Genomic DNA, 115343 nt, shown 5'->3' with positions numbered 1-115343 from the left:
AGGGCGACGGCGCATTTGAGAAATGGTTTATGGAGGTCTTTACCAAACTGGACAACAGCGTTCAAGACGGTGCTGTCGGATCCGCTTTGGTTGGAAGGGCGATCGGAGGACTGGGAGCGTTGATGTATCTCGGATACATGGGTTGGCAAATGGCGGCGGGCGACCGGGAATGGGAAATCACCCCGATGCTCAAACCAATCCTCATTGGATTTACCCTGGTGTATTGGAGTGGTTTTGTCAATCTGATTCAGGCACCCTTTGAAGCCATTGCAGAACCGGGAATCGCCATTTTCAGCGACATTGAGTCCGAAGTGAATGATTTGAGGATTCAACGATTCAAGAAACAGCAGCAGCTACTCGATGCCGTCATCAAACTGAAAGCCGACGAGGATGCGAAGCAGGACGTCATCAACAACACCGGCAAAGATGCCGACGACTCTTGGTTCGACATCAGCGAGGGACTGGACAAACTCATCCAACCCATCAAGGAATGGCAGTTACGGATGGAGTTCCAGCTCCAAAAACTGGTTGCAGAAATTATCGAGTTCGTTTGCCTTTCCATCCTTCGAATCTGTGTCTACCTTATTTTCTTCATCCAAAAAATTTGGGCCTACATCCTCATTATTTTGGGGCCTATTGCGGTAGGTATGGCGCTCGTTCCAGGATTTGAAAACTCGCTGTACAGCTGGGTTTCCAAGTTCATCAACATCAACCTATACACCTTTGTAGCCTATACCATCATCAATATTGGTCAGCAACTGATCGCTTCGGGTTATGAAATGGAGATTGAGCGGTATGACACGCTTTTAACCAATGGAACCATCACCAATTTAGATGCCTTGATGGTTTATGTGAGCAATTCGGGAATGATCTACAACCAGCTCTTTACCTGTGTCGCCTATATCGTGACGGGAATCGGGGTATTGATGACGCCCACCATTGCCGACACCATTGTTACAGCGGGAGGTGCAGGTGCGATGACCAAGATGAAGAGTGCTGCTGGAAGAATGGCGAGTGCCGCTAAAACAACGGTATTGGCAGCCAAAACCGGTGGAGCTTCCGTAGCGGGAGCAGCAGCAAAATCGGCTGCATCAGGTTCAGCATCGGGAATGGTCAACAGTGCGATGAATAACAACAAAAAATAAATAAGATGCTGATCAAAAATATCGAACAAAGAATAAAAATCAACAAGGTAGTTTCGCTGGGAACAATAGCATTTGCCGTAATTATCGTATTGGCGGGCTTCTTCTTTGCCTATCGGATGATTCAGGATTCAAGAAAATCCATCTACATTTTGGACAACGGGGTTCCGGTACTGGCAAAGCAGACCGATGTCTTGTTAAACAGACCCGTAGAATACAAAGCCCAAATTGAACTGTTCCACCGACTATTTTTCACCTTGGCTCCCGATGATGCCTACATCAAGGAGAATATTCAAAAATCACTGTACCTCATTGACGACAGCGGAAAAAAAGAATACACCAATCTCAAGGAAAAAGGCTTCTACAACCAGATTGTGGCCTCCAGTTCCATGGTCAGTATTCATACGGATTCCATCTCGCTCAATATGGAGCAACAGAAATTCTCCTTTTTCGGAAAGCAGATGATTACCAGAAAGTCTGCCGTGATTACAAGAAAATTGATTACCGAAGGATACTTTGAGGACATCATCCGAAGTCCAAACAATCCGCACGGTGTGATGCTTAAAAATTGGAGGATTATCGACAACGAGGAAATCTCCAACCAAACCAAAAATTCCTATTAAAGATGAAAAATTTTCTAAAACAAACCGCAAAAAAGGGATTGGAATGGGCGGCAAAAAATCCGAAGAAGTTTTTCACCCATTCGATGGTTTTTCTCTCCGTGTCTTTTATCGGATCGCTGATACAGGGAATTTTCTTTCCGAGCCAGTCGACATTTAAAATCAAGCCCCCAAACCTCTATTCCAAAAGCAACACGACCCAGCAAATTAATAAAAACCAAGAGAAAGAAATGGAGAAAATAGTTAATGAACTCAAAATTTTAAAAATGAAAAGGGACCGAAAAGAACTCCAAAAAGAAGACAGCCTGAGAATAGAATATTTGTACAACCAATACCAAGAACTGCAACATGGACATTAAGAAAATCAACTTTAAGGAAAAAAAATATGTGATGCCCCTTCTGGCATTGCCGTTCCTGCTGCTCTTTGTGTATGTAGGTGCCCAATTTACCAAAGAGGACACCTCTAAAAAGGACAAGCCGAAAGAACTTTCCCTGTCTCTGGGAGAAACACGGGACTCCATCATGACGAAGAACGATGCCTACGACGCCTTTTTCAAGAAGGACGACAACAGGACGATGCTCGGAGGATTGGACAAGGAAGAGGACAGTCTGCTCAGTTATGAAGACCAGTTGTCTTTGGACCAGAAAAGAAAGATCGATTCACTGAAGGCGGTCTCCAGCAGACAAAATCAGCAGGCGTCAAAAGGAGGCAACTCTTCCTATTACAATCCAAAACAGCAAAATGAGGACAAGGATTTCAAGAGGTCTTCTGAAATCATCCGAATGCTGAACGACAAGTCCAATGGGAAACAGGAAAATGAGCAACTTTCAGAAAATCAAAAATCTAGTAATCAAAATGCACAGCAAGACCCCGTAAAATATCTGAAACAGCAGATGCTCGTCATGGATTCCCTAGAAAAAGCGAGGGATCCCGAATACCAAGCCAAACTCTTGGCGGAACAGAAACTCAAGGCAAACAAGGAAAAGATGGACGAGTTCCTCAATTCCACCTTCAATGTCGGCAAGTCGGGAATCAACAGCGAGTTCAATGCCTTCTACAGGGAAAATGAGAACAGTTTTATCAAAGCCGTCATTGATGAAAACAACAAGGGATTTCTGGGAAGCAGAATCCGGTTCCGATTATTGGAAGACATCTTCGTCGGCAACAGAAAAATTGAGAAAGGCTCCATCCTTTACGGGCAAATCTCGGGATTTTCCATGCAGCGGGTTGACCTCAAGATTGTCTCGGTATTTACCAAGGGAGAAATTCTTCCCGTCAACCTTTCCATCTATGATATCGACGGTTTGAAGGGACTTTATGTTCCGGAAAGCGTCTTCAGGGACATGATTCGGGAAATGGGGAGCAACTCCGTACAGGGAACACAGATGGATATGGGCGGACAGGGATTTTTCACGAGCATCGGCTCAAAATTGTTCACTTCCACCTCCAAATCCATAGCCAACCTCATTAAAACCAACAAAGCCAAACTGAAATACAACTCCTATGTATTTCTCATCGACGAAAAACAGCTTAAAGACTCACAAAACCAACAAAAGAAATAAAAATGAAAACAGCAATCAATATCCTATTATTCCTTATATCCAACCTTTTTATTGCCCAAACCGCAACCAAGGAACAAGTCATTTCGGAATTGCCCGAACTAGTGATTACGGAGGGCGTCAACCTGCACATCATCTCACCGGAACCCATCCAATATGTGGATTTGTCCACCCAAAAACTCACGGGTGATCTACCGAACATCAATATCGCGAGAATCAAGATCACGGATGCTCCTACCAACGTCGACCCAAAGGAAAAGGCAAAAACCACCTCTTTATTGAATGGCGACAAAATAGGAATAATAACCGTTGTAGGTCAGTCTTTTATTGCCCAATATAAGGCTATTTACAGAAATTCGGAAAATAAAAACACCGTGACCAACATCCATATCCAGCCAGAAGAGATGCAGCCGATTGAACTGGACAAAACCCGTTTTTCCAACTTGGAGCTGACCAAGTTTGCGATGGACATCATCCAGAAGAAGACGGAAGAAAATCCAATCAGGGAGCAAAAAGACCTTAAACTCAGTATGCAGCTCAACAATGTGTACGTTATCAGCGACTACATCTTTCTCGATATGACCTTCAAAAACAGCTCGAACCTGAGTTACGATATCGAAGACCTAAAATTTTCCATCGAGGACAAAAAAATCTACAAGGCGACCAACAATCAAAGCATCGAGATGACACCGATTTTTAGACTTTACGCCCCGAAACATTTCAGGAAAAATTTCAGAAACATCTATGTCTTCAAAAAATTCACTTTTCCGAACAGCAAGGTGATGATGATCCGCCTGATTGAGGAACAACTCTCGGGAAGAACCATCGAGATGAAGGTGAATTATTCAGATATTTTAAAAGCAGATACATTTTAGTTATGAACCCATTACCAACAGAATTAATTATTGTCCTTCTCCTGGCGTTCATCGCTTTCATCGCTTCTTGCATATCCATATTTTTTTTATTCCGTCTCAGAAAAGCAAAGAAGGAAATAGAAAAGGAAATTATAAAAATGGCTTATCTGAAAGCGTGGTATAAGGAGATTGCAGTGAAGATTTATGGTAAAGACCGTATTGAGGAAAAAGAGAAAGAGTTTTTAAAAAACTACAATTTATAGGAAGTAATGCAGGAACAACAACACCAAATTAAGATTTACGGATTCCTTCAGAAGGCGGTTTATGCGGTCGTGGCATTGGATTGTGCGTCGCTTTTCTACCTCGATGCAGATATTCCTATAGTTTCAAATCTATTGAAAAATTTCTCGAAGATGAGTTTCTTTTACCCACCCATCAACGCAAAGTTTGCGACCCTGATTCTGATTGGATTGGTTGCTGTCGGGACAAAGGCGAAGAAGAAAAAGGATTTGAACATCGCCACGGAAATCGTAATCCCCATGATATTGGGCTTGTTGATGATTTTTTCTTCACTCGTTTGGCAAAACGAGGCAGGAAACTCCAAACTCCCTAAAATTTTTCCTGCACTGAATCTTTATCAGGTCATCTATGCCGTATTGTCTTTTTTGGGTGCAGTAATCCTTCAAATGGGAGCAGACGCCATCTCAAAACTCATGCAACAAAAAATGGGAAAAGACCGATGGAATGTAGAGGAAGAAAGTTTTGCCCAAAATCAGGAACTGGTAGAAACGGACACCTCGATCAATATCCCATATCTCTTCAGATACAGTAAAAAAATCAACAAGGGATGGGTCAATATCAATCCATTTCGTGGGACGATGGTGATTGGAACGCCTGGAAGTGGAAAGTCTTTCGGAATCATCAATCCCGCAATCAGGCAAATGATAGCGAAAGGCTTCTGCCTGTGTATTTACGATTTCAAGTTTCCCGATTTGGCGCAGATTGCCTACTACCATTATCTGTTGAAGAAAAGCAAAGATTCAGGGTATGAATACGATTTTCATGTCATCAATCTGAACGAGGTAGAAAAATCCAAAAGGGTAAATCCATTGAAAAAAGAATACATCCAAACCTTGGCGGAAGCACAGGAAATGGCGGAGTCAATGGTATCGTCGCTCCAAAAGGGAGGTTCAAGTTCGGGAGGCGGCTCCGATGCTTTTTTCACCCAATCTGCCATCAACTTTCTTTCGTCGAGTATCTACTTTTTTGCCACCTACGAGGACGGAAAATATTCGGATTTACCACATATCCTGTCCTTTATGAACCGAAGTTACAAGGAGATTTTTGACACACTTTTTACCAACGAGGAAATATTCTCACTGCTTTCTCCCTTTAAGACGGCGTATGAAAACAAGGCATTTGACCAGTTGGAGGGACAGGTCGGAACCTTGAAGATATTTCTCTCACGATTGGCGACCAAGGAAAGTTTCTGGGTGTTTTCGGGCGACGAAGTGGAACTAAAAATTACGAACAGGGAGAATCCTTCCATCCTGATTTTGGCATCCGATCCAGGAACGCAGGACATCAATTCCGCCCTTTATTCATCGGTTTTAAACAGGACTTTACGACTCATCAACTCCAAACACAATTTGCCGGGAGGAATTATTGCTGACGAGTTTCCCACCATCTACATACATAAAATCGACAACGTGGTGGCGACCGCAAGGAGCAACAAAGTGGCGGTCTTATTGGGACTTCAGGAAATCCCACAACTCCGACAGTTTTACAAAAAAGAAGTTGCCGACACCATTTCCGCCATTGTTGGAAATATCCTTTCAGGTTCCGCAAGGGACAAAAATACTCTGGAATGGCTGGAGAAACTGTTCGGAAAAATCAAGCAAAAATCCTATTCCCAATCCATCTCCCAACAAGGAACGACGACCAGCATCAACGAGAAAATGGACTTTATGATTCCTGCAGGAAAAATTGCGACGCTCAAAACTGGCGAAATGGTCGGAATGATTGCTCAGGGCGAGGAAAACGACACCGAGGAATACAAAACTTCGGCGATGAACGGCAAAATCAATTTGGATATGAAGGCCATCAAACAGGAAGAACACAACTATGTGAAAATGCCTTCCTATTACTCATTTGTCGACAAAATGGGAAACAATAGGAAAAACGATGTCCTGATGACCAACTTCAGAAAAATCAATAAGGAGGTTGAATTAATCGTAAATGAATTTACTAAAAATGAAAAATAGAACGACAATAATAACATTAACAATTCTCCTTTTAACAGGCGGTTATTCCATGGCTCAATTCAATACGCTGATGCCGACAAAACCACACAAAACGGAAGACTTTAAAATTATGGAAACCCCAAAAGAGGAGAATTCCAACCAAAAAAAGGAGAAAAAATCGTGGAAAGAAATCTTCAACATCACCCCAAAATCGGAACTGAAAAACGAAACCGAAAGTTCAATGAAGATGTTAACGAGTCAAATCGACTCTCTAAAGACGATGCTTAAAAACTACCATAATGGAAACAATCAAAGTAACGTGGACTACAAAAAGATGAAAGATTCACTATTTGAACTGATGCAAAATTTTCAACCCGAAAAAAAGCAGGAAAAGGATTTTGAAACCACCTTTGAAGGTTTACGGAAAAATATCTCAATGCCTTTGCGCAATAGAATTAGCGTGACTTCGCCTTACGGAACAAGGATGCATCCAATTTTCGGCACTGCAAAAATGCACAACGGAATTGACCTCAAAGCCAACTACGAAGATGTTCACGCCGTGCTTGATGGAATCATTACCGAAGCAGGTTGGGATTCCAAAGGCGGTGGAAACTACATCAAAATCAAACATTTCAACCGATTTGAAACCTCCTATCTCCACCTCTCCGAAATCTACTACAAAGTCGGAGAAAAAGTCAGGGCGGGCTTCATCATCGGGAAAAGTGGAAACACAGGGAACTCTACCGGACCGCACCTGCATTTTGCAGTAAAGGAGTTTGGACAAAGCATCAATCCCTACCATTTCTTAAACGACCTAAACAAAGCAAACAATTTAATAGCAACCTACTATGCAAACTGAAAACCTACCTACCGAAGAACTTAAAAAGTTCGGAATCATCAATGAAGATTTGTCATTTTCAAAAAAACTGAAAGCGGACGACATCCAAAAATTTCTGCAGGGCTACACGATTGTCGCAGACAACGACAAAAACAGGGCAACTTTCCAACTCACGGAAAACAACACCCGACTGAAAGTCATCTTTCTGGAGCGGGATAAAAGCATCTCCGAAATCCTCAGAAACAGCAAGGATGGAATTGAGTATTCCACTATTCAAGACCTTTCAAACAAAAATGAGAAGAAACTTTCGCTTGAAAAAAAGGCATTCATCTACGACAAGGAAAACAACATCGTCGCCGAGTTCGACCTCATTAAAAATGCCACCGAACTCACCGCAATCATTGCCGACAAGAAGGATGTCGCGGAAATGAACCGCTACAAAAACGAACTTCAGAAACTGAAAAATTTCCTGATGGATAAAATCGACCAATATCCCGAAATCGCCAAGGAAATTTCCAACGACTTGAACATCGTTTCCAGAGAAATCAACACCGTAAACAGCATCTCACCCGATGAGAAGCAGATTTCAAAAGGTGGCAATTCCGAAATTGACCTGAACGTCAATGACAGGGATAGGTACGAAGACGCGAACAGAAACCGGGAAGAGCAGGAAGAAGAAATCGAACAGGAAATCGAACAGGAACAGGAAAAACGCCGTGGATTCCGCAGATAAATTTTTGAAAAGATGGAAACAGAAACGATCAATTACCAGAGCAAATATGGACCGAACACGAATTTCCAATTTCCGACGGACGAGGATACGCAATATCTCAAAACGTCGGCGGGCGAAATATTACCGTACAAACTCTTCAGTGGGAGAAATGATGCTGACCCAAATTCCGCCATCCTACGGGAAAAGGACAATCAAGGTTACGCCAATGACTTTGCGCTCGTAGAGCGGCAGTTTTCGGAAAACAAAAGTCTTTCATTCATGGCGGGAACCAAAATTTCTGATGTGAACGATGTGGCTTGGCTTTTCCGTGCGCTTGAAGACGAGGCGGTGGAACACACCTTTGCACTCTACAAATTCAAGGACGACAGTTATCTCGTTCAACATCTTTCGACAGGCGGAATTACTTCCACCGTTGTGGATTTACGGTTGTTGACGGGAAACGTCTTCAAAATGCAGCCCGAAAGCATCACGCTCGTCCACAACCATCCGAGCGGACAACTGATTTCGAGCAAACATGACCGACTCATGTTGCAAAGACTGCACGAAATTTTCGACCATACAGGAATAAAGGTGGAAGACGGCATCGTCATCAATCTGCGTTCGGGGAAATATTTGGTATTCAACGGAGATTTGGGAAGCGACCGTGTTCTGGAACTTTCCGAGCAAAATCAACAGCAGGGAAAAGTCAGCACCTTTTCCTTTAACAAGCAGATTTTTGCCGCCAATTATCAGCCGTTCAAAATCAACAGTCCCGAAGATTCCGCCGCCTACATTTCAAGCCAAAAGTTTGGACTGTCCGACAAGACGGAAGCCATCATCCTGAACAATGCGAACGACATCGTTGGGAAATTCATTCTTCCGCAGCATCGACAGTTCGAGAAACTGACCGAACTGATGACGATTCACGCCGGAACGGGTGTCATCCTTTATGGAAACAATGTAAACGAGCAGATGTACAAGGAATACCGCGACAAACTCGAACTGATGGGGTTCACGGCTTTGGATGCGATTTTATTGGAAAGCGGAAACTACCACTCCCTTTACGAAAAGACCAAAATCAACGTCTATGACCACCTTTTGGACAAATTCAGCAAGAACCATCTGAATGCGGAACCCATTGTCGGCGTATCGGAAAACAACCTAAATAATAGTTACTCTAAAAATTTTAGAAATATGGAAGAACCACCACAAAAGGATTACGTCAAACTGTTTATTGACGATTCCGAAGGTCATACCAAGCACGAATTTGAAATCTCCTTGACGGAAGACGACAAAGTGAACTACAGCCAGATTGCCTCAAAAATCCAGCTGTATCGAAAGCCGGAAGACCATGTTTTGCTATTCGTTGGCGGAGAACTGCTTACCTACGAGGGAAATGAGGAAACAGAAAAAATCATCGATTCCCTTAAAAGTCTTTTTCTTCCCGATGAGAAAAAACGGAGCAATTTATTCAGCCAAAGTAATTTTCATTCGAGATTTAAAGAAGAAATGGATGCCACAAGGTCAGGATTTTCGATAGACGACATCATTGGAGAGCCTTCTATAAAAGATTACGCCAAAATGAACGGAGATGACTTAACACAACACCTCAATAAAAACAAAGAATATTTTAACAATCAAACCCCAAACATTATGGAAACACAAAAAGAATTCAACCAGGTAGATTATCTAAAAAATCAGCTTAAATACCTCGGTTTCGGCGAAGACGAAAAACTTCACAAAGAATTGGAAAAAGGCATCAAGTCCAAAAACCAGCAATTCGAAATCAAAACTTCCTCGGACAAGGCACTGCCCGGAAACAAGGTTGATTTTGCCTTGAAATTCAACAAGACGGAAACGGGTGGTGTTTTCCTCAACTCTTACGACGCCAAATTGAAGAACGAGAAAGGCGAAGAAATCACCCACAATTTTTCGGTAAACAGAGAAAATACCTTTACCGCAAAAGAAGCCGTAAATCTTTTGGAGGGACGGAGCGTGAAAATCGAGTTCCACAACCCCAAAAGCGACCAGTCGGAAACCGCCTTCGTGCAGTTCAACTTTGAGGAGCCAAAGACGGAGAAAGGAAACTATATGTTCCAGAATTTCTACAAAAACTACGGTGTCGATACCGACAAAATCGTGGAAAAAGCCAACCTCGTTTTCGAAAAGCCGGAATACAGGGATAACACCATCAAGTCACTTGAAAAAGGAAATGTGGTGAAAGTGAAATTTGAAATGGACGACAAGGTGGTGGAAGGAAAAGCAGTGCTCAATCCGCAATACAAGAACCTGAACCTTTACGACAACGACATGAACCGCATCAACACCAACAAACCTTTGCAGGGAATGGAAAATGAAGAAAAACAGGAGAAAGCCCATGTGAAGGAACAGAGCATCAAACGATAATAAATAATACCTGACTATTATCCGAAGGCGGTAAGTCAAATTTTGATTTGCCGCTTTTTTTAAAATGTAATCATTATGAACATCAAATCCATATTTTTAGTTTTCGTTTCAGTATTTATCCTAAATTCCTGCCACAAGGAAATCAAATCCGAAAAAGGCGGAATCGACCTCATTACCAATGTCTATTTTGATGCCTCCAGAGGATTGGACAAGATGCAGAGTTTCCACATCTCGAAAATGAGTTATTCGGAAAACCAAATTATCGAACTGGTTCCAAACCACACCTTTCCCGAAATGAATCAAAATGCCTATCTCGTGAGAGATTCTTTCTGCTATCCATTGGATGCTGAAAACGGCAACATCATACTTTCCGATATTCTTGAAAAACAAAAACCCGCATTGGTTTGGAACAAGAAGGACGGCGCCATATTCTCAAAAGAAATGATTCCGAACTATAATAACAGGCGGAAACTCTCCGACACGGTGTTATTCAAGAAAAAATACAGACGCTTCGAAATCAATTCGCCTTGGAACTATACCCGTTTCTACATCTATCCGACAGACACGATTCTGCCGTATTCCCTCTACAGACACGCCGAAAAGGATTATGGCGGAAGATTGGAGCGCATCGATTCCTACAATAAAAAGACCGACATCTTTGTAAGCCTGCAACTGCTTCCAAGAAAAAACTGGGACGACACGGCGAAAGACATTTTTGAGTTCAACCACTTCGTAAAAAACAGAAAAAGTGAGTGAGACATCCTATTTAAATCATTCTAGTTCAGAAATTTCCATTATTGAGGGAACTAAAAACGAACTGATTGTCTTTAACAGCGATAACGACAAAGATTCGTTTTTGGAACTTTTGAAACTAAACAATCAAAACAACGGCAGAACCCTTGTAACACTCAATTATAATGAAAATACTGGAAGCTTTGTCGAACGGTTTAAAAACTACGACGGAAAGATATTTCTGTGTCTAACCGGTGATGATGACGGAAATAGGTCTACACAAAAAATCCTCAATGAATTTCAAAATAAAAATATCAAGGACATCCGCCTGCTGTATGGAATTTCTGAAAATGGGAACCAAAACCTGGAAGAATATTTAAAAAATAAACTCCAAGTTCAAGAGAAAAATACTACTTTAGTTGAACAAAAAACGATAAGAAATGAAGACGATGGAACTCAATCCGAAGGAATTTCCGACACTCAGCACTTGGGAGCCGAACTTTCTCAACGAAATTCTGGAGAATCTAACCAAACAAGCAAACCCAAGCAAAACGGAAATCACTTTGGAGGACAAGCTGTGGACGGCAACCATACTGGAAATGGACTTGAAGACACAATCTGGAAGCATCTGGTCGGAAAACCAGAGCGAGGACCCGTTGACGGAACACAACCGCAAAATGCTGCAAAAAATGAGGGAGCAGAACATTCCTTGGGCGGAATCGTATCCGGGAGAAATGTATCCAATAGAATAGCAGAAATAGTAAAAACATCTACTCAAAACAATGAGGCATTAGGGGTTCTTATTTCAAAATATAAAGGTCAAAAACTGACCAATGAACAAGTTGCGGAAGTTGTTTCCGCAGCTTGTTTTGTTTCCAGCGATAAGCAAGTTAAACTCAAGGAAAGTCTTAACATTACCGAGGATTTAAAAGAGATCTGTCATCAATTCAAAAGTGGCGGAACAGCTAAAGAAGGCAGGGGTATTTTGGATGAATACTACACCGATTCAAGGATTGTAGATGCCGTCAGAAATTTAATCAAAGACCAGTTTAAGAACAGGCAGGAAATTTCGGTATTGGAACCCAGCGTTGGAACGGGAAATTTTCTGTATGCAGTGAAAGAATTGGGAATCAAGTCCAATATCACTGCCTTTGAAATCAACGAAACCACCGCAAAGATTGCGAAAATCCTTCATCCCGAAGCCCACATCCATCTCCGCTCCTTTGAAACCGAGTTTATCGAAGAGAAAGGCAACAAGAAGGAATTTGCCGAAAAATACGATTTGGTTATCGGTAATCCACCCTACGGCGACCATCGCGGATTATACAAAGGTTTGGGAGAAGAACCCAAAATCTCCAAATACGAGGACTATTTTGTCAAAAGGTCTTTAGATTCTCTTAAACCCAATGGAGTTTTGGCAATGGTGCTTCCTTCGGGTTGGTTGAACCGACAAGCCCAACTAAAAAATGCAGATATTTTGGAAGGTTTTCGTCTGCCGAATGGTGCTTTTGCCGGAACTCAGGTAGGAACGGACATTATTATTCTGCAAAAAAATTCCCAGAAAATTTCTACAGATATTTCCAATTATTTTGAAAAACATCCCGACAGGATTTTAGGGGAAACCCGAGAGAAAACCAACCGTTTTGGGAGGTTGGAAAACTATGTCTATGGAAATTTAGAGGACGCCTTATCTAGGATTGAGCAACTCAAAAATAAAAAGCAGACCGAAAGAATTGGAAACCTCTTTGAAGATTTGTTTTTGGAGGTTGATCAACCTAAAGGAGAATCAAAAAGCAAAACTTTAGAAAACACCATTCCCGCTAAAACAGAAGAAATTGACCTTGCAGAAACGAAAGATAAAATTGAGCAAGTTCTTTCCAGACTTAATGAAGTAAAATTCAAATCTCCCGCAATTGAAAAGGAGATTGAGAAGTATTTCAAACTCCAAACCCAAATTTTTGATAATCCCCCAAATTTTTCGAAAGACCAAATTGATGAAATTCATCGTAAAGCGGATAAAATTATCCAGTCCCACAAAGAGAAAAATGCGGAATATCGAATTCAGACCAAACCGGAAATCAAGAAAGGGGTTTTAAAATACCAATTTTTCAAAGCCGATGAAATTGTGAATGCCTCGCTTCAGAACAGTACCGATATTACTAAAGAACAGATTGAGGCATTTCGGGACACTTCCTACGACGGCACATTAAACAATCACGGTAAGCACTACCAATTTGCCAACTATATGGACGGAAATTGGGTTCACGATTTTTATTACGCCGAAGGGAATATCTACGCCAAATTAGAACAACTGGAAATAGACTTTAAGGACAGGTTCTCGGTTGGCGGAACAGAAAATCAATATGAGAAACAAAAGGATTTACTCCTCAATGTTCTTCCAAAACCAAAATCTTTAGACGAAATCTCAATCAGTCCGAATCATGAATTTGTCCACCAGTTTGATTTGGGAACCATAGAAAAGGAACGCTGGAATCAAAACACAAGACAGACGGAAACTGTAACGGTTCCCTATAATCTTGCAGAAAAATTCAAGGATTTTGTCGGAACGCTTTCCAGTGAGGCATTTGCAGGTTCTTCATCTTGGGAAGTAAGAAGTTTTGTAGACAACGAAAACGTTACCGGAAGCGACAAGGAACGGAATGCCTTGGTTCGCGAAAGACGAAAAGTCGCCGCCAACGACTTGTTTCAAAAATTTTTGAGGGAAGAATTGTCGGACGCTTTAAGGAAGCGTTTTGTCAATGATTTTAACCGAAACTACAACAACATCTATGTTCCGGACTATTCAAAGTTTCCTTTGTTTTCAAAAATCCATTTGAATTTTAAAGGTCGAGAACTTAGATTAACTGAAGTTCAGAAAGCCGGAATCGGAAGGCAGACCACGAAAGGTGTCGGATTACTTGCACATGAAGTGGGATTTGGAAAAACATTGTCTGGAATCCTGTCCATGCACGAAGCGATGGAAAGAGGAAATGCGAAAAGACCGCTGATTGTCGTTCCCAATGACAGCATTCTGAAACAGTGGGTGGAAACCATTTTTGAAACCATTCCCGAAGCCAAAGTGAATGTCTTGGGAAATCTCGGAAAAGACTTCGACCTCTCAAAATTTGATAATAAAGACGGGGAAATCACCATCGTCACTTACGAGGGTTTTAACAATATCGGTTTTTCTGAAAATATTACCCAAAATATGGCTTCCAAGTTCTCCTATATTTCAGAAAATGAATTAAGAAGTGTAAACACCATCAGCGAAAGGGATTTTCAGAAAGAACTGGAAAAAGAAAAAGAACTGGTGGGTAAAATGAAGCGTGGCAAGATTTACGATTGGGAAGACTTTGGTTTTGACCATCTGACTTATGACGAAGTCCACAACGCGAACCATATCGTAGGAAAAGTAAGAATAGAAGACCGCCGATTTGCTTCAGACTTTAGAAATCAAAACCAGCAGACTTCAAAGTTGGGTATCAATACTTGGATGGCTGCGCAATACATCCAAGAAAAGAACGACGGTAGAAATGTTACCTTGCTTTCTGCAACGCCATTTACCAATAAACCATTGGAATATTATTCTATTCTCTCCTTGATTGCGAACAAGAGATTAGAAGAATCGGGCTACTTCAATGTGAATACCTTCTTTGAAACCTTTATGGAGGCAGACAACGACATGGAGATTGACGCAAAAGGTGATGTGAAATTCAAGGCGAATGTTCGACGTTTTAAAAACAATTCGCTGTTTCAGCAACTTTTATCTGAATTTATTGATATCAAAGGCGAAGAAGACAATCCCGAATTGGTGCGGCCCAACCGAATCAACAAGGAATATAAGATTGAGCAGAACTATTTAACGAGTGAGCAATACGAAATGCTCAATGAAAACTTTACCGAAACCCAAAAAGGGGCAATTCTTACGCATATCCTTAATGCCCGTTTGATTGCGATTTCACCATATCTTTCTCCCTATTATGAAGGAGAAGAACCGTCTTTAGAAGAGTTTATAGAGGATTCTCCGAAACTAAAACAAACGATGGATTTGATTCGGCAGAACAAAAACGACATTCCGGATTCGGGACAGATTATCTACTCTGAATTAGCTGTTTCGGAATTTCCGAAACTAAGGGAATATTTGGTACGGGAGGTCGGCTACAAACCGGAAGAAGTCGGAGTCATCACCGGAGCAACCAGCAAACCAAACCGTTTAAAGATTCAGGACGATTTCAATTCCGGAAAAATAAAGGTGGTCATCGGAAGCGAGGCGATTCAGGAAGGAATGAACCTTCAGGAAAATACGACGGATATTTACATGCTTTCTCTTCCGTACAACTTTACCTCTCTACGGCAAGTGGAAGGTCGTGCTTGGCGACAAGGAAATAGGAACGAAAATGTAAGAATCAACTTTATGTTGACCAATGACAGCATTGATGTCTTTATGCTTCAAAAATTGCAATCCAAACAGGCAAGATACTTGGAGGCAATGAAGAAGGGAGCCGATGTTTTAGATATTTCTGACATCAGCACGCAGGAAATGAAAACCGCCATCATCACGAATCCCGAAACCAGAGCGAATATAGAAATTGAACTGATGAAAAAGCAAATTGAAACCGAAAAAAATAAATTTTTGGCTGATTCTGCTTTTGTGCTTCGAAAATATGACAGTTTTATTAAAATTCAGGAAGAAGTAACTAAAGCGCAACATAACTACAACCGAATCTTAGGCTATTCCAAGGAAGAGGGCGACAATGCCGAATACTGGAGAAACCAGCTTCCATTTTATCAGAAAACGATTGATTTGACAAAGGAGAAAGTCCAAGAGGAAATTGATATTCTTTCTCAAAAAGGCGTGAATGTGACGGAGATTGAACAGCAGACAAAAATTACTGAAGATAAGATTGCTGAATTGGATAAAAGGTTGGAGGATTTGCCTAATGTTCGGGAGGGATTGGTTGAGAAGTATAGGGAGGAGAAGGAAATGCAGTTGAAAATTAATGAGACTGGAAATTATTTAGGGGAGCGAGCAATTGAAAATGTGCTCTTATTTAATAAAAATAATTCCGAACGGATTAATATAGCTATAGAAAGACTGGATGTGCAAAAAGAAGCTGAAAAAGAATATTACAAAATAGGGCGATAAAAAACAGGGACTCAAAGTCCCTGTTTTAGTCCCTGTTATACGTAAATCACTGATTTACAGAATTGTTTGTAGCGAAGACGGGAATTGAACCCGTGACCTCAGGGTTATGAATCCTGCGCTCTAACCAACTGAGCTACCTCGCCGCTAAAGTGGTGCAAAGATAAAAATATTTTGCAACACAGCAAAAAATTAATTCAATTTTAAATAAGAAATTACATCTGCGGCATGATCCGGTTTGGCAATAATGGTGTTGTTTGCATCCAGAACGAAATAAGTAGGCGTTGCACGCACATTATAGGTATCGGCATAACTGCTGTACCAACCTTTAAGTTCGGAGTCGTTAATCCAGGGTAAGTTATTCACTTTGTTATCGTAAGCCGCTTTTTCACTGTCCAGTGAAAAGGCAATAACTTCTATTTTCTGGGCTTTCATGGCGTTATACTTCTCGATAAGTTTCGGAAGTTCTGCTTCGCAATGAGAGCAGGTTGAGGCCCAGAAAACGATTACTTTTTTATCTGCTTTCACTGCTGCGAGCGATTTCGCTGATGTTTTCGTAGGTTTATTGAATACATAATCAGGAAACTTAGCTCCAATTTCAGTATTCTTATTGATTGCGATGGTTCCGGCAAGGCGGTCATTAATCGTACATTTCAGGTTTGTAGCTTCTGTAAGATATTTATTTTTCAGATCCTTCATCTCATAAACATCAAAAATCTCGATCAGCTCTGACAATACCGTTTGTCCACGCGGGGTTTCTGTGTTCACCGCCTTAAGAAGCTTATCAACATCTGCTGATACATTTGTACTTGGACCCACATTCAGGTAGGCCAACAGTACAGGTCTCATTAATGATGAAGTTTCAAGCATTTCATTGGATTTTACCAGGAAATCAATGATCTCATCATGCGTAACCGGTTTTCTGGCAGGATTTTTTTCTACGAATTTTGCGTAGTTAGTGTTGTAATAATTGATGAACGGGAACCTGCTGATATCCTGCGCATCCACAGAAAGACGCGATATTTCAGTATCCAGCGCTTTTCTGAATTGGGTATCTGCCTTGTAATAATCTTTTATCTGAACCAATGCGGGCAGAATATATTCTTTCTTTTGCTGCACATCCTGAATATTATTCATCAGGAAATTGCTTTCATCAAGATAATCAATATTTGAAATCTTGCCGTTCGCAGTATCAAACTTCATTTTTACGTCCTTATTTTCCGAAATAAAATTAACCGACATGTTTCCTTCCGGAAAATACAGCTTCATCATTCCCGAATACGGCTTTGTAACAGCAATTTGCCAACCGTTACCCTTTCTCATCTCTTTGGTTGTAAGGATGTCTTTTGAACCATTTAATGAGTACAGATAAACTTCTTTAGGATTAAAGCCTGCGGGTACATCAATATTAATTTTGAACTGGGCAGACAGGGAGTTTACTAAAAGTAAGGCTGAGATTGCAACAATTTTTTTCATAAGGTAAATATAAAAAAACCCATCGTAATTCGATGGGTTTATAAAGCTTTAAATTAATTTATACAATTTTTTTTCTTGTTTTATAATGGTAATAGCACATAAATAATATGGCAGCCGCCGCCAATACATATACATACATGTCAATTGGTGACGCAGGAGTTCCGGGACCTACACCACCACCACCACCAGGTGGAGAAGGAGCAGGCGGTAAAGGTTCAGCTTTGTAAAATACCGTTCCTATCAGGAGACAAAAGAATAGTAAAGATTTATTGAGAAATTTCATAATTTGTGTTTTATATTATCTTACAATTTTGGAACTAATTTTTTCACCCTTCTCTGAAACTGCTGTAACAATATAAGCACTGTTCGCTTTCGCAAGATTCAAAACATAATCTTTGTCTGCCAACACTTTTTTCTCGGCAAGAATTAACTTTCCACTCATGTCATACACTTGGATATCCGCTGTTTTCCAATTTGGATCAAAATGAACCACAAAATTGTCGATCAACTGGTGATAAACTACTTTAGTACGTGAAGGTTTCGCAGTTCCATCTGTTCCTAATACACCACTAGGCTTTCCGTAGAACAGGCTGTATCGGTCTGAAGTAACTGGGATCACCTGATTCTGCAAAATCTCCATGGCTTGACCGTCGGGAGATTTATAATAAAATCCTGTACCTGTAGATAATTGATGAACTCCATTTTCAATTAGTTCAGTATTCTCTCTAATTTCAAATTTCAGTGACTTGATGCCGCTGTTATATAAAGCTAAAGGGACCGCTTTTCCTAAAAAATCGTTTTCATTGGCTTCATTAATATATAACCAGTAAGCATTAATATAGTTCATATCATAACCGCCATTCACTGCATCTTCTTCAAATGTACCAATGATGTTTTGGTTTCCTAAAACAGACTGCGCAGTTTGCTCCGCAGTATGACCTGTAATTGCAGAAGGGTAAACCGCGTAATATGTCCTTGCAAGTTCTGTACCTTCCTCACTTAGTGCAATAACGCCAAGTTGTTTTAACGTACCATTAGCATCAGCACCTTTCCCGGCATTTACAGAATATCCTGTAGTGTTATTTCTGGGTGTAGATTTAAATCTTCTTAAATTATCAAAACTTAAAGTTTTATCGGAACCTACCTCAGCATTATTATTTCTGAGCTTTACCACAAACGTTTGCATGGGTTTAATTATGAGGCCAACATCACCCACAGGAACAGGTGCACCTGATGTAAAATTCACATATTTGGCGCCGGTTGAGAATGTTCCGGATGGAAGGGAAACTACAGTTCCCGGATCGTAGCGAATACCCTGAATGGATGAAATATTATTGTTATCAGTTACTGCACCATTTTCTGTAATCCCTATAAACCCTAAATCTAAATTAGTAAGATACGGGTTACCAAACTGATAAATATTTCGGCCAAAAGTAGCAACTGACCATGGATTAGTAGGAGCTACAGGATAATCCCAATCATCCTGAAGGTATGAATTGTAACGTTCGTTATATGAATTTAGAGCGTTACCCGTTGCACCAAAATTAACGCCATTCGCGGCATTAGTTAACTTTTCCGTTACCCCGTTAGTGAAAGGGATTCCTTTAAGGGTATATACAGTACCTGCTGGAGTTGGTGCGTTTGCAGGCATTGATGCTGGCGGATTACCAGAATCAAAACCGTTGGAACCAAGCATGTAATAAGTGGTACTTTTGGGAGTTAAAGAAGAAATATTCAGGTTATCTGAAACAGCTGTCAAATTATTCCAGGTAAGGACTTCGTTTTTTGAATATCTGACATTTGAAAATGTTTTCCCTAATGTGCCGATACCTGTACCTGAAAGTGTATTGATTGTTTTATTATAAAAAGGAAGTGCAATTTGCTGGTAAGTACCGTGTTTAGCCGTGCGGTATTCCTTATCCACTATCGCAGAGATGTTGCCCTGTGCAATTCCGTTGATGTAGAGTTGCCCATAAGTAGAAGCTGCGTAGTTCGCAGGATCATTTAGTCGCAGGATAATGTTACCTCCGTCGGTTTTATTGCCTGTTCCGGCATTGTCTAATGTTTTCAAAACATCAGTGGCAGCGCCTTCAATCATGACATTGCCCTTCACATCTAAAATACCGCTTCCTTTAGTCTGTAAACCGCCCCCGTTATAAACAAGCGCGTTTTCACCGACATAAAATATACCCGAATTGTCCACATGGACCATGACCTGGGCGGTACTTTGTAAACTTAACGCCAGGAGCGCTACAGTAAATAGATTTCTTTTCATTTTATGTGTGTTTGTGTTTTTCAAATAACTAAGTATTCACAAACAAAGATATTAATTAATTTTTTAATATAAAATAAATAGTAGAAAATCTTAAAACTTAATATTTGCTTTGGTAAGCACTATCTCATCCTGAGCTTCAATATCGAACATAAAATCTTCCAGTACTTTTTCTGTGGCACCCCTCAAACCCCGGGCTCCCAAGCCTTTTTCCATGGTTTCCTCTACAATTGCCTCAATAGCCTCATCTGTGAATTTAAGATTTACACCGTCCATCTTGAACAACTCTATAAATTGGTTGATGATCGAATTTTTTGGTTCTTTCATAATTCTTACCATCGTCTCTTTTGTGAGTTTATCCAGATAAGTCACTATTGGGAATCGCCCCAAAAGCTCCGGAATAAGACCAAATTTGCGTAAATCAATCGCATTAATCTGACTTAAAATGTAATCTTCAGCTTTATTGAGTTTTTCAGCACTGAAGCCTATGGCCTGCTTATTCAGGCGTCTCTCAATAATTTCTTTAATTCCGTCGAAAGCTCCACCGGCAATAAAGAGAATGTTTTGAGTATTTACCTGAATGTATTTCTGATCAGGATGCTTTCTACCGCCTTGTGGTGGCACGTTTACAATACTTCCTTCCAGAAGTTTAAGCAATCCCTGCTGAACACCTTCTCCAGAAACATCTCTTGTGATGCTTGGATTATCAGATTTTCTGGCGATTTTGTCAATTTCATCAATAAAAACGATACCTTTTTCTGCTTTTTCCACATCATAATCGGCAACCATGAGAAGACGAGACAGGATACTTTCCACATCTTCACCAACGTAACCTGCTTCAGTAAGAATCGTAGCATCTACGATACAGAACGGCACATTGAGTTCTTTGGCGATTGTTTTTGCCAAAAGTGTTTTACCGGTACCCGTTTCACCAATCATGATGATATTGGATTTTTCGATTTCTACTTCCCGGTTTTCATCCTTGGCGTGTAAAAGTCTTTTATAATGATTGTAAACCGCGATTGAAAGCTGTTTTTTTGCTTGGTCCTGCCCGATAACATACTGATCAAGGAACGATTTTATTTCCTTGGGTTTCTGTAAATCCGAAATACTTTCCGCGGCGGAAAAACCGGAGGACGGGGTATTCTCCATAATGATAGCATGCGCCTGCTCGATACAGTTTTCGCAGATAAAGCCTTCGTTTCCGGAAATCAAGATCTGTACTTCGTTCCGTTTTTTTCCACAGAATGAACACTGGTTGGAATTCATATATTTTTTATAACTTTTTTAGTGAGAATATTATTCAAAAAATTTGTCAAAGCTTTTTCGACTTTGACAAAAATTTTGGTTTTTATGAGTTTATGATATCATTCTGAATTTCTCTGTATTCAGAATCCGATAATTTCAAACGGGAATTTTTAAAATTCATATCATCCATTTTTTCAATCGGAATTAAGTGAATGTGTGCATGAGGCACCTCCAAACCTACCACTGCAACTGCTATTCTTTGGGACGGATAGGCTTTTTCGAGTTTTTTGGCAACAGTTTGTGCAAAACTCCATAAGTTTTTAAAATCCTCATTTTCCAGATCGAAAATAAAATCGGTTTCGTTTTTGGGAATCACCAAAGTATGTCCTTTTACCAATGGCATTGCATCCAGAAAAGCGAGATGATTTTCATCTTCTGCGATTTTGTACGCAGCGATTTCGCCTTCGATGATTTTTGTGAATATGGAACTCATGTTTTTGGGTTTGATGCCGCATTATTTCAAAATGCGACGGTTTTAACGCTGCAAATTTACAACATAATTAAAAAAGCTTTGAATAAATTTCGCCAGATATGTGTTGATTACTTAAACTTTTTACAAAGAGATTTCCAAAACTTCGAAAGAAAGTTTGTTTCCGTTTGGCAAGACAATGTCTGCAGTTTCACCGACAACTTTCCCTAAAAGACCTTTCGCAATCGGCGTGTTAATGGATATTTTTCCCGCTTTAAGATCACTTTCGTTATCCGGCACCAAAGTGAATTTCTGTTCTCCTTTTGTCGTATTATTTTTCAGTCTTACGGTGGTTAAAATTGAAACTTTCGAAGTATCAAGTTGCGATTCATCAATTACTTTCGAATTGATAATTAAATCCTTCAGTTTAGAAATTTTCATCTCCAACATTCCCTGTGCTTCTTTTGCAGCATCGTACTCTGCGTTTTCCGAGAGGTCGCCTTTATCTCTAGCCTCAGCAATCTGCTGGGTAATTTTTGGTCTTTCAATAGTTTCCAACTGTTCCAGTTCCACTTTCATTTTGTCCAAACCTTCTTTGGTAACATAACTTGCCATAATTTCTTTTAATTTGCGTTAGTATAAAAAAATAATCCGACATTTGCCGGACAATGATTTCTGTTTGTATTCGTTTTACAAATATATAAATTTTATTTTTAAATGAAAAGAATTATTTCTACAGTCATTTTACCAATTATACTCATTTTCAGCGCCTTAAACATCAGTTCCTGCAATGAACGTGAAGAAACCGTAAATTGCTTTCCCGACGTTCCCGTAAATGTTATTTTAAACATTAATTTGCCCGCATATTATAATTTACAAAATGTAAACGGCTGGATTTATGTAAACCAGCAGGAAGCCGGAACACGTGGTCTCATCGTAGTGCGTACCACAAACGGATTTAAAGTTTACGACCGTAATGCACCGCACATCTGCCCCGACACCAATACAACACTGAGTGTAGAAAACAACATTAAAATCGTGTGTCCAAAAGATGGTGCCGAATGGATTCTGATTACCGGAGAACCTATAAAAAATGCGCAGATTGCGCCAAAAACTTACCGGTATAATTTCGATTCAGCTACCGGAATCTTAACTATTTTCAACTAAATTTAATGCATGAAAGCTGTCATTCAAAGAGTTTCTGAAGCCTCCGTAAAAGTTGAAGGTAAAATTGTTGGCGAAATTTCGAACGGTTTGCTGCTCCTGATCGGAATTGATGAACTTGATGAAAAAAGTGATGCCGATTGGCTCGTACAGAAAATCCTGAATCTTAGGATTTTCGGCGATGAGGAAGGAAAACTGAATCTTTCCGTCACAGACATTGCAGGCGAAATACTTTGCATCAGCCAGTTTACCTTAATCGCCGATTATAAAAAAGGAAACAGACCTTCGTTTATAAAAGCTGCCAAACCAGAAAAAGCAGTTCCATTATTCGAATATTTTAAAACTGCGGTTGCCCAATCTGGTTTAAAAACAGAAAGCGGAATTTTCGGAGCCGATATGAAAGTTTCTTTGCTTAACGATGGTCCTGTTACAATCGTGATGGATTCTAAAACGAAAATTTAAATAATATCTTCTTCTATTCTTTAAAAAAATATTTTGCTTTCAAATTTTATATAAATTTGAACAAAATCATCATTTTTTTATGAATAAAATTTTAATCCTTCTTTTCACATCGGCACTTTTTTCCTGCACAAAAAAAGAACCGCATCTTAACACTACAAAATCAGACAGTACCAAAATCATTGAGTCGATTAATGTTGTTAGGATGAAAATAAACGACAGCATCCGACTGAAAAACAACCAAAATATTTTTGCAGATCTGAGCGGAACGCATGTACTAAGATTCAGTTCTGATGAAAGCCCCGCAATTAACGGAAAAGTAAATTTCGAAAAGACAGGCCGGGATTTATATACAATTTCAGGCAGCGGGAAATCCGGACAAAACACTGTAAAAATGGAAGGCATCATCAACCGTGTTTCAGCCAAACATCTTAACTTTGAAGGGAAAATCATTCAGAACATTAACGGAAAAACCTATACCAGAACCAAGAAAACGACTTTTCTGGACGAAGGAAAAGGCAACTTCTGGCGACTTCAGGACAAAATTAATGGTTCCGGATTTGTTGAGTACATTGATATTTACTTTTAAGAAACCTCAAAAAATTAAATTATGCTGAATTACGAAATCTCGGGCACAGGCAAAGAAAAACTGGTTTTACTGCACGGTTTCATGGAAAATCTAATGATCTGGACAGACATGGAACCTTATCTTGCTAAAGATTTTACATTAATAAAAGTTGATCTTCCCGGGCACGGCCTTTCTAAAGTGCACAATGAAATCCACACGATGGAATTCATGGCTGAGGAAATAAAAAATTTAACTGATCATCTGAAACTCGGTAATTTTCATCTTTTGGGACATTCCATGGGCGGTTATGCATCCTTGGCTTTTGCCGAGAAATATCCGGAGGTTCTCAAAAGTTTGACCTTATTCTTCTCAACCTATTTTGCTGATGATGAAGAAAAGAAAGAACAGCGCAGGAAAAGCCACCGAATCATTCGGGAAGCTTACACAAACTACGTAAAAGCAGGCGTTCCCAACTTATTTAACGCAAATGAAAAAGATATTCTTGAAGGCAAAATTGAACTGGCTAAAGAAATAGCACTTTCAACTAAAACAGACGGCGTTCTTGCAGCCGTGAAAGGAATGACCGAACGGGTGGACAGAAAATCGGTTCTGGAAAACTTTTCGGGAAAAACTCTCATCATTGCCGGAAAACACGATCAGGCTGTAAATGTGGAGAAAACGCTTAAAAACCTGCCTGACAAAACCAACATTAAATCTTACCTGCTCGATTGCGGTCATAACGGACATTGGGAAAAACCGGCAGTTTGCGCAGCAATCATCAACACCGAACTGCTGCACAATCTACCCAAAAATTTAATCTTTTAAAATCCGATAACCATGTAAATTCTCTCAAAGATTTTAATCGCAATTGTGGCTCTGGAACACCTTTACATCATGTACATGGAGATGTTTGCATGGGAGACTTTAGGAAAAAAATCATTTAAAGGCGCATTAAAAGACGAACTCTTCACACCAACGAAAGGCCTGGCAGCAAATCAGGGTCTCTACAACGGATTTTTGGCTGCCGGACTCATTTGGTCTTTATTGATTAACGACTCCAACTGGTCAACGTATGTTGCCCAATTTTTTCTGTCATGTGTAACCGTTGCAGGATTATATGGCGCTTTTACTGCTTCGAGAAAAATATTTTTTGTACAGGCTCTGCCGGCGATTATAGCGCTTCTTGTCCTCTTGTTGACATAATTTAAAAAGAGCTTTAGAAATCTTCTTCAGCAATTTTTTCTTTAAAATCTTCAATCGTTTCTTCGATGGATTTCCTGTATTTTCCGCCGGCTGCATTGATGTGACCACCCCCGTTGAAATATTTACGGGAAAACTGATTCACATCTACATCTTCTTTGGAACGGAAGGATATTTTAATGAAATCCTCATACAAATCTTCCATGAAGAAAGCTGAAACCTGCGTTCCCATGATGCTTAATCCATAATTTACAAAACCTTCGGTATCTCCTTTCTGGAAGCCAAACTCTTTCAGCTCGTCACGTTTCAGCCATAATATCGCGACTTTACCTTCCTTCACCACTTCTACCCTGCCTAAAACCAAAGCAAGAAGATGCAGTCTCGAAACCGTATTGGTATCCCAGGTATTTGAGGTTATCATTGCCGGATCAGCTCCTTTTTCAATTAAATTAGCGACAATTCTGTGGGTGGTTGCGCTGGTCGAACGGAAACGGAAACCGCCTGTGTCCGTCATAATTCCAGTATAAAGGCATTCGGCGATATCTTTATTCACTAAATCGCTTTCATTAAGCGCATCAATAAAGTGATAAATCATCTGGGAAGTCGCGGGAATTTTAACATCCGAATACACAAAATCGAAATCTTCAGGCTGCTGGTGATGATCGATCAAAATCTTCTTTGCTCTGGCTTTTTCAATCCAAGGGCCTACGAGATTTCCACTTCTGTGAGACGCGTTAAAATCGAGAATAAAGATTACAGCTGCGTTATAAATAGCTTCACCAGCCTGTTTTCTTTTATAATCTGCAATGATGATTTTCTTTGCATCGGGCATCCATTTCAGGAATTTCGGGAAATCATTGGGAACAATTACATCAGCCTCCAGACCTTTCTGGCTTAAGAAATGTTTCAGCCCCAAACTCGAACCAATTGCATCTCCATCCGGGTTATAATGCGTAATAATCACAATTTTGTTTCCGGGTATTAAGAGTTTTTGAATCGATGAAATTTCTGAAGGCGTAAACATATTGATCTGAATTTTTTAAGACTTCAAATATAAGTTTTTATCATTAAGCGTACACAAGCCTCTGGGAAAGAAGTAAGGTACATTCACTGAAAATAATTCAAATATGTTTGCAGAAAGTAAAAACTTTCATATATTTGCAGTCTGAAAAATAAGATATAGTTTTTACTAAAAAATATTAGCAATGAGCAAGAGAACATTCCAGCCATCAGAAAGAAAAAAAAGAAACAAGCACGGTTTCAGAGAAAGAATGTCAACTCCTAACGGAAGAAGAGTTTTGGCAGCTAGAAGAGCAAAAGGCAGAAAGAGTTTAAGTATTAGCTCGGCGAGAGCTAAGAGATAATCTCAGAAATTATCATATACAAATATGCTTGAAAAGTAAATTTTCAGGCATTTTTTGTTGTTAAAATTTGCCAAAATTAAGCACAAACACAAACTTTTTCTTTATTTTTGGCAAGGTTATTTGCAACATCAATAATCCCGGAATTATCGGGAAGATTCAACAACAATCAGATAAAGTATGCCACATTCCTCTCACGAAGGCCAGGATGTAATCCGCCTGAAAAGTGCTAAAATTGCCCAGAAAAATTTTACGGTCCTGAACGACGTAAACCTTCATATCAAAAAAGGCAGATTCTGCTATCTTATCGGAAAAACAGGTTCCGGAAAAAGTTCTTTGCTGAAAACACTTTACGGACATATTCCACTTTCCGGTGGAGAAGGTAATGTTGCAGGATTCGATCTTGCCAAACTTCGCATGTCTGATGTACCGAACCTGCGCAGAAAACTTGGAATCGTCTTCCAGGATTTTCAGTTGCTTACCGACAGAACCGTAGAGAAAAACCTCCGTTTTGTCTTGGAAGCTACGGGTTGGAATGACAAAACTAAAATCGACGACCGGATAAATGAAGTTTTGGGAAGTGTAGGCATGAAATCGAAAAAACACAAAATGCCGCACGAACTTTCAGGAGGTGAACAGCAGCGTATTGCTATTGCGAGAGCCCTGCTAAACCACCCAGAACTCATCCTTGCCGATGAACCTACTGGAAACCTGGACCCCGAAACTTCGAACGAAATTATGACTTTACTGAAGCAGGTGGCGTTCGAAAATAATTCGGCTGTAGTGATGGCAACGCATGATTACCATATGATTCAGAATTTCCCGGGTGAAGCAATCCGTTGCGAAGATGGCAAAGTAACCGTTTTGAATACTACTGAACTTTTCGAATAATAAAATTTTCATACGAAATATAAAAAATCCTGCAAATTTCATTGCAGGATTTTTCGTTTTATAATCATTGAAGAACTTTGGCTAAAGCCATCAGTTTTGCACATAAAAAAACGGGCTATAGCCCGTTTCTATTGATTTATTTCAATTTTTTATTATCCTTTAAACTGACCCATCGCGATAAATTTATCCTGTCTTTGGGTTTCAAGTTCTTTACCGGTAAATGAAGAGAAAGCCTTGATGTTATGCAAAATCGAACTCTTTAAGTGCTCATAAGCAACCTGCGGATCGTAATGTGCGCCTCCAAGCGGCTCCTCGATAATTCCGTCTATAAATTTTTCTCTCAGTGCATCCTGAGGAGTTAATTTCAGTGCGTTGGCTGCGTCTTCTTTATGATCCCAGTTTCTCCACAGAATTGAGGAGCAGCTTTCAGGAGCAATTACGGTGTACCAAGTATTTTCTAACATATACACTTTATTTCCAACTCCAATTCCCAATGCTCCACCACTTGCTCCTTCGCCGATAATGTAAACGAAAATCGGGGTTTTAAGCATGGTCATTTCAAAGATATTTCTTGCAATTGCTTCTCCCTGTCCACGTTCTTCCGCTTCCAATCCTGGATAAGCTCCGGGAGTATCAACTAATGAAATCACAGGAATTTTAAATTTCTCTGCCAGTTTCATCAGTCTTAAAGCTTTTCTGTAACCTTCGGGATTACTCATCCCGAAACGGCGGAGCTGTCTTTCTTTCGTGGTTCTCCCTTTTTGGGTTCCGATGATCATCACCCTTTGCCCGTCAATTGTTGCCAATCCACCGACCATTGCTGGATCATCGGCAAAATTACGGTCACCGTGAAGTTCCAGAAAACTGTCTTTATCGGTAATTCCTTTGATGAAATCTAAAGTATAAGGGCGATCCGGATGGCGGGATAACTGAACCCGCTGCCACGGGGTAAGGTTGCCGTAAATTTCTTTCTTCTTTTCTATAATTTTATCTTCAATTTGCGAGCAGGCAAGTTTCACATCTACTCCGCTCTCTTCACCTACCAATGAACAGGTTTGATACTGATCCATCAGTTCTTTTATGGGAAGTTCAAAATTTAAATACTCCATTTCTTTAGTTAAGAATTAATCTTTCAAATTTAGGAAAAATAATAGAAAATCAGCTGATATTATTCACTGCATTTTTTATCCTGCCCACACTTTCTTCTTTGCCTAATACCTGCAAAATATCGGGAACATCGGGACCTTTCAACTCACCGACTAAAGCTAAACGCAGTGGCATCATCACTTTACCCATTCCTAATCCTCTGGTTTCAGCGAAATCGTGTATAATGTGTCTTAAATTCTCAGCTTCGAAGATTTCAGTTCCGTGCAATGCTTCCGCAAAATCATTCATCAGGGATGAGGTTTGCTCGTTCCAGGCTTTTTTCACCGCTTTTTCGTCGTATGATGAAGGGGCTTCGAAGAAAAATTTACCGTCGGTATAAATATCTTTGATGAATGTGGCTCTTTCCTTCATTAAAGAAATTATTTTAAGCAACTGGTCATCATCTAAATGACTAAGATTGATATCTTCAACTTTTTTAAATAATACGAGCGCTTCCTGATCGGAAGTCAACTTCAAATATTCGTGATTAAACCATTCTGCTTTTTCTTTGCTGAAGCGTGCTCCGGCTTTATGAACTTTATGAAGATCGAATTCCTTTGTCATTTCCTCCAAAGAAAGAATTTCTCTGTCGTTAGCCGGACTCCAGCCCAGGAGCGCAACCATGTTGATGAATGCTTCGGGGAGATAACCCTCTTCTCTATAGCCTTTGGAGACCACTCCGGTTTGGGGATCTCTAAAATTCAGAGGAAATACCGGGAAACCAAATTTATCACCATCTCTTTTGCTGAGTTTTCCTTTTCCTTCAGGTTTCAGAATTAAAGAAAGGTGCGCAAATTGAGGTCTTTCCCAACCCATTGCTTCATACAACAAATAGTGTAAACCAAGAGACGGCAGCCATTCTTCACCGCGAATAACGTGTGTAATTTTCATTTCGTGGTCATCAATGATGTTGGCAAAATGGTACGTTGGCATTCCGTCGTTTTTTACCAAAACTTTATCATCAAGCGTATTGGTATTTACTGAAGATTTTCCGCGGATGATGTCTTCAAGATTCAATATTCTGTCGATAGGCATTTTGAACCGTACCACGTATGGAACATTTTCTGCCAACAAACGCTCTACCTCATCTTTAGAAAGTGTAAGTGAGTTTTTCAGACGGTTTCTTGTGATATAATTATAGGCGAAAACTTCGCCGTTTTCTTCGTATTCTTTACGAATTGCATCGAGTTCTTCAGGCGTATCAAAAGCCAGGTATGCGTAATCTGTTTTCAGGATTTCTGCCAGATGCTTATCATAGATTTCGCGTCTTTCCGACTGGCGGTAAGGAGCAAATTTGCCTCCGTGTTTGGGGCTTTCATCGGGAATAATTCCGCACCACTCCAGGGCTTCCATAATATAATCTTCAGCACCTTCCACGTACCTTGCGGTGTCGGTATCTTCAATTCTTAAAACGAATTCGCCGCCCTGGTTTTTCGCGAAAAGGTAATCGTATAAAGCTGTTCTAACCCCGCCTAAATGTAAAGGTCCTGTAGGACTTGGTGCAAAACGCACACGTACTTTGCTCATTGTTGCTAAAAATTTAAGCTGCAAATTTAAGTAAAAATTGAGTTTATACAGGATTTGAGATATTTTATTTAGTTTTGCATCTTAAACATTTTTTAAAATGCTGGAAATTGGCGACAGACCTTGGGGGAAATATTATGTTTTGGCAGATGTAGCTGCCTATAAACTGAAGAGAATTGAAGTGAATCCTGGCCAACGATTATCATATCAATATCATCATCACAGACAGGAATTCTGGACTATTGTGCAGGGTGAAGCCGTGGTAATTCTTGATGAAGTTGAACATATTGTGAAATATGGCGAAAGCATTTTCATTCCGCAGGGTGCAAAACATAGAATCGAAAACAGAACTAATGAACTTTTGATTTTTGTAGAAGTGCAGACCGGAACTTACTTCGGGGAAGATGATATTGTACGGATTCAGGATGATTACTTCAGGTAACTGATTGTATATGAACGGTAAAAAGCAGAACAAATTACTTTTTTATCTTAAAGGATATTTGAATTTTCTGCTACCCGTCAGCAAAAACTACAAACAAAAAATCATTTCCCTTGAACAAAAACTTTCTGCAGAACAACTGAAACATGTTGAAGAACGGGTTAACTATTACTGTAAAACAAGTATAAAACCACATTCCTCAGGAAGTAGAATTAAAGATTTAAAAAGGGCAAAAACGCCCAAATCTTATTATTTTGACACGTACGAATATGCGAAGTATTTCGATGAAAATCTTTATATCAATTTCGTATTCGGCGACGTGACCGAAGTTCCGGAACTTACTTCCATCGTAAAAAGTCGGCCCATTTCAGATGACAATCAGAACAGCGTTTTGCTCAATTTAGACAAACACCGGCATTTTGTTTTTCTCAAAGATGATAAAAAGTTTTCAGAGAAAAAAGATCTGCTTATCGGCCGAGGCGCAGTCTACCAGACACACCGGTTTGATTTTTATGAGAAATATTTCGATCATCCATTAACAGATTTAGGTCAGGTAAATAAAATCGGTGCAAAACCGGAAGTTTGGTATAAGCCTAAAATCTCGCTTGCGGCACATTTGGATTATAAATTCATCCTTTGTCTGCAGGGAAATGATGTAGCGACCAACCTTAAATGGGTAATGTCATCAAATTCCATCGCCGTAATGCCGAAACCAACGCTCGAAACCTGGTTTATGGAAGGGAAACTGGTTGGCGGCAAACATTATATTGAAATTGAAAGCGATTACTCTGACTTGGAGGAACAACTAAATTTCTACATCAACAATCCTGAAAAATGCCTCGAAATCATTAAAAATGCTAATGAACACTGCGAACAGTTTTTTAACAAAGATGTGGAAGATTTATGCTCGCTGAAGGTTCTAAAGAAATTTTTTGCACTGTAACAACTCAATCCTCCCAAATATACTTTCGCTCCTTGCCGGTAAACTTATTTTGAAGTTTTACAAACTTTTCTTTAAATTTCACATACCAAAGCTGGCGTAATTTATTTATTTTCTGTTGCTGAATTTTTGTTTCCAATAAAAGTAATGCTTCCGAAGATGTAGTTTTTACATTCATTTTTGGAATCAACTCGGTTTGAATAATTTCCAATCTGTTTTTTATCTTACTGCCAATTAATTGTGGCGAAAGATTTTTCTTTACATCGGATTGTCCTCTTTGAGCAACATCCTGAGCAGTTTTAGGATTTTCATAAACATATTTCATCATTTCAGCTGCATGTGAAAGGTCGGGATCTGCCCAAAAATCTTTGTCTGTACTAAAATAATATAACTTACCCGTTTTAATAAGATCATATTTTATAAGAAAGGAGTTATTCAGGTTCATAAACTCCGTATTTGCAGAATACCCAGTGGCGATAACTGGCTTTCCGAGATACATTGCCTCTGCCATCGTAAGTCCAAATCCTTCAGACCTATGAAGCGAAACAAAAGAGTTACAGCAGTTCATTAAGCCAAAAAGCCGGTCTCGTTCTAAAATTTCTTCTATCAAAATAATGCTGCTGTTATTTCCAATTCTATCAACCAACATTTTCTTTTCTCTGGGAAATTCGTTACTTAATGAAGATTTTATAACCAATACAACTTGCTCATTATTTTTGCCAAATGCTTTTTCGTAAGCGTCGATAGCTCCAATGGAATTTTTACGGTTTATCGAACTGTAATAATCGAACATCGTAAAGAAAATGAATTTATCCTCGGGAAGATTAAATTCTGCTCGGGTGAAAGCAGGGGTTTCAATTTCGATGGAATGCATGAACTTAAGCACAGGAACCGGCGACAATTTAGAGATAGCTTCTGTACAGAAATTACTGGGCACCCAAATCTCGTTAAAAAGGTCAAAAAACACTTTAGATTCTTCAGGAAAATTTTCGAGTTCCCAAGCCCAAAAACCAATATTATATTTCCCCTGAAAATATCTATTATCCGTTTGGTCAATTACATCCATCAGCTTATCAATATTAATCTGAATTAAATTGATGTCATAAGGATTATCTTCGCTGACTACTTCAATTTGCTCATCCCTGATATATTTAGAAATCTTTGTATTAAAATCATTCAGAACAAAAGGAACATCTGTAGTTTTTATAGAACGGATATTTGACCGAACTCCTTCACCAAGACCGAATTGCTTGTTTATATAACCGGAAATATTAACTCCAAAATGATTTTCTTGCATGTCTATTTTAAAAATAAAGATTGTAAAGGAAACTCCTTTCTTAATTTAGTTTTCAGATTCTGGTACTTTTCAGCACTTAACTTCAAAACTTCTTCGATTAATTCCTTCTGAGTAGCGCTTGTCTCCTTCAGCTTTAAATATTTTGCGTTTGCACTTCTGAGGCTGCGCAAAATTTTTCTGTACGTTTTAAAATTAGCATTAAAACTGTTAAATGAAAAATAGTTTAAAAGATAATTTTCTGATTCAGTTCCTTGTGGCAGAAAGACACCTCCTACAGTTTGGTTTGCGTGCAGACGATATTTGATATATTTTTCAGATAAAAAATGAAGCTTTTTTTGTTTTGAGGCAATCAGCGCAATCCATTCGTCGTGATGAAAACTTTCAACACTTGGAAAAGGCAAAATTTGGGGCCGAAACTCTTTTCTTATGGCCACAGTTGCTCCCGTTACAATATTCCGCAGAAAAGCTGTAATTTCAAAAAAATCAGGTTCTAAACCTTTATTACTTAGCATTTCAGGAGCATCCCAAAAACTAATTTTCTCTAATTCCTCACCATCGTCATCAATACCTAATCCATTTGAACACAGAACCGCAATATTGGGGTTCTTTTGAAAAAAATCACAGTAATTAGCAACTTTATTCTCCATCCAAACATCATCCTGATCACACAGAAAAATAATTTCGTTCTGACAAAGTGAAATCGCTTTCTCAAAATTTTTTACACTCCGAAGATTTTCCCCGTTGATGTAAATTTTAAATAATTCCGGATACTTTTCTTTATAAGAGTTTAAAATAGAAACGGTAGAATCTGTGGAGCCATCGTCGCACACAACTATTTCGTCAACTTTTTTAGTCTGATCCAGAATCGAATCTGTCTGCTGACGAATGAATTTTTCCCCGTTATACGTACAAAGTGCAACCGATGTTTTCATAAATTAAAAACAGTTTCCACCCAATTTTCGAGGGTATATTTACGGTAAATATCCGGTGGCAAATCCTGATAAGGAGTCTCGAAAAAGGCGGTAGAGAAGTTCGACAAATCCTCATCGATAATCAGAATATTTTCACTATTGTAAAAATCATAATCCTTAACTGTCGGATTATTGGTTATGATTTTCTTTTTCAGCGCCATGGATTCAAAAATCCTGAAACTTAAACCGGTTTGGTTATCGCGGGTTAAATCGAGCAATACTCTTCCCTTACTGTAATAGCCGGGAATCTCTGAATGTTTAATCCTTTTTCTTGTATAAGTGATTGATGGATTGATCTGCAGATTGAGGTTCTTCTTCCATGTCTTTTTGCCTACGATTACAACATGGCACGAGAGTTTTAAATCCTGTAATTTCTTGATGATTTTTGAAAGCAGAAAAATACGGTTATCAAAAGAAGCCAAATAAACCAGGTCATATATCGCCTTTTCCTGAATTTTGATTTCGGATAAATAATTATAATTGGTGATGAGCTTAAAATGATGTCGCTGGGCATCATTTTTATCGAAACTGAAAATCTCATCAAACAAATCTACAAGATGATCGGCGGGGCAACGCGCTAAACTGTCGTAGAGGTAAGCGATATATTTATTGGTGAACTTCTTGATTTCTTCGTGATATCTGCGTTCAATAAGTTCCGGATTAATTACAAGGATCTGGTCCTGTTTACCCAACTTTCCGAGTTCATCAAGAATCATCTTCTGGCGCATCTCGTTCTTAAGATTGCGTTGAAGAATAATTTTAGAAAAAGTATTCTTTAGTCTTGCAGGAAAATTACGGTGTCGATAAGCGCCAATATTGATGTGGTGTGCATCAACGCCCTTTTTGCGCAGTTCATCTACAATATGAGCGTCGTAATTCCAAAAATCAAAACTGATAACACAGATTCTCATAGATAATTTCGGTTCAGTAAACTACAATAACGAAAGTATATAAAAATACTGATATTTTACACTCATTTTTTCGTTTTATTACGCTTTGTTTACTTCTTTTTCTCTTCTTTTTTTAAATATTCGTAGGTTTCAAAAACACTTAAAGTCTGCAGCGACGAAAGCTGAAAACCTTCCTTCCCATCTAAAAACCCAAGTCGCAATATATAAGTTTTGAAAAATTTAAAAGCGGCTTTTAAATACTGCATTAAAACATTGAATTTTTTTCCTTTGGCAAAAAGTTCTTTTCCTTTTAAAAACCCATAATGTATCATTTTCTTTCGGTATGATTCATAATCATTCACAGAATAGTGCAGAAGTTTATTTCGCAGTTCACCAATTTTGCCATTAACCTGCAGCGTTTCATGAACCTTTTTTTCAGCGATATACCTGCATTTGCTTTTCCGGAAAAGCCGGAAATTCTTATCGGTCTGCGTTCCCGAAAAATGTATTGGTTTGCCTGCGAAATAGAATTTTCGGTAAAAATAATAGGCATCTTTTTTTTCGTCAGCATTCATTTCACTGATGATTTCTGCACGCAGCTCAGGTGTAATCCGTTCATCTGCGTCAAGAAAAAGAACCCAGTCATTTTTTGCTGCATCCAGTGCAATATTCCTTTGCTTAGTGAAGTCTTCAAATCTATGTTGAATAATTTTCACTTTTGGATTCCGGGAAGCAATTTCAACAGTGTTATCAGAACTGAAAGAATCGACAACAATAATTTCCTCACAAAAATCAAAACAATCCAGAACTTCCTGAATGTTTTTTTCTTCATTAAAAGTGATAATTAAACCGCTGATATGTTCTATAAAACTCAACCTTTAATCTTTCTTAAATTCTAAAACTGTTTTTTCGATAATCGATACGCAATCCAAAATCTCTTTTTCGGTTATTACCAAAGGCGGTGCCAAACGGATGATGTTTCCATGAGTTGGTTTGGCCAAAAGACCGTTATCACGCAGCGAAAGACAAAGATTCCAGGCGGTTTTGCTTTCCGGAGTATCGTTGATGAGAATCGCATTTAAAAGACCTTTCCCGCGCACACCTTTGATAAGATCAGTCTTTTCGATTAATTTCTGAATTTCATTTCGGAAAAGCTGCCCGAGTTTTTCGGCTCTTTCTGAAAGGTTTTCTTCTTCCACAACATCCAAAGCAGCGACTGCAACCGCACAGGCAATCGGATTTCCTCCGAAAGTTGAACCATGCTGCCCCGGTTTAATTACATTCATAATTTCATCATTGGCCAAAACCGCAGATACCGGATACATTCCACCGGAAAGCGCTTTACCTAAAATCAGAATATCAGGCTGAACATCCTCATGGTGACATGCGATGAGTTTTCCGGTTCTGGCAATCCCTGTCTGTACTTCATCGGCAATAAAAAGAACATTATACTTTTCACAAAGTTCCGAAGCTCCTTTTAAGAAGCCTTCATCCGGCACATAAACTCCAGCTTCACCCTGGATGGGCTCAACCAAAAACGCAGCGATATGGGCTGAATCGTTTTTTAAAGTTTCTTCTAAAGCTCCAAGATCATTGTATGGGATTTTTATAAATCCAGGTGTAAATGGCCCGTAATTTCTGTTGGCATCGGGATCGTTGGAAAAAGAAACGATTGTGGTTGTTCTTCCGTGGAAATTATTTTCGCAAACAACAATTTTTGCTGCATTTTCTGAAATTCCCTTCACTTCGTAGCTCCACTTCCGGGCGAGTTTTACCGCGGTTTCTACGGCTTCAGCACCGGAGTTCATTGGTAAAACTTTATCAAACCCGAAAAGTTCGGTAATTTTTTTCTCGTACTCGCCTAAGTTGGCATTATAAAATGCACGGGACGTTAAGGCCAACTTCTGCGCCTGATTCACCAAAGCATCAACAATTTTCGGATGCGAATGTCCTTGGTTTACAGCAGAATATGCTGAAAGAAAATCATAATATTTTCTACCTTCTACATCCCATACAAATACACCTTTTCCTTTCTGCAAAACCACCGGAAGTGGGTGATAATTGTGGGCACCATATTTTTCTTCGAGTTCTATAAAGTAAGAGGATGTTTTGTTTACTGTATGCATGCTGATGTGGTTTTAAGTGAACACAAAAATACGCATTTATTTTGATCTGTTGAAGCGTTTGCAGCTAAACTAAAAGCAGCAAAATCAGGTCTTAATTAAGAAAAGCATGGGGAAAAGCCGCTTAATCATTCCAAAAAAAAACCGGCAATTTACTGCCGGTTGATATTCACTTCTAATAAAGATTTTAGTAATTAAATTTCTGATCCATCACAAAATCTTCCATGAATTTTGTGGTGTAATTTCCGGCAAGATAGTTTTCATCTTCCATCAATTGTCTGTGGAAAGGAATCGTAGTTTTTACGCCTTCTATATAAAACTCTTCTAAGGCACGCTTCATCTTTGCGATGGCCTCATCGCGTGTTTGTGCTGTAGTGATTAACTTTGCGATCATCGAATCGTAATTAGAAGGAATTGTATAACCTGAGTACACATGGGTATCAACACGAATTCCATGACCGCCTGGAATATTCAGCTCGGTAATTTTTCCCGGAGAAGGACGGAAATCGTTAAAAGGATCTTCTGCATTAATTCTACATTCAATTGAGTGAAGTTTCGGATAATAATTGATCCCTGATATTGGCGTTCCTGAGGCTAAAAGAATCTGCTCCCGGATAAGATCGTAATCCACCACCTGCTCTGTAATAGGATGCTCTACCTGAATTCGGGTATTCATCTCCATAAAATAGAATTTGCGATCCTTGTCCACCAAAAACTCAATAGTTCCCACACCTTCGTACTTGATATATTCCGCAGCTTTTACTGCAGCTTTACCCATTTCTTCACGAAGTTCATCGGTCATAAACGGAGAAGGAGTTTCTTCAGTTAACTTCTGATTTCTTCTTTGTACAGAACAGTCTCTCTCTGAAAGGTGACAGGCTTTTCCGTATTGGTCACCGGCAATTTGAATTTCGATATGTCGTGGCTCAACAATGAGTTTCTCCATGTACATTCCACCATTTCCGAATGCCGCAGTAGCTTCCTGAACTGCAGAATCCCAATGTTCCTGCAAATCTTCAGCTTTCCAAACCGCTCTCATTCCTTTTCCTCCACCTCCGGCGGTAGCCTTAATCATCACAGGGTAACCGATTTCGGCAGCAAGTTTTGCAGCGGTTTCATAACCGTCGATTAAGCCTTCAGAACCGGGTACACATGGAACTCCTGCTTCTTTCATGGTAGCTTTAGCATTTGCTTTGTCTCCCATTCTGTCGATCTGTTCGGGAGTTGCACCAATAAATTTAATGCCGTTTTCCTGACAGATTCTGGAGAAATTAGAATTTTCTGATAAAAATCCGTATCCCGGGTGTATCGCATCGGCATTGGTAATTTCTGCTGCCGCAATGATGTTTGAAATTTTAAGGTAAGAATCTTTGCTCATCGGAGGGCCGATGCAAACTGCTTCATCAGCAAACCTAACGTGCAGGCTGTCTTTATCCGCAGTAGAATAAACTGCCACAGTTTTGATTCCCATTTCTTTGCAGGTACGCAGAATACGCATTGCAATTTCGCCTCTGTTGGCAATTAATATTTTTTTGAACATCGTACTTGAAATTTTAAATTTTGAATTTTGAATTTTAAATTATTTTTAAATGAGCTCCATTTAAAATCTATAATCTATAATTTAAAATTTCTTAAGAAGGATCAACTAAGAATAAAGGCTGGTCATATTCAACAGGCGAAGCATCATCTACCAAAATCTTCACGATTTTTCCTGAAACCTCAGATTCAATCTGGTTGAATAATTTCATGGCTTCGATTACGCAGACAACTTTACCGTTAGAAACCTCGTCGCCAACATTTACAAAAACATCTTTATCCGGTGATGGTTTTCTGTAGAAGGTACCGATCATTGGGGATTTAATGGTTACAAATTTACTGTCATCCGAAACAGCGTCAGCAGCTGGTGTGTTCGCAACAGGTGCAGATCCTTGTGCAGCAGCAGGTGCAGCTTGCTGTGGCGCAGTATGATAAACAGCCGGTTGCTGCATATAGCTTACCTCGCTCCCTCCGAGTGGAGTCTTGATCGTGATTTCGAAATCTTTTGTTTTGTATTTTACTTCAGAAACTTCTGCTTTAGACACAAATTTGATCAGATTTTGTATGTCTTTAATGTCCATTATATTTGATATTTGTTTGTTATGCCAAAGATACTAAAAAACAGCAAAAAACAACAAAAAACCACTCAAAATTGAAAAAATTGAGTGGTTTTAGTATAAAATTGAAGTTTTTTAAGATTTTTTGTCTTAATTTTCTTCTGTAGTTTCTACTGTTTTTTCCATTACTACCCTACCTCTGTAGTACATTTTTCCTTCAAACCAATGCGCTCTGTGGTAAAGGTGCATTTCTCCTGAAGTTGCATCTTTTGCCAATTGAGGAACACTTGCTTTGTAGTGTGTTCTTCTCTTATCTCTTCTTGTTGACGATTGTCTTCTCTTTGGATGTGCCATTTCTTATAATTTTGTTTGATGAGCGATGAGTAGTTGATTGCTCACTTCTCATCATTTTAAACTATTTAATTTTTATCTTTTAACTTTTTCAAAGCTTCCCAACGGGGATCGCTTTCCGGTTCTTCATCTACTTCGTCTTTCGGACTGAATTTTTCGAGAATTTCCAAATCTTCATCAGAAACATTCGGCGAAATTTTCTTCATCGGTATTGCAAGCATTACTACTTCGTAGATTAACTGCGCCACATTGAATGCGTGATCGGTCATCGGAATGGTAATCACATCTTCTTCGCTATCATCATATTCTGCACCGAATTTTACCAGAACAGCTAATTCATTTTCTATCGGATGGTCGAAATTTTCGTTGGTGATATCACAAACTAAATTTACCATTCCGGAAGTTTTGATATTTACCTCTAAAAATGTGGTATGCTTATCCATTAAAACATCAACCACGATTTTAGGTTCTGTAAATTCCTGTTCAGTATCGAAAAGTTGAAAGAACGTTTTATCTATCTCAAATTGGAATTCGTGTTTGCCGTTTTTTTGACCCGAAAACACGATGTCGTAGTTTCTTAACCTGTCCATAAAATGAGTGTGCAAAAATATGCAAATTTTTTAATATTACAAATAATTTTCAAAACAATTATTTAAGAAAAACAATTTTAAAAACTTTAACTGTGTTTTTCCTGTGGCAAATCCTCGTCTACGCCATTTGCTGCAGCATTTTTACGTGGCTGCATACGGTTGGTCATTAAATCATTATACTCTTTTCGGTTTTTAAAAATCTTTATCGCAGTGAAAATTGCTTCGGTAAAACTCGTTTCATCGGCAATATTCTGTCCTGCAATATCATAGGCTACGCCGTGATCCGGAGATGTTCGGATGAAGGGCAATCCGGCGGTATAATTTACTCCCTCTTCATAAGCCAATGTTTTAAAGGGTGCCAGACCCTGGTCGTGATACATCGCTAAAACTGCATCGAAATTTTTGTACTTCACGGGTTGAAAAAAACTGTCGGCCGGAAATGGCCCGAACGTTAAAACCCCGTTATCGAAAAGCTCTTTAATGGCAGGTGAAATAATTTCAATTTCTTCCTTACCAATCACACCACCGTCGCCGGAATGTGGATTTAAGCCCAACACTGCAATTTTAGGCCGCGGAATCTGGAAATCTTCAATAAGACACTGATTCAGCATTTTAATCTGCTTCTTTATTTTTTCTTTTGAAATGCTTTCGGCAACCTGAGCAATCGGTATGTGGTGGGTAGATACTGCTACCTTCAGATCATCGGTCACTAAAAACATCAATCCTTTTTTACCAAATTTTTCTTCAAGATAACCGGTGTGTCCTGCATGCGCAAAACCATGTTTCATCATTTCATCTTTATTAATGGGCGCAGTGACTAAAACATCTATTTCACCTTTCATTAATGCTTCTGTTGCCGCCTGCAGCGAATCAATTGCCATTTTGGTCGATTCTTCCGTAGGTTTTCCTAAGTCTACATTTACATTTTCTTTGATAAGATTCACCATATTAATCTTATCGCCCACCGCCTGAGTGGCCTCGGTGATATAATTAAAATTGTGCTGAAGCTTAAAAATGTTTTTCTGATAAGTAAACAGTTTCCCGGAACCAAAAATGATGGGCGTAAAAAATTCGGTAATCGCTTTGTCTTTCAGTGATTTCATAATGATTTCCGGGCCTATCCCGTTGAAATCCCCGATTGAAATTCCTACCCTTACTTTATGGTGTTTAGCACTCATTTTTAATTTATCTTTGAAGATTAATAGAATTTCACAAATTTAGCAATTTAGAAATAACTATTCTGTACTTATTTGAAACTAAATTTTTCTTTACCAAAAAAAAACGATCTTATGTTCACAGGAATCATCGAAGCTACCGCAACACTTGAAAAAATTGAACACAGCGGAGATAATATTAATTTTACACTCACCTGTCCCTTTACTCAGGAATTAAAGATTGACCAAAGTTTGGCACATAATGGCTGCTGCCTTACCGTGGTAGAAATCAACGATAGAAGTTACACCGTTACTGCCATTGCCGAAACCCTGGAAAAAACCAATCTCGGAAAATGGAATATAGGATCCGAAGTAAATTTGGAACGCTGTTTGAAGTGGGATGGAAGACTGGATGGCCACATTGTTCAGGGTCATGTAGATAAAACCGGAACCGTTGAAAAAATTGAAGACAAAGACGGTAGTTTTTTTATCACCATTCAGTACGACGAAACCGATGATTATGTTACTGTTCCCCAGGGATCTATTACGGTGAACGGCATCAGTTTAACAGTTGCTTCCAGCGATTCGGGCAGGTTTTCGGTGGCCATTATTCCTTACACGTGGGAATTCACCAATATGAAGAATCTAAAGCCCGGAGATGTGGTAAATCTGGAATTCGACATTATAGGAAAATATGTAACGAAACTGATGAAAAAAAATGCCCTTCTCTAAATATAAAGGTTATAGCTTAAGAAATAAAGTTTTCTGGGGATTCTTGCTGATCTGTTTACTCAGTATCGCAAGTTCCTCTACCCTTTCCTATTTTATTTTACGCAACAATGCAGTAGCACAAAGCCGTACAGATCTTCAGAAAAAATCTGAAGCCCTGATGTCGGCACTCGATTATTCAGTAAGCCATACGCAGGTTGAAACCAACGATTTACCAAAGATTTTAGCCAATGACATTTTCGAAATTGCCGACATCAATAACCAGGATATCATCATTTATGACTTATCAGGTAAATTTTTGATTTCCAATAAGGACATTAATCTTATCGCGCAGAAAGAAATTCCGCTCGAAGTAATAAACCGCGTACTTAAAAGCGATACCAGAGTAGATTTTCAGACTTACGATAAAAAAATAGGGGCCAATGTTTCTTCCTCATATATGATTTTGAAGAATAATATGCTGGAGCCTATCGGTATTGTATTTTTTCCTTTTTATCATAACGACGGTGTTTACTTCAGTGTTTTCAACAAATATGTAAATTACATTATTATTGTCAATCTTTTCATCATCGCCATCTCCGTTTGGCTCAGCTGGATTATCTCGAATAACCTTACGCGCGCCGTTACAAAGTTTTCAGACAAAATCAACCAGATTACGCTGTTTGAAGATGATCCAAAACCCATTAAATATTATCATAACGACGAACTGAACCAGCTGGTGAAAGCTTACAACAAAATGATTCTCCAGATTCAGGAACAGAAACAGCGCCTCAGTTTTAAGGAAAAAGAAGAAGCCTGGCGCGAAATGGCAAAGCAGGTAGCACACGAAGTTAAAAACCCGCTTACCCCGATGAAACTCACCATACAAAACTTCGAAAGAAAATTTGATCCGGCAGATCCCGATATCCGCGACAAAGTAAAACATTTAAGCCGCACATTGGTAGACCAGATTGATCTGGTAGCCACCGTTGCAAGTGCTTTTTCTCAGTTTGCACAACTCCCTGAAAAAAACAACGAAATATTCGATCTGAATAAAGAAATTAAGAACATCATTAATGTTTTCAGCGACGAAAAAATTTATTTCCATTCCAACAGAGATATTATTATGGTTGAAATGGACAAAATTTATCTCTCCAGAATCATTACCAATTTGGTGGCAAATGCCCGCCAGGCGAAACACGACGACCGCGACAATATCATTAATCTTGACGTGGAACAGCGCCAAAAAAGAGTTATTATTACCGTGGATGATAACGGAACAGGAATTCCCGAGGATCTTTACGACAGGATTTTCGAGCCTAATTTCACTTCAAAAACAAGTGGAACCGGTCTCGGTTTAACCATGGTAAGAAAAATGGTAGAAGATTACAAAGGCCAAATTTCAGTAAAATCTGAGGTCGGTAAAGGTTCTACATTTACCATTTCTTTGCCTACAAATATGTAGATTTTCTTATTTAATGAAAACTTTTCACTTCCAAAAATTCACTGTTAATCAATCAGCAAAAGTCTTCCGTGTAGGAACTGACGGAGTTTTGCTTGGCGCCTGGGCAACGGTTGAAAAGGCTGAAAACATTTTAGAAATAGGCACAGGCACAGGATTAATTGCTTTAATGATCGCGCAGCGAAATCCAAAAGCCTTTATAACTGCCATCGACATCAATGAAGAAGCCGTAACTCTCGCCTCAGAAAATTTCAGGAATTCGCCATACCGCGACCGATTAAAAGCTATTTTGCAGGATTTCAAGCAAATCAAAACGGAGGAGAAATTTGATTTAATCGTTTCCAATCCACCGTATTTCGAAGAAAATTCTTCAGAAAAAGATATTTTGGCCAGGCAACAAACAGAACTTTCTTTTGTTGATTTAATCCGAAACGCCTCAAAAAGTCTTTCCGGAAAAGGAATTTTATCGGTCATTATCCCGTTTAATTCCGGACATGATTTTGAAAGAATCTGCAGAGAACACAACCTCTTCCCAACAAAAAAGATTACCATTTCTGGAATAAAAACCGCTACTCCCAAAAGACTGATTCTGGAGTTTGGATTAAACGCCGGAAAAGTAATCGAAACCGAATTCGTCATCGAAAAATCACCAAGAAAATACAGTGATAGCTACCTCGAGCTGACCAAAGATTTTCACGTCTTCAGAAAATAATCCAATTATTTTGGAGCATTCAGCGTAACTACAATATCTTTATTGATGTTTTTAACCGACGAATATTTAGCGTCGCACACTGAAGTGGTAATCGTATAATTTCCTTTATCAATGAGTAAAAAATTCTGGTTGTGGGCCGGTACATCAAGATTATAAAACTTTCTTCCGCTGATTTTTACGATGAGATTGCATTTCGATTTGTTTATGATCTGTATGTATGCATTTTTGCTTGTAGGATCAGTATTGAACATGTGGGTTAACAACTCAGCCGTTCGTTTATTTTTCTCACTAACGCCACCGCTTCTTGCTACATCTCTTTTAATCTCCGTTTTTAACTTACTTGTACTGATGGGCTTAACGCTGGGTTTAGCAACATTAGCTCTTTCAGCCGGTGCTTTATCACCGTTGATTACTGCAAGAAGTTTGCGTTTGAATTCCGGAGTTTTAGGATGAGTAGGGTTATACTTAATAAAATTAGCAATCACCTGCGGATCTGTGCTTTTCTCTACCTGTGCAGCAGTGTATTTAGACTGCGCCGTAGAAAAAAACGGAATAAAAAAAACGAGAATATATAGATATCTTTTCATTAATACGATGATTTATAGAAGTTTAAATTTTACTAATAACGAAGAATTGTTCTTTTTAGTTTGCATGAAATTTATTATCTTTGCAACGCTTAAAATTAAAGCTAAACTAATCAATTTTTAATATAAAAAATAAATTTTATGTATACACCCGTTGCTGCAGACGTAGCCAAATTAAGAAACATTACAGGAGCAGGAATGATGGACTGCAAAAAAGCCTTGGTTGAAGCTGAAGGAGATTTCGATAAAGCGATTGAAATTCTTAGAAAAAAAGGCCAGAAAGTTGCTGCAAACCGAGCCGATAGAGAATCTACGGAAGGTGCTGTTATCGCTAAAGTAAATGCAGACAATACTGCGGGAGTAATTATAGCGTTAAACTGCGAAACAGACTTCGTTGCAAAAAATGACGATTTCGTAAAGTTGGCTCACGAGCTTGCTGAACTTGCATTAGGAAAAACAAAAGAAGAATTTTTAGCTTCAGATTTCCAGGGAACTACTGTTGCTGAAAAACTAATCGAGCAAACTGGTGTTATCGGCGAAAAAATTGAGATTGGTTCTTTCGAAACAATCGAAGGTCCATTCTTGGGAGCATACATCCACGCAGGAAACAAAATTGCTGCCATCACTTCACTTTCTGCTGATGTTGACGGGGCCTCTGAAGCTGCAAAAGCTGTATCAATGCAGGTTGCTGCAATGAACCCAATTGCACTTGATGAAACGATGGTTTCTCAGGAAGTTATCGACAGAGAGCTTGATATCGAAAGAGAAATCTTAACTAAAGAAGGTAAACCTGCAAACATCATCGATAATATCCTTAAAGGTAAAATGCAGAAATTCTACAAAGACAACACTTTGGTTCACCAGGCTTTCATTAAAGACAGCGGTGTTTCTGTAGCTGATTACGTAAAATCTGTAAACGGAGATTTAAAAGTGGTAGGTTTTGTAAGAGTAAGTCTTGCCTAACCGAAAATCTTTTTTCATATAAATCTCTTCCATAACCATGGAAGAGATTTTTTTTCGGTAAATATGAAGTAATTTTGCCTCCCGGAAAAATACTATGTACAGAGCCAATATATTCAGCAGTTTTGCACTGCTTTTCATGGTGTTCAACATTTCAGCAAATGCACAGCAATACATTACTGTTGATTCCTCGACTTATAGTGCAGAAGAGCTTGTACGCGATATCTTTATCGGTTCACAAAATTCGGGTTGCATCACCGTATCCAATGTTTCTGCAAAAGGATGGCAGAACTTCGGAAGCAGTTCTTCGAGTTACGGTTATTTTGAAAAAGGCACTCTGCCTTTCGATATCAACAAGGGAATTATTCTAAGCACGGGATCTGTTCAAAATGCTCCTGGACCTAATAATGTTTTGTTGGATGATCAGGACAGCAACTGGTCCGGCGACCAAGACCTTGCAGATGCGCTACAGGAAAGCGTATGGAACTACCTGAATGCAACTTCCATTGAATTCGATTTTGTGGCCAGCAATACTTCAGGAATCAGTTTCGAATATTTATTTCTTTCTGAAGAATACCGCAGGACCAACTGTACCTACTCCGACGGATTTGCATTCCTGATTAAAAAAGCTGGTAGCAGCGATCCATATACCAATATCGCCCTCGTTCCAGGAACCCAGGATCCAGTGACATCGCTCACCATTAACACAGCCCAAGACTGTCCCAGAAACACTGCATATTTTGGAAGTTTCAACGGAATCAATTCGCCCACTGCTTTTGATGGACAAACCAAAGTTCTTACCGCAAAAACCGATATTATTCCCGGTGTAAAATATCACATCAAACTGGTTATTGCCGACCATTTGGCAGGTTCCGACCGAACAGGCCGTTACGATTCTGCAGTTTTTCTGAAAGCCGGGAGCTTTGTAGGTAAAAAGGATTTGGGCCCAGATCTTTTAATCTCAACCAATAATCCGGTTTGCGAAGGAAGTTCTAAGATTTTAGATGCCACCAGCGCAGGCGCTACTTCGTACCAGTGGTTTAAAAATGGAATTTCGATTTCGGGAGCAACACAACCTCAGCTCAGTATCCCCGGCGTAACTGAAAGTAACGGGAATTACGGAGTTGAAGTAAATGTTGGCGGTTGTATTCTGACAGGTTCTGTACAAATAGAAATTCAGGAAAAGCCTTCCCTGAATTTAGGAACATATTCTCTGTGTGATGATAATTTATCAGGAAGCGTTCCGGTAGATTTCTCGAATCTGGATTCACAGATTATTTCAAATTTCAATACGGCCTACATTCCGAAATATTATCTAAAAAAGTCAGATGCGCAGGCAGGAACTCCTGGAACAGAACTGCAGAAAGGCTGGCTTCTCACCACCGAAACACCCATTTACATTCGAATTGAAAGCGCTTTTGGCTGTAACCCGGAATATGGTGAAATCATTCTTAAAATTGGCAATAAAACACCCTTGATCACTAATTCTTTATCTGATGATGTATGCGACAACGACCGTGATGGAAACATCAGTATTAATCTGAAAAATTATCAAACATGGTTTACATCTTCAGCGCAGGCGAATGTAACATTTTACAATTCTCAGCAAGATGCTAAAAACAAGGTGAATCCCATTCCAGAAAATCAAATAATCAGTAATTCGAAAGTTTTTGGAATCAGAATCGAGAGTTTATCGGCCTGCCCGAATGTAGCGACATTAAGCCTGAACTTTAAATCACCCAAAAAATCGGATGATTTAAAGGACAAAGTGATCTGCAGCAATGCCACAACGAGTTTAGACGCAGGTCCCGGCTTCGATTCTTATACATGGAGCACCGGCGAAACTACCCAAGGAATAAATAATGTTGGCGTAGGAGAATATTGGGTTGATTTAGGTTCTAACGGCTGTATTTACAGGCAAACCGTGAAAGTTTCCGCTGCAACTCTACCCCAGATTACCAACATCGATGTTTCCGGAAATACGGCAACAGTCTTTGTAAGCGGTGGACTTCAACCTTACGAATATTCCTTAGACAATATCACTTTTCAGAATTCTAATGTATTTACACATATTCCGCGTGGACTGCAAAAAATATATGTTCGGGATGCAAAAAAATGCCAAACCGTAGAAAAGGAATTTCTGATCATTAATTTGATTAACGTTATTACGCCAAATGGCGACGGAATCAATGATGTGCTTGATTATTCGGATCTGAGGATTAAAGACAAGGTTAGCCTGCAGATTTTCGACCGGTTCGGCACCTTGGTTTTCACCTCGAAAGACAATCACTTTATCTGGGACGGAAAACTCAGCGGCAGAACTTTACCCACCGCTAATTATTGGTATGTCCTGAACTGGACGGAACCGGACACACAAATTCCGATATCCTACAAAGGCTGGATTTTACTTAAAAACAGAAATTAAATTTACCTCGAAATGGTATCAAACTGCCGGAAACCATTAAGAAAATCTTTTAAATTCATCCGTTTTTTACCTTCAAGCTGTAATTCTTCCGGATAATAAATTCCGTTTTTGGCAAAAATTTTGAAAGAGTGTTTGTCGATTTCTATACTTCCCGCGGTTTTTCCGTGAGGCAGCACCTCAAATTTACCTTTATAAATTTTCAGGATTTTTTCGTCCCCGCCAATTTTCAAAGTCGTAAACGCACAAGGATAAGGCGACATTCCGCGGATGAAATTATGAACTGTTTCGGCGTCTTTCGTCCAGTCGATTCTGGTATCTTCTTTAAATATTTTAAAAGCATTTTTCGGATGCTCAACATCAGGCTGCGGTTTTTCCTCGATTGAATTTTCTGCCAAACCGTCTAAAGTTTCCACAACAAGTTTTGCGCCCATTTCCATTAAACGGTCGTGAAGTTCACCCGCATTTTCTTCTGGTGAAATTTCAATTTCCTGCTGAAGAAGAATGTTACCTTCGTCAATTTTTTCATTGATGAAGAAAGTGGTTGCGCCGGTTTTCTTTTCCCCGTTAATTACGGCATAATTAATCGGAGCCGCGCCACGATAATCCGGCAGAAGCGATGCGTGAAGGTTGAAAGTTCCTAATTTTGGCATTTCGAATAAAACTTTAGGCATCATTCTGAAGGCTACCACTACAAAAACGTCAGCATCCAAATCTTTTATGCTCTTTAAAAATTCCGGGTTTCTTAATTTCTCAGGCTGAAAAACAGGCAGATGATTTTCTACGGCGAAAGTTTTCACGGGTGATTCATGAATTTTTTGTCCGCGTCCGCTTGCTTTATCGGCAACGGTTACCACCCCGACAATTTTGTGTTGAGATTGGTGAATCGCCTGAAGCGAGGTTTTTGCAAACTCGGGAGTTCCGAAAAATATGACTTTTAATGATTTCATTTTTTATTTAAAGTTTTAGGCAAAATTATGCTTACTCATTCAATGCGTAAGTCCGGAAATTCAGCATTTTTACTTTTCCGGAATCCAGCAGATAGATAAGATTTTCAAGGATATTTTCCTTTTCGTAGTAATTTAATCTAATGGCAACCTCTTCTATGCTGGAGGGTTTCTGTTGAAGGATTTCGATGATTTCGTGGGAGATATTTCTTCCGAAAACGCCTTCTTTCTGTTTCTCACATACTGTACAGTTACCGCAGTTTTTAACATTTTTCTCACCGAAATAAGACAGAATAAGTTTCATTTTACAGAAATCGGTATCCTGTACAAAAAACTTCATTTCTTCCCACTTCTGAAGTTTATTTTTCTGAATCTGCTCAAAAAGATTCCAATATTTCCCTTTAATGGCACGATCGTCACGGTGTTTTAGGAATTTGATGCTCGCCAGTGCACCATCGATATATTCCAGATAATTTTTCTGCTGCAGTTCCTTAATCCGTTCTCTTATTAGATGCGGGTCGACATTCATCTTATTACTGAGGGTAAATTCGCTGAAGAGGATTTTGTGGGTCGTAAGTCCGGAATAATTCCGAAGCAGAAGTTCTATAAAATATGCATCCTTTTTTGCCAGCAGATCGAGCTCTTCAGGATTAATTTTTAATTCCAGAGAAGAAAGCGAACGGTTATTGTTGAAAAAAACAATTTCCTGGTTGTGAAGAAAATTCAGTACATTTTTAATTTTCGCCATAGAAGTTTTGGTAAAATTCTGAACTTTCTGAACGTGTAGTTGAAATACATTTTCCGGCAAATCATTTTCAGCTATCTGAAAACTGGAATAGAGATAAGAAACGATATTGTAAAACTCCTGTTTGGTGGGTGTTTGGTTCCGTAAGATCTGATCAAAATTTGCAAGTTCCTGCTCATTCCAGAACAGAAACGTTGAAGACGGCTGCCCGTCGCGACCTGCCCGCCCGATTTCCTGATAATAATTTTCCAAAGACTGGGGCGGAGAAAAATGCACGACAAACCGTACATTATCCTTATCGATTCCCATCCCGAAAGCATTGGTGGAAATTAAAACATGCTGCTGGCTTTTCAGCCAGAAATTCTGTTTTGCATTTTTTTCTTTTGCGGGCAATCCTGCGTGGAAAAAATCTACATTCTGGATTTGGTTGCTTTGCAGAAACTTTACCAACTCTTCAGATTCTTTTCTTGTCCTTACATAAACGATTCCCGATGAGTTGTCATATTTCAGCAGGTTGAAAATTCTTTGATATTTATCTGAAATTTTGTCTGAAATGATTTTGATATTGGTTCGGCGAAAACTTTTTTTGAAAATTTCCGGATTCTTTAGATTGAGTTTGACCTGAATTTCCTGAAGAACCTTCGGTGTTGCCGTTGCTGTTAGCGCCAGGCATGGAATTTCTTTAAAATGGGTACGAAAATCTTTGATGTGCTGATAACTTGGGCGGAAATCCTGTCCCCACTCCGAAATACAGTGTGCTTCATCTACCGCAATAAATGAAATCTGAATTTCTTCGAGATTCTGAAGAAAAGTTCTGTTGGTAAGTCTTTCCGGAGACACATAAAGCAATTTGGTAAGTCCTTCCTTGCATCGGTTAAAGATGGTTTCAGCATCGAATTCATCGAGTTCAGATGACAGGTATTCGGCTTCAATCCCGTTATTTTTAAGCTGATAAACCTGGTCTTTCATTAAAGCCAAAAGCGGCGATATCACCAGACAGGTACCCTCTAAAATGAGTGCCGGAAGCTGATAACAGAGTGATTTACCACCACCGGTAGGAAGCAAAGCCAATGAATCTTTGCCAGAAATTACGGTATCAATGATCTCTTCCTGAGAATCTCGGAATATGCTGTAACCCCAAAAATGTTTTAAGGTATCGAACTTTAGCCGGTGAAAATCTTGGGAAGAAATCATGGAGTAAAATTACAGAAACAAAATTCATAAAACAAAAAAAGCCACGCAATGCGTGGCTTTAATATGATATAATTACTGAGAATTATTTAGCTTCGAAGTACACTCTTCTGTTTGCTCTGTTTTTCCATTCAGGGCATTTTGTCGCTGGGTCGCACTCCGGATATTTCAGGTCTTTTTCACCTCTACCGATCGCTTCAAGTTTACCCGCTTCTACTCCATTCTGGATGAGATAGTTTTTAACAGAATTCGCTCTTCTTTCTGAAAGCTTCTGGTTGTAAGCATCTGAAGCTCTTGTATCTGTACCTCCGATCACATTGTAAGAACCGGATGAAGAGTTGATATAGTTTACAGCGTTATTAAGAATTGGTGTATTTGAAGGAAGAATTCTATCAGAATCCAAATCAAATTCGATACCTTCTAAAGTTCTTGTGTTATCTGTAACTGTTCCGCCTGTAGGACAACCGTTGTTTTCCACAGGGCCTGGCACAGTAACACATTTGTCATAAAGATCGATTACTCCATCTAAATCTGTATCCAGTGCTACCCCTGCTCCATCAACTCTTGCACCTGCAGGAGTATCAAGCTGTCTATCCCAATCATCACATACGCCGTCGTTATCAGCATCTCCTTTCTTACATACTTCAACATCCTGGTTTCTGTCTGCCAAAACATCAAGTTTGTAGTAGATTTCCTGTAACGGATCGTGCCACATCAGGTGAGACTGGTGCTTACCTAATTTAAGAGATAGTCCTAAAGTAGCATTGAAGAAGTTATCGGAAACCTGATCTTCACGCTGATTGATCGGGCTGTATTGTCCACCGCCGCCATCGAATTCATCGTCTCCGGTTACAAAGTACATTACACGTCCTTCGATATCAATTTTTCTGTTGACTTTATATTTCAACCCTGCACCTGCCTGACCGAACATCGAGCTCAGCTTGAAGGGCTTAATCTCGGTCATTAATCTTTGTCCTGAAGCATCTTCAAGATAAGCTCTGTACGCTAAAGTACCTACACCAGCATAACCATGCAATGCCCATCTGTAAGGTGATTTGTTATCAACTCTTCTCAATAAGTTTGAAAAATTGATATCTCCCAATAATGAGATTGCGTCGTACTGTGTTCTCGCACCTACATCCTGGTATGGATTTCCTGTTCCTGATGCGTTATCTGTTTTGGTATTGAACCATCCCTGTCGGGTTTCACCCCTGTCGTACTGCAAATTTAAACCAAAAGCATGGGTAATTGCTTTATCGATACTTAAATATGCAGAATACCCAAATACGTTTTTACCGTTTCCGTTTTTAATTGAAGTTAGGTCGGCAGACTGTACCAGCGGAACGCCGGCTCCAGCAGAAATTGACCAGTCATTAAATCTCTTAGATTCCTGAGTAAAAGGAGAAACATTTGCAGACCCTGAAGTAAAAGTATTAGGATAACCTTCAGTAGAAACCGCAACTGAGTCTTGTGCGTAGATAGCAGCAGGTAATAATAGTGCTAAAGCAAAGCTTGTTAAATTTAGTTTCATAATTTATTTATTTGTAATGTGATGTTTATTATTGTCCTGTGCTGTTACCAGTATTTACATTTACAGCGGCACCAGAAGGACAGCCATTATTCTCAACAGGTCCGGGAACGGTTACACACTGATCGAACAAGTCGATAACCCCGTCTAAATCCATATCCAGTGCTACACCTGCACCATCCACTCTCGCGCCGGCAGGAGTATCAAGCTGTCTGTCCCAATCATCGCAAACTCCATCATTATCATTGTCGCCTTTCTCGCAAACAATAAATTCATCTGGAGTGTTCTCTAGAGTAGTTGTTCTGCTATAAGCTTCATGTAAAGGATCGTGCCATGCCAGGTGGGTATCGTGTTTACCCAATTTAAAGGATAACCCGAGGTTTACAGTAAGAAGGTCATCCCCGTAAGAATCATTAATCAGATTATAGTTGATTCTTGGCGAATTAGTATCTCTTCGATCTCCACCACCATCGAATTCCTCGTCACCACTCATGATATACATGGTTCTAAGTTCCAAATCAATCAACTTTGATGCTTTGTACTTAAGTCCCAGACCACCTTGGTAGAAAAACGAATTAATGGCGAATTTTTGGTCTACAGCAAGCGGAAAAGTTCGTGGATTATAATTAGAAATATCCTGATCCAGGAGTAAAGTTTCATAACCCTGAATTCCTACACCCGCGTACCCATGAAGAGCCCACCGGAAAACCGAGTTGTTATCAACTCTTCGAAGAAGGTTAGAAAAATTAATATCACCAAGTAGAGAAACCTGTTGATATTTGGTCCAGGCATCGGCGACTCCTGCTTTAACACCTTCAGCACCAGGCAATTGTCCCCGCTGGTTGGATTCTCCCATTTGGTATTGTAGACCAAGACCAAAGGTGTGTGTAATCTGTTTGTCCAAACTTACGTATGCATTCCAGCCCCAGTTAATTTCATCACCATAGAAAGATGTTAAATCAGCTTTTGCCATCAATGCTGCACCACCACCAACCGAGACTGCCCAATCATTGAATTTCCTCGATGAATTATTGAAGTTGTAAACATTGGCAGAACCGTTAGAAAACGTGTTTGGATATTTCTGATTATCCGCTATAGAAGTGCCATCTTGGGCATAGAAAGCAATAGGCAGAAAAAATGCTAAAAATAAACCTAATTTCATATTTATGTTTTTAATGTTTTCTGATGCTTAACAACAATTTTTTAGAAAATTCACGTTCTTTAACATGTTTTTCGTGAGGAATTTTTAATCTGCTGCAATTAAAATTCAAGTTCCCAAAAAAGACAATATCTATATCAATAACCCTGTCTATATACCCTTTCGTTATCAATGAATCTTCTGTTCTACCCATTTCAAACTCTATTTTTTTTATTGAATTCAGCAGTTCTATGGGAGAAAATTGTGTTTTTATACGCAATGCAATATTACAAAAAATATTATTACTAACAAATTCTACAGGTTTTGTGCGCAACATTTCACTGCGGCCAACAACATTACCAAGTTCATTTTCTATTTTGCTGATTGCAGTCTCTATATTTCGTTCCGGAAAATCTAAATTGCTTCCAAGTAACAAAGTGACCAATTGCTGCGACATATCCTAAAATATATAAAGATTATGAAAAGTTTTTTTAAAAATGTCTTAGCAAATATAGTAGCAATTATGCTGATTGGCGGACTTTTTTTTATGTTTTTGGTGATGTTGGTTGCCGTATCTGCTTTTAGCGGTAACAAAAAATCTGCCATAAAAGACAATTCTGTACTTACTTTGGACTTTAAAACAAATATTATCGACAGTCCTGCCGAAGACAACAAAGATATTTTCGATTTCAGTGAGAAAGAAAATAATGTGATGTTGTATGATATTGTAGAGGCAATAAGAAAAGCAAAAACCGATGATAAGATCAAGGGAATAAGCATTGAAACCGACGGACTGCGTGCGGGCATGACGCAGTTGGATGCCGTACGTGCTGCATTAGAAGACTTCAAAAAAACCGGTAAATTTGTGTATGCATATGGCAATAATGTATCCCAACCTGCATATTATTTAGGTTCTGTAGCGGAGCAATATTTCCTAAATCCTGCAGGTGGCATCGAACTTAAAGGTCTAAGCACAGAGGTACTTTACATGAAAAGTTTTACCGACAAATTCGGAATCGGGACAGAAATCATTCGTCACGGAAAATATAAATCTGCCGTTGAACCTTTTATGAGAGACGATATGTCGCCGGAAAACAGAGAGCAGATTTCTACGATGCTGAATGATTTATGGTCTCATAATTCAAATAAAATTGCTGCATCCAGAAAAATGGATGTAAACCAGTTCAAAACTGTGGTTGACAGCCTTTACGGCATCATTCCGGATTTGAGCCTGCAGTATAAACTTGCAGACCGGTTGATTCAGAAAACCGAATATGATGACCTCATAAGAGCTAAACTTAAAATAAAAGAAAAAGATAAGCTTAACAAAATTTCTTTCAGCAAATACATCAGTTCCTATGAAGAAGAAAACTTTAAAAAAGACGACCAGATTGCTGTTTTATACGCTTCGGGAGCTATTTACAACGGAGAAGGCTTCGACGCAGTATACGCTGAAAACTTCGTAAAGGAAATCAAAAAAATAAGTGACAACGATAAAATCAAAGCTGTGGTTTTAAGAATAAACAGCCCTGGTGGAAGCGCAAATGCTTCGGATGAGATCCTTTTTGAACTTCAGCAACTGAAAAAGAAAAAACCATTAGTCGTATCTTTTGGTGATTATGCAGCCTCAGGCGGATACTACATCGCAATGGCAGCCGATAAAATTTATTCTGAACCCAACACCCTTACCGGTTCAATCGGGGTATTCGGAATTATTCCCTATTTCAAAGAACTTGCTAATAAAAACGGACTGAATTCACAGGTCGTTACTACCAATGCCAACTCCAATATGTATTCGACATTCAACGGAGTTACGCCTGGCGGAGTTTCAATTCTCACTAAAAGTGTAGAGCAAACGTATAAGCGTTTTGTGCACTTTGTTACTCAAAACAGAAAAAAATCTTTTGGACAAATTGATGAAATCGGTGGTGGTAGAGTCTGGAGCGGCACACGAGCGAAACAAATCGGACTTGTTGACGAATTGGGTTCATTAAATGACGCTATAAATTTTGCAGCACAAAAAGCTAAAATGACAAAGTACAATGTTGCAGCGTATCCTAAAAAAGTTTCAAAATTCGAACAGTTCTTTAAAGATATAGAAGAGGAACAAATCTCCAACAGGTTTATTAAAAATAAAATTGGAGAAGAGAATTTTAAAATATTTGAGCAGATCACCAATCCACAAATGCAGAGCGGTGTGATGATGCAGATGCCTTACGGAATTAAATTCTAAACATTAAATAAAAATCCCGGACTGAATCTTCAGTCCGGGATTTTCTATTTTTTAGCGATTAAGCTCTTCTGGTTGCCATACCGTAAATCCAAAGAACCAATAAAGCTCCGAGAACAGCTAGGAACATACTCTTAATGTCGAATTCATCAACAGTACCCCATCCTAACATACTGCCGATCCATCCTCCAACGAACGCACCTACGATACCTAGAATAATGGTCATTAACCAACCCATGCCCTGATTTCCCGGCATAACAAATTTAGCGATTGCACCTGCGATAAGACCAAAAATGATCCAAGTTAAAATACCCATAGTTTTAAAATTTTAATGTTAATATTTAGTATTTGGTTTTCCTAATGATTAGCAGAAAAAGTAATTAAAACAAGGTTATTGGTAATTAATTACGCTTTCTGAAAAATGAATCTACAAATTCCGTACCATTAAATAATTGCAGGTCTGTCATTTTTTCTCCAACGCCAATATATTTTACCGGAATCTGGAACTGATCCGAAATTCCAATCACAACGCCACCTTTCGCAGTTCCGTCTAATTTAGTGATCGCCAATGCATTAACTTCGGTAGCGGCAGTAAACTCTTTTGCCTGCTCGAAGGCATTTTGCCCTGTTGATCCATCTAAAACCAAAAGCACTTCATGCGGTGCATCGGGAAGAACCTTCTGCATTACCCTTTTTATTTTGGTAAGCTCGTTCATTAAATTCACCTTGTTATGAAGTCTTCCGGCAGTATCAATGATGACTACATCGGCATTATTCGCAACAGCACTTTGTACGGTATCAAAAGCCACAGAAGCCGGATCGGAACCCATTCCTTGTTTAATAATGGGTACACCTACTCTTTCGCTCCAAATCACCAATTGATCCACAGCCGCCGCACGAAAAGTATCTGCAGCGCCTAAAACTACTTTTTTTCCTTCTGATTTAAATTGATGCGCCAACTTACCGATGGTTGTCGTTTTGCCTACACCGTTTACACCAACAACCATAATCACATAAGGTTTCTTGGTTTCATCGATATTTCCTGATCCTGCATGGGGATTTTCCAAAAGCAAGCCGGAAATCTCTTCTCGAAGAATAGCATCAAGTTCATCGGTGCTCACAAATTTATCACGAGCAACTCGGTCTTCAATTCTTTGGATAATTTTTATTGTTGTAGAAGCACCAACGTCGGAAGCGATCAACACTTCTTCGAGATCATCCAGCACTTCGTCATCAACTTTCGATTTTCCTACAACCGCTTTGGAAATTTTTTCGAAAAATCCCTGATTCGATTTCTCGAGCCCTTTGTCTAAAGTTTCCTTTTCTTCTTTTTTAAATATATTTTTGAACCAACTCATTTTTCAGTATCAGTTTTATGTTGATTATGGTCTTCTGTTTTAGCGATAGCAAATATAACAAAAAAACTACCCAATTATTTTTGGATAGTTTTATATCATCAAAGCTGTAGAGAATTATTTTTTCAAATAACCTTCAACCTCGTCAGCATTCATCACTTTTTCTTCGAAAACGTAAGCACCTGATTTAGGAGACTTCACCATTTTCACTACTTTGGTCATTTTTTTAGACCCTGCACCACCCTGTAGGGATGCTACTACTTTCTTTGCCATTTTTTATTCTTTTAAAAAATTACTTGATTTCCTTGTGAAGGGTATATTTTTTAAGAACAGGATTGAATTTTTTCAACTCCAATCTTTCTGTAGTGTTCTTTTTGTTTTTGGTCGTAATGTATCTTGACATTCCTGCGACACCGGTTTCTTTGTGCTCTGTGCACTCAAGAATCACCTGAACTCTGTTACCTTTTTTAGCCATTACTTATCTTTTTTTATAAATCCGTTTCTTGCTGCTCTTTCAATCGCTTCTTCGATACCAATCTTGTTGATAACTCTCAATCCGTGTGCAGAAACTTTTAAAGTTACAGATTTTTCTTGCTCCGGAAGGTAAAATTTCTTCTCCAATAAGTTAATTTCAAAACGACGCTTCGTTTTGTTATTAGCGTGAGAAACATTGTTTCCAACCATGGCACGCTTTCCTGTTATTTGGCAAATTCTTGACATATCTCGATGTTCTTTTTTACTACTTATAATTTGAGAGTGCAAAATAACGAAGAAAATTTTAGATAGACAAATATTTATCAATTAATTATTTATAAATTCTAAAATCACTACCTGCTCAACTCCTTCGACCTTTTTTCGGCAGCTAAAATGGCTTTCTGTATCGTTTCATTTAGCTGATTTCTTTCAAAGACCTGCAATGCTGCTTCGGTTGTCCCACCTTTTGAAGCAACATCTTCAATAAGTTGCTCCAGGTTTTTTTCGGAATTATTAATTAAATGATAGGCTCCGAGCATGGTTTGCTTGACAAAAAGTTTCGTAACATTTTCATCAATTCCCATTTCTACTCCTGCTTTGATCATAGCATCTACAATATAATAAAAATACGCTGGTCCGCTGCCGGAAAGCGCTGTAACGCTATCAAGAAGATCTTCATCTTCCAAATAGATAGAGCGGCCAGTAGCGTTGAGCAATCTTTCAATCGACATCAATTCATTGAAAGAAATCCCTTCCGCCACGCTATATCCGGTTATGCCCATCCCAAGAAGTGTTGGGGAATTAGGCATGGCACGAACTACTTTTTTGTGATTAATAAATTTTTGAATTTGCTTAATTTTGATTCCCGCCATGATAGAAAGAATCATCTGGTCTTCCTTAAATTGAAATGAAATATTTTCCGTCAAAAGCTGAAAATCCTGTGGTTTGACAGCGATAATCACCAAATCGGAATCAATAATAATATCTTCATCAATAATAGAAATCTTTGATCCCGGAAATTCTTCGGTAAGCCGCGGAATATTGCTCTTTTTTCTGGTAATTAAATGGAGGTGTTCAGGCTTAATGAGTTCGTATTTTAAAAAAGATTTCGCATATGAAACCCCCATTTTCCCGGCTCCCAGAATGGTTATTTTCATCGTTTTAATAGAATTTGCGATACCATAAAAATTTTCAAATTACTTTTCGACTATATTGTCAAAGAATGTTAACCTCTCTTTCGAGTTCGATCCCGAATTTTTCCTTCACCGAATCAATAATCAGCGTCGAAAAATCGAAAATTTCTTCTCCAGAAGCCTCACCGGTCGCATTTACAATCACCAATGCCTGCAATTTGTGTGATGCAACATTACCGATTTGTTTGCCTTTCCAGCCACATTGTTCAATCAGCCAACCTGCAGGAATTTTCACTAAATCTCCGTTCGGATAACCTGGAATGTGTTCGAATTTTTGCGTTAAATCATTAAATTGCACTAACGGAATGCTGGGATTTTTAAAAAAACTCCCTGCATTTCCAGTAACTTTCGGATCCGGTAATTTGCTTTGTCGGATATTGATCACCGCATGGGAAACATCTTGAATCGTAGGATTTTCAACACCCAATTTTTCAAGTTCAGTTTTAATGGCTCCGTATTCTGTTTTTATCTGGTGATTTTTTCTGGAGAGTTTAAATGTAACTTCCAGGATTACATATTTTCCTTTTCCCTCACGTTTGAAAACCGATTCGCGGTAACCGAATTTGCATTCTTCATTGGTAAAATTTTCAATCTCCAATGTTTCCAGGTTTAAAACTTTGCAGCTTACAAAACGGTCTTTAATTTCCACGCCATAAGCTCCGATATTTTGCATCGGCGAAGTGCCTACATTTCCCGGAATCAACGAGAGATTTTCTAATCCTCCGTAATTTTTATTCAAACAATATTGTACAAATTGATGCCAATTTTCACCGGCTTGCGCGGTAACTAAAACGGTATTTTCATCGATAATTTCCTCAGTAATTCCTTTCAGATCAAGTTTTATAACCAATCCACCAAAATCTTTTGTAAAGAGAACATTGCTCCCGCCGCCTAAAAACAGCATTTCAAAATGATTGATTTTAGCGAATTCAATAGCGTACTTTAAATCATTGATGTCTTTAACTTCCGCAAAATATTTCGCAGAAACATCAACGCCAAAGGTATTGAGATTTTTTAAAGAGTATTTTTCCTGAATTTTCATTGCGTTACAAACGTTAACTTTTAATTTAGGCTAAAGCCAAAAGGTTTCAGAATCAGAAAACGGGCTAAAGCCCGTTCCCAGTTTTCTACAGATTGAATTCGATTTTATACTTCTGAAGTGCGTCGTTCAGCAATTCCACACTTCTGCGCAAATCTTCTTCTTTTAAAACATACGCAATACGGACCTGTTTTTTTCCAAGTTCAGGATTGCTGTAGAAGCCACTCATTGGGGCAACCATTACCGTTTCGCCGTTGTGTGAATAATGCTCAAGAAGCCACTGCGCAAAAACATCGGTATCCTCCACCGGAAGTTCGGCAACGCAGTAAAATGCACCTTTAGGTTTCGGGCAGATTACGCCTGGAATCCCGTTAAGTAAATCAACCAGTAAATTTCTTCGGTGCGTATATTCTTCGCGTACTTCTCGGATGTATGCTTCATCATCGTGGTGTGCAGCCGCTGCAGCAATTTGTCCCAGCAAAACCGGACTTAATCTTGCCTGTGCAAAAAGCATCGCAGCATCATGAATTTTTTTAGAACGTGTAATCATGCTGCCAATTCTGGCTCCGCACATACTGTACCTTTTGGATTCCGAATCTACAATGATGCAGTTTTCGGCAAGTTCGGGGAAATCGAACATCGAAACCTGGTGTTTTCCGTCGTAAACATATTCGCGATAAACCTCATCAGAAATTACAACTATATCATGTTTCAGAGCAATTTCCGCAAGTTTCTGAAGCTCTTCTCTTGTATAAAGATAACCGGAAGGGTTTCCCGGGTTACAGATAAGGATTGCACGTGTTTTATCTGTGATTTTCTTCTCGAATTCCTCAATCGGCGGCAGGGCAAAACCGGTATCAATTGTTGAAGGAATAGCCACAACTTTTACGTTGATCGCGTTTGTAAAACCATTATAATTTGCGTAATAAGGCTCAGGAATAATCACTTCATCACCATCATCACAAAGCGTTGAAATTGCAAAATTAAGCGCTTCAGAACCTCCGTTGGTTACAATAAAATTATCTGTCGTTAGATCTGTAAAACCCAAAGAGTGGTAATAGTCCTTCAGTGCGGTTCTGTAATCCAGATTTCCTTCAGACAAGGCATATTCCAGCACTTTCAAATCGATGTTTTTCACAGCATCCAGCGCTGTTTGAGGAGTTTCAATATCGGGCTGACCAATATTCAGATGATAAACTTTTATACCTTTCTGTTTGGCTTGCAGCGCATACGGAACAAGCTTTCTAACGGGTGACGCAGGCATATTTTCTGCTCTGTGAGAAATTTTCGGCATTATGTTGAATTTTTACAAAAATAAGGATTTTTTTCGGGAGCAATCAAGGGTAGTTTCTCTCGCCAAAGATCATCCGGCTCTTCGCTGCAATCTTTTTGCCTGTGCAAAAAGGATTTCCGCTGCGATCCGGGCTAAAAGTTCTGTCGTTCTATTTCCGAAAAAACTTCAGGTCATAAAAAAAACCGCAGAAAATTTCTGCGGTTTCACTTAAATAATAGTTTATTTAATAAATCCTTTGTTTTTCAGCAATGGCTTAATATCCGGCGTTCTGCCAGTGAAATCTTTATACGCTTGATTTAAATCCACTGAGTTTCCAACGGATAGAATATATTTCCTGAAACGGTCGCCATTGGCTCTGGTCATACCGCCGTTGGTTGTAATCCAGTCCCAGGCATCCGCATTCAGCACGTCACTCCACATGTAAGCGTAATAACCGGCCGAATAACCACCACCCCAAATGTGTGCAAAATAAGGCGTGTGATATCTTGGCGGAACTTCTTTCAGATTGAAGCCATATTTCGCCAAAACCTCTTTTTCGAATTCTAAAGCTGGTTTAAACTGCGATTCATCCGTCACCGAATGCCAGTTCATATCCAAAGTCGCCGCAGAAACCAGTTCTGTTGTAGAATATCCCTGGTTAAATGATGCTGCGTTTTTGATTTTATCAACCAAAGTCTGTGGCATAGGTTGCTTGGTCTGGTAATGGATGGCGTAATTTTTCAGCACGGAAGGCTCAAGCGCAAAAAACTCATTGATTTGCGACGGGAATTCGACAAAATCTCTTGGCGTGTTGGTTCCCGAAACCGAAACATACTTCTGGTTTGCAAACAGGCCGTGCAGCGTATGCCCAAATTCATGGAACATTGTGGACACATCATCGTAAGAAATTAAAGATGGTTTTCCCTCAGCAGGTTTTTGATAGTTGAATACATTCACAATCACAGGTTTCTGACCAAGCAGATGCGACTGTTCAACGAAGTTGCTCATCCAGGCACCGCCGTTTTTGTTGCTTCTTGTATAAAAATCAAGATAATAAAGTGCCATGGATTTTCCGTCGTTATCGAAAACCTCATAAGCCACTACATCGGGATGATAAACCGGAAGATCCTTTCTTTCTTTAAAAGTGATTCCGTAGAATTTTTCTGCCGCATAGAAAACCCCTTTCTCCAAAACAGTGGTTACTTCGAAATATGGTTTTATGGCGTTTTCATCTAAATCATATTTTGCTTTTCTTACTTGTTCAGAATAGAAATTCCAGTCCCAAGGCTCAACGGTGAATCCGCCTTTCTGCTTGTCGATTAAAGCCTGAATCTCGTTGCTTTCTCTTTTGGCAGTTTCTACAGCAGGTTTTGCGAGTTGTGCTAAAAGATTCATGGCATTTTCCGGAGTTTTCGCCATCTGATCCTGCAGTTTCCATTCTGCGAAAGATTTTTTACCGGAAAGATGTGCTTTTTCCATTCTCAGTTTGGCCTGTCTTTCGAGGATGCTTCTGGTATCATCAGCATTGCCTTTTTCGGCTCTGTACCAGGATGCTTTAAAGAGTTTTTCTCTGGTAGCTCTGTTTTTCAGATTCTGCAAAAGTGGCTGCTGGGTTGTATTTAAAAGCGTTAATAGATATTTACCTTGGTGACCTGCGGCTTTCGCATCTGCTGCAGCTGCGGCAATTTCGTCAGCGGAAAGTCCGTCTAATTCTTTCACATCAGAAATCAGCACGGCGCCGTTCTTTCTTGCATCCAAAAGTTTGCTGGTAAACTGGGTTGAAAGTGTCGCCAGTTCTTCATTAATTCTTTTTACTTTCTCCTTGTTTTCGGCAGAAAGATTGGCTCCTGCGATCTCGAAATTTGTTTTGTACAACTCAAGAACTCTTTTTTCCTCAGCCCCTAAATTCTCTGTGCTGATGGCTTTAATTCTTGAATAAAGTTTTTCATTCAGATAAATTTTATCGCTTAACCCCGAAAAAACCGGCGCATATTCTTCTTCAAGTTTCTGTAAAGCAGGATTTGTGTTGGAACCGGTGAGGTTATAAAAAACAATCTGCGCTCTCTTCAGGATTTCGCCGCTGTTTTCGAGTGCAACAATGGTATTGGCAAAGGTTGGAGCACTTGGATTATTCGCAATGTTTTCGATTTCAGCAAGCTGAACCTTCATTCCGTAATCAAATGCAGGTTTAAAATGCTCATCTTTAATCTTATCAAATTCAGGCGCCTGATATTGCAGCGCACTTTTCTTCATAAAAGGATTGGAAGCTAAACTTGCATCGGGAACAGGAATTTCTGTAGTTGTGGAATCTGTAGTTTTCATTGTAGAACAGGCAGTATTAATTGCCAGAGAGGAAATTAATAATACGGATGTAATATTTTTCATTTTTGAACTGTTAATTGAAGTAAAGATATTAAATTTAAGCAAATTAAAAACCAAACCATATGAAAACGCTTATTACCACAGTGGCAGTTTGTGGATCTCTCCTGTCGTGTTCAATGAAATCCGACATTCTTTTTCCCTTGAACCTGACTCAAAAAGAAGGCAAAGGAATCATTAAAACATCGCAGTTTGAAATGAATATCGACGAAATAAAAGTAGCGCAGTCGATTTCCGCCGAAGTTGTGAAATCCGATACCGAAAAAGTGGTGATTACCGCTCCTTCCGATATTATGGATGATATTTTGGTTGATAATGTAGACGGGAAAGTCTTCATCCATTTCAAACCAAACATGAATATTTCGGCAAAAAATGTAGCTGCAAAGATTTTCGTGAAGGATTTTACGCGTCTTGAAGCCACTTCCTCAGCTAAAATTACAGTTGAAGATAAATTTACACAGGACAAAACCGATGTAAAAGTTTCGAGTTGGGGAAGCATTACCGGAAATCTGGAAGCGAATGACCTTTCGGTAGATGTATCGAGCTCGGGGAGTTTTTCTGGAGAAATCTGGGCGGTAAATCTGGGGGCAGAAGCGACTTCTTCCGGCGACATCAAATTTTCAGGGAAAGCTAAGAACGCTGAGCTGAGAGCTTCTTCTTCCGGCAGTTTAAAAGCCCGCGATCTTAATGCTTCTTATGCAGAAATTCAGGCGTCCAGCAGCGGAAGCGTAAGTCTTTCCGTCAGTACGGAATTGGATGCAGCTGCAAGTTCTTCGGGTGATATTTCGGTGTACCGCACGGGAAATCTTACTATTAAAAATCAGAAGAAAAGCAGTGGTGGAAGTATTTCGATCCATTAATTTTACCAAACTCTGCTCACCTTAAAAACAATGTATGCTTACCCAAGTCCATCCCAAAATACCGATGCGAAACAAGAAAATTACCCGTGAATTCTATATCAATTCGTTGGGTTTTGAGGAAATTGGAACCGTAGATTTTGAGGGGTATTTAATAATTAAAAGAGACCAAATCGAGCTGCATTTTTTTCTGTTTGAAACCATCAGTCCGCTGGAAAACTATGGCCAAATCTACATTCGGACAGATGATATTGAAGTATTATACGAAGATTTCATCCGAAAACAAATCGAAATTCATCCAAATGGTAAGTTGCAACGAAAACCCTGGGGACAAAAGGAGTTTTCCATCCTCGATCCTGATGGAAATCTGTTGACTTTCGGACAGTTTTCAGATTAATTCATAAAAAATCAGTCTCCAAAAAGACTGATTTTTTTTATTTTTTTTTGCGGAAAATTTTACCAACCCCCTGAAGCGCCACCTCCACCGAAGCTTCCGCCACCGCCGAAACCTCCAAATCCACCTCCGGAACCGCCGCCAAATCCGCCGCCTCCGAAACCTCCCCCGCCAAAGCTTCCTGGGAATGGGAAAAATCCGCCCGGATAGGTTCGTCGCCCGCGACGCGAAAGAATCACATCGTCATCGTCATCATGGTTTCCTCCCCCGCCTCTGTTCCTGAACAGGATACTTAGAATCATCATCACAAAAAATGCGATGAAAATGATTTTCACAATACTAATTTCTCCTTCTTCCGGGGTTTCCTTTATAATAGGTTTGAATTTACCTTCAACTACTTCCATCAAAGCGGTCGTTCCACGGTTGATTCCCTCATACCAAAGTCCCTGTTTGAAGTTTGGAGTTACGATGTAGTCAAGAATCTGCCCTGCCACAGAGGCAGTGAGATATCTCTCAACACCCCTGCCCTGCTGAATGGCAAATTTCCTGTCTTCTGTCGCTATCAGAAATACGATACCGTTGTCCTGCTCCTTTTCCCCGATTCCCCACTTTTCACCATACATGGTCGCGAGATAATTGATGTCCTCGCCTTTTGTGGTGGGAATAATAATCACTGCTATTTCGGTAGAAGTGGAGTCGTAAAATTTAATAAGCTTCTGGTTAAGCTGCTCCCTTTCGGTTGCATTCAACAAGCCTACTTCGTCTGTCACAGGAAAGATTTTCGCTGGTTTTGCAGGGACTAACTGGGCAAGAACAAAGATGTTCAGCCCCAGAAAAAGAACAGAAAGAAATTTATGTAGAGAACGTAATCTCATTCGACAGTTCATTGTGATTTTCTCCCGACACCGGGAAATGTTTTTTGAGTTCGAAACCGGTTTTAAGGATGGCATTCCTTAAACCGTCGTGGTAATTTCCTTTGGCAAATTCCGCTGTAATTTGATCGTGCAGTTGGTCCCAGAAATTCTGATGAACTTTCTGATGAATGCCGGCATCGCCAATAATGGTGAGGTAATGCTGCTCGAAATTTACATGAAAAAGCACCGCGTTTTTTTCCGCAGTTTTATCCTTGCAAAGGGTTTTGAAGACTTCAAAAGCAATCTCCGCATTGTTTCCTTCAGAATTGGAATCAATATGCACACGGATTTCGCCGGTAGAATGATCTTCTGCTGACTGAATGGCTTCCACAAGGGAAGCCATCTGTTCATCTGTAAGGAAATTGCTCATTAATTAGTGAATACTTCAGGTGCTTTTTCGGCTCCTGCTGCAGCTTTGAAATAAGGCTTTTCTTTAAAGTTGGTAAAGTTGGCCAAAATATTATTCGGGAAAGTCTTGATCGAAGTATTATAGTCCTGAGCCGCTTCGTTATAATAAACGGTTTCGCTTCGGATGCTGTTTTCAATCGCGGTGTATTCCCTCTGGAAATTCATGTACTGCTGATCCGCTTTTAAATTGGGATACTGCTCTACTACGGCCATCAACCTGCTCAACGCTCCACTTAATTCACCCTGTGCTGCCTGGAATTTTGCCATGTCAGCCTCAGTCATATTCGTTGGGTCTACCGTGATAGAAGTTGCTTTTGAACGTGCTTCAATCACTTTCGTTAATGTTTCCTGCTCGAATTGCGAATAGGATTTCACTGTTCTTTCAAGATTTGGGATCAGGTTCGCACGCTTTTGGTACACCGTTTCCACGTTAGACCATTTTGTATTCACATTCTGTTCCTTGGTCGTGAAACTGTTATAACCGTTTTTGCCCCAGAAAAATAAAATTGCGGCAATAACGAGAAGAGCAATACCGATGGTTCCGGCGCTCATACAACCTCTGTTTCTCATAGTTTAATATTTTTAATGTTTAATGATAGGTACCCAAATATACAAATTATATGCTAAATTTGTGAAAATTTAAGAAAAATGATCACAATTGTAGTGGCGATGGGTTTAAAGAATGAGATTGGTGCTGACAATCAACTGTTATGGCATTTGCCCAAGGATTTAAAACATTTTAAGGAAATTACTTCAGGACACCCGATTATCATGGGCCGAAAGACTTATGAAAGCATTGGCAAACCGTTGCCAAACCGCACTAATATTGTGGTTTCACGTAAAAAAGACTGGTTTGAAGAAGGCATCCTAATTGTCGGGAGTATAAAGGAAGCGATAAAATTCGCAAAAAAATTGGATGAGAACATCTTCATTATCGGAGGCGGCAATATTTACGAACAGACCATTGATCTGGCCGACAAACTGGAAGTAACCCAGGTGGAAGCAGAACTGGATGCTGATGTATTCTTCCCGAAAATCAATCCGAAAATCTGGGAGAAAACTTCAGAAACCTGCCATGAAAAAGATGAAAAAAACAACTACAATTTCTGTTTCCAAACCTTACAGAAAAAGTCTGAAATCTAACTTCTGAAGTTAACCTCAAATTTCTATCTTTGCACTCATAAATTTTAACAATGAACAAATACATAAAATTCGTTATCGCAGGTTTAATGATTGCCGCTGGAATTTCTCTCATGATGAACCGTAACATCGGCTGGGGAATCGTAGTCGTACTCCTTTCTTCCATTCCGGTGCTTTTGTTCTTCAAAAATGAATATATCCTGGCTGCATTCTGGTATCTGAGAAAGCAGAATATGGAGAAAGCGACCAAATGGCTTTCTAAAATCACCAATTTCGAATCTCAGCTTCACCGCTCTCAGTATGGCTATTTCCATTATTTACAAGGACTTACTTTAGCGCAGGATCATCCTCAAAAAGTAGAACCTCTGATGAAAAAAGCGTTGGAATATGGCCTGAACATGAAACACGACCGTGCCATGGCAACGCTTAACATTGCTGCAGGTGCAATGCAGAAAGGCAGAAGACAGGAAGCGACAAAACTGCTCGAAGAAGCAAAAAGATTAGATTCTGCAGGAATGATGACCGAGCAGATCAAGATGCTGAAAGATCAGCTGAAAATGCCAACGATGCAGAAACACATGCACAATCCGAACATGAGACAGCGCGGAAAATTCCATTAAAATGCTTTCACTGTAAATAATTAAATCCTGAAAATTTTCAGGATTTTTTTATGCTGTAAGGTTTTTTATGAATTGGTCAATAAGCACCCAGAATCCATCACGCATCACCCAGTCAGCATCAGACGGAACATATTACATTTCCGAATTCTGCTCCACTCCATAAAACTTAGGCATCTGCCAGTGGTATTTCACTGCCAGTGTACGTATTGCAACAATAAGCAAAATGGTGGAAATCTGCACAAAAGCATAAGATAACCGGCTGTAATTTACCAAAATAAGAAAAACACTTCCGCCTACAATACAAGCCGTGGCATATATTTCTTTCCTGAAAATAAGCGGTATCCTGTTGAGTAAAATATCACGGATAATACCGCCAAAACAGCCGGTAATAGTGCCCAAAGTAAGACAGATCAATGGATGAAGATCTGCATTCAAACCCTTCTGAATTCCAACAATGGTAAAAAGTCCCAGCCCGAAACTGTCGAAAATAAACAGCGTCACCTGGAATTTGTTCTCTATTGATTTAAAAATCATCGAAAAAATACAGGTAATAAAAATTACCGTACACATGATCAGATCATGCATCCAAAAAACCGGAACGTCCAGCAGCACATCACGTACAGTTCCTCCGCCAACCGAAGTAATAAAAGCAATAATTAAAACCCCAAAAGGATCAAGCCGTTTCTGCATTGCAGCGAAACTTCCCGACATGGCAAAAGCTACCGTGCCGAGTAATTCTATGGCGAGATTAAGATTTTCGTGAACCTGCAAAATATTATTTTTTTATTGGAACCCGCACTGTATCCGGAACCAAAAGCTCATAATCACCACCGAAGGTAATAATTTCTCTTACAATACTGCTGCTGATAAATGATTTTCCGGCTGAAGTTAAAAGAAAAATTGTTTCAATCTGATTTTCTTTAGTAAGTTCCCGGTTTGTTTGGGCAATGGCTTTTTCAAACTCAAAATCTGCGGGATTTCTTAGTCCGCGGAGAATAAAGTTCACATTTTTGCTGTGGCAATAATCGATAGTTAAACCTTCAAAATGATCCACCTCCACATTCTGGAATTTTTCAAATGTTTTCTTGATGAATTCTACGCGTTGTTCCAGCGAGAACATATATTTTTTCTGTGAATTCTGGCCAATCGCAATAATGATCTTATCGAAAAGCGGGGCAGCTCTTTCCACAATATCGTAATGACCAAGCGTAATCGGGTCAAACGAACCCGGAAAAACAGCTACTTTCATAGTTTTTCAGTTTAATTTTTTTGCAAAGCTTTTTCCACTTCGTTTCCGCATAAATCTTTAATGGATATACCGTAAATTTTCGCCTGTTGCGGCAGGATTGAAGCTGGTGAAAATCCGGGATTGGTATTCATTTCCAACATGTATGGAATTCCGTTCATAATGATGAATTCGCTTCGGGAGAAACCGCTCATGCCTAAAGAATTATAGGCTTTTTTAGCAATTTCCTCCACTTTTTTGCGGGTTTCTTCATCAATTCTTGCCGGCGTAATTTCTTCAGAAGCGCCTTCATATTTGGCTTCGTAATCGAAGAACTCTTTGTGGGGAACAATTTCTGTAATTCCCAGTACAATGGTTTCCCCATTGAAATCTACAACGCCCACCGAAACCTCCATACCGTTCAGGAAACTTTCTATTAAAATTTCGTCGTCCTCAGCAAAGGCAAAATCTACTGCTTTAGCAAAATCTTCTTTTACTTTTACTTTAGAAATACCAAGGGAAGAACCGCTTTGGTTGGGCTTTACAAACAGCGGAAGGTTCAGCTCTGCAATAATTTCATCAGCATTATATGAGTCTCCTTTTCTCAGATAAACACTTTTGGCAGAAGGGATTCCGTATTTTGAAAGCACCGCGAGGGTATCTTTTTTATTGAAAGTTAAGGCACTTTGGTAAAAACCGCAGCCGGTATATTTTTGTCCGATAGTGTCCCAATAAGCCTGCAGTTCACCATTTTCGCCCGGTTTCCCATGAATGATATTGAAACATACATCAAATTTCACTTTGTAATCACTTTCAAGGGTGACCGAAAAATCTGCTTTATTGATGGGGAGATTCTGGTCTCTGTCATCTACAAAATACCATTCGTCTTTCAGGATTACGACTTTATAAACGTTGTATAAATCACGGTCCAGAGAATCGTAAATAAGCTGTCCGCTTTTCAGGGAAACCTTGTACTCATCGGAATATCCACCCATTACTACGGCTACATTTTTCTTTTTCATGCCTTTTAATCTAATCTAGCAAATTTAAACAAAATGTTTAAAATTAGCGTGGTAGCGCCTAATTATTATCCTTAAGATCCTCAAAAATAAAACATCATCATTTCATGAAAAATTAGTGAAACCTGACTTTTCTTTACTCCGAAAAATCCCTATTTTTGCAGCGTATGAAAAGATGGTATCTCTACCCTTTTTCCCTTGGTTATCATTTCGTAACAAGCATCAGAAACGTAATGTATGATTGGGGAATTTCTAAATCTACGAAATTTAAAACTCCGATCATCAATGTCGGAAATCTTTCTGTGGGCGGAAGCGGAAAATCTCCTATGGTAATGTATCTGGCAGAATTGCTCTCCAAAAATTACAGAACCGGAGTCCTGTCCCGCGGTTACGGCAGGCTGACCAAAGGCTACGGCATTACCAATTACGACAGCAATTATAAAACGGTGGGTGACGAGGCGATGCAGCTGTTCGAACGTTTCAAAAACCGTTTTGTCATAGGGGTTTCGGAAGAACGGGTGCCCGGCGCAAAAAAAATGATTGACGATATGGATCTGGATGTTCTGATTCTGGATGACGCGTACCAGCACCGTAAAATAAAAGCGGGATTCAACATTCTGATGACCGATTATAACGATCCTTATTTTAAAGATTTTGTACTTCCTGCAGGCGACTTACGCGAAAGCCGAAGTGGTGCAGCTCGCGCACAGATCATCATGGTCTCTAAATGTCCGGAGGATTTAACGGAAGAGAACAAGCAGTATTATATTTCGAGAATCAAACCGCAGCATTACCAGAAAGTATTTTTTTCGAGCATTGGCTACGACGAGAATGTTTACAGCAGAGACAAGTTTCTGCCCGATAATAATCTGAGTTATTACGACATCCTGCTGATTACGGGAATTGCCAATCCAAAGCCTTTAATCAACCACCTGGCGAAATTCTCCCAACGGGTGAAACATCTTAAATTCAAAGACCATCACAATTTCACCGATCAGGACATTAAAAACATTGTCGCAGAATACAAAAAACTTGGCGAATATAAAATCATCCTCACCACAGAAAAAGATTATGTAAGACTGAAAACCTTTGATTATCTGCGTGATCTGGTTTATTACTGGCCGATCAACGTAAATATCGATAAAAGAGAAGACTTCAATAACACCGTACTCAGCTATGTGGAGAAAAACCGTTAAAATTTATCACCTTTAGTTATTGAGATTATTCAAGTCAGGAAATTGATTAGGGATTTAAGATTCTGCAGATACAAAAAACTAAACCCCAAAAACTGAGGAATTTGAATTTAATCTGAAATCAGTACCTGAAGCCCAAACAGAACAAAAAACTTCAACCGATGATTCAGCGACAGAATTTGCAAAAGTTCAACCGCCGGATCATCAGTTTTTTTATGCTCTTTTCCGAAAAGCAAATTTCTTAATTTTGCTTCATGCTACCCCAACGCAAAATCATTCATATCGATATGGACGCGTTCTACGCCTCCGTAGAACAGCACGACAATCCGGAGCTCCGCGGAAAACCCATTGCGGTGGGTGGCGGCCAGTATGGCGTGGTGGCAGCAGCAAGTTATGAAGCGCGAAAATTCGGAGTCCGTTCTGCAATGCCGGGGAGAATGGCACTCGAGAAATGTCCGCAACTTATCGTCGTAAAGCCAAGATTTCAGCGGTACAAAGAAATTTCGCAGCAAATCCGGACCATATTTTATGAATACACTGATCTGGTGGAACCGCTGTCGCTGGACGAAGCGTATCTGGATGTTACTGAAAATAAAAAAGGAATAGAATCGGCTAATGACATCGCCAGAGAAATAAGACAAAGGATTTTTGAAGAAACCGGTCTCACGGCTTCGGCAGGAATTTCGGTGAATAAATTTCTGGCAAAAGTCGCTTCAGATTACAACAAACCCAACGGGCAGAAAACCATTCATCCCACCCAAATTCTGAAGTTTATGGAAGAACTTCCCATAGAGAAATTCTACGGAATCGGAAAAGTAACCGCCAACAGAATGCACGAAATGCACATCTTCAAAGGTGCAGACCTTAAGAAAAAATCTCTGGAAGAACTTATCCGCCTCTTCGGAAAATCCGGAAACTATTACTACAATGTGGTGCGCGGAATTCACATGAGTGAAGTGAAATCACACCGTATCCAGAAAAGTGTCGCGGTAGAAGAAACTTTTTGGGAGAATCTGCTCGATGAAGATTCGGTTTTTAAACAGCTTCAGCTCATTAGTGAAGAACTCGAAGCCCGGCTCAGCAAAAAAGAAATCAAAGGTAAATCTTTAACGCTGAAAATCAAGTACAAAGATTTTACGCAATATACCCGGAGCAAAACCCAGGAAGTGTATTTCGCCGGTGCGACGGATTTCTATAAAACCGCACAGAAACTCTGGGAACTGCGCCCTTTCGACAAACCGGTCCGGTTGTTGGGACTTTCACTCTCCAACCTCAACACTCAGGAAAAAAAACAGATTTCCGTTCAGCTCAAAATCCCTTTCGAAGAATTTGAGTGAACGAAAATCTGGATATTTAAATCATTTTAATTATGAGCAGCAGCTGTCACCTGCGTTATCCTTAATTCCTAATTTCTCCAGAATATTCCCCAGCAGACACCAGTTGGTAAAGGCCGACTGAAAAAGATTGATGCCTACAAATCCGGTAAGAAAAAACCAGTTCTGGTGCACAAAAATCCCCAAAAGAAGGCTTGCTGAAATCATGGTGCCGGCTACGGCGTGTATCGTTCTTGTTTTCATAATTGTTCTGTTTTTATTATTAAATAATCTGTTCTACTGCTACGGCAGCCAGGTGAATCCTGGACTCGAACTCCTGTTGCGTATTGAATTTACGGATGCGTTCAGCAATCTTGTCAAGCACTTCGTCATCTGCAAATACGGTAAACATTAAAGATTCGTTCTCCACACCTGAAGAAGCAAACCAATTTTCGGAAGAAGATACCGAACCGTTGGACTTAAATCCGCGGACTTCATGATAAGAAAATCCCTGAACTCCGGAATGCAGCAAAATATCTTTTACTTTTTTCTCGAATTCCTTTACTGCGGTAATATGAATGAGTTTCATTGTTTTGAAATTTAAAAGGACACGGCCGGCACAAAATTCGGCCGCGTCCTGAGGTTAGTGATAAGTTATTCTGAATTTATTCAGGTAAATTATTGTTTCGGTTGAGATTAAATTCTTCTTCATCAGACACATTTGCTTCGTGTATTTTCTCCCATTTTTTCTTTTCGGTTATATAATAGATCAGCGGAACTACAATCAGCGTAAGTATTGTAGATACAATCGCCCCGAAAACCAGCGAAATTGCAAGTCCCTGGAAAATTGGATCAAATAGAATAATCACAGCTCCGATGACTACTGCTCCCGTTGTTAATAAAATTGGGGTTGTACGCACCGCACCGGCTTCAATAATCGCCTGTTTGATGGGAATTCCTTCATTCAGACGGATTTCAATAAAGTCGATGAGAAGAACAGAGTTTCTTACCATAACTCCTGCCAACGCAATCATCCCGATAAATGAAGTGGCGGTAAAGAATGCGCCCAAAAGCCAGTGTCCCAACACGATTCCTACCAAAGAAAGCGGAATAGCGGCCATCATCACCATCGGTGTTTTGAAATTCTGGAACCAGCCTACAATCAGCATATAAATTATGATGATCACCACGGCAAACGCAACACCCAAATCGCGGAAACCTTCAAGCGTAATCTGCCATTCTCCATCCCATTTCACCGTATAGTCGCTTTCATCTTTTGGCTGCTCCATATACAGTTCGTTGATTTTATAACCTGCCGGAAGTTTAATTTTTTTCAGTTTTTCTTCCATTCCAAGGATCGCATACGCCGGACTTTCCAGGGCTCCTGCCATGTCAGCCAAAACATACACTACTCTTTTCTGGTTTTTGCGGTAGATGCTTTTTTCCAGCGTATCTCTTTCTACTTTTACCACGTCGCTTACCGGCATCATATTTCCTGCAACACCTTTCACTTTCAGCGCGGTGATATCCTGTATGTTTGATTTTTCACTGTTATCCAGTTTCATCACCATATTAATGGGCTGGCTGCTTTTTTCATCATAAAGCGTAGAAACCGGATATTCTCCTAAAAGATAATTCAGATTTCCTACAAGTTGCTGCGGCGCGATACCGTTCAACATGCTTTTTTCTTTATCAGGAATGATTTTGAATTCACCCTGCGGCGCTTCCACCATACAGTCAACATCTACAACATCTTCTGTATTAATAAGGATTTTCTGAACTTCATCTGCGATTCTGATCTGTTCCTGATAATCCGGTCCGTACACTTCTGCAACGATGGTAGAAAGTACAGGAGGACCTGGCGGAACTTCAACAATCTTGATGTTGGCTGCATATTTCTTCGCAATCTTCTGGATTTCCGGACGGATGGTTTTAGCCACATCATGACTCTGTTTGGAGCGTTCGCTTTTGTTCAGTAAATTGACCTGGATATCCGCAGTATTGCTCGCACCCCGCAAATCATAATGACGAACAAGTCCGTTGAAGGTAATCGGTGATGAAGCTCCTACATAATTCTGGTAATTCACAACTTCCGGAACGGTTCTCAGATACTGTGAAACCTCTTTGGCCACCACTGATGTTTTCTCAAGCGTAGTTCCTTCAGGCATGTCAATCACGACCTGAATTTCATTTTTATTATCGAACGGAAGCATTTTCACTGCCACCCATTTCGTAAAGAAAGCGAGCATAGATATCATTAGTAAAACTCCGGTAATTCCCAGCATGGTCCATCTTTTCTTACCACTGTCCAGGAACGGCTGTTCGATTTTCTTGTACCATTTATAGATGAAACCGGTTTCCAATCCCTGTTCTTCCTGATGTTCTTTTTCATCTTTCACTTTAAGCAGATGATAACCCAGATATGGAGTTACCGTCAATGCAACGAAAAGTGAAAGCAACATGGCAATCGACGCTCCAATCGGCATCGGCGACATATAAGGACCCATCATTCCGGATACAAAGGCCATCGGTAAAATTGCAGCGATTACCGTAAAGGTCGCCAGGATGGTTGGGTTTCCAACTTCATTAATCATAAATTGCAGCCTGTTTAAACGGCAGTTTCTTCATGTGGAAATGCCTGTGCATATTCTCTGCGATAATGATACTGTCATCCACCACGATTCCCACCACGAAAACAAGGGCAAAAAGCGTAATTCTGTTCAGCGTGTACCCCAGCATATAGTAGCTGAAAAGCGTAAGAGCAAAAGTAAGCGGTACCGAAAGAAACACTACAAGTCCACCACGCCAACCCATCGCCAGCATTACAAGAATGGTTACTGCAACAATCGCCACACCTAAGTGAAGCAAAAGTTCGGATACTTTATGCGAAGCGGTTTCACCATAGTTTCTGGTGACTTCCACGTGAACATCATTTGGGATTAAGGTTTTCTTTAAAGATTCCACTTTCTCCAGAAGCTTCTCAGAAATCTTCATCGCATCCGCCCCTTTCACTTTTGAGACAGAAAGCGTAACTGCAGGATATTCTGAAGGATTCTCAACTCCTTTTTCAGTTCCTTTCCCGAAGCCCATGCTTACATAATTGGCAAGCGAAGCAGGTCCGTCGGTCACCGTAGCGATCTGTTTCAGATACACCGGCATTGATTGCGAAGTGCCGACCACCAGATTTTCAACATCTTCCTGAGAAGTGAGGAACTGGCCGGTTTTCAGCAAATATTCAGTATCATTGCTCACAAAACTTCCGCTCTGTGCGCTGCCATTGTTGGCCTGAATCATCTGCATTACCGCCAGCGGATCTACAGCACTTTCAGCCATTTTCTCACGGTCGAGGATGATTTTCAGCTGTCGTGGGCGGCCTCCGATCACGTTGGTTTGAGAAACATCTTTTTCTTTTTTGATTTCGGAAGCCAACTCTTCGGTGATCTGTCTTAACTGGAAATCATTGTATTTTTCGCTCCACAACGTAAGTCCCAACATCGGAACATCATCAATGGAACGGGTTTTCACCATCGGCTCCATAATACCGTTCGGGAACATGTTCTTATTCTTCATCAACTCGTCATAAAGCTTCACATAAGAACGTTCGGTATCTTCACCTACATAAAACTGAACAATAATCATAGCACGGCCGTTCATCGCCATGGCATGCACATGCTCTACTCCTTTGATGTTGGAGATTATTTTTTCCAAAGGTTTTACGACGCGGCTCTCCACTTCTTTGGGGCTGGCGCCTGGGTAACCTACCATTACATCGGCCATCGGCACAATGATCTGCGGTTCTTCTTCTCTAGGTATTAATGTGGAACTGTACACCCCGATAATCATCAATGCAATCATTAACAGAATGGTTAATTTTGAATTGATAAAAAACTCGGCTATACGTCCTGCGATTCCTTTTTCCATAATATAATCAGGTAATTAGTTAGTGTGCTGGTAAGATCATTTTATCGGCCGACATTAAATCAGCACATGATCTCACCATCAAATCATCACATTATTTTGTGGTTACTTTTGCACCGTTAAACAGTTTTCCCTTTGCGGAAACGACATAAGGTTCTTTGGCGGTAAGGCCGGAAAGAATCTCCACATGATCACCCATAACTTTACCAGTTTTCACCCAGCGGAGAAGCGCGGTATTGCTTGAACTTACGGTGTAGATTCCGGTGAGCTGTCCGTTTTCAACCAGTGCTGATTTCGGTACGCTTACGGATTCCTGAAAATCCTGATTGACGCTTCCGCTTCTTTTGAACGGAAACTGCACATTCACATACATTCCCGGCAGATATTCTTTACTTTGGGGAACACTGATTTTTACAACGTACTGTCCGCCGGTATTTGTTGCGGAAAGACTTACTTCTGAAACCTGTCCCGCCACTTCTTTATTGGTAGATTTCATCAGAACTTTTACCGGCATACCGGTTTTGATTAAGGTAATATCCTGTTCAGAAACCAGAACCTGCGCAAGTAAGTTCCCGGAACTTTCAAGCGTAAGGATCGGCATGCCCGGATTGGCAAGATCGCCCTGGCTTGCAAATTTTGCAGTTACCACTCCGGAAATCGGTGCACTGATGTTGGTGTAGCGGTACTGTGAATTCACTTCGCTTTTCATCATTCTCGCGCCATCCAATGTCGCTTTCGCCATTTCATAACGAGCACGCATATCATCAAGTTCCTTCTGGGAAGCACTTTGTGAATTATAAAGATTCTGGAAACGCTGGTAATCCTTCGAAGCGCTGTTGAATGCCGCCTGCGCTTGTGCAATCTGGGCATTCGCCTGTCCGCCTTTTGCCTGAATATCAGTATTATTGATGCTTACAAGGGACTGACCTGCACTTACGAAATCTCCCACATCCGCTCTGAGCATCGTGATATAGCCCATCATTCTGGTCGATACATTGACGGAGTTTTTTGCCACAAGTTTCCCACTTGCATTAACGTATCCCAATGCGTCGGTTGTTCCCGTGCTGCTAAGCGTTACCTGTACCGGCTTGGTGTTGTCGGCAATTGCTGCGGGATCGGAGGAACAGCTTGCAAGAAGGGCTGAACCAAGCAGTAATGAAAGATAAATATGTTTTTTCATAAGAGATTATTTTTCTGAGTTATGATTTTTTGAGAAATCGATGATAACGGTGACATTAAAGATTGATTTGTAAAATCTTCGGGATTTTTACTTTAAAAATTTATAATATTCCAAAGCAGTATTGTATTCCAGCACCGACTGGTGATATTCGAGTTCTTTTTTAGACATCAGCGTTTCTGCATTCAGAACATCCGAAGCTTTTTCAAGCCCCTGCTCATATCGGTTCTTGCGGATTCGGTACGCTTCGGCGGTTTGTTCCCACGCCTGTTTGCTAAGTTTTACTTTATGATCAGCATCGTTTACTTGGCGGTATGCTTTTGTAAGTTCAAGGGTGCTCTGTTTTTGGTACTGCGCTACTTCTGTTTCAGATTTCGCCAGATCGGCTTTGTATTTAGCGATTTCGCTTTTGGCTTTCATTCCGTCGAAAATATTCCAGGAAAGTTCAACTCCCACCACATAACCGTTGGCATTGAACTGATAAGGTTTATTGTCGTACAGTTCAAAACTTCCGAATGCGTTCAACCTGGGCAAAAATTTAGCTTCCGAAGATTTTACTAAATAATCATAGGATTCCAAGGATTTACGGAATGCCTGAAGGTCTTTTCGCTCCGTACTCAATACAGGATCCGGTGTAAGAAGATCTTCCTGATATTCGAGGGTTTCGGAAGGTTTCATCACTTTATTTTCCGGAGATTCATCCATCAGATAGAAAAGATAGTCGGAGGCGTTCTGCACATTCGAATTTGCAAAACGGATCTGGCTGTCGATTTCTGCAACGCGCACGTTCATATCCAGTACATCAGATTTCTGAATCATTCCGTTTTTAAAATAATTGTCGATGACTTTTTTATTGGCCAGAACGGTGGCTCTTGCGCCTTCCAGCACTTCCACGTTTTTATATGCCATCTGGAGCTGCATATAGGCTTTGTTCAGTTCAAATTTCAGATATTCGCGGGTGCGCTCCTGTTTCAGTTTCAGCACTTCCACCTTAACTTCACCGGCTTTCTTTAGGTACACCGCATCTTTATTGTAAATGGGTTGCTGCACTTCGAGTTTGGTGGCGAAATTGAAAATATTCTTAGGATTGTTGAGGTTGGCGGGATTAAAATCCTCCATCGTCACTCTTTCCTGATTGAGTTTAGATCCAAAGGCCATCAATGGATTATTGGTGGAAATCCCCGTATAGCTGGCTTTAATGTTGGGCAAATGCATCGCGCGGGACATCAGCAGATCAGCCTCGGCAGAATGTACTTCTGCAGATGCAATTTTAAGCTGAAGGTTTTTACTTTCGATTCTTGCTTCCAGATCCTGCCTGGAAACCTGCACGGTCTCCTGTCCCCAGAGGACTGGCGTGAAGAGCATTGCAAATGCGGTAATCAATAGTTTTCTCATGTTCCGTATAATTTGGTGCAAATGTATAGGCTATACGGAGTTGAGAAGGTAACCTGAGTTACATAGGAAAAAAACGGAATCAAAAAACACGGCCGCGGGGCCGTGTGCACTATTTTATAATATGACTTGTTTAAAAATCTTTCAGCAGCTTGATTTGGTTTCGGTAAAGCAGCACCTTACCGTCGTTTTCAAGTTTTTTTAGAAGCCGGCTGATTACAACGCGCGAACTGGCCAAATCGTTGGCTATTTCTTCGTGGGAGACATTCAGCACGGTTTTTCCGGATATTTTAGATTTTTCCCTTAGGTAATTGCTGAGCCTCACGTCCAGACCATTGAAAACTACCATGTCCAAAGCCCTGAGCATTTCGAAAAAGCGGTTCTGCATGGTACGCATCACGAAACTCTTCCAGCTCGGATATTTGTGCATCCAGGAATCCATATATTCCACAGGGATCATCCACATTTCCACGTCTTCTTCGGCAACGGCCATAATTTCGCTTTTGGCTTCCTGCATGCAGCAGGTAAACGACATGGCACAGCCTTCATTTGCATTCAGGTAATACATCAGCATTTCGCGGCCGTCGGGCTGCATCATGGATACTTTTAAGGTTCCCTGAAGTACAATCGGCATGAAAAGCAAACGCTGCCCAATACTGATGATTACTTCACCTTCTTTGGCTGTTTTCTTTTTACCGACGGCAAGGATCTCCTCCATCAGTTCTGGCTCGAAAAGGTCTTTAATTGATTCAGTGATTTCCATCTTACAAAATTACGGAAATAAAGTTCTTTCTCACAGCCATCATTCAAACCTTAAGTAACACAGGTTACCAATCCGGCATTTCAGATTCACTAATTTTGCACTAAAGAATTCAGGACTTAATATAATGATTATGAATCAACAGAACTTCTGGAACCAGCGTTACGCCGATGAACATTATGCTTACGGAACGTTACCCAATGATTATTTAAAGGAAAAATCTGCGGATCTCCGTCCCGGAAAAATTCTGCTTCCTGCGGAAGGCGAAGGCCGGAATGCCGTATTTATGGCAAAAATGGGTTGGGAAGTCGAAGCCTTTGACCAAAGTACAGCGGGGAAAAATAAGGCGCTTCTTCTTGCAGAACAATATGATGTTAAGATCAGTTATACCATTTCACATGTTGAAAACATACGGTATCCCGAAAACAGTTTTGATGCTTTGGCACTCATCTTTGCTCACTTTCCGGGAGAAAACAGAAGGAGTTATCACCGGAAGCTGAGCAGATTTCTGAAACCGGGCGGACATCTGATCATTGAAGGATTTTCGAAAGAGCACACCACATTTCAGAAGTTCAATCCGAAAGCAGGCGGTCCCCGGGACGCCACGATGCTTTATAATATTGAAGAGTTGAAAAAAGATTTCAATGATTTTGAATTCATCGAAGCAACAGAAGAGAAAGTAGTTCTTGCTGAAGGGGAATTTCATCAGGGTGAAGCCTCGGTAATCCGGATTTTCGCAATTAAAAAATAAGGTATCAGATTTGATGCCTTCAAAAACACCAATAACAACCATTTTTAAAAATATTTACCATGTTCTTTAAACACATATATGATACAAGTTTAGCCCAGGGCAGTTATTTAATTGGCTGCCAGGCAAAAGGAGAAGCAATTGTGATCGACGCAAAACGTGATGTGGATACGTATCTGGAGATCGCAAAAGAAAATAATCTTAAGATTACCCATATTACCGAAACGCATATTCACGCAGATTTTCTTGAGGGTTCACGCGAACTTGCAGAAATTACAGGCGCTCAGCTATATCTTTCGGATGAGGGCGGCGCAGACTGGCAATATGAATTTCCACACGAAGGTTTGAAACACGGCGATAAAATCCAAGTCGGGAACCTGACATTAGAAGTCATTTATACCCCCGGACATACGCCTGAAAGCATCAGTTTCCTGCTCACCGATCATCCTGCAAGCGATGAACCCGTGATGATTTTCACTGGAGACTTTGTTTTTGTGGGCGATATCGGCCGCCCCGACCTGCTCGAAAAAGCGGCGGGACTTACCGGCACCCAGGAAAAAGGTGCACACGAAATGTACCGGTCGGTACAGGATTTTTCAAAACTTCCGTCTCATATTCAGGTATGGCCGGGACACGGTGCCGGTTCAGCCTGTGGTAAAGCTTTGGGCTCCGTTCCAAGTTCTACTGTTGGGTATGAGAAGATCAGAAACTGGGCATTCCGCTACGAAAATAATGAGGATGGTTTTGTAGAATACCTGCTGGAAGGTCAACCGGAACCGCCGAAGTATTTTGCCATGATGAAAAAGCTCAATAAAATTGAAAGGCCTTTACTGACCGAAGTTCCGAAACATGCGAAACTTTCGGAAACGGAATTCCTTAAAAAATATAATGACGGCATAAAGGTAATCGACACCCGCAATAAAGTGGAATTTGCAAAAGGATTCATTCCCGGTAGCATCAATATCCAGAACAACAAAACGCTGAGTACATGGGCCGGCTGGCTGCTGAATTATGATGAAGATTTCGTGATCGTGGCTGCGGAAGAAGAAATGGATGAAATCACCAGAAAACTCATGCGCATCGGTCTCGACAGGATTGCCGGATTTATTTCCGACGTCAATTTACCGGGCATTGAACTCCAGAAAGCCGACGTTATGGGTATCGAAGAATTTAAAACCTATCTTGGCAAAGAAGAAGTGCAGATCGTAGATGTAAGAGGAAAAACCGAATATGAAGAAGGGCATGTGGAAGGTGCAGAAAATGTTTTTGTAGGAACGCTTCAGCAAAACCTCGATAAAATAAGCAAAGAAAGACAGGTGGTTATTCACTGCCAAAGCGGCGACCGCTCTGCGATTGCCTACTCCGTGCTCAGAAGAAACGGGTTCAATAATGTAAAAAACTATTCCGGTGGGATGAAGGAATGGCGCGAAAAAGAAAATCCCGTAATATCTTAAAATCCAAAAATGATTCAGAATATCACCACAAACTGGAATATCTTCCGCATCCTCCGTCTGGCATTAGGACTTTTCCTGATGACAGAAGCGGTAAGGACAGCCAATTTGTTCATGACGATTTTTGCCGCAGTGCTGATCATCATGCCCCTGCTGAACATCGGCTGCTGTGCCGGCGGGAACTGTGCGGTTCCGGACCGTAAATCATCCGGCCCGGATACGGATGAAGTAGAATTCGAAGAAGTACAATCAAAATATAGTAAAAAACATGTCAAAATTTCAGGAACTTATCAGTCAGGACAAACCTGTTTTGGTAGACTTTTTTGCAGAATGGTGCGGCCCGTGCAAAATGCAGGCACCCATTCTGGAAGACCTTAAAAAACGCGTAAACGACCAGGCGACCATCATTAAAATAGATGTCGATAAAAACCAGGGCGTTGCGGCAAAATATGGAATCAGAAGCGTTCCTACGCTGATGATCTTTAAAAACGGAGAAGTAAAATGGAAACAGTCGGGGGTATTTCCCGCCGAAGAACTCGAACGTTTAATCAAAGAAAACAGTTAAAATATGTACAGAAGTATCATCATCGCTCTTTTCGCTCTGGTCATGACCAGCTGCAGCAAAGCCCAGAACACCGCAAGCACAACATCACTTTCTGCGACCGAGTTTTCAGAAAAACTGAAAAAAACTCCTAATGCCCAAGTGGTGGATGTAAGAACCCTTAACGAATATAAAAAAGGGCATATTCAGAACGCGGTAAACATCGACTGGAATGCTGATGATTTCGCAGAAAAAGCAGCCACTCTGGATCCGGCAAAACCTGTTTTTGTGTACTGCCTCAGTGGGCCCCGAAGTGCAGCCGCAGCAGAAAAGCTGAAGGAAATGGGTTACAAAGAAATCTATGAGATGAACAGAGGAATGATGGAATGGCGCAGCAAAAACCTGCCCGAGTTAAAATCCGCAGCAGCTACGCAAGGCATGAGTTTACAGCAATACAATGAGGAGCTGAAAAGCGACCGTTTGGTGCTTGTCGATTTTTATGCTGACTGGTGTGCGCCTTGTAAAAAAATGGAACCTTACCTTAGGAAAATAGCCGCAGAAATGCCTGAGAAAGTTAAAATTGTAAGGGTGAATGCCGATGACAATACAGAACTGTGCAAAGCGATGAACGTTTCTGCCCTGCCGGTTCTTAAATTATACAGAAACAACGAAATCATTTGGGAGAGCCTTGGCTTTGTAGAAGAAGCCGAAGTGCGGAAACAGCTCCTGAAATAACAGATCAACAAACTTAAAAATGGAGAAAATTAAAATATGGTTCAGGAAAAACTGGAGTACTGCAATTCTTTTTGCGTTCTTCGTCCTGCTGCTCGTGAGCCCCGATGCAAAAGCATGGTTCATGCGGCAGATCATTTCTACCGGAATTATGAATTCCAGCGTGGAAAAGAAATCCGAAGCTGAGACCGAAGCCAATGATACCAAAATCATTACCGAAAACTTCACGGTGGCAGACCAGTCCGGCAACACGATCAGCACTGCAGACATGAAAGGGAAAGTCGTGTTTATGAATTTCTGGGCATCGTGGTGTCCGCCCTGCCGAGCGGAGTTCCCTTCGATTCAGAAGTTTTACGACAAATATAAAAGTAATCCGGATGTCGTTTTTCTCACCGTAAACCTTGATGACCAGGCTTCACTGGGTGAAAACTATCTGAAAAAGGGGAATTATACCATTCCGTTCCTTGTTCCGGCGGGGAATATTCCAACGGCTTATTTCAACGGGTCACTTCCGACAACGGTGGTGCTCGACAAAACCGGAAAGATACGTCTTCACCACGCCGGTATGGCCGACTACAGCAAAGCGTCTTTTTATAAAGAAATCGATGCACTTTTAAATGAATAATAAGGCAGAAATCTGCCTTTTATTCTTTAAATTTGAATGAAAGCATCTCAACCTTAAAACACACACTCATGAAAAAAGTGATCATGGTAGCAGCCGGAGCTATTTTAATGACGGCATTAAGCTGCCAGAAAGAGCAGACCCAAGTGACTGAAAACACCGCGACTGAAATCCCGGCGGAGAAAAAGCAGGGAATTCCGGACGAGGAAATCCTTAAAAATTATGCCACAGAAGCCCAGCAGCTCCTCGGCTCTCAACTGAAACAGAAAATCGCGGAAGGCGGCCCGGAAAACGCTTTGGAATTCTGCAACATCAATGCGATACCGCTGACGGAAAGTATTTCAAAAAAATATAAGGTAACCATTAAAAGGGTTTCGGATCAATACCGGAATCCCGACAATGCTGCCAATCCTTCAGAGCTCGCGGTCATTACAACCTATAAAGCCATGCTTGCTGCCGGTAAAATGCCTGAAGGCCTCCTGAAAGACGGCTATTATTATTCCCCGATCGTCACCAACGCCATGTGTCTACAGTGCCACGGAACGCCCGGCAAAGAACTGGCGGAAAAGACCCATCTGAAAATTAAATCTCTTTACCCGCAAGACAAAGCCACCGGTTATGGCGTGGATGAACTGAGAGGGATTTTCAGCATTGCGGTGAATCCGTAACCTCATCTCAAAATTATGGCCATGAAGAAAACGGCGCAGGATTATATTTTCGTAGGGCTGCAGTTGATGCTTTTCGCCGGCTATGTCTTTGAATGGCTTCTAAGGGTGAAAGTTCCGGCTTCGGTTACCGTTTCGGGAATGGCTTTGGCGGTTCTCGGACTCGCCATCGCCGTATTTTCAGTAATTAATTTGAACAGAAGCCTTACCGTTTTTCCCACCCCAAAAAAAGGAGCCGAACTTATTGAATCCGGCCTGTACCGATGGGTAAGACACCCGATTTATACCGGTATCATCCTTCCGGTGTTTGGATATGCAGCAGGCACCGGGTCTTTACACAAACTCATCATTGCCTTCGGTCTGCTGCTTCTTTTCTATCTGAAATCGACTTACGAGGAAAAGCAGCTCATGAAGAAATATCCCACCTATGCGGACTACCGTAGGAGGACCGGAAGATTTTTCCCAAAATTATTTTAAGTTTAATTGCTGATTTTTCAGGCAGAACAGTCCTTAGAATCTGACAAGGAATGCGATATGAAATCCGGCGGAGTACCCGTCATCGGCAGACCGTTCTGCTGCCATTTCACCAGACCGCCCGTCACATAGGAAACATCGCTGAAGCCTCTTTCGGTAAGAAACTGCACGGCGGTTCGGCTGCGCAGTCCGTTGTTACAGTGAGTAATGTTTTCCTGCTTTTATCCAAAGTCGGAAGTTCCTCATCGAATTCACTGAAAGGGATATTCTTCAGATTTGGAAAAACTCTGCGGTAGGTATTGAATTCAAACCGCTCTCGGATATCGAGAAGCAGAAAATCTTCTCCTGACGAGGAAAGATGGGAGGGGCAAATGCTGTTCATTTCTTTTTTTTACAAAGTTCGTTTAAATCCCTTCGGTTTCCTGTTACCTTGGTTACATAAAGAAACACTAAAACTCTGAGTTTCATTTTTTGTTTTTAAGCTTGGCAATAAGCTTCAGCAGGGTATCCCTGTTTTTGGCTTCGTGGTAAAAGCGCGGCAGTTTTTCAAGAAGGGTAAAGTGGGTGCGGTCTTTGTGTTCGCGCAGCGCGGCCAAAATGTAGGATTCAAGAAAGAGGGCGATTATTTTGAATATTCATCTTTGCTATGCTTTCAATTAAACAATTTAGAGTTTGTTGCTTTTGGCTGTCGGCTATTACTGAGTTATTATAAATACACTCAAAATTTGCGGGCTGCTAAAATAAAAGAGAAGGTGCGCAACCCTCTCTTTTTCAGCAATAATATTTTTATATTCTAAATTCTCTTTCTAAAAATCATATAACCTATTGTAAGACCAAAGTTGGAGTTCTTGATGTAACTGTCCGTTTCTCCTTCAGGATAATTCAGAATGTTAGCTAACCCTTTGGTATATCCGGCCCTTAAAGTAAGTCCTTTCTCGAATGCGTAACCTACTCCGAGATTGATTCCATAATCGGTGTTCTTATAAGAATAGTCTCCATCGTTGATCTTCAGCTCTCCACGGTCGGTTTCAGCTTTAAGAAGAACTCCGAAATAACCGCCCGCAGACACAAAGAAACTGCTTCCTACAGGTTTCACTTTATATACCAGTTCAACGGGTAACGACACGTATGACAGCATAAGCAGGTCGTCTGTCTCCTCCAGTTTCGTACCGTATAAACCCGCGCTGAGGCCCGGATTTACAGAGAATCTTGCGTCATTCAGCGCGATCCACTGCACGTAATTAAATTTTACCATCGGCCCATAGCTGTGGTTGGCCTGTTCGCCCTCTACCCTTTCGTCAATTTTTGAGACACCACCGGTGAGACTTAATTCCTGCGCGAAGGCAAAAGTTGATGCGGCCAGCGCTACTAACGCTACTAATTTCTTCATGTTCATAGTTTCTATTATTTATTTTGTTTTTAGTACACGTGTCGTCAGTGACATTTTCCAACGTTTACCCTTTTCATCCTTATAGACATCGCGGAAAAGCGTTATGTTTTTACCATCAAAAGACCACATATCCTGCCCTTCTGGAGATGAATATTTGATATCGTTCGCACAGTTCTGAAGAGTATCCTTTTGCTCCTGAATATGCTGAAATAACGCCGCTTGCGCACTGTTCATGTCGAGGTTTCCTTCCCCCTGACTGTTATAGTAAAGAACCTGTTTCTGAAAACCCACGACCGTCCCGTCCTGCACGAAGACAGCGTGGACAGTCTTGTCGTAAATGGGTTTGCCGGTGGTAGCGTTGTAAGGAAAGACAAAATTCCTTTTATCCTCAAAGTTGATATTTTTTGAATAGTAAATGTACACTGCTGATCCCTGTGATCCTTCGCTTACTTTTGCCGATTTATACTTGCCGGTAAGTATATCAGGATATTGTGCTTGAAATTCTTCGATGCTCACTCCTGTCCGTAAGCTCTCGAGGGTATATTCTTTAAAGTTATTCTTGCATTCCTCCCTGAGTTCCTCCTCATATTTACGTCTGGCCTCGGTTTCATCTTCCCTGCGTTTTTTCTCTTTCAGCCAGGCCTTTTTATCTTTGATCAGATTCATTTTTTTAAGGCTTTCCCCCTCCGCATATATTTCTTTGAATTTATCATCCAGCCCGTTCTTTTCGGTCGCTTTCAGGTACTTTTTAATGTTGTTATCCAAAGATACATAAAGGTTGTACTGCTCTTCGTCAGCGTAAAAACTGTAGGGGTTAAAAAGATTTTTCTGAGATACAATGCGCAGATACAAAGATTTATCCGTCATCCCGCCAAGTACCTTTTCAAACTCATTCACTTTTTCGATGGTCTGCTCAAAATCCCGGTTATTAAAGGCAATTTCTGCTTCTTCGAATTTAAGCTCAGCCACTGCATTCTGGGCCGCGGCAAAACCGTTCATTAACAGAAATATATAAAGTAAAAGGATTCTCATGTTTTATTATTTAATTAATGTTCCGTAATTGCTTTTTTCAACCTGCTTCTTCACTTTTTCTTCAGGTACTGCGACCGATTGAGTGTTCTCGTCGGAAATCACCGTTCCAAACGTGGGTTGCGGCGCTCCCTTTATCTCCTCCGGGCTGTGTTGACCCGGTTTACCTTTATATTGCACCTCTTCAACACGCATCCCGGTGCTTTTCAGTGCGCGGATAAGATTGTTTCGCGTATTCGCCGCCTCATCATATGTATAATAGTATCCGTGCAGAACTTCACTGTAAGGGGTAAGGTTCTCAATTTCATTTTTAACCTTAGCAGTATAGGCCCGTGTGCCATCCCTGTACTTCCCGACTTCGAAAACATTCGAAACATAAGCCGATGCACCATACTCGCTACTCAGGTCGTTGTGAGCATAGATAAAGAAGTAGAGATTGGAGGCTTTTTCCTTAGAAACCAGCGGAATATCTGTGGCCGGCAGTATCGCAAAAGCATCCCTGCGGTTTGTCTGCATCATATATAGCTCATGCTGACGCTGTCTTTCCGCCTCCGCACGTCGCTCGGCGATAGCTTGCTGACGCTCCTTTTCTGCCCGGTTATATTGCATGATGCCGCCGATAAGGTTAGCCATCTCACTTACACCCTGTGTGATGATTTCATCACGCTGCTGGGCATAGAGCTTATCTGCGGCCGCTTTACGCTGGTATTCGGCTTGCTGTGCGGCGATTCGCTGCTGATGCAGTTCCTGCTGCTGTGCAATACTTGATGTGGACTTCGCTGCATTTGAAATCTTCGAGATCTGGTTGAATGCAGTTTCGGTAGTCTGATGCGTACTGCCGTCTGCTCTTCTTACATAAGGAACGCCGTTCTCACGATAAACCTGCACATATTCTCCGTTCACTTTTACTTTCTCCGACAGATTCGCGGCCGGGGCATTAGACGACCCCACTGAACCGGCGGTGGACATGGCAGTTCTTTCACTGACAGTAGTATTCTGCGCTGTTTTGGTAGTGTTTTCACGCTGCAGTCTTTCGCGCTCTTCGGCTGCCGCTTTCTGTTTCTGTTCAGCTTCTGCTTTTTTTCTAAGCTCCGCCTCGGCCTTTTGCTTTTTTGCTTCCGCTGCAGAGCGTTCTTTTTCTGATATATTCTCAATTTTTACAATCCGGTAATATACAGTAGAAATCATGCTGTAGAGTGCGCTGCCTTTCTCGTCCTCCCCCATTTGCTTCCACGATTCTCTGGGACAGGCGCCGGCAGTAAGCCTTACTGCAGAACCAATACCATCACTTCCATAAGGTTTTCCGACCGTTTGTGAAGGCGCAATAGTAATTCCGTCGCCCAGCGGCCCAAGTTTATGGCTTTTTTCCGCACCGCAAACCAGACGCGCGCCGTAGTCGATATAGACTTTCAGTTTATCTGTTGTATTGTTAGTGACCGTGATTCGGTAATCCTGCGTCATCATACCAAATGCATCATTCTTTTCCTGATACATCAAGGTCACGTGAATCCTTGAATCCTGCTGTGTCACAGGAATTTCGACCATATATTTTTGTCCGTTAATAGTGATTGTTTGCAGCAGCAGAACTGCCGTTAAAAGAAATTTCATTGTTTTCATCATCTGTGTTTTTATGCCGATAGCAGGAGGAGTATTGGAAATGAAGATAAACTCCTGTTTACTGCATACGACAAAATTTATGAAAATATCAACATCATCCAATACCCCTTTTGGGGTATTTGTTAAAAAAAAATTTACTACTTTTACTTTATTGATGTTAAAAAGTAACCTGAAACACAAATTTTATGTCAAAAAATCAACACCCTCTCCTCAAAGTCTGGAATACCTACCCCGGATTCCTGAAGAGCGAGACCCAGGTACACCGGGTGCCCTATATCGACAAAATCGTGGCAGAGATTTTTTCTGTGGGCGAATACTATCATTACACCCTTCACCTGCGCGACAGCAGCCTCAGCAACCATCATCCGAATCTGGGGAAAATGCATGGACTTGCCAGGCCACCACGGAACCTGGGCGATATCATCGCACTGGTGCATCCCGATGATATGACTTTTGTGCAGGAAGCTGAACTCATGACCGTGGAAAAGATAAAGGAGATCGGATTCGAGCACATGATGCAGCTGAAATCCAGTTACTGTTTTCGCATGCGCATGGCTTCCGGCGCTTATGAAATGTTCCATCATCAGTCCTTGCACACCTTGAAGTCGGAAGAGGGTGAACTGCTGGAAGCCGTAAACATCCATACCCACATCCAGCATCTGGCGCCCAAAAACAATTACCATGTGGTGGTTTCCGGCATCGGTGAAAGAAATGATTTTCATAAAATGCAGTGGCTTCAGCGGGCTCAGGTTGAGCCGGAGCCGGCCGCACTTTCCAAACGCGAAACAGAAATCATCGCGCTTCTCGCCAAAGGCCTCAACACTACGCAAATATCGGAGAGACTGTGTATTTCAAACCATACCGTAAGGACCCACCGCAAAAACATCCTCCAAAAAACCCGGTGCCGCAATTCTACGGAACTCGTCAGCAAAGCTTTTGAGCAGGGGTATTTGTAAGTTACTCTGTTATTCTGCACTAACCCCCGAACCCTGAGGGTCCCGGAGGTTGTTGGTATCCCCTACCATTCAACAGCCGCAGAATCAACTACTGCAGCGGCGGAATCAACCAGATCATAATCATAATAATAGCTTTCATCATCGTCTGCGCAAATGTGGTTGTAAATAATTTCTCCCACTGTTCCCGGTACTACAGGTTCTTTAAAAGCTACATAAGAATCGCTTCCCAGCACTTTTCCGTTTCTGTCGTAGCTGATGACGCTGGTAATATCATACTCCCGTTCATAGCAGGATGCTTTCCATAGCTGAAGAACCTGTTTACCACCGGTTGTGATGTATTTTCCGCTCTTGGCTTTAACCCTTTTGGTAGGATACTGCCATTTGACCCATGCACTGGAAGAAGTTTCACGGCTTGCGGAAACGGTAAATTCCGCGCTTCTGTAAATTTCTATAAATCCGTTCTTGCTTTCTATTTTCTTAAAGCCCAGAACCAGCAGCATCCCTAACAAAACGGCTGCAGTGGTCAGTAGGTAATTTTTCTTCACTCTGTTTTATTTTTATATGTATTAATCCTTTCTTATTGCTCTTATCCGTGGGCTGTCGGCGGTAATGAATTCCCGAATCCTCCGCATTCGCCCTTCGAGTGCCTCAGGGTACATCAGGCATCGGTTGAAGGACCGGTAACACCCACTTCATCAATCTCCTTCATCAGCCTTTCCGTGTTGCTCATCGAATAAATCATTTTCTGGTAATGCAATACGTCTTCGAAATCCAGTGTGCGGCCTTTGCGGTCTTTGAGCCATTTCTGGGCGGGTTGGTAACCGCCAATGTAGAAGTTCCAGGCACTTTCGGGGATGTTTTCGAAATACTGGGTGGCGTTGATGTAGACGCTGCCGGTGACTTCGAGTCCTTCGAGAGCTTCCGGGCCCGAAGGCATCGGTTCTCCATTCGGTTCTGGTCCGGTGGCTGAGGCTCTCGAAGCCACAAACACCGGTTTCTCCACCACATTCTCCCCTTTTCCGGAAAACTTCGTCGTAAGGTCTTTATTTGAAATCCCTTCCAGCAGGTGGAGTTGGCGGATTTCGCTGCCAAGTTGTACGAGCTGCCAGAAGGTTTCGGGTTTTGGATAAGGCACGCGCGGGAAATCGATCTTCAGGAATTCTTTATAGGTTTCGCGGTAGGTTGGCGAATGCAGTACGGCGTAGATATAATCGAGCAGATCGATCGGTGCAAAGCTGGTTTTGTAGGCATCTCGGACTTCGCTGCTGTTGGCGAGACACACATTGCCTTCTGGCTCTTTTTCTTCTACAAATTCCAGATCTAATTTGTCCGCTATCTCTTTAATAATCTCAGGATTGAAGTTCGGAATTCTTTCCCGCGGGTCTAATTCGGTGGGTTGTTGGTAAAGGTAGAGCGGGAAATGATAGGTTGCTTCCTTTGTCTGAAGTGAAACCGAACACTTATCACTTAAAGAATCAGTAATAAATATGTGTTGGAAATCAAAAGTACTTTACTGCTTGCATATTAATAATCCTAGATTATCCGATGAAAGCATATGTTTCATGATCTCATTACGGGGATAAGACAAAATACCTTTTGACTTCGCCGAATAAATTATAAACCTTTTGTCAAAAGGTCGATAATCAATCCTTTGAATTGTGGCAGTTTCTATGTCTTTCTTTGCATTTAAATATGTCCAGTCTCTGCTATCTTTTCGTTCATTATATTTATTTCTAAACGTGCCTTCGTCCAACAAGTTGAAATCATTAATCACCGATTGCAGATCTGTTTCATTTTGTTGAACCACCAAACCATCTCTTGCGGACACTATACCACAGGAATTGGTTTGCATAAGTTTGTCAATTTTAAACCCTTTTTCATAGGATTTAGATTCCGAAAAATTCTTATTGATGAAAAAGTAATTTGGCGAACTGCAATCTAAAGCAGTCCACTTTATATTATTTGTGGTGTGTTTATTTAAAAATTCATACTTATTCTCTCTTCGTCCAAATAATTCTGAATGAAAAACCTTTCCTAGCTCATTTTTTTTCTTCTTGCCAGTCTTAACAAAAATATTAATAGACACGCCTTGCATAATATCAAATACATTCTGATCGGCGCTTCCATCAGGCGCGGTTTCTTTTTTCTTCGCATTGCCGTGTAAATCTAAAATATAAATCTGGTCAAAACTTTCCAGCAGATTCTTTCGCATTTGCCGGTGAATAATACCATCAATAAAAGAATTATTGGAGATATACGCTAAGATTCCACTATCATTTTTATCGATAAAATGCTGCCCGAATCTGATGAACTTAATATAGTCATCGGACAAAGGCTGAATATTTCTTTCGTTTAAATCTTTTTTATAATCAGCAACCAGACCTTCTATCCACTTGCTTTTATTGGATGAACTTACGGAATACGGCGGATTCCCAATCACACACATCACCGGCGTGTCTTTCTTGATTTGGTTCGCCATATTGCTTTCATCCGAAAGCCAGCTCGCAAACAGGGTTCCGGTGTCCTGGTGGTGTTCTTCCAGCGAATTGGTAAGGAAAACGTTGAAACGCTGGTCGCTGTTGGTTTCGTAGCCGGTCTCCGAGAGCAGCATGTCGAGTTTCAGATGCGCCATGGAATAACTCGCCATAAGCAGTTCGAAACCGTTCATTCTGGGGATCAGATCTTTTTCCACATAGCTGTTCCACGCGCCTTCGTTGATGTTGCGGAAGTTTTCGTCGTAAATATACCGGATGGTTTCCGCGAGGAAAGTCCCGGTTCCGGTCGCGGGATCCAGCACCTGGACTTTATGGTAGGTTTTATCGACCTTCTTGCCGTTGACTTCTACTTTCCTTGTCAGCTTCGAGGCATCGGCCAGTCCCATCGGCAGGTTGAATTCGGTTTTCAGCAGATCATCCACCGCACGCACAATGAAGTTTACCACCGGCTGCGGCGTGTACCAAACCCCGCGGGCCTTGCGCAGTGCCGGATTGTATTTGCCCAGAAAAGTTTCGTAGAAGTGAATCACGGGATCTTCCTGCCGCGTCGATTTCCCGAAGTTCCGCATAATGGACAGCACATCACTCGCCTTGAAGATTTCAATAAGGTCATCCACAAAGATCTTCAGGTTTTCATCCAGATCGAAACCCGCAATATGCTGGAAGAGTTTCCTAAGGAAGGGATTCGACTTCGGAATCAGGTTTGCGGCTTCAAGCCTCGAGAATGTAGGCAGCGTGGGATCGTGATACCGCGCCACGAAAAGTCCGTACGCGATGGTTTGCGCATACAGGTCGGCAAAAGTATGGTTGTCGATATCGTGAATCAGCATGTCATGGAAGGCCTTTTTCTGGCTCATCAAGTCTGAGTGCAGTTCATGCTCTTCCTGGTAATTCAGCGTTTTATAAATAATGTCCGAAATCAGTTTGGCTTTGTTGGCCATCATTTCCGCAAGCCGTTCGGAGTTTTTAATGTTCTGCGAAACCTCTTCACTGAAATCTTTAATCAGATTGGTGAAGAGCGCAAAGTTTTCTTCCTGAGGCGCAATCTCATTGCCCAGAATATCCCCGAGCGAAATCTTCGTGGTAAGTTCGCCATCCCGGTAGAATTCGAAATTCAGGTAATCGGTAATGATGAGGTTCGAAAGCGCATTCCGGTAGCGGTCGAACTGTGGCTTGTTCTTTTTATGGTCGATGCCCAGTTTCAGGTCTTTGGCTTCAATAAAACCTACAGGAATATCTTTCTTCGAAATAATATAATCGGGCGAACCACAGGCCTGGCGCTGCGGTTCGTTGATAACCGAAAACTCTTTCCCAAGGATTTCCTGCAAAAGCGTCTGCAGATCACCCCGGTAAGAATGTTCGGTCGCGTTGCCGGCGAAATAGAGTTGAGAGAGTTTGCGAAGGTAGTTTTGACTCATAGTTGTTCGTATGCTCAAATATAAAACAATCCTGCGAAACTGTAAGAATATTCAGTTTTATCCTTGTGCGCTCCTTCCCGCCGACGATCCTGGAGCCCCTGTATAGTGCTTTCAGGATGAGCATTTATATTTGTATAGTTATACCAGGATTTATTTACTAACATGTATAGTTATTTCAGGACGGGTCAAACTATAACAGGAATTTTGACTTGAAATACAGCTGTATAGTTTTTTCAGGATTACCGATTATATCTGTATAGTGATATCAGAATTTATTGAGTAATCTGATAGTGAGTTCAAGACAGGTCATACTTCATGGCCCCTTCATGGATGCTTCATGGATACTTCATGAAGCGTTCATGGAAATCAACATAAAAAACACAGAAAAATAAAAGGGTTTTGGGAAGTGGAATCTGCGCCTTCGGGTACATCAGGCATCGCGAGAAAATTTCTTGCTGGTACCGGATCCTTTGGGGATTCTAAAGCACTCGGTTTGAGTGAAGAATTCAACGTTGACGGCGTTTCTGGAATAGTCGGAGCAAACTGTGAAACTTCTGTTTCATTCCTCTGAAAATTTTGTTTCATGCTTCTGAAAATTTTGTTTCATACGTATGAAAATTTTGTTTCAGCCTTACAGAATAATAGAATCAGAGAAAGAAACCGGACTCGGGATATACAAGATACTCCTCAACGCCATACTTGCAGAAAATTTCATGTACCTGCTGCTGTTGGGGTGGGCTGAGCCACAGTTCATTCCGCAGGTGTCGGTAATACGCACTCTGTCCGAGAATACCAGTAAGTTCCTGGCGGATATTTTTCACGGTGGAATACGGAAGTTTCCCCAATACAGCACTCAGACCCCGGGTATGAATCTGCGGTTCACGGGAAAGCAGCCAGCTGCACTGCGAAAGATCCTGAGTCCGGAGCATGCCGGGATTGAGCAGCGTAAATGAAGCGGCAGTTTCCGGGGCCAGACTGAATGCGCGGAAGCGGAGACATACCTCACTGTGCGGACAGTCTGCCAGCATGCAATGCTGAAAATGAGGCGGAAACATTTCGTAGGTAATCATGGGCGGGCTGTTTTATCATCCAATCATCCTTACAATATTATTCAAAAAATATCACACTGTCAACACATAGGATGATTTTTTTCTTCCCAGCTCATTGGGGTTCTACAGGTGGCTGGGGATGTCGCGGTGGCTGAGGTCTTCACGGTGGCTGAGGTTCTCGATGCCATCTTTTAATCATCTTTTGAGTGATGCTCCGGTATTACTTTGCCAAAGTTCTGTTCATGCGCATCAACCTTTAACAAAGTTTATTTTGAGAATGGATGGAGGTTCTGATTCGAACTTTGTCCAAGTACCATCATGCTGTTTAAAACTTTGACAAAGTGGTGAAGGTTTTCTTCGGGAGTTGTTGCGGAGTTGTTGCCGGATCCTTGCCAAAAGAAGGGTGTTTTGGCAACAGTTCCGCAAGGAGTCCCGAACAAGTCTGCAACAAAACCCCTCAGTCCTGAAAAAAGAAAACCGACTGAACAGTCATCAGACGGTTTTGTAAAATCAAAAAATGCACTGACTTACCCAAAGCCGAAGCGTGATGAAAGCGGAGCAACACTCTTCCCAATCACTCCGCTTTTCCGTGATTATTATTTCTTAATCACTTTGCCTGAGGCCATCACATTGCCTGAAGTATTTTTCACCTTATAAACGTAAACGCCGGGTTTGAGTGCTGCCGGGTTCAGCGCATTGGTACCTTTCACCAAAGCGTGGCTGCCCACCATTTTGCCGGACATATCGTAGAAATGTACGGTGGCTTTATCCTCTGAAGTAACGGTAAGTATCTCCCTGAACGGATTCGGATATACGGAGATGTTCTTTTTCAGCGGATCTGCAGTTGCGAGCGCACCAAGATTCATCACCGCGAAAGGTGAAAAACTGGTGATGCCGCTTCCTGTAATGGTGTAAGGATTGCTGCCACTCACCGCACCGGAGTTTTCGGCCGTCCAAGCTCCGTTTACATAATGTCCGACGGTCGCGTTATTTGGGTTAAAGGTTCCGTTCTGTTGGGAAGCATTCCAGCCTAAGGAAATGGTGGCATTGCTTCCGCCTGGTGTACCTTCGGAGATGTCCCAGGTTGCATTCACCGCACCGCCTGGCGCGTTCGCAATTCCTTCAGAGACTTTCACTGAAAAAGTATCAGAAGTTCCGGAGTTCGCCAGCGTAAGGGGATTGTAATTGTTCGCTGTTCCAACCGGAAGGTTTACCGTTCCTCGACCGGCATTTACGTTTTCAACATTCACGGTCCCGGTACCGTTGGTGACAATGTAATTATTGGTGTTACCGCCGGTGATGGCGGAAGATGTTCCCTTGAGATTCACAGCATTGTTATTCAGCGTAATTCTTGAATTTAAATTTAAGTCCCCTGCAAGGTTTAAGCTGCCGGAAACAATATGAAGTGGCGCATTGAGCGCAAGATTTCTTGCTGATGCTGCAGATGAAATTTCAACATCCGACCCAGCAGGAACCAGAGTGTCTTCAGAAGAAAGCGGCACCACCCCAGTATTCCAGTTGCCGGGAGCGTTCCACGAATTGTCGGTTGACCTGTTGAAGGTATAATCACCCTGAAACTGGTACAGCTTCATCGCATTTCCCAGGCCTGCAAAAAAATACAGATTCCCGTTCAATTCATGAAAGCCAAAAGGATTGGAGCCGATGTTATTAGTTCCCTGCATCAGCGTAATGATATCAAAGGTTTTTACAGTCTGAATGCCGTCGGTGCGGTGCGGTTCCGCGAAATCATTATTTCCGGACATATTGGCGGTTCCACCAGCATACCAGGCTGTACCTTTATAATCGACGAGATTTCCTGCATTATAGGCACCTGTAGAAACAATTGAGTAACCGTTTTCCTGATAATTGGTCCGGAAGATGGTTTTCTGGCTCATATTAAAACAGTAAAAATTCTCATTGGTTTTGGAAAACATGGAGCCCGAGCTCGTTCCCGCATCTATGGCGTCAGCAGGCGAAAGCTGTACGGTGCCGCCGAGCGTCCCATCGGTACGGTATAGCGTATGCCGGGTGTTGTCGGAAGCGTTATGCAAAGTTGAAAATAGGAGATAATCATCCGTTGATGTGAGATTAAAAGTCGTGAGACTGTACACATTATTGGTAAGCGGGGATGTATTGGTAAAAATTTTTGTTCCGGAAGGCGTACCGTCAGAGGACCATAACTCTACCCCATTGGTTTCATCAAAACCCATAAAATAGAGTTTGTTTTTAAACGCCGCCATGCGCATAGTAGCTACAATAAAAATATTCGGAACATCAATCAGTTCTACGCTTCCCGTACTGCCGCTGATTTTCCATAATTTAAAATCGGAAGCAAAATAAACGTCATTATTCAGTCTTGTCAGTGCATTACCGGATTTATCAGCAATCATTGAGGTACCAGCAGCAGTGCCGTCCGTTTTCCATATTTTTCTGCCGTTACTACCTGTATATCCGTAGAAGTACATTTCATTGCCACTGAGGGAGCGGTTTGCGGCTTCATATTGGTCAGTGGTGATGGATATGCCTTCAGTAGTGGATCCCCGTTCATCGAACCGTTTCAGCAATACAGTTCCTGCGTCTGTACCATCCGACTTCCAGAGTTCATCATACTGAATATAGGGACTCCAACTTTTATATACATAGACGTGAATATAAAAGTGATCCTTTGCGGGAATTATGGCCTTTATTGCAGCACTTAGAACACCGGAATGCCCTAAATTTTTAATCACCTTTGTTCCCGCGTCGGTTCCGTCTGTTACTGCTATAGCGACACTGGGCGATACTGTTACCCCGTAGTAGTGTTTGCCGTTCCAGCGGTTGTTTTGCCATATAAAGTGCTCGTTATCGGTAGGTCTTAAACCCGTTGCAGATACGTCTTTCACAACTGTAAGCTGGGCGCTGCCTGTAATTCCCAGCATCATTAAACTGAAAAGTAGAATTTTTTTCATGTCTGAATATTTTAAAAGGTAAAAACCCCGGCGGATTTCAGGGTCCGCCAGGGTAGGAATACATCAAAATTTATTTCACCGGAATATCGGTAAAGGTGCCGTACACTGAGGTAACGTTTCCGCTCGTCCAGGTCGCCTTGAAGGTGCCGGAAGCTTTGCCGTTTGCATTGGCGGTGATGACCACTTCGCCGGTTGCGGGAGTGGCTGTATTTCCGTTAAAATAAAACGCATTGGTGGCATTCACGGGATAGGTCGCAGGGGAAAGTCCGGAAAGGTTGAACTCAAACACCGTTCCCGAGGTGGCCGTAGCTCCTGTAAAGGCAAAAATAGATTTGTACTGCGTACGCACTTCCGAAGATCCTGCGGTTTTAAGGGGTGCCGTGGTGGAGTTCTCACGCCAGGTAAATCCTGCGGAAGCAGGCGGTGTGGTGCTTTCCGGCTCACTTTCTCTATCGCATCCCGTCATCAGTAAGGTGACTAAACACAGGGAGAAAAACACGTAATGTAACTTTTTCATAAGAGGAATTTTTAAAATGATTTCACTGATACAAGATGCCGGTTCACAGCTTCGAAACTAAATGACCTTCCCGGTTTTACTGCTTAACATCCATTCTCGAAACGAGCAGGCGGTCGCCGTTCGGGGTTTCGCTGAAGAAGTACGTGTAGTCACCAATCTGCAGTCGGTTATGCTTGGGGTACAGGTAGTATTTCTTCTTCTCGAGGTCGCCCAGCGTTCTGAATTCCGAAGATTTGCCGGTAGCCAGGTCTAGCTTGCCATATTCAATGCTGTAGAAAGGAGAATAGGATTTGGTTGTAGTAGTTGTGGAAGTTCCTGAAAAGAAATTACTAAAGGTGCTTACATCCGTATCCACATCAATGGCTTTTACAATTTCCATCACCCAGTTTACTGACTTGCCGTCCTTACTTTCGATCAGATAACCGATGGCAGGAAAATTATCTGCCGTCATGGGTGAATTGTTAAAGAATCCTTTTTTGTTTTTCTGATCCAGCTGCACCGTATAATTTCTTACCAGATTGCCCTCCGGTGAAAAGTGAAGCAGATACATTCCTTTATAAATCCGGTCGTAGCTGTCACCGCTTCTGCTGGTGGAAACTCCGGCCAGCGCGCCCAGCATTTTACCGCCCGGCAACCCGATTCCTTTTCCTTCGGGCTTGTAATCCTGAACACTCAGCATCATGGAGCCATCTTTAAGAATCTGAAAATTATTGGTCACGAATTTCTTACCGTCGAACTCCAGGGCTTTCTTCATATCGGGTCCGGCTACAGCTTTGCTGTTCAGTTCTGCCATAGGCGTGGCTCTGATCACCGACAGCTGCTGCCCGGAAATCTTGGCGATAATGAAGTCATCATATTTTTTTTCATCTAAAGCATTGTCCAGCGACTGTTGAGAGGGTGCCATATCGTCTTTTCCGGAAACCATGTTGGCCATTTTCCCGAGGCCGCCCAGCATACCGCCGGTGGACTTGGCCGCCGCCTGCTCATTATCATCCATACTGGATGGAGATACAGTGGCTCCTAAGATTTCATCGGCATACTTGCCCTCTTTTTTAATGCCCATACCGTACAGGATTACCTCATTTCCTTTTGCATAAGCATTAAGGATGCGGTATCCTGCGGAAGGCGCTGTGAAATTGAACTGCTCTTTCACATTTCCTTCCGGAGAAATCCGGAGATAAGTCAGCTGATTTGGATTTCCTGCGCTGCCTTTGCCGTAGATTTTGGTAGGTGCCAGAACCACGATCCAGTCCCGTGGGAAATCATCGTTGGAAACATCGCGGCTGTTTTCATCGAGCAGCGGTTTAGAGAATATAGGTTTTACAGGGTTTGGCGTGGCAACGGACGCTATTTTTCTGGACTCACCCGTATTCGAAATCTTCACCAGATCCAGACTCTGCATGGCCGCACCTTTGGCATAAGGATAAGCCAGGGCATAAATAGTGCTGTCCCGTTCTACCTCGTACGCGCCGCTGAAAAGGTACTCTTCACCGTTTTCACTGGTGAGTTTCTGGCGGTCGAGCAGTTTCACTCTCTTCACGTAATCCCCGGCAAGCCAGTTGTATTTTGCCTTGATCTCACGCTTTTTGAACATCATTTTTCCTGTGAGGTTGGTGCTTACAGAAGCTGCGGTAGTGGTATATTCATCGCCTTTAAAGTTGAAGAATTTCCATTTTTTCTTTACTTTTTCTACATCCCACTCGTCTTTCATGGTGTTGGTAAGGTTGGCATCTTTGTCGAACGTATAGGCTTCCACCTTCACTTTTCTCCGGCTCGAGGGCAGAAAGTACACCATCTCGAAACCGCCGTTTTCCTTGGCTTCTACACCACCCAGATAGCCTTTCTTGGCTTTGCGGGAAATTTCGTAATCTTTTTCAAGAACATTAAAAGTCGTTTGTTGCGCAGTCGCAAACGAACCTGCCAGAACAAACGATGCAAACAGAAGAGAATTTTTTTTCATCATTTGGGTTTTTGTTGCGGTAAAGGTAGAGCAAAAGCCTCACGGCGATCTACCCGGCAGTGGGTATTTTGAGATCGGCAGGTGAGAAATTTTTAGGCTCAGTCGGCCAGCAGGTCGAGATCAGCTACGGCCTGTATGAGCTTGGGAACGGAATGGGTTTCCGTTTTTCGGTAGATGTTTTTGCGGTGGGTTTCTACCGTACTTTCGCTGATGAAAAGAGCGGTGGAAATCTCCTTATTCGTACACCCGTCGATCATCAGTTTCACGATCTGCTTTTCCCGCAACGTGAGTTTTATTTCCGGATAATCGATGACTTTGCTCTTAAACTGCTTCAGCGCGGTCTCTGCCTCGGTGCTGAGGTGCATATATCCTAAATGTACATCCTCCAGCGCTTTCACCAGATCCTGCCGGCTTATTTTTTTAGAAAGATAACCGTCAATCTTTACTTTTTCTGTCAGTTCATAAACCGTCTTCGGGTCGCAGTTCATCGAGAGGATAATGATTTTGATTCCCGGGAAATCCCGCTTAAGGATTTTGGCACATTCAAATCCGTTGATCGTGGGCATCATTAAATCCATCAGGATGAGATCGGGATGTATTTCTTCTGCCCTCAGTTCGTGAAGAAAATCAAAGGCATCGGTATAGGTTTTCAGGATTGAGATATTTTTCTCCAGACCGAGAAGCATTTCAATCCCGTCGATAATGATCTGATGGTCATCAATAATAACGACTTTCATAACACCTCTCCTTTAAACGGTTGGAATCTGGATGAATATCCGGGTGCCCTCGCCCGCCGCACTGTCAATACGCACCAGCCCTTTCAGCAGTTCAATGCGTGCGTTCATATTCTGAAGTCCGAGGCCGTCTCTCTTGTCCATCACTTTCGCAGGGTCAAAGCCTTTGCCGTTGTCTGCAATTTCTGTGGTGATTCTTTGATCGGTCTGGATGACGGAGATATCAATTTTATCAGCACCAGAATGTTTAATGGTATTGCTGATGCATTCCTGAATGATCCGGTAGAGCGTAACCTGGATATTCTGGTCAAGATCGTTGTTGAGCCCCTCAATCTGAAGGTTCACGGTAAGTTTTGGCGAGGAGATTTTCTCAATGAGATCCCTTAAGGCATTGGTAAGCGAATTTTTAATGAGCATGTTAGGCATCATCTGATGAGACAGGGTACGGACATCTTTGATGGCGTCTGCCAGGATACCGGAAGTCCTGTGAATGATCGTATTAAAATTCTCCGGGTCATTTTTATAGTCATTCAGCACGCTCACATTCATGTTGGCCGCCGTTAAAAGCTGCCCAACACCGTCGTGAAGGTGGCTGGCCATTCTTTTGCGCTCATTGTCTTCCGCTGTAATGACCGCCCGGGTGGCCAGATCCTGCTGGTGCAGAATGGCTTTCTGGAGTTCGGCTTTCTGGCGGTGCTGGCGGTTGCGGTAGAACACTGCGCCCAGCAGCAGTACGCCTACCAGCGAGAGCAGGGCCACGTTTCTTTTCAGAATTTTGGATTTCTGCTGAAGGATTTCACTGTCTTTCTTCAGGGTCTGGTATTTCTTTTCGAGTTCAGCCGTGCTGCTGCTTACTCCGACATTCACGAGCTCATTATCGAGCGCGATGTATTTCTCAAAATAATACTCTGCACTGTCCGGCTTTGCCAGGTGATGATACACATTCGTAAGCAGTTTGTAGGTGGAAAGCTGGTTTTCCTTTGAATTTTCTTTTTCGAATAGCGGCAGGATTTTTAAAAGCATGCGCTTTCCCTCCGGATATTTTCCCTGTACAATGAGATGCTGCGCGACGTCGATACTGTTGCTTTCCTGATCGATTTTGGAATTGAATTCTTCACGAACTTCCTTAGACACCTGCAGGTTTACGGCGGCCAGGGAATCTTTTCGCTGAAGGGTATACAGGTTGCCCAGGTTTCTGTTGGCGAACGAAAAACCCTGTTTGTTGCCTACTTTTTTACAGATCTCCGAACTTTTCTGATACTGCAGTTCTGCCTCCGCATATTTTTTCTGCATCTGGAATGCTTTTCCCAGGTTCAGGTAATTTTCGCAGAGTTTGTTCTCGATTTCCACGCTTCTTTCCTGAGACTCAAAATATTTTACGGCTTCACCGATATATTTCACCGCATTCGGATTGTCTTTCAGATCCACAAACAGCAGCCCGATATTCGCCTTTGTAATGTTCGCATTTCTGGCATCACCCTTTGCTTCGAAATATTTAAGGGCTTCCAGATACATTTTCATCGCTTTATTGTACTGAAAGCTGCTTTGGTACACGGAAGCAAGGTTATTATTAAGTTTGGCGATCCCCGCAGCATTCTTCTGCTTTTTCCGGATCTGATAGGATTTCAGATAATGCTGTTCGGATTTCTTAAAATCATTATTCCGGAAATGAACCGCTCCCAGATCGCTGTGAACCTGGGCAAGCAATACCGAATCCTGAAGTTTTTCGGTGGCTGCAATGGCTTTTTTACCGTAGCTGAGCGCAGAATCCACAGAAACACTGGCGTAATACCAGGTGAGATCGGCATACACCGATGCGCGTTTCTTATCGTCAGGATTTTTTGTGAGTTCTGATTTTAAGTTGCTGATGACCTCAGAAAGATTCTGTGCCTGTAGAACAGGGAACGCAAATAAAAAAACGAATAATAACGCACGGAAGCCAAAGACCTTGGTCAGCCGCAATTCATATAATCTACGGCACCCAGAGGGTTTTCGGTGAGTTGAACAGGACGTGGGGAGAGCTGTTTTCATATTTCAGTTGTTCTTTCCGGCCTTCTTTTTCCGGCATGATGACTCAGGACAAAGATGTACAAACTGGTGTAAGATAAAAATACGCTTTTGAGCGTATATTAAAACAGAATGCTTTAAAGATTATTCGCTTCGTGCTATTTTTTTCCTCGTGTCTGCGGTTTGAAGCTGAAATAAGTACTGTATCCGTCAATCACTGCTGGAACTGAAGGCTGTCATCTCCCACCTTAATTTTTCTGATCTTACTGATGTTCTTTCTTTTTCCCGACTGTTCATCTATCCTATACCCAGTCTGTTTTACAGTGACGCTGTGCGCCTTACTGCTATAAGCAAAGTCGGTATTAAATTCATAGTACCCTTTTTGATTCCTGTTTCGGTTGCCCCGGTTGTTTTCTTCGGTAATCAGGCTCAGCATCAGTTCACCTTCCCGGTAGAATTTGGTGCCCACCGAATTGATTCCCATTCCTTCGTACGGATCATCCACCTTTAAAAGCTCGTAGCCGTCGCCTAAATTGATCATTGATAAGGTATATGACTTTTCGCCAAAGGAGCCGTGTGTCGCAAAATTGCGTTTGAACTTCTGAATATAAATGCTGTCATTCTCTATGGTGTAAGAAAAATATCCAAGACTAACTCCGCACATGTGGCAGCTGTTGGCATTCACAAATTCTCCATCTTCATTGGTAACCATTGGAGATGTTCGGAAAACTGTATAATATACATTCTCATTGCCACGTTTCACGGTCATTGTGGTGTCAATAAAAGAATATAAAATGCGGTTCTCCCCAAGCTGCCCGTTAAATTCATGTACATCGCCGGGCGTGGCCAACCATTTTACTGCCTTTTGACTGGCCTGGTATTCACCGTCCAGCAAATCGGTGAGCATTTCAGCAGGGGTAGTGGATGCTGGATAATTCCCCGGTGAGGTGGCATAAAGACTGTTCGAAAACAGCAATAACAGCAGCAGCAGTCCGGAACTGTTTGGTTTTTTATAATAAGTCCGGAAATCCACCACTATTGCCAGGTGACGCTTAGCAGTTTTTAGAAATGTATTCATGAAAATGATGTTGATGATGTATTTTTCATAATTGGAAAGGCCTCCTGTTCTGCTTCCTGACTTTGCTGTAAATTATCAGGGCTGTTCCCGACAGCAAAAACCGGAACATCCATGTAAACCCTGTGTAACCATATACTCCATCATGTTGATCCTTGCTGCTCACCATCACCCAATCCGGGATGTTTTTACTTCTTTTATCTTTTGGCACGTATCGGATATACGGCGTTGCTGCTTTTAATTGTTCTACAGTCGGCAACGGGTCGTGCTGGGAATAAAACAGGGAATAATTGTGTTCTACACTGTCCGGTACGCCGTCCCGCATGTAGCTCAGCATCAATTTAATACTCACGGTACTTTTCCAGGGATTGGGTTTTACTTCCGCCCACTTTACCGATGATTTCACCACCACACTTGCTTTTGCATAAGCATCATCACGCAGGTAGGATCGTACACCAAGCAGGCCGGAGATGATGCCGAGTATAATGAATATGATGCCAATTAATTTCATAGCGTTACTCAACAGTATTGATGAATTTTTGCACTATTATATCACAGTTTCTTCTCTATCTTCCTGAAGTGTTGACTAATGGCATAATACATACCGAAACCCGTTGCCAGCACCCCTACTAAAATGCTGCCTTTAAATCCTAATACCTCAGCCACCCACATCAGCATTTCCTGCCTGCCAGCCTGCGTGCTCGACAGTGGAATTGATGTGCCTTGTTCCATATCGTAAGCAAATGCCACGAGCAAGGCTGAAAAAATGAGGATGGCGAATGCGTAAAGCCAGCGTGTTAGTTTTTTCATCTTGACAATATTTGCCAGGAAATTATGTTTCGTTATCTGGGATCCATCCGGCTTTTAACTTCCAAGGGAAGATCAAAAACGCCATTGGATATTTTCACCAGGTTTTTAGTGTCGATGCTGCCATCCTCTTTCTGCAATACACCGGTAAATGAGAACCTGCCTTTGATCCTTGAAGCGGTAATTTCATCAATAAATACTGAGCCTCCTTTTACCTTGCTGGCATCGCTCCACCAGAACAGAAAATTTTTATTTTCAGCATATTCTGCCCTGACCATAAAATCTGAGACCACATCTTCCGGTAAAATTTTATATTCTCCCTTCGTAACGGTTTTGCTGCTGTCAGCGGGGGTTATATTCAATACCAGAGTATTGGCACTGAGAATATCTGAAGTGGTCTGTGCAAGAATACCGACCGAACCGTCCTCTTTAATGGTAAACGCCTGAATTTTTCCCTGGTCAAAATGCATGGACTTACCGTTGACATTCATCTGTAACTCTGCGGCCGCCGTGTTTGCAGGTGCGGTGGTTTGGGCAGTAACGATAGTAGGAAAAAACATTCCAGTGAGGAAGGTAATCGCTGAGATTAAACAACAGAGCATATGCTTTCGGCAATTAGTAATTGTTTTCATCCTTTGTTTATTTGTTTATTTGTATTATTTTACTCCTTTTCCACCGCATTCTGTGCAGATATTTGGGAATAAAGTATCACCATATCTTGTGGTCGTGGTGTAGCGGCCAGTCAGGTATCTGTCTACGCCAAAATTTTCTGATGGATTGGTTACACTTACCCTTGAATATCCTGCAACGCCTTTTCCATTACAGCGGGTACAGGTCGTGGCTGTATGCGCATCATTTGTCTGCTGCATTTCGGCTCTCGCACGGTCTGCGGCTGGATACACTATTTTTGTAATGCTGCCGTTTTCGATTGATACTGTTGCTTCGGTGACCGGATAATGATAATTTCCTCTTCTAGGAAAGCAGTCTGCGTCTGCCTTCCCTTTAAAGGTTACGTCTTCACGGGCCGCAGTTTGCGCAAAGTCTAAAATCCCATCATATAAAACATAATTAATTGAAATTTGGTTTTCATCCTTCAGCTTTTAATAACCATAATGTTTGATGCGAAAAGAATTGCGCTTTGTCTTTACGGACAGCCTGAATGTATTTTCCCTTTTGAAGTGGGAAAGTTATCATTTTCACTGCCGTACAGTACAAAGTTGTATAATTATTTCCGCACAGTACATACGCTAAACAGCGTATTTATGCTGAGGTAATCTGCTTACAGCCAGTTATTTTTACGCGCCAGCTCCATCATCTCGCTCTTCGACGAAAGATGAAGCTTCTTATAAACATTGTTCACATGGGTACGCACTGTATTGGGACTGATGAAGAGCCGTGCGGCGATATCGGAATAGCGGTGCCCTTTCACCATCAGTTTCAGTACATCCATTTCCCGGTCGGATAGCAGCTGGCTTTCGGAGGGGGTGATGTTGGGCCGGTTTTCTTCACATAAAAGACGCATGGCACTTCGCGCAATGGCCGGACTCATGGGGATATTGTCGTAATTCAGCACACTTTCCAGTGCTTCCACAATATTCACGGCCTTGTCTTCCTTCAGCAGATAGCCGTTGGCACCCGCCTTTATGGCCTCGAAAATACGGTCGGTATCTTCGTAGATGGTGAGCACAATAAATTTGAGCTCAGGATATTTAACTTTTGAGATTGAAATAGCCGAGATCCCGTCCAAGAAAGGCATCTCCAGATCCATGAGTACGATTTGCGGACGTTGAGCCGGTGCAAGTTCTTTTAGTTTTTCCAGATAATCAGCACCGTTCTCTGCCTCCAGCACGAGTTCCACTTCCGCGTAAGGCAAAAGCTTTTCTTTGAGTGTTTTCCGGTTAAGGAAGCTGTCGTCAACGATTGCGAGTCTCATGTTTTTGATGTAAAATTAGTTAAATGACTTCCGGCTTTCTATACGCGGTTGGGCGTATTTCTTCCAGAACCAGAATGCTCCCCTTACCTTCCTCTGATGACAGTGTTGCAGTAAAGCCGATATTTGCGGCTCTGGCCTTTATATTTCCAAGCCCATAGCCTTCATGATGATCATCCGCAATAAATCCCTTTCCGTTATCCCGCAAACTGATTCTTACCGTATCCCTGGAAATCATATAAAGTTCGGCCTCGGTGGCACCGGAATGTTTCATTACATTCTGCAGACCTTCCTGCAGGATTCTGAAAAGGTTTATGGTGATTTCTGATGGCAGAATCCGGTTGTCCCTGATGTCTTCCTCAAAACGGAGGGTTATGCCGCTGTTTCTGAAGCTTTTCAGTGCGTACTGCTTTACATGATCATAAAAATCTTCTACGGTGATGGTGTCATTGTTCAGCACCCAGAGAGTTTGCCGCAGCAGACCCAGAATACTTTCGGCATGTTCGCGGAGGTCCTCCAGTGCTCCCTTCCCCGCTTTCTCCTCCACCGCAAGATAGTCGATCTTTGAAATCAGGCTGGTGGCATAGGCGCCTATATTGTCATGAAGGTCCCGCGAAATGGCGATGCGCTGATCGCGAAGCCGGTTGTCTTCCTCAGCTTTGGAAACTGCGTACTGCATTTCCAGCTGTTTCGAGATCATATTACTTCGCACCGCGATCACCGCATAAATCAGCGGAAAATAAATGGGCATCCCGATAAGATCCAGGTAAGGTTGCGGCACCTGATAAAAGTAAGTAGCAACAATTATAATCACAAGAAAAGAAAAAACGCAGAAAAGAAGAAGATTGATGAATTCGTGCGACCATTGGATTTTGATCTTTTTGAGCATAGCCAGGGGATCGGCAGGTTGAATATGCAGACGCTTGAGATAGCGTTTTGAAAAGTAAAAATAGATCAGCGGGATGCTCATTACCAGTATGTTTAGGATATTGTACGAAAGATTCTGGGCCGCGTTCACTTCCCGGAAAACCCGCACTTTATCTCCCTCATCCATCTGAACATGATAAATTCCGTACAGAATGGCCAAAAATGGAATAATAAAATGAATCCAGGGTCTTTTGATTTCTCCGCCATTGTTCAGCAACACATAAAAATAGATGGCCGGCCCAAAAAGTAACGGAATAAACGCCTGCAGAAAGAGAAAATCGAAATACGCCACATCCTGAGTGTAAAACAGGGCCAGATTGGCCATGCAGTTTACCGCCACGATCATAAAAATTGCAGAGAACGAAAGCCTGACACCCAGTCTTTCCTTCGTATTGAGGAGCGTGGGAACAATCAGCAGGATGAGGATGAATATGACGGTGAGGTTCAGCAACAGTACCCAGGGATCACGGTAATCGATGTTCATGCATAAAATTTTAAGTCCTTATCAAAAATAGCAAATTATTGCTTTTATTTAATGTAATTACCACCGATCCATTTAAAACATCAACATCAGTGCAATAAAAACATCTTCAGAAACTTAGAAATGACTTCTTTACCGCATTTTGTAACCGCCTGGTAACTGGAAAGGCATTGCAGCGTTCCGAATTTGTATTTTATCCTAAAACCATAACAAAAACCGGCTGAAGGAACATCAGCCGGCAGAGAGAGAAATTGTTGAAATCAAGGCACCGGATTCGGTTCCTTTACTTCAAATTCCTGTTCGGCCGTATGAATTCTGCCATAGCGGTCTGTGGCACGAACCTGAAGTCTGTGCTTCCCAAGTGCTAATTTACCTGGGAACGCAGCCATCCAGAGGTGCTTGGAATCTTCGGGGTTGGAAGGTCTTCTGCCCTGCAGCAATTCGGTTCCGGTATCCCAACGAAGAACCGACTGCAGGAAAGACGGATCCATGGTTTCTGTATAAGCCATGGGCTTCCACTCGCCGGCGTCTACACGGTATTCCACCAGATCGTTTTTGCTGCCCATGAAAAAGTTTGCGGCAATACGGGCGGAATTCCGTCTGCTTGCAATTACTTTCGGTACATACAGGCTGATCTGGAACTCGTCAGGATGCCCTGCAGCTTTGTACTGAATGCTGTATTTATTGTCTTTAAAGTCGATAAACGAATACCCGCGGTAGGTTCCGTCGCGCATAACCGACGCAGGCACGCCTGTGGCATCTGCTGTACCTGAATACCAGTCGCCGGAAGTGGTTCCTACGTTATATTCGTGCAGGGCGGCAGCGCCTTCCCAACCCTCGCCCCTGGTATAGAAAATCTGAGTCTGTTTGTGGGTGTGTGCCGACATCATGAGGACATTTTCAAAGGGTTTCAGCAGTTCGAAAAGCCGCTTGCGGTCTTCCATCCGGAAATGGTCGTCACCGTCGCGTTCCGGCATCATCTGGATATGGAATGCAACGACAATGAGTTTATCTTTAGGAACCAGTTTCAGGTTGTTTTGGATGAATTTCAGCTGGTCCTCGCGGAAGCCGCCCCAATAGCCTTTCCCATCGCGCGGATCCGGATACAGGATATCATCCAGCACCATGAAATGAACATTTCCGTAATTGAAGGCGTAATTGGCAGGACCAAAGTTTTCCTCAAAAGTTTCGTCGGAAAACGGATCTTCTTTAGCATCAAAATTCATATCGTGATTCCCGATCACATTGTACCACGGCAAACCAAGTTCTTTTACTGCAGCGATATAATGCGGATGCATCGACAGATCATCGCCTACGAGATCTCCCAGACTGATGCCGAAAACCGCATTCTTTTTGTTGTTTTTTACTTCGTTGATGATGCCCCTTCTGAAATAGTCGATTTCTTTCAGCGTGTAAGGCTGCGGATCACCAAACACCAGGATCTGAAAATCCTTATTCTCTTTGGTGCTGTAAAGTGCAAAATTCACTTCTGCCGGAAGTTTACCGGTAGGTGCAGTTCCTTTGTATTTGAAATCTGCCGGCGAGCCGTTGGGTTTGTGGTGATAGTAGAACTTCGGCAGGTTATTGGCGTCGGTCTTGGTGCGGTAATCTGCAGGTTTAATAACGAAAATGGTGTGGTCCCCATAAACGGGTAAAGCGTATCGCCCGTTCTTGTCTGTCAGGGTGACTTCTATCCCATTGGAAACCGCCACACTGCTGATTCCTTTTTCCTTTTTATCTTTTACTGCGTTTCCGTTGGTATCCTCAAATACATAGCCGGACACGGAAGTCTGGGCGAATGCTAAGGAGGAAAAGAGTACACAAAGTACTGATATTTTAAAATTCATGCTGTTTAATTTTTAAGAAGTTGTTCGGGAATATTGGTGGTAACAAAGTCGATTCCCTGATTTTTAAGCTGGTGGTAAATTTCGGGATCATTCACGGTCCAGGCATTGGTTTTAAGACCGAGTGCACGGGCTTCGCGGATCCACTCCGGGTGTTTTTCGGTGAGTAGTTTGTAATGATAGTCAAGCCCGTTGAGATTTTCATCTTTCAGCTGCTGTGGCGAGAGGTCACCGTTAAGGTAATGCACCACAGAATCCGGCTCCTGCTTTCTTATTTCCCGGCAGATATTCAGGCTGAAGGAAATAAACTCGGTCTGCGATTCAAGTCCCAGTTTCTTTACCAGCTGAAGCGTCTGCTTTACGATTTCGTCTTCCAGGATTTTTGTTTTGGCAGGTTTCAGTTCAACAATCAATTTAACCTCAGGGTCGCGCTTGCCATGCTTCAGATACTGTTTCAGGGTTGGAAGCTTTTCACCGTTTGAAAGCATTAGTTTCTTTAAGTCTTCATAAGGAGTTTCAGCGATTTCCATATCCCCGTGGTGTTCATCATGATTCACCACGAGAATACCATCCGCCGAACGCCGCACATCGAACTCAGAACCATAGACTTTCAGTGCCTGCGCATTCTGCAGTGCCTTCAGCGAATTTTCTGCTGTGGGTATCTGCGCCTGAAAGTAGCCGCGGTGTGCGATAATGCGCGTCTGTGCGGTCATGAGTAGGGTGCTGAACACAAAGATCAGTAAAAAAACGTTTTTCATTATTTGTTCCACCACATTTTTACATTAATATCATCACCTCCCATCGCAGTTACCGCAGCATTGTAATTCTGGGTATTCATGATTCTCGGGTTGGTTGGATACATCATCCTTTGCGGCATTTGTCCGTTATTCAGCAGTCCGCCATTATCCGGCATTACCGGGTAACCCGTTCTGCGCTGCTCGTACCACTGCTGGTGATCTACAAAAAACAGGGAGATGTATTTCTGGGTCATGATCTGCTCGAGGGTACCGTTATAAGCCACTTTCGGATTGGCAAAATAATTTGCAGGTACGGTATCTCCCCACTGTTCCAAGGTTGCCTTTACCCCATTTTCATAGAAGGTCTGGGCAGAGCCGGAAATAATTCCTTTCTGCGCCAGTTCCGCAAGCGTGAACTGAAGTTCTGCGTAAGGATATAAGAGAATCTTCAATGGTGCCTTTGCCAGGTTCTGGTTCATGTTCGAAGGCTGGTAGGTGAAGACCGTTCCCGGCGCATAACCGGCTGGTGCACCGAAATAGCCTATGTTCGGGTTCGGGGCTGTAAGACTTTTGGCCTGTGTAAAGAACTTAGCCAGACGCGGATCATTGTTATCTTTCAGCGTATTCACAAACAGTTCACCCGCTGCGCGGTAAGCCGTAAAATCCTGAGGTCTTGCAATAGGCGGTGTAAAAGGTGCCACTCCGGAAATATCGAGCACCACCCCGTCAGCATTATTCTGGAAGATCGGGTACGTGGCAGGGTCATTTACAATTTCCTGAATACGGGCGTACACGTTTACTTCACCGTTTCTTTTCTGGATTCTGTTCAGTAATCTCAGTGAAAGCGAATTGGCAAATTTTTTCCACTTCACCATATTGGCAGCAGAAGCTTCACCATGGAAAAACAGATCGGTTTCTGTGAGTGGTTTTGTGGTATCAAAAAGGGCATTGGCCGCTTTCAGGTCATCGAGTAAAGTGATGTAAATGTCTTTCTGGCTGTCGAATTTTGGTTTGGTCATATTTTCCTCCAGTTTCAGCGCTTCAGAAAACGGAATATCTCCAAAGGCATCTGTAAGATTGGCATAAATAAAGGCATTCAGCACCATGGCGATAGCCTGATAATTCTTCTGGTTTTCAGCCACAGCAAAGGTGTGCATTTCTTTCACCTGTTTCAGCCATCTGTAGCTCGTATTCCAGTATCCGCTTCCGGTACCTTCGGTAAGGTAATAGCGGCTTACGGTGTTTCCTTCATTGGGAAATGGAATGGCGACCTGCATGATCTGAAAGGTAAAATCGTCGGCACGGTTATAGCCATAGGAAGCCATGTCGAACTGTACGGGCGAGAGCAGACTTCCGGCAGTAGGGCTGATGATTTTACTGGTGTCGGTATTGATTTCTTCGAACGTTCTGCCGCAGGAGTTGAGAAGCATCAAGGCGGAAAGGGCGAGACTGATATTGATAATGATTCGTTTCATTGGACTTCTTTTATTGATTTTAAGGGAAGTGATCTGAGATTTCACGGATTAAAATTTCACATTAAGCTGGAACCCGATGGTTCTTGAGGAAGGCAGCTGCCCGATTTCCACTCCCGGGGTAATGGTACTGTTGTCGAGGGTGGCTACTTCAGGATCAAACATTGGGAATTCGGTCCAAATCCAGAGGTTTTTTCCGAAGATGGCAAGCGTAAGCTCATTTACTTTTAAAGGTTGAATTACCGATTTTGGTAAAGAATAAGCAATTCTGGCATCTCTGAGTTTGATGAAAGAGGTGTCGAATGTATTGGTCTCCACATTCGCACGGCGATAATAATCTCCGTAATATGACGTGAGGTTTACCGGTTTGGTGTTTGGGCTGAAACTGCCGTCGGCATTCTGCACCACGCCTAAACCAACGATGGTTCCGTTCGGGTTATCCCTTCCGACCAGGGTGTGGCCCAGTTTACCCTGCTCCGACATTTTGTGGTGGGTTTGGGAGTACGCCATTCCGCCATACTGTCCGTCGAAAGAGAAGCTTAGGGAAATATTCTTATAACTGAATTCGTTCTGGAAGCCCGCTCTCCATTTTGCGAAGGCATTGCCTACTTTTTCTACATTTGCCGGTCGTGCAGGAAGGCCGTTATCGCCATAGATTACCTGCCCATCCGGAGTTCTGAGGAGTTTAAACCCATAAAGGTCGCCAAGGGAACCGCCTACCACGGCGTTGAAATACACGACTCCGGCAACAGTGGCCATGGTGTAAGGTTCGCCGCCGAACTCATCGGGAAGGCTCATGATTTCGTTTTCGTTCAGAGACCAGTTGGCACCCAATTTCCAGCGGAAATTCTGGGTTTTCACCGGCGTATAATCAAGGCTCATTTCCACGCCGCGGTTGCGGATTTCTCCGGCATTGATCCAGCGGTGCGCATAACCGGTTTCGTACATCATCGGTACGCGGATAATCTGGTCTGCGGTATTGTTCTGATAAAGTGTAAAGCTGTAATTCAGTCTGTTTCCGAAGAGGCCAAGGTCCATCCCCGCTTCAATATTGGTATTGATTTCCGGTCTCAGATTTGGGTTAGGAAATACCGAAGGTGGGGTAACACCGCCCGGAATATCATCCAGGTCATAGTATTTCTCCAACTGGTATGGTGAACCGTCGATCCCTACTTTTGCCCAGGATCCGCGGAGTTTCCAGTAGCTGAGTCCGGAAGATTTAATATTGAAAAGATCTGACAGAATGAAACTCGTACTTACCGACGGATAAAAGAACGAACGGTTTTCTGCAGGCAGTGTACTGCTCCAGTCGTTTCTTCCTGTTACATCGACAAAAATTTTATTGTTCCAGTCGAAGGTTATCAGCGCATAAGCACTGTTGACCTGCTCATCATAAGGCTTAGGTACTTTGGTGATCAGGGAAATGGCATTGGTAAGGGTATAATCTCCGGCAATCTTTAGTCCTTCGGCACGATAATCATTCATGATATACTGGTTATACCGCATACTGCCACCGACAGAAGCTGAAACGTCAAAACTGCCGAAACTGTTTTTGTAATTAAAGAGTACATCACTGTTATATTCCTGGTTGGTAATGAACTGTTCGCGGTAGAAGCCTTTCAGGTAGTTGGCAGAACTCCAGGGTCTTTTGGTGGTACGCTCCTCGTTCAGCACTTCAATTCCGGAACGGAGCATCATGCTGAAGTGGTTGTTGAAGTTATAATCTACCATCATGCTTCCGCTGATGGTTCTTTTGTCCACACCGTTCAGCATTTCGTAAGCGATGAGGTAAGGATTGTCGATAAAAGAACTGAAAGGGTGAATCTGGTCGAGCTGTTCCTGTCCGTTTTTCCAGATGGGGCGGTACCACGCCAGGTCCACATTCGGGTTCTGGAAGATCATAAAGTAAGAAATCGACTGATTGTTGTATCCTGTCGCCGGAAGGTTGTCGCTTTTCATACGGCTGTAGGCCAATTTTGTTGAAATCTTCAGCCTGTCATTCAGTTTATGGGACAGTGATCCTGCAAAGTTGAAACGGTTAAAACCGGTATTCGGCATCATCCACTCATTGTCGAGGTAAGTTAATGAAGTACGGAAACTTGTTCTGTCATTGGCCTGCTCCAGTGAAACGCTGTTGGAATAGGTAGAACCCACTTCCCAGAAGCCTTTTACATTGTCTTTATAAGGTCTCCATAGCTGTCTTGTTGGGCTCTGTCCCTGTACGGTAGGATCATACTGGAAGTAATACTGTCCGTCGAACTTCGGTCCGAAGGCACTACTTGTTCCGCCCGTACTCACGCCGTCCGCAGACTGGCCGTAGGAGTAATAAAACTGTCCGTCTTTATTTTTTGCGAGGGTACCCTGGCCGTATTCATACTGATAATCCGGCCATTTCAGCACAGAATCAAAACTTGCAGAGGAGTTGAAAGAGACCTGCATTTTTCCGTTCTTGCTTTTTCCGGATTTGGTGGTGATCATCAAAGCACCGTTGGCGGCTCTGGACCCGTAAAGCGCAGCCGCGGATGCGCCTTTCAGTACGGTTACACTTTCTATATCATCGGGGTTTATGCTGTTCAGTCCGTTACCTAAATCAATAGGAAGATCTCCACCTGAACCTGCGCCGTAGGCCGGGGTTCCGGTTCCGGAATTCACTCTTGGACCGTCACTTAGCGGTATTCCGTCCACTACAATCAGGGCATAGTTGTTATCCATAAACATGGATTTCTCACCGCGGAGGGTAATTCTGGCAGATCCCAGCGGACCGGCGCCGGCAGTCTGTATCTTCAGTCCGGCCACTTTACCTTCCATTGCCTGCACCCAGTTGTTATTCTGGGTTTCTTCGAAGGTCTCTGAGCCTACGGTTTCTGCAACATAACCAAGGGATTTGTCCTGTCTTTTAATTCCCAAAGCGGTCACTACCACTTCTTCAATCTTTTTTTCTTTAAGCGTATCCTTACTCTTCTGCGCTGCCATTTCTACAGATACGGTTCCCGCAAGAACGAGAATAAGGATTTTCTGAAGGTTTCTTTTCACGATATATTATTTTCGTGCAAAATTACCCCTCAAAAATCTGGAGAAGATTAACCTAGCTTTAAGCGTTTGTCACTAAACAGATACGTATATTTTAACAGAATTTTAACGGAACGGACAACCTTCTGAAAATCAGCACTG

Annotated in this window: 111 protein-coding genes, 1 tRNA gene and 2 pseudogenes (1 of these 114 cut by a window edge); 42 read left to right on the top strand and 72 right to left on the bottom strand. The window is 41.4% G+C overall.

Annotated elements, in window-relative coordinates; translation table 11 throughout:
* The 12 genes from OK344_RS12690 to OK344_RS12635 form a co-directional block, all read left to right on the top strand.
* Window positions 1-1145 carry the 3' portion of a TraJ family protein gene (locus tag OK344_RS12690; RefSeq protein ID WP_029738611.1) on the top strand. Its footprint begins 106 nt before the window's first position, so the window shows 1145 of its 1251 coding nt (coding positions 107-1251); the start codon falls outside the window, past its left edge; its stop codon occupies window positions 1143-1145.
* A gap of 5 nt (window positions 1146-1150) precedes the next feature.
* A complete protein-coding gene (gene traK, locus OK344_RS12685) occupies window positions 1151-1765 on the top strand; it encodes a conjugative transposon protein TraK (RefSeq protein WP_024565597.1) in 615 nt (204 codons plus the stop codon).
* Window positions 1766-1767: 2 nt separating this feature from the next.
* The gene (locus OK344_RS12680; RefSeq protein ID WP_024565598.1) at window positions 1768-2121 is read left to right on the top strand and encodes a hypothetical protein; all 354 of its coding nucleotides are present in this window, start codon (window positions 1768-1770) and stop codon (window positions 2119-2121) included.
* Entirely contained in the window at window positions 2117-3325 is a 1209-nt protein-coding gene (traM, locus tag OK344_RS12675; RefSeq protein ID WP_024565599.1) for a conjugative transposon protein TraM, read from the top strand. The genes OK344_RS12680 and traM overlap by 5 nt, the downstream gene beginning before the upstream one ends.
* Before the next feature lie 2 nt (window positions 3326-3327).
* Entirely contained in the window at window positions 3328-4197 is an 870-nt protein-coding gene (locus OK344_RS12670) for a DUF4138 domain-containing protein (protein WP_024565600.1), read from the top strand.
* A gap of 2 nt (window positions 4198-4199) precedes the next feature.
* Entirely contained in the window at window positions 4200-4439 is a 240-nt protein-coding gene (locus tag OK344_RS12665) for a hypothetical protein (RefSeq protein ID WP_024565601.1), read from the top strand.
* A 6-nt stretch (window positions 4440-4445) separates the two neighbouring features.
* Window positions 4446-6440 (top strand): type IV secretion system DNA-binding domain-containing protein, encoded by a 1995-nt coding sequence (locus OK344_RS12660; RefSeq protein ID WP_024565602.1) that lies wholly within the window; start codon window positions 4446-4448, stop codon window positions 6438-6440.
* Window positions 6430-7278 (top strand): M23 family metallopeptidase, encoded by an 849-nt coding sequence (locus OK344_RS12655; RefSeq protein ID WP_024565603.1) that lies wholly within the window; start codon window positions 6430-6432, stop codon window positions 7276-7278. The genes OK344_RS12660 and OK344_RS12655 overlap by 11 nt, the downstream gene beginning before the upstream one ends.
* Window positions 7268-7990: a hypothetical protein gene (locus tag OK344_RS12650; protein ID WP_024565604.1), complete on the top strand. Its 723-nt coding sequence runs from the start codon at window positions 7268-7270 to the stop codon at window positions 7988-7990. The genes OK344_RS12655 and OK344_RS12650 overlap by 11 nt, the downstream gene beginning before the upstream one ends.
* 12 nt (window positions 7991-8002) lie before the next feature.
* Window positions 8003-10375: a JAB domain-containing protein gene (locus tag OK344_RS12645; RefSeq protein WP_024565605.1), complete on the top strand. Its 2373-nt coding sequence runs from the start codon at window positions 8003-8005 to the stop codon at window positions 10373-10375.
* Between the two features lie 75 nt (window positions 10376-10450).
* The gene (locus tag OK344_RS12640; protein WP_024565606.1) at window positions 10451-11131 is read left to right on the top strand and encodes a hypothetical protein; all 681 of its coding nucleotides are present in this window, start codon (window positions 10451-10453) and stop codon (window positions 11129-11131) included.
* Window positions 11124-16253 carry a helicase-like domain-containing protein gene (locus OK344_RS12635; protein WP_265145113.1) on the top strand — a complete coding sequence of 1710 codons (5130 nt, stop codon included), beginning with the start codon at window positions 11124-11126 and terminating at the stop codon, window positions 16251-16253. Before OK344_RS12640 ends, OK344_RS12635 begins: the two co-directional genes overlap by 8 nt.
* 69 nt (window positions 16254-16322) lie before the next feature.
* Here OK344_RS12635 and OK344_RS12630 read toward each other — a convergent pair.
* The 7 genes from OK344_RS12630 to greA form a co-directional block, all read right to left on the bottom strand.
* A tRNA-Met gene (locus OK344_RS12630) sits at window positions 16323-16396 on the bottom strand.
* 46 nt (window positions 16397-16442) lie between these two features.
* Window positions 16443-17726 (bottom strand): TlpA family protein disulfide reductase, encoded by a 1284-nt coding sequence (locus tag OK344_RS12625; RefSeq protein ID WP_265145112.1) that lies wholly within the window; start codon window positions 17724-17726, stop codon window positions 16443-16445.
* A gap of 58 nt (window positions 17727-17784) precedes the next feature.
* On the bottom strand, window positions 17785-18009 hold the full coding sequence (locus OK344_RS12620) for an Fjoh_0651 family PID-CTERM protein (protein ID WP_088469803.1): 225 nt from the start codon (window positions 18007-18009) through the stop codon (window positions 17785-17787).
* 15 nt (window positions 18010-18024) lie between these two features.
* Window positions 18025-20001: a DUF8694 domain-containing protein gene (locus OK344_RS12615; RefSeq protein WP_265145111.1), complete on the bottom strand. Its 1977-nt coding sequence runs from the start codon at window positions 19999-20001 to the stop codon at window positions 18025-18027.
* A gap of 90 nt (window positions 20002-20091) precedes the next feature.
* Window positions 20092-21267 carry an ATP-dependent Clp protease ATP-binding subunit ClpX gene (clpX, locus tag OK344_RS12610; RefSeq protein ID WP_265145110.1) on the bottom strand — a complete coding sequence of 392 codons (1176 nt, stop codon included), beginning with the start codon at window positions 21265-21267 and terminating at the stop codon, window positions 20092-20094.
* Window positions 21268-21349: 82 nt separating this feature from the next.
* Entirely contained in the window at window positions 21350-21739 is a 390-nt protein-coding gene (locus OK344_RS12605) for an HIT family protein (protein WP_265145108.1), read from the bottom strand.
* 120 nt (window positions 21740-21859) lie between these two features.
* Window positions 21860-22330, bottom strand: a complete 471-nt coding sequence (gene greA / locus OK344_RS12600) for a transcription elongation factor GreA (RefSeq protein ID WP_265145107.1) — start codon at window positions 22328-22330, stop codon at window positions 21860-21862.
* Window positions 22331-22432: 102 nt separating this feature from the next.
* Here greA and OK344_RS12595 point away from each other — a divergent pair, with 102 nt between their 5' ends.
* The 5 genes from OK344_RS12595 to OK344_RS12575 all read left to right on the top strand — a co-directional run bounded on the left by OK344_RS12595 (window position 22433) and on the right by OK344_RS12575 (window position 25109).
* Window positions 22433-22882 carry a Rieske (2Fe-2S) protein gene (locus OK344_RS12595; protein WP_265145106.1) on the top strand — a complete coding sequence of 150 codons (450 nt, stop codon included), beginning with the start codon at window positions 22433-22435 and terminating at the stop codon, window positions 22880-22882.
* 9 nt (window positions 22883-22891) lie between these two features.
* On the top strand, window positions 22892-23341 hold the full coding sequence (gene dtd, locus OK344_RS12590) for a D-aminoacyl-tRNA deacylase (protein ID WP_265145105.1): 450 nt from the start codon (window positions 22892-22894) through the stop codon (window positions 23339-23341).
* 79 nt (window positions 23342-23420) lie between these two features.
* Window positions 23421-23927, top strand: a complete 507-nt coding sequence (locus OK344_RS12585) for a hypothetical protein (protein ID WP_265145104.1) — start codon at window positions 23421-23423, stop codon at window positions 23925-23927.
* 21 nt (window positions 23928-23948) lie between these two features.
* Window positions 23949-24731, top strand: a complete 783-nt coding sequence (locus tag OK344_RS12580) for an alpha/beta fold hydrolase (protein WP_265145103.1) — start codon at window positions 23949-23951, stop codon at window positions 24729-24731.
* 45 nt (window positions 24732-24776) lie between these two features.
* Window positions 24777-25109 (top strand): DUF1304 domain-containing protein, encoded by a 333-nt coding sequence (locus tag OK344_RS12575; protein WP_407936712.1) that lies wholly within the window; start codon window positions 24777-24779, stop codon window positions 25107-25109.
* Between the two features lie 13 nt (window positions 25110-25122).
* On the opposite strand, the gene OK344_RS12570 is transcribed toward OK344_RS12575, so the two are convergent.
* Window positions 25123-26130 carry a DHH family phosphoesterase gene (locus OK344_RS12570; protein ID WP_265145102.1) on the bottom strand — a complete coding sequence of 336 codons (1008 nt, stop codon included), beginning with the start codon at window positions 26128-26130 and terminating at the stop codon, window positions 25123-25125.
* Between the two features lie 181 nt (window positions 26131-26311).
* Between OK344_RS12570 and rpmH the strand changes: the two genes are divergently transcribed.
* Window positions 26312-26470 (top strand): 50S ribosomal protein L34, encoded by a 159-nt coding sequence (rpmH, locus tag OK344_RS12565; RefSeq protein WP_034755721.1) that lies wholly within the window; start codon window positions 26312-26314, stop codon window positions 26468-26470.
* Between the two features lie 177 nt (window positions 26471-26647).
* A complete protein-coding gene (locus OK344_RS12560; protein WP_088469792.1) occupies window positions 26648-27358 on the top strand; it encodes a cell division ATP-binding protein FtsE in 711 nt (236 codons plus the stop codon).
* Between the two features lie 152 nt (window positions 27359-27510).
* On the opposite strand, the gene OK344_RS12555 is transcribed toward OK344_RS12560, so the two are convergent.
* Both OK344_RS12555 and gltX read right to left on the bottom strand, forming a co-directional pair.
* Complete coding sequence (locus OK344_RS12555) at window positions 27511-28467, bottom strand: acetyl-CoA carboxylase carboxyltransferase subunit alpha (protein ID WP_265145101.1); 957 nt, start codon at window positions 28465-28467, stop codon at window positions 27511-27513.
* A gap of 49 nt (window positions 28468-28516) precedes the next feature.
* Window positions 28517-30031 carry a glutamate--tRNA ligase gene (gene gltX / locus OK344_RS12550; RefSeq protein WP_265145100.1) on the bottom strand — a complete coding sequence of 505 codons (1515 nt, stop codon included), beginning with the start codon at window positions 30029-30031 and terminating at the stop codon, window positions 28517-28519.
* Between the two features lie 100 nt (window positions 30032-30131).
* Here gltX and OK344_RS12545 point away from each other — a divergent pair, with 100 nt between their 5' ends.
* Together OK344_RS12545 and OK344_RS12540 are read left to right on the top strand one after the other, a co-directional pair.
* Entirely contained in the window at window positions 30132-30470 is a 339-nt protein-coding gene (locus OK344_RS12545) for a phosphomannose isomerase type II C-terminal cupin domain (protein ID WP_265145129.1), read from the top strand.
* A gap of 10 nt (window positions 30471-30480) precedes the next feature.
* Window positions 30481-31410 (top strand): glycosyl transferase family 90, encoded by a 930-nt coding sequence (locus OK344_RS12540; RefSeq protein WP_265145099.1) that lies wholly within the window; start codon window positions 30481-30483, stop codon window positions 31408-31410.
* Between the two features lie 4 nt (window positions 31411-31414).
* Here OK344_RS12540 and OK344_RS12535 read toward each other — a convergent pair whose 3' ends face one another.
* The 10 genes from OK344_RS12535 to pdxA all read right to left on the bottom strand — a co-directional run bounded on the left by OK344_RS12535 (window position 31415) and on the right by pdxA (window position 40900).
* Window positions 31415-32704, bottom strand: coding sequence for a glycosyltransferase (locus OK344_RS12535; RefSeq protein ID WP_265145098.1), 1290 nt, complete (start codon window positions 32702-32704; stop codon window positions 31415-31417).
* Window positions 32705-32706: 2 nt separating this feature from the next.
* The gene (locus OK344_RS12530; RefSeq protein ID WP_265145097.1) at window positions 32707-33636 is read right to left on the bottom strand and encodes a glycosyltransferase family 2 protein; all 930 of its coding nucleotides are present in this window, start codon (window positions 33634-33636) and stop codon (window positions 32707-32709) included.
* On the bottom strand, window positions 33633-34586 hold the full coding sequence (locus tag OK344_RS12525) for a WaaS/CpsH family glycosyltransferase (RefSeq protein WP_265145096.1): 954 nt from the start codon (window positions 34584-34586) through the stop codon (window positions 33633-33635). The genes OK344_RS12530 and OK344_RS12525 overlap by 4 nt, the downstream gene beginning before the upstream one ends.
* A gap of 89 nt (window positions 34587-34675) precedes the next feature.
* Entirely contained in the window at window positions 34676-35440 is a 765-nt protein-coding gene (locus OK344_RS12520; protein ID WP_265145095.1) for a glycosyltransferase family 2 protein, read from the bottom strand.
* Between the two features lie 3 nt (window positions 35441-35443).
* A complete protein-coding gene (gene rocD, locus OK344_RS12515; protein ID WP_265145094.1) occupies window positions 35444-36691 on the bottom strand; it encodes an ornithine--oxo-acid transaminase in 1248 nt (415 codons plus the stop codon).
* Between the two features lie 184 nt (window positions 36692-36875).
* A complete protein-coding gene (accC, locus tag OK344_RS12510) occupies window positions 36876-38228 on the bottom strand; it encodes an acetyl-CoA carboxylase biotin carboxylase subunit (RefSeq protein ID WP_265145093.1) in 1353 nt (450 codons plus the stop codon).
* A 91-nt stretch (window positions 38229-38319) separates the two neighbouring features.
* Window positions 38320-38805 (bottom strand): acetyl-CoA carboxylase biotin carboxyl carrier protein, encoded by a 486-nt coding sequence (gene accB / locus OK344_RS12505; RefSeq protein WP_265145092.1) that lies wholly within the window; start codon window positions 38803-38805, stop codon window positions 38320-38322.
* A gap of 126 nt (window positions 38806-38931) precedes the next feature.
* A complete protein-coding gene (rpmF, locus tag OK344_RS12500; protein WP_265145091.1) occupies window positions 38932-39135 on the bottom strand; it encodes a 50S ribosomal protein L32 in 204 nt (67 codons plus the stop codon).
* Window positions 39136-39200: 65 nt separating this feature from the next.
* Window positions 39201-39722 carry a YceD family protein gene (locus tag OK344_RS12495; RefSeq protein WP_265145090.1) on the bottom strand — a complete coding sequence of 174 codons (522 nt, stop codon included), beginning with the start codon at window positions 39720-39722 and terminating at the stop codon, window positions 39201-39203.
* An 86-nt stretch (window positions 39723-39808) separates the two neighbouring features.
* Window positions 39809-40900 carry a 4-hydroxythreonine-4-phosphate dehydrogenase PdxA gene (pdxA, locus tag OK344_RS12490; protein ID WP_265145089.1) on the bottom strand — a complete coding sequence of 364 codons (1092 nt, stop codon included), beginning with the start codon at window positions 40898-40900 and terminating at the stop codon, window positions 39809-39811.
* Between the two features lie 111 nt (window positions 40901-41011).
* Here pdxA and OK344_RS12485 point away from each other — a divergent pair, with 111 nt between their 5' ends.
* Genes OK344_RS12485 through OK344_RS12475 form a run of 3 tightly spaced genes read left to right on the top strand, consistent with a single transcriptional unit; the run spans window position 41012 to window position 43758 of the window.
* Window positions 41012-41608, top strand: a complete 597-nt coding sequence (locus tag OK344_RS12485) for a riboflavin synthase (RefSeq protein ID WP_265145088.1) — start codon at window positions 41012-41014, stop codon at window positions 41606-41608.
* A complete protein-coding gene (locus OK344_RS12480; RefSeq protein ID WP_265145087.1) occupies window positions 41595-43049 on the top strand; it encodes a sensor histidine kinase in 1455 nt (484 codons plus the stop codon). Before OK344_RS12485 ends, OK344_RS12480 begins: the two co-directional genes overlap by 14 nt.
* A 13-nt stretch (window positions 43050-43062) precedes the next feature.
* Entirely contained in the window at window positions 43063-43758 is a 696-nt protein-coding gene (locus OK344_RS12475; RefSeq protein WP_265145086.1) for a tRNA1(Val) (adenine(37)-N6)-methyltransferase, read from the top strand.
* 5 nt (window positions 43759-43763) lie between these two features.
* Here the strand turns inward: OK344_RS12475 and OK344_RS12470 are convergent, their stop codons facing one another.
* Window positions 43764-44345: a DUF6759 domain-containing protein gene (locus OK344_RS12470; RefSeq protein WP_265145085.1), complete on the bottom strand. Its 582-nt coding sequence runs from the start codon at window positions 44343-44345 to the stop codon at window positions 43764-43766.
* A gap of 138 nt (window positions 44346-44483) precedes the next feature.
* Here OK344_RS12470 and tsf point away from each other — a divergent pair, with 138 nt between their 5' ends.
* Both tsf and OK344_RS12460 read left to right on the top strand, forming a co-directional pair.
* Window positions 44484-45305, top strand: a complete 822-nt coding sequence (tsf, locus tag OK344_RS12465) for a translation elongation factor Ts (protein WP_265145084.1) — start codon at window positions 44484-44486, stop codon at window positions 45303-45305.
* Window positions 45306-45399: 94 nt separating this feature from the next.
* Window positions 45400-47727, top strand: a complete 2328-nt coding sequence (locus tag OK344_RS12460) for a choice-of-anchor L domain-containing protein (protein WP_265145083.1) — start codon at window positions 45400-45402, stop codon at window positions 47725-47727.
* A gap of 2 nt (window positions 47728-47729) precedes the next feature.
* Here the strand turns inward: OK344_RS12460 and fmt are convergent, their stop codons facing one another.
* The 5 genes from fmt to folK form a co-directional block, all read right to left on the bottom strand.
* Window positions 47730-48674, bottom strand: a complete 945-nt coding sequence (fmt, locus tag OK344_RS12455; RefSeq protein ID WP_265145082.1) for a methionyl-tRNA formyltransferase — start codon at window positions 48672-48674, stop codon at window positions 47730-47732.
* Window positions 48675-48705: 31 nt separating this feature from the next.
* On the bottom strand, window positions 48706-50610 hold the full coding sequence (locus OK344_RS12450) for a RecQ family ATP-dependent DNA helicase (RefSeq protein WP_265145081.1): 1905 nt from the start codon (window positions 50608-50610) through the stop codon (window positions 48706-48708).
* Window positions 50611-50692: 82 nt separating this feature from the next.
* Window positions 50693-52138 (bottom strand): OmpA family protein, encoded by a 1446-nt coding sequence (locus tag OK344_RS12445; RefSeq protein WP_265145080.1) that lies wholly within the window; start codon window positions 52136-52138, stop codon window positions 50693-50695.
* A 28-nt stretch (window positions 52139-52166) separates the two neighbouring features.
* Window positions 52167-53297: an OmpA family protein gene (locus tag OK344_RS12440; RefSeq protein WP_265145079.1), complete on the bottom strand. Its 1131-nt coding sequence runs from the start codon at window positions 53295-53297 to the stop codon at window positions 52167-52169.
* Window positions 53298-53307: 10 nt separating this feature from the next.
* The gene (folK, locus tag OK344_RS12435; RefSeq protein WP_265145078.1) at window positions 53308-53730 is read right to left on the bottom strand and encodes a 2-amino-4-hydroxy-6-hydroxymethyldihydropteridine diphosphokinase; all 423 of its coding nucleotides are present in this window, start codon (window positions 53728-53730) and stop codon (window positions 53308-53310) included.
* Between the two features lie 21 nt (window positions 53731-53751).
* On the opposite strand from folK, the gene sppA reads away from it, so the two are divergent.
* On the top strand, window positions 53752-55506 hold the full coding sequence (gene sppA, locus OK344_RS12430) for a signal peptide peptidase SppA (protein ID WP_265145077.1): 1755 nt from the start codon (window positions 53752-53754) through the stop codon (window positions 55504-55506).
* Between the two features lie 58 nt (window positions 55507-55564).
* On the opposite strand, the gene OK344_RS12425 is transcribed toward sppA, so the two are convergent.
* From OK344_RS12425 to OK344_RS12385, 9 genes are all read right to left on the bottom strand, one after another.
* Complete coding sequence (locus tag OK344_RS12425) at window positions 55565-55819, bottom strand: GlsB/YeaQ/YmgE family stress response membrane protein (RefSeq protein WP_265145076.1); 255 nt, start codon at window positions 55817-55819, stop codon at window positions 55565-55567.
* An 85-nt stretch (window positions 55820-55904) separates the two neighbouring features.
* Window positions 55905-56861: a signal recognition particle-docking protein FtsY gene (gene ftsY / locus OK344_RS12420; RefSeq protein WP_265145075.1), complete on the bottom strand. Its 957-nt coding sequence runs from the start codon at window positions 56859-56861 to the stop codon at window positions 55905-55907.
* A 114-nt stretch (window positions 56862-56975) separates the two neighbouring features.
* Window positions 56976-57131 (bottom strand): DUF4295 domain-containing protein, encoded by a 156-nt coding sequence (locus tag OK344_RS12415; RefSeq protein ID WP_088469762.1) that lies wholly within the window; start codon window positions 57129-57131, stop codon window positions 56976-56978.
* A gap of 19 nt (window positions 57132-57150) precedes the next feature.
* Window positions 57151-57333 (bottom strand): 50S ribosomal protein L33, encoded by a 183-nt coding sequence (gene rpmG, locus OK344_RS12410; RefSeq protein WP_015806891.1) that lies wholly within the window; start codon window positions 57331-57333, stop codon window positions 57151-57153.
* Window positions 57333-57578, bottom strand: a complete 246-nt coding sequence (rpmB, locus tag OK344_RS12405; protein WP_088469761.1) for a 50S ribosomal protein L28 — start codon at window positions 57576-57578, stop codon at window positions 57333-57335. The genes rpmG and rpmB overlap by 1 nt, the downstream gene beginning before the upstream one ends.
* A 107-nt stretch (window positions 57579-57685) precedes the next feature.
* Complete coding sequence (proC, locus tag OK344_RS12400) at window positions 57686-58489, bottom strand: pyrroline-5-carboxylate reductase (RefSeq protein ID WP_265145074.1); 804 nt, start codon at window positions 58487-58489, stop codon at window positions 57686-57688.
* 58 nt (window positions 58490-58547) lie between these two features.
* Window positions 58548-59567: a UDP-N-acetylmuramate dehydrogenase gene (gene murB / locus OK344_RS12395; RefSeq protein WP_265145073.1), complete on the bottom strand. Its 1020-nt coding sequence runs from the start codon at window positions 59565-59567 to the stop codon at window positions 58548-58550.
* Window positions 59568-59652: 85 nt separating this feature from the next.
* The gene (locus OK344_RS12390; RefSeq protein ID WP_265145072.1) at window positions 59653-60858 is read right to left on the bottom strand and encodes a pyridoxal phosphate-dependent aminotransferase; all 1206 of its coding nucleotides are present in this window, start codon (window positions 60856-60858) and stop codon (window positions 59653-59655) included.
* Window positions 60859-61077: 219 nt separating this feature from the next.
* Window positions 61078-63222, bottom strand: coding sequence for a M3 family metallopeptidase (locus OK344_RS12385; RefSeq protein WP_265145071.1), 2145 nt, complete (start codon window positions 63220-63222; stop codon window positions 61078-61080).
* Window positions 63223-63281: 59 nt separating this feature from the next.
* Between OK344_RS12385 and OK344_RS12380 the strand changes: the two genes are divergently transcribed.
* Together OK344_RS12380 and OK344_RS12375 are read left to right on the top strand one after the other, a co-directional pair.
* Window positions 63282-64076, top strand: a complete 795-nt coding sequence (locus tag OK344_RS12380) for a head GIN domain-containing protein (protein WP_265145070.1) — start codon at window positions 63282-63284, stop codon at window positions 64074-64076.
* Window positions 64077-64110: 34 nt separating this feature from the next.
* Window positions 64111-64470 (top strand): bleomycin resistance protein, encoded by a 360-nt coding sequence (locus tag OK344_RS12375; RefSeq protein ID WP_265145069.1) that lies wholly within the window; start codon window positions 64111-64113, stop codon window positions 64468-64470.
* A 59-nt stretch (window positions 64471-64529) separates the two neighbouring features.
* On the opposite strand, the gene OK344_RS12370 is transcribed toward OK344_RS12375, so the two are convergent.
* The 3 genes from OK344_RS12370 to OK344_RS12360 are packed head-to-tail and all read right to left on the bottom strand — an operon-like array spanning window position 64530 to window position 66359.
* Window positions 64530-65342 carry a TPM domain-containing protein gene (locus OK344_RS12370; protein ID WP_265145068.1) on the bottom strand — a complete coding sequence of 271 codons (813 nt, stop codon included), beginning with the start codon at window positions 65340-65342 and terminating at the stop codon, window positions 64530-64532.
* Complete coding sequence (locus OK344_RS12365; protein ID WP_265145067.1) at window positions 65320-65751, bottom strand: TPM domain-containing protein; 432 nt, start codon at window positions 65749-65751, stop codon at window positions 65320-65322. The genes OK344_RS12370 and OK344_RS12365 overlap by 23 nt, the downstream gene beginning before the upstream one ends.
* Window positions 65751-66359: a LemA family protein gene (locus OK344_RS12360; protein WP_265145066.1), complete on the bottom strand. Its 609-nt coding sequence runs from the start codon at window positions 66357-66359 to the stop codon at window positions 65751-65753. Before OK344_RS12360 ends, OK344_RS12365 begins: the two co-directional genes overlap by 1 nt.
* 78 nt (window positions 66360-66437) lie before the next feature.
* Here OK344_RS12360 and OK344_RS12355 point away from each other — a divergent pair, with 78 nt between their 5' ends.
* Window positions 66438-66932, top strand: coding sequence for a dihydrofolate reductase (locus tag OK344_RS12355; RefSeq protein WP_265145065.1), 495 nt, complete (start codon window positions 66438-66440; stop codon window positions 66930-66932).
* Between the two features lie 50 nt (window positions 66933-66982).
* On the top strand, window positions 66983-67549 hold the full coding sequence (locus OK344_RS12350; protein WP_265145064.1) for a DUF2892 domain-containing protein: 567 nt from the start codon (window positions 66983-66985) through the stop codon (window positions 67547-67549).
* A gap of 132 nt (window positions 67550-67681) precedes the next feature.
* Here the strand turns inward: OK344_RS12350 and OK344_RS12345 are convergent, their stop codons facing one another.
* Genes OK344_RS12345 through OK344_RS12335 form a run of 3 tightly spaced genes read right to left on the bottom strand, consistent with a single transcriptional unit; the run spans window position 67682 to window position 69796 of the window.
* On the bottom strand, window positions 67682-68320 hold the full coding sequence (locus OK344_RS12345; protein WP_265145063.1) for a trimeric intracellular cation channel family protein: 639 nt from the start codon (window positions 68318-68320) through the stop codon (window positions 67682-67684).
* 4 nt (window positions 68321-68324) lie between these two features.
* Window positions 68325-68798 carry a pantetheine-phosphate adenylyltransferase gene (gene coaD / locus OK344_RS12340; RefSeq protein ID WP_265145062.1) on the bottom strand — a complete coding sequence of 158 codons (474 nt, stop codon included), beginning with the start codon at window positions 68796-68798 and terminating at the stop codon, window positions 68325-68327.
* Between the two features lie 11 nt (window positions 68799-68809).
* Window positions 68810-69796 carry a D-alanine--D-alanine ligase gene (locus tag OK344_RS12335; protein WP_265145061.1) on the bottom strand — a complete coding sequence of 329 codons (987 nt, stop codon included), beginning with the start codon at window positions 69794-69796 and terminating at the stop codon, window positions 68810-68812.
* A gap of 164 nt (window positions 69797-69960) precedes the next feature.
* Between OK344_RS12335 and lpxK the strand changes: the two genes are divergently transcribed.
* Together lpxK and dinB are read left to right on the top strand one after the other, a co-directional pair.
* On the top strand, window positions 69961-70989 hold the full coding sequence (gene lpxK, locus OK344_RS12330; RefSeq protein WP_265145128.1) for a tetraacyldisaccharide 4'-kinase: 1029 nt from the start codon (window positions 69961-69963) through the stop codon (window positions 70987-70989).
* Between the two features lie 251 nt (window positions 70990-71240).
* Window positions 71241-72323, top strand: a complete 1083-nt coding sequence (gene dinB / locus OK344_RS12325; protein WP_265145060.1) for a DNA polymerase IV — start codon at window positions 71241-71243, stop codon at window positions 72321-72323.
* Between the two features lie 30 nt (window positions 72324-72353).
* Here dinB and OK344_RS12320 read toward each other — a convergent pair whose 3' ends face one another.
* The 6 genes and pseudogenes from OK344_RS12320 to OK344_RS12295 all read right to left on the bottom strand — a co-directional run bounded on the left by OK344_RS12320 (window position 72354) and on the right by OK344_RS12295 (window position 79549).
* A complete protein-coding gene (locus tag OK344_RS12320) occupies window positions 72354-72563 on the bottom strand; it encodes a YgaP family membrane protein (protein ID WP_265145059.1) in 210 nt (69 codons plus the stop codon).
* Window positions 72564-72582: 19 nt separating this feature from the next.
* Window positions 72583-72888 carry a P-II family nitrogen regulator gene (locus tag OK344_RS12315; RefSeq protein ID WP_265145058.1) on the bottom strand — a complete coding sequence of 102 codons (306 nt, stop codon included), beginning with the start codon at window positions 72886-72888 and terminating at the stop codon, window positions 72583-72585.
* Between the two features lie 76 nt (window positions 72889-72964).
* Window positions 72965-76220 (bottom strand): annotated as a pseudogene (locus OK344_RS12310) (efflux RND transporter permease subunit).
* A gap of 91 nt (window positions 76221-76311) precedes the next feature.
* Window positions 76312-77397: an efflux RND transporter periplasmic adaptor subunit gene (locus tag OK344_RS12305; protein WP_265145057.1), complete on the bottom strand. Its 1086-nt coding sequence runs from the start codon at window positions 77395-77397 to the stop codon at window positions 76312-76314.
* An 87-nt stretch (window positions 77398-77484) separates the two neighbouring features.
* Window positions 77485-78789 carry a TolC family protein gene (locus tag OK344_RS12300; RefSeq protein WP_265145056.1) on the bottom strand — a complete coding sequence of 435 codons (1305 nt, stop codon included), beginning with the start codon at window positions 78787-78789 and terminating at the stop codon, window positions 77485-77487.
* Between the two features lie 130 nt (window positions 78790-78919).
* Entirely contained in the window at window positions 78920-79549 is a 630-nt protein-coding gene (locus OK344_RS12295) for a Crp/Fnr family transcriptional regulator (protein ID WP_265145055.1), read from the bottom strand.
* Window positions 79550-79679: 130 nt separating this feature from the next.
* Here OK344_RS12295 and OK344_RS12290 point away from each other — a divergent pair, with 130 nt between their 5' ends.
* From OK344_RS12290 to OK344_RS12255, 8 genes are all read left to right on the top strand, one after another.
* Entirely contained in the window at window positions 79680-80297 is a 618-nt protein-coding gene (locus OK344_RS12290) for a class I SAM-dependent methyltransferase (protein WP_265145054.1), read from the top strand.
* Between the two features lie 59 nt (window positions 80298-80356).
* Window positions 80357-81748: an MBL fold metallo-hydrolase gene (locus tag OK344_RS12285; RefSeq protein ID WP_265145053.1), complete on the top strand. Its 1392-nt coding sequence runs from the start codon at window positions 80357-80359 to the stop codon at window positions 81746-81748.
* A 9-nt stretch (window positions 81749-81757) separates the two neighbouring features.
* Window positions 81758-82123 carry a hypothetical protein gene (locus OK344_RS12280; protein WP_265145131.1) on the top strand — a complete coding sequence of 122 codons (366 nt, stop codon included), beginning with the start codon at window positions 81758-81760 and terminating at the stop codon, window positions 82121-82123.
* A complete protein-coding gene (gene trxA, locus OK344_RS12275) occupies window positions 82014-82310 on the top strand; it encodes a thioredoxin (RefSeq protein WP_265145052.1) in 297 nt (98 codons plus the stop codon). Before OK344_RS12280 ends, trxA begins: the two co-directional genes overlap by 110 nt.
* A 3-nt stretch (window positions 82311-82313) precedes the next feature.
* The gene (locus OK344_RS12270; RefSeq protein ID WP_265145051.1) at window positions 82314-83021 is read left to right on the top strand and encodes a thioredoxin domain-containing protein; all 708 of its coding nucleotides are present in this window, start codon (window positions 82314-82316) and stop codon (window positions 83019-83021) included.
* Window positions 83022-83040: 19 nt separating this feature from the next.
* On the top strand, window positions 83041-83643 hold the full coding sequence (locus OK344_RS12265; RefSeq protein ID WP_265145050.1) for a TlpA family protein disulfide reductase: 603 nt from the start codon (window positions 83041-83043) through the stop codon (window positions 83641-83643).
* Between the two features lie 68 nt (window positions 83644-83711).
* Window positions 83712-84308 (top strand): Tll0287-like domain-containing protein, encoded by a 597-nt coding sequence (locus tag OK344_RS12260; protein WP_265145049.1) that lies wholly within the window; start codon window positions 83712-83714, stop codon window positions 84306-84308.
* Window positions 84309-84329: 21 nt separating this feature from the next.
* Entirely contained in the window at window positions 84330-84782 is a 453-nt protein-coding gene (locus OK344_RS12255) for a methyltransferase family protein (RefSeq protein WP_265145048.1), read from the top strand.
* Between the two features lie 17 nt (window positions 84783-84799).
* On the opposite strand, the gene OK344_RS13460 is transcribed toward OK344_RS12255, so the two are convergent.
* From OK344_RS13460 to OK344_RS12235, 5 genes are all read right to left on the bottom strand, one after another.
* Window positions 84800-84949 (bottom strand): rhodanese-like domain-containing protein, encoded by a 150-nt coding sequence (locus OK344_RS13460; RefSeq protein WP_407936711.1) that lies wholly within the window; start codon window positions 84947-84949, stop codon window positions 84800-84802.
* Window positions 84904-85161, bottom strand: coding sequence for a rhodanese-like domain-containing protein (locus OK344_RS12250; protein ID WP_265145047.1), 258 nt, complete (start codon window positions 85159-85161; stop codon window positions 84904-84906). Before OK344_RS12250 ends, OK344_RS13460 begins: the two co-directional genes overlap by 46 nt.
* A 411-nt stretch (window positions 85162-85572) precedes the next feature.
* Complete coding sequence (locus tag OK344_RS12245) at window positions 85573-86169, bottom strand: porin family protein (RefSeq protein ID WP_265145046.1); 597 nt, start codon at window positions 86167-86169, stop codon at window positions 85573-85575.
* A gap of 18 nt (window positions 86170-86187) precedes the next feature.
* On the bottom strand, window positions 86188-87201 hold the full coding sequence (locus tag OK344_RS12240) for a hypothetical protein (protein ID WP_265145045.1): 1014 nt from the start codon (window positions 87199-87201) through the stop codon (window positions 86188-86190).
* Window positions 87202-87207: 6 nt separating this feature from the next.
* On the bottom strand, window positions 87208-88995 hold the full coding sequence (locus OK344_RS12235; protein WP_265145044.1) for a hypothetical protein: 1788 nt from the start codon (window positions 88993-88995) through the stop codon (window positions 87208-87210).
* Window positions 88996-89102: 107 nt separating this feature from the next.
* Here OK344_RS12235 and OK344_RS12230 point away from each other — a divergent pair, with 107 nt between their 5' ends.
* Entirely contained in the window at window positions 89103-89771 is a 669-nt protein-coding gene (locus tag OK344_RS12230) for a response regulator transcription factor (RefSeq protein WP_265145042.1), read from the top strand.
* Window positions 89772-89833: 62 nt separating this feature from the next.
* On the opposite strand, the gene OK344_RS12225 is transcribed toward OK344_RS12230, so the two are convergent.
* The 20 genes and pseudogenes from OK344_RS12225 to OK344_RS12130 form a co-directional block, all read right to left on the bottom strand.
* Window positions 89834-90316 carry a surface-adhesin E family protein gene (locus OK344_RS12225; RefSeq protein WP_265145041.1) on the bottom strand — a complete coding sequence of 161 codons (483 nt, stop codon included), beginning with the start codon at window positions 90314-90316 and terminating at the stop codon, window positions 89834-89836.
* 113 nt (window positions 90317-90429) lie between these two features.
* Window positions 90430-92835 (bottom strand): annotated as a pseudogene (locus tag OK344_RS12220) (type ISP restriction/modification enzyme).
* 1215 nt (window positions 92836-94050) lie between these two features.
* The gene (locus OK344_RS12215; protein WP_265145040.1) at window positions 94051-94269 is read right to left on the bottom strand and encodes a hypothetical protein; all 219 of its coding nucleotides are present in this window, start codon (window positions 94267-94269) and stop codon (window positions 94051-94053) included.
* Window positions 94270-94331: 62 nt separating this feature from the next.
* Window positions 94332-94754: a DUF6078 family protein gene (locus OK344_RS12210; RefSeq protein ID WP_265145039.1), complete on the bottom strand. Its 423-nt coding sequence runs from the start codon at window positions 94752-94754 to the stop codon at window positions 94332-94334.
* Window positions 94755-95329: 575 nt separating this feature from the next.
* Window positions 95330-97681, bottom strand: coding sequence for a T9SS type A sorting domain-containing protein (locus OK344_RS12205; protein ID WP_265145038.1), 2352 nt, complete (start codon window positions 97679-97681; stop codon window positions 95330-95332).
* Window positions 97682-97751: 70 nt separating this feature from the next.
* Window positions 97752-98198, bottom strand: coding sequence for a hypothetical protein (locus OK344_RS12200; RefSeq protein WP_265145037.1), 447 nt, complete (start codon window positions 98196-98198; stop codon window positions 97752-97754).
* Between the two features lie 76 nt (window positions 98199-98274).
* Window positions 98275-100161: a hypothetical protein gene (locus tag OK344_RS12195; protein ID WP_265145036.1), complete on the bottom strand. Its 1887-nt coding sequence runs from the start codon at window positions 100159-100161 to the stop codon at window positions 98275-98277.
* A gap of 95 nt (window positions 100162-100256) precedes the next feature.
* Window positions 100257-100895 carry a response regulator transcription factor gene (locus OK344_RS12190; RefSeq protein ID WP_265145035.1) on the bottom strand — a complete coding sequence of 213 codons (639 nt, stop codon included), beginning with the start codon at window positions 100893-100895 and terminating at the stop codon, window positions 100257-100259.
* A 12-nt stretch (window positions 100896-100907) separates the two neighbouring features.
* Window positions 100908-102665: a tetratricopeptide repeat-containing sensor histidine kinase gene (locus tag OK344_RS12185; protein ID WP_407936713.1), complete on the bottom strand. Its 1758-nt coding sequence runs from the start codon at window positions 102663-102665 to the stop codon at window positions 100908-100910.
* A 448-nt stretch (window positions 102666-103113) separates the two neighbouring features.
* Window positions 103114-103977, bottom strand: coding sequence for a hypothetical protein (locus OK344_RS12180; RefSeq protein WP_265145033.1), 864 nt, complete (start codon window positions 103975-103977; stop codon window positions 103114-103116).
* 25 nt (window positions 103978-104002) lie between these two features.
* Window positions 104003-104485: a hypothetical protein gene (locus tag OK344_RS12175; protein ID WP_265145032.1), complete on the bottom strand. Its 483-nt coding sequence runs from the start codon at window positions 104483-104485 to the stop codon at window positions 104003-104005.
* A 41-nt stretch (window positions 104486-104526) separates the two neighbouring features.
* Window positions 104527-104784, bottom strand: a complete 258-nt coding sequence (locus OK344_RS12170; protein WP_265145031.1) for a hypothetical protein — start codon at window positions 104782-104784, stop codon at window positions 104527-104529.
* Window positions 104785-104816: 32 nt separating this feature from the next.
* The gene (locus OK344_RS12165; RefSeq protein WP_265145030.1) at window positions 104817-105413 is read right to left on the bottom strand and encodes a hypothetical protein; all 597 of its coding nucleotides are present in this window, start codon (window positions 105411-105413) and stop codon (window positions 104817-104819) included.
* Between the two features lie 24 nt (window positions 105414-105437).
* A complete protein-coding gene (locus tag OK344_RS12160; RefSeq protein WP_265145029.1) occupies window positions 105438-105683 on the bottom strand; it encodes a hypothetical protein in 246 nt (81 codons plus the stop codon).
* 377 nt (window positions 105684-106060) lie between these two features.
* Window positions 106061-106714: a response regulator gene (locus tag OK344_RS12155; protein WP_265145028.1), complete on the bottom strand. Its 654-nt coding sequence runs from the start codon at window positions 106712-106714 to the stop codon at window positions 106061-106063.
* Window positions 106715-106733: 19 nt separating this feature from the next.
* Entirely contained in the window at window positions 106734-108122 is a 1389-nt protein-coding gene (locus tag OK344_RS12150) for an ATP-binding protein (RefSeq protein WP_265145027.1), read from the bottom strand.
* A gap of 257 nt (window positions 108123-108379) precedes the next feature.
* A complete protein-coding gene (locus OK344_RS12145; RefSeq protein ID WP_265145026.1) occupies window positions 108380-109966 on the bottom strand; it encodes a calcineurin-like phosphoesterase C-terminal domain-containing protein in 1587 nt (528 codons plus the stop codon).
* A gap of 5 nt (window positions 109967-109971) precedes the next feature.
* A complete protein-coding gene (locus OK344_RS12140; protein ID WP_265145025.1) occupies window positions 109972-110721 on the bottom strand; it encodes a glycerophosphodiester phosphodiesterase in 750 nt (249 codons plus the stop codon).
* Window positions 110721-112175, bottom strand: coding sequence for a SusD/RagB family nutrient-binding outer membrane lipoprotein (locus OK344_RS12135; RefSeq protein WP_265145024.1), 1455 nt, complete (start codon window positions 112173-112175; stop codon window positions 110721-110723). The genes OK344_RS12140 and OK344_RS12135 overlap by 1 nt, the downstream gene beginning before the upstream one ends.
* A gap of 48 nt (window positions 112176-112223) precedes the next feature.
* Window positions 112224-115205 carry a SusC/RagA family TonB-linked outer membrane protein gene (locus tag OK344_RS12130; RefSeq protein ID WP_265145023.1) on the bottom strand — a complete coding sequence of 994 codons (2982 nt, stop codon included), beginning with the start codon at window positions 115203-115205 and terminating at the stop codon, window positions 112224-112226.
* Window positions 115206-115343: the final 138 nt, after the last annotated feature.

The organism is Kaistella yananensis (assembly GCF_026107505.2).
Lineage (GTDB): Bacteria > Bacteroidota > Bacteroidia > Flavobacteriales > Weeksellaceae > Kaistella > Kaistella yananensis.
The sequence above is the reverse complement of the archived record's forward strand: the minus strand, read 5'-3'. Positions and strand labels throughout refer to the sequence as shown.

Bases quoted from the DNA above. Each gene is read 5' to 3' on its own strand.
- OK344_RS12525 (WP_265145096.1), bottom strand. From the start codon at position 34,586: ATGAGAATCTGTGTTATCAGTTTTGATTTTTGGAATTACGACGCTCAT.
- dinB (WP_265145060.1), top strand. From the start codon at position 71,241: ATGCTACCCCAACGCAAAATCATTCATATCGATATGGACGCGTTCTAC.
- murB (WP_265145073.1), bottom strand. From the start codon at position 59,567: ATGAAAATTCAGGAAAAATACTCTTTAAAAAATCTCAATACCTTTGGC.
- OK344_RS12295 (WP_265145055.1), bottom strand. From the start codon at position 79,549: ATGGAAATCACTGAATCAATTAAAGACCTTTTCGAGCCAGAACTGATG.
- OK344_RS12450 (WP_265145081.1), bottom strand. From the start codon at position 50,610: ATGATTTCTTCCCAAGATTTTCACCGGCTAAAGTTCGATACCTTAAAA.
- OK344_RS12265 (WP_265145050.1), top strand. From the start codon at position 83,041: ATGGAGAAAATTAAAATATGGTTCAGGAAAAACTGGAGTACTGCAATT.
- coaD (WP_265145062.1), bottom strand. From the start codon at position 68,798: ATGAAAGTAGCTGTTTTTCCGGGTTCGTTTGACCCGATTACGCTTGGT.
- OK344_RS12305 (WP_265145057.1), bottom strand. From the start codon at position 77,397: ATGAAAAAACATATTTATCTTTCATTACTGCTTGGTTCAGCCCTTCTT.
- rpmF (WP_265145091.1), bottom strand. From the start codon at position 39,135: ATGGCACATCCAAAGAGAAGACAATCGTCAACAAGAAGAGATAAGAGA.
- accC (WP_265145093.1), bottom strand. From the start codon at position 38,228: ATGTTCAAAAAAATATTAATTGCCAACAGAGGCGAAATTGCAATGCGT.
- OK344_RS12170 (WP_265145031.1), bottom strand. From the start codon at position 104,784: ATGAAAAAACTAACACGCTGGCTTTACGCATTCGCCATCCTCATTTTT.
- OK344_RS12475 (WP_265145086.1), top strand. From the start codon at position 43,063: ATGAAAACTTTTCACTTCCAAAAATTCACTGTTAATCAATCAGCAAAA.
- OK344_RS12655 (WP_024565603.1), top strand. From the start codon at position 6,430: ATGAAAAATAGAACGACAATAATAACATTAACAATTCTCCTTTTAACA.
- proC (WP_265145074.1), bottom strand. From the start codon at position 58,489: ATGAAAATAACCATTCTGGGAGCCGGGAAAATGGGGGTTTCATATGCG.
- OK344_RS12155 (WP_265145028.1), bottom strand. From the start codon at position 106,714: ATGAGACTCGCAATCGTTGACGACAGCTTCCTTAACCGGAAAACACTC.
- OK344_RS12385 (WP_265145071.1), bottom strand. From the start codon at position 63,222: ATGAAAAATATTACATCCGTATTATTAATTTCCTCTCTGGCAATTAAT.
- OK344_RS12555 (WP_265145101.1), bottom strand. From the start codon at position 28,467: ATGGAGTATTTAAATTTTGAACTTCCCATAAAAGAACTGATGGATCAG.
- OK344_RS12480 (WP_265145087.1), top strand. From the start codon at position 41,595: ATGCCCTTCTCTAAATATAAAGGTTATAGCTTAAGAAATAAAGTTTTC.
- OK344_RS12205 (WP_265145038.1), bottom strand. From the start codon at position 97,681: ATGAAAAAAATTCTACTTTTCAGTTTAATGATGCTGGGAATTACAGGC.
- OK344_RS12615 (WP_265145111.1), bottom strand. From the start codon at position 20,001: ATGAAAAGAAATCTATTTACTGTAGCGCTCCTGGCGTTAAGTTTACAA.
- OK344_RS12280 (WP_265145131.1), top strand. From the start codon at position 81,758: ATGATTCAGAATATCACCACAAACTGGAATATCTTCCGCATCCTCCGT.
- OK344_RS12415 (WP_088469762.1), bottom strand. From the start codon at position 57,131: ATGGCAAAGAAAGTAGTAGCATCCCTACAGGGTGGTGCAGGGTCTAAA.
- clpX (WP_265145110.1), bottom strand. From the start codon at position 21,267: ATGAATTCCAACCAGTGTTCATTCTGTGGAAAAAAACGGAACGAAGTA.
- accB (WP_265145092.1), bottom strand. From the start codon at position 38,805: ATGGACATTAAAGACATACAAAATCTGATCAAATTTGTGTCTAAAGCA.
- traK (WP_024565597.1), top strand. From the start codon at position 1,151: ATGCTGATCAAAAATATCGAACAAAGAATAAAAATCAACAAGGTAGTT.
- OK344_RS12190 (WP_265145035.1), bottom strand. From the start codon at position 100,895: ATGAAAGTCGTTATTATTGATGACCATCAGATCATTATCGACGGGATT.
- pdxA (WP_265145089.1), bottom strand. From the start codon at position 40,900: ATGAGTGCTAAACACCATAAAGTAAGGGTAGGAATTTCAATCGGGGAT.
- OK344_RS12210 (WP_265145039.1), bottom strand. From the start codon at position 94,754: ATGATTACCTACGAAATGTTTCCGCCTCATTTTCAGCATTGCATGCTG.
- OK344_RS12640 (WP_024565606.1), top strand. From the start codon at position 10,451: ATGAACATCAAATCCATATTTTTAGTTTTCGTTTCAGTATTTATCCTA.
- OK344_RS12560 (WP_088469792.1), top strand. From the start codon at position 26,648: ATGCCACATTCCTCTCACGAAGGCCAGGATGTAATCCGCCTGAAAAGT.
- OK344_RS12360 (WP_265145066.1), bottom strand. From the start codon at position 66,359: ATGAGAAACAGAGGTTGTATGAGCGCCGGAACCATCGGTATTGCTCTT.
- OK344_RS12335 (WP_265145061.1), bottom strand. From the start codon at position 69,796: ATGAAAAAGAAAAATGTAGCCGTAGTAATGGGTGGATATTCCGATGAG.
- OK344_RS12290 (WP_265145054.1), top strand. From the start codon at position 79,680: ATGAATCAACAGAACTTCTGGAACCAGCGTTACGCCGATGAACATTAT.
- OK344_RS12570 (WP_265145102.1), bottom strand. From the start codon at position 26,130: ATGTTTACGCCTTCAGAAATTTCATCGATTCAAAAACTCTTAATACCC.
- OK344_RS12215 (WP_265145040.1), bottom strand. From the start codon at position 94,269: ATGAAACAAAATTTTCAGAGGAATGAAACAGAAGTTTCACAGTTTGCT.
- OK344_RS12350 (WP_265145064.1), top strand. From the start codon at position 66,983: ATGAACAAATACATAAAATTCGTTATCGCAGGTTTAATGATTGCCGCT.
- OK344_RS12240 (WP_265145045.1), bottom strand. From the start codon at position 87,201: ATGAGAATCCTTTTACTTTATATATTTCTGTTAATGAACGGTTTTGCC.
- OK344_RS12660 (WP_024565602.1), top strand. From the start codon at position 4,446: ATGCAGGAACAACAACACCAAATTAAGATTTACGGATTCCTTCAGAAG.
- rpmG (WP_015806891.1), bottom strand. From the start codon at position 57,333: ATGGCTAAAAAAGGTAACAGAGTTCAGGTGATTCTTGAGTGCACAGAG.
- OK344_RS12140 (WP_265145025.1), bottom strand. From the start codon at position 110,721: ATGAAAAACGTTTTTTTACTGATCTTTGTGTTCAGCACCCTACTCATG.
- OK344_RS12620 (WP_088469803.1), bottom strand. From the start codon at position 18,009: ATGAAATTTCTCAATAAATCTTTACTATTCTTTTGTCTCCTGATAGGA.
- OK344_RS12320 (WP_265145059.1), bottom strand. From the start codon at position 72,563: ATGAAAACAAGAACGATACACGCCGTAGCCGGCACCATGATTTCAGCA.
- OK344_RS12650 (WP_024565604.1), top strand. From the start codon at position 7,268: ATGCAAACTGAAAACCTACCTACCGAAGAACTTAAAAAGTTCGGAATC.
- OK344_RS12255 (WP_265145048.1), top strand. From the start codon at position 84,330: ATGAAGAAAACGGCGCAGGATTATATTTTCGTAGGGCTGCAGTTGATG.
- dtd (WP_265145105.1), top strand. From the start codon at position 22,892: ATGAAAGCTGTCATTCAAAGAGTTTCTGAAGCCTCCGTAAAAGTTGAA.
- rocD (WP_265145094.1), bottom strand. From the start codon at position 36,691: ATGCATACAGTAAACAAAACATCCTCTTACTTTATAGAACTCGAAGAA.
- rpmH (WP_034755721.1), top strand. From the start codon at position 26,312: ATGAGCAAGAGAACATTCCAGCCATCAGAAAGAAAAAAAAGAAACAAG.
- OK344_RS12180 (WP_265145033.1), bottom strand. From the start codon at position 103,977: ATGAATACATTTCTAAAAACTGCTAAGCGTCACCTGGCAATAGTGGTG.
- OK344_RS12200 (WP_265145037.1), bottom strand. From the start codon at position 98,198: ATGAAAAAGTTACATTACGTGTTTTTCTCCCTGTGTTTAGTCACCTTA.
- OK344_RS12580 (WP_265145103.1), top strand. From the start codon at position 23,949: ATGCTGAATTACGAAATCTCGGGCACAGGCAAAGAAAAACTGGTTTTA.
- OK344_RS12315 (WP_265145058.1), bottom strand. From the start codon at position 72,888: ATGAAACTCATTCATATTACCGCAGTAAAGGAATTCGAGAAAAAAGTA.
- OK344_RS12495 (WP_265145090.1), bottom strand. From the start codon at position 39,722: ATGGACAGGTTAAGAAACTACGACATCGTGTTTTCGGGTCAAAAAAAC.
- fmt (WP_265145082.1), bottom strand. From the start codon at position 48,674: ATGAAATCATTAAAAGTCATATTTTTCGGAACTCCCGAGTTTGCAAAA.
- OK344_RS12300 (WP_265145056.1), bottom strand. From the start codon at position 78,789: ATGAGAAAACTATTGATTACCGCATTTGCAATGCTCTTCACGCCAGTC.
- OK344_RS12625 (WP_265145112.1), bottom strand. From the start codon at position 17,726: ATGAAAAAAATTGTTGCAATCTCAGCCTTACTTTTAGTAAACTCCCTG.
- OK344_RS12135 (WP_265145024.1), bottom strand. From the start codon at position 112,175: ATGAAACGAATCATTATCAATATCAGTCTCGCCCTTTCCGCCTTGATG.
- OK344_RS12375 (WP_265145069.1), top strand. From the start codon at position 64,111: ATGCTTACCCAAGTCCATCCCAAAATACCGATGCGAAACAAGAAAATT.
- sppA (WP_265145077.1), top strand. From the start codon at position 53,752: ATGAAAAGTTTTTTTAAAAATGTCTTAGCAAATATAGTAGCAATTATG.
- OK344_RS12195 (WP_265145036.1), bottom strand. From the start codon at position 100,161: ATGATGAAAAAAAATTCTCTTCTGTTTGCATCGTTTGTTCTGGCAGGT.
- OK344_RS12540 (WP_265145099.1), top strand. From the start codon at position 30,481: ATGAACGGTAAAAAGCAGAACAAATTACTTTTTTATCTTAAAGGATAT.
- OK344_RS12150 (WP_265145027.1), bottom strand. From the start codon at position 108,122: ATGAACATCGATTACCGTGATCCCTGGGTACTGTTGCTGAACCTCACC.
- OK344_RS12680 (WP_024565598.1), top strand. From the start codon at position 1,768: ATGAAAAATTTTCTAAAACAAACCGCAAAAAAGGGATTGGAATGGGCG.
- trxA (WP_265145052.1), top strand. From the start codon at position 82,014: ATGTCAAAATTTCAGGAACTTATCAGTCAGGACAAACCTGTTTTGGTA.
- OK344_RS12165 (WP_265145030.1), bottom strand. From the start codon at position 105,413: ATGAAAACAATTACTAATTGCCGAAAGCATATGCTCTGTTGTTTAATC.
- OK344_RS12535 (WP_265145098.1), bottom strand. From the start codon at position 32,704: ATGCAAGAAAATCATTTTGGAGTTAATATTTCCGGTTATATAAACAAG.
- OK344_RS12380 (WP_265145070.1), top strand. From the start codon at position 63,282: ATGAAAACGCTTATTACCACAGTGGCAGTTTGTGGATCTCTCCTGTCG.
- OK344_RS12645 (WP_024565605.1), top strand. From the start codon at position 8,003: ATGGAAACAGAAACGATCAATTACCAGAGCAAATATGGACCGAACACG.
- OK344_RS12425 (WP_265145076.1), bottom strand. From the start codon at position 55,819: ATGGGTATTTTAACTTGGATCATTTTTGGTCTTATCGCAGGTGCAATC.
- OK344_RS12470 (WP_265145085.1), bottom strand. From the start codon at position 44,345: ATGAAAAGATATCTATATATTCTCGTTTTTTTTATTCCGTTTTTTTCT.
- OK344_RS12175 (WP_265145032.1), bottom strand. From the start codon at position 104,485: ATGAAATTAATTGGCATCATATTCATTATACTCGGCATCATCTCCGGC.
- rpmB (WP_088469761.1), bottom strand. From the start codon at position 57,578: ATGTCAAGAATTTGCCAAATAACAGGAAAGCGTGCCATGGTTGGAAAC.
- OK344_RS12370 (WP_265145068.1), bottom strand. From the start codon at position 65,342: ATGAGATTACGTTCTCTACATAAATTTCTTTCTGTTCTTTTTCTGGGG.
- OK344_RS12270 (WP_265145051.1), top strand. From the start codon at position 82,314: ATGTACAGAAGTATCATCATCGCTCTTTTCGCTCTGGTCATGACCAGC.
- lpxK (WP_265145128.1), top strand. From the start codon at position 69,961: ATGAAAAGATGGTATCTCTACCCTTTTTCCCTTGGTTATCATTTCGTA.
- OK344_RS12365 (WP_265145067.1), bottom strand. From the start codon at position 65,751: ATGAGCAATTTCCTTACAGATGAACAGATGGCTTCCCTTGTGGAAGCC.
- greA (WP_265145107.1), bottom strand. From the start codon at position 22,330: ATGGCAAGTTATGTTACCAAAGAAGGTTTGGACAAAATGAAAGTGGAA.
- OK344_RS12595 (WP_265145106.1), top strand. From the start codon at position 22,433: ATGAAAAGAATTATTTCTACAGTCATTTTACCAATTATACTCATTTTC.
- OK344_RS12250 (WP_265145047.1), bottom strand. From the start codon at position 85,161: ATGAACAGCATTTGCCCCTCCCATCTTTCCTCGTCAGGAGAAGATTTT.
- OK344_RS12145 (WP_265145026.1), bottom strand. From the start codon at position 109,966: ATGAATTTTAAAATATCAGTACTTTGTGTACTCTTTTCCTCCTTAGCA.
- OK344_RS12260 (WP_265145049.1), top strand. From the start codon at position 83,712: ATGAAAAAAGTGATCATGGTAGCAGCCGGAGCTATTTTAATGACGGCA.
- ftsY (WP_265145075.1), bottom strand. From the start codon at position 56,861: ATGAGTTGGTTCAAAAATATATTTAAAAAAGAAGAAAAGGAAACTTTA.
- OK344_RS12665 (WP_024565601.1), top strand. From the start codon at position 4,200: ATGAACCCATTACCAACAGAATTAATTATTGTCCTTCTCCTGGCGTTC.
- OK344_RS12440 (WP_265145079.1), bottom strand. From the start codon at position 53,297: ATGAAATTAGGTTTATTTTTAGCATTTTTTCTGCCTATTGCTTTCTAT.
- OK344_RS12530 (WP_265145097.1), bottom strand. From the start codon at position 33,636: ATGAAAACATCGGTTGCACTTTGTACGTATAACGGGGAAAAATTCATT.
- OK344_RS12460 (WP_265145083.1), top strand. From the start codon at position 45,400: ATGTACAGAGCCAATATATTCAGCAGTTTTGCACTGCTTTTCATGGTG.
- OK344_RS12485 (WP_265145088.1), top strand. From the start codon at position 41,012: ATGTTCACAGGAATCATCGAAGCTACCGCAACACTTGAAAAAATTGAA.
- OK344_RS12585 (WP_265145104.1), top strand. From the start codon at position 23,421: ATGAATAAAATTTTAATCCTTCTTTTCACATCGGCACTTTTTTCCTGC.
- OK344_RS12285 (WP_265145053.1), top strand. From the start codon at position 80,357: ATGTTCTTTAAACACATATATGATACAAGTTTAGCCCAGGGCAGTTAT.
- gltX (WP_265145100.1), bottom strand. From the start codon at position 30,031: ATGAGCAAAGTACGTGTGCGTTTTGCACCAAGTCCTACAGGACCTTTA.
- tsf (WP_265145084.1), top strand. From the start codon at position 44,484: ATGTATACACCCGTTGCTGCAGACGTAGCCAAATTAAGAAACATTACA.
- OK344_RS12355 (WP_265145065.1), top strand. From the start codon at position 66,438: ATGATCACAATTGTAGTGGCGATGGGTTTAAAGAATGAGATTGGTGCT.
- folK (WP_265145078.1), bottom strand. From the start codon at position 53,730: ATGTCGCAGCAATTGGTCACTTTGTTACTTGGAAGCAATTTAGATTTT.
- OK344_RS12670 (WP_024565600.1), top strand. From the start codon at position 3,328: ATGAAAACAGCAATCAATATCCTATTATTCCTTATATCCAACCTTTTT.
- OK344_RS12390 (WP_265145072.1), bottom strand. From the start codon at position 60,858: ATGCCGAAAATTTCTCACAGAGCAGAAAATATGCCTGCGTCACCCGTT.
- OK344_RS12605 (WP_265145108.1), bottom strand. From the start codon at position 21,739: ATGAGTTCCATATTCACAAAAATCATCGAAGGCGAAATCGCTGCGTAC.
- OK344_RS12445 (WP_265145080.1), bottom strand. From the start codon at position 52,138: ATGAAACTAAATTTAACAAGCTTTGCTTTAGCACTATTATTACCTGCT.
- OK344_RS12245 (WP_265145046.1), bottom strand. From the start codon at position 86,169: ATGAAGAAATTAGTAGCGTTAGTAGCGCTGGCCGCATCAACTTTTGCC.